This is a genomic window from Hymenobacter taeanensis, assembly GCF_013137895.1.
GTDB lineage: Bacteria > Bacteroidota > Bacteroidia > Cytophagales > Hymenobacteraceae > Hymenobacter > Hymenobacter taeanensis.
Genome location: NZ_CP053538.1, coordinates 1,048,968 through 1,164,310, shown reverse-complemented (window position 1 = coordinate 1,164,310; position 115,343 = coordinate 1,048,968). Strand labels below are relative to the sequence as shown.

At 55.7% G+C, this 115,343-nt stretch carries 87 protein-coding genes, 2 tRNA genes and 1 riboswitch (2 of these 90 cut by a window edge); of the genes, 37 read left to right on the top strand and 52 right to left on the bottom strand.

Annotated elements, in window-relative coordinates; genetic code table 11:
• A protein-coding gene (locus tag HMJ29_RS04960; RefSeq protein WP_171590429.1) for an HAD family hydrolase crosses the window boundary here: on the bottom strand, positions 1-286 show its 5' end (the start). 335 nt of this gene lie to the left of the window's left edge; 286 of the gene's 621 nt are visible here — the first part of the coding sequence; it begins with the start codon at positions 284-286; its stop codon lies beyond the left edge, outside the window.
• A 229-nt stretch (positions 287-515) separates the two neighbouring features.
• Between HMJ29_RS04960 and HMJ29_RS04955 the strand changes: the two genes are divergently transcribed.
• The 3 genes from HMJ29_RS04955 to HMJ29_RS04945 all read left to right on the top strand — a co-directional run bounded on the left by HMJ29_RS04955 (position 516) and on the right by HMJ29_RS04945 (position 2,170).
• Positions 516-734 (top strand): hypothetical protein, encoded by a 219-nt coding sequence (locus tag HMJ29_RS04955; protein ID WP_171590428.1) that lies wholly within the window; start codon positions 516-518, stop codon positions 732-734.
• 235 nt (positions 735-969) lie between these two features.
• Positions 970-1,575, top strand: a complete 606-nt coding sequence (locus tag HMJ29_RS04950) for a DUF4136 domain-containing protein (protein WP_171590427.1) — start codon at positions 970-972, stop codon at positions 1,573-1,575.
• Positions 1,576-1,747: 172 nt separating this feature from the next.
• Positions 1,748-2,170: a hypothetical protein gene (locus HMJ29_RS04945; RefSeq protein WP_171590426.1), complete on the top strand. Its 423-nt coding sequence runs from the start codon at positions 1,748-1,750 to the stop codon at positions 2,168-2,170.
• 35 nt (positions 2,171-2,205) lie between these two features.
• Here the strand turns inward: HMJ29_RS04945 and HMJ29_RS04940 are convergent, their stop codons facing one another.
• Positions 2,206-3,231: a glycosylasparaginase gene (locus HMJ29_RS04940; RefSeq protein ID WP_171590425.1), complete on the bottom strand. Its 1,026-nt coding sequence runs from the start codon at positions 3,229-3,231 to the stop codon at positions 2,206-2,208.
• Between the two features lie 296 nt (positions 3,232-3,527).
• On the opposite strand from HMJ29_RS04940, the gene HMJ29_RS04935 reads away from it, so the two are divergent.
• Entirely contained in the window at positions 3,528-4,370 is an 843-nt protein-coding gene (locus HMJ29_RS04935; protein WP_171590424.1) for an energy transducer TonB, read from the top strand.
• A gap of 39 nt (positions 4,371-4,409) precedes the next feature.
• On the opposite strand, the gene HMJ29_RS04930 is transcribed toward HMJ29_RS04935, so the two are convergent.
• The 4 genes from HMJ29_RS04930 to HMJ29_RS04915 form a co-directional block, all read right to left on the bottom strand.
• Entirely contained in the window at positions 4,410-6,236 is a 1,827-nt protein-coding gene (locus HMJ29_RS04930; RefSeq protein ID WP_171590423.1) for a PAS domain-containing sensor histidine kinase, read from the bottom strand.
• 98 nt (positions 6,237-6,334) lie between these two features.
• The gene (locus HMJ29_RS04925) at positions 6,335-6,784 is read right to left on the bottom strand and encodes a BLUF domain-containing protein (protein ID WP_262922200.1); all 450 of its coding nucleotides are present in this window, start codon (positions 6,782-6,784) and stop codon (positions 6,335-6,337) included.
• Positions 6,785-7,177: 393 nt separating this feature from the next.
• Positions 7,178-7,987 (bottom strand): helix-turn-helix domain-containing protein, encoded by an 810-nt coding sequence (locus HMJ29_RS04920; protein WP_171590421.1) that lies wholly within the window; start codon positions 7,985-7,987, stop codon positions 7,178-7,180.
• Positions 7,988-8,168: 181 nt separating this feature from the next.
• A complete protein-coding gene (locus HMJ29_RS04915; RefSeq protein WP_171590420.1) occupies positions 8,169-9,062 on the bottom strand; it encodes an oxidoreductase in 894 nt (297 codons plus the stop codon).
• 494 nt (positions 9,063-9,556) lie between these two features.
• Between HMJ29_RS04915 and HMJ29_RS20310 the strand changes: the two genes are divergently transcribed.
• The 3 genes from HMJ29_RS20310 to HMJ29_RS04905 all read left to right on the top strand — a co-directional run bounded on the left by HMJ29_RS20310 (position 9,557) and on the right by HMJ29_RS04905 (position 10,770).
• Complete coding sequence (locus HMJ29_RS20310) at positions 9,557-9,739, top strand: hypothetical protein (RefSeq protein WP_216634091.1); 183 nt, start codon at positions 9,557-9,559, stop codon at positions 9,737-9,739.
• Positions 9,740-10,335: 596 nt separating this feature from the next.
• A complete protein-coding gene (locus HMJ29_RS20305) occupies positions 10,336-10,455 on the top strand; it encodes a GNAT family N-acetyltransferase (protein WP_216634090.1) in 120 nt (39 codons plus the stop codon).
• Entirely contained in the window at positions 10,456-10,770 is a 315-nt protein-coding gene (locus HMJ29_RS04905; RefSeq protein ID WP_216634113.1) for a GNAT family N-acetyltransferase, read from the top strand.
• A 439-nt stretch (positions 10,771-11,209) separates the two neighbouring features.
• Here the strand turns inward: HMJ29_RS04905 and HMJ29_RS04900 are convergent, their stop codons facing one another.
• Both HMJ29_RS04900 and mfd read right to left on the bottom strand, forming a co-directional pair.
• The gene (locus HMJ29_RS04900; RefSeq protein ID WP_171590419.1) at positions 11,210-14,083 is read right to left on the bottom strand and encodes a TrlF family AAA-like ATPase; all 2,874 of its coding nucleotides are present in this window, start codon (positions 14,081-14,083) and stop codon (positions 11,210-11,212) included.
• A 160-nt stretch (positions 14,084-14,243) separates the two neighbouring features.
• Positions 14,244-17,774 (bottom strand): transcription-repair coupling factor, encoded by a 3,531-nt coding sequence (gene mfd, locus HMJ29_RS04895; protein ID WP_410779996.1) that lies wholly within the window; start codon positions 17,772-17,774, stop codon positions 14,244-14,246.
• A gap of 267 nt (positions 17,775-18,041) precedes the next feature.
• Here mfd and HMJ29_RS04890 point away from each other — a divergent pair, with 267 nt between their 5' ends.
• The 3 genes from HMJ29_RS04890 to HMJ29_RS04880 all read left to right on the top strand — a co-directional run bounded on the left by HMJ29_RS04890 (position 18,042) and on the right by HMJ29_RS04880 (position 21,598).
• A complete protein-coding gene (locus HMJ29_RS04890; RefSeq protein ID WP_171590418.1) occupies positions 18,042-18,263 on the top strand; it encodes a hypothetical protein in 222 nt (73 codons plus the stop codon).
• Positions 18,264-19,218: 955 nt separating this feature from the next.
• Positions 19,219-19,959 carry a metal-dependent hydrolase gene (locus HMJ29_RS04885; protein WP_171590417.1) on the top strand — a complete coding sequence of 247 codons (741 nt, stop codon included), beginning with the start codon at positions 19,219-19,221 and terminating at the stop codon, positions 19,957-19,959.
• 637 nt (positions 19,960-20,596) lie between these two features.
• On the top strand, positions 20,597-21,598 hold the full coding sequence (locus tag HMJ29_RS04880; RefSeq protein ID WP_171590416.1) for an NYN domain-containing protein: 1,002 nt from the start codon (positions 20,597-20,599) through the stop codon (positions 21,596-21,598).
• A 237-nt stretch (positions 21,599-21,835) separates the two neighbouring features.
• Here HMJ29_RS04880 and HMJ29_RS04875 read toward each other — a convergent pair whose 3' ends face one another.
• The gene (locus HMJ29_RS04875) at positions 21,836-22,306 is read right to left on the bottom strand and encodes a PaaI family thioesterase (protein ID WP_171590415.1); all 471 of its coding nucleotides are present in this window, start codon (positions 22,304-22,306) and stop codon (positions 21,836-21,838) included.
• A gap of 67 nt (positions 22,307-22,373) precedes the next feature.
• Between HMJ29_RS04875 and HMJ29_RS04870 the strand changes: the two genes are divergently transcribed.
• Positions 22,374-22,679 carry an Mpo1-like protein gene (locus tag HMJ29_RS04870; protein WP_171590414.1) on the top strand — a complete coding sequence of 102 codons (306 nt, stop codon included), beginning with the start codon at positions 22,374-22,376 and terminating at the stop codon, positions 22,677-22,679.
• 7 nt (positions 22,680-22,686) lie between these two features.
• Here the strand turns inward: HMJ29_RS04870 and HMJ29_RS04865 are convergent, their stop codons facing one another.
• A complete protein-coding gene (locus tag HMJ29_RS04865; RefSeq protein ID WP_171590413.1) occupies positions 22,687-23,133 on the bottom strand; it encodes a GNAT family N-acetyltransferase in 447 nt (148 codons plus the stop codon).
• Positions 23,134-23,362: 229 nt separating this feature from the next.
• Here HMJ29_RS04865 and HMJ29_RS04860 point away from each other — a divergent pair, with 229 nt between their 5' ends.
• Entirely contained in the window at positions 23,363-23,854 is a 492-nt protein-coding gene (locus HMJ29_RS04860; protein ID WP_135529903.1) for a YajQ family cyclic di-GMP-binding protein, read from the top strand.
• 128 nt (positions 23,855-23,982) lie between these two features.
• Entirely contained in the window at positions 23,983-24,753 is a 771-nt protein-coding gene (locus tag HMJ29_RS04855; protein WP_171590412.1) for a TerC family protein, read from the top strand.
• 97 nt (positions 24,754-24,850) lie between these two features.
• On the opposite strand, the gene HMJ29_RS04850 is transcribed toward HMJ29_RS04855, so the two are convergent.
• Positions 24,851-25,636, bottom strand: coding sequence for a J domain-containing protein (locus tag HMJ29_RS04850; RefSeq protein ID WP_171590411.1), 786 nt, complete (start codon positions 25,634-25,636; stop codon positions 24,851-24,853).
• On the bottom strand, positions 25,633-26,067 hold the full coding sequence (locus HMJ29_RS04845) for a hypothetical protein (RefSeq protein WP_171590410.1): 435 nt from the start codon (positions 26,065-26,067) through the stop codon (positions 25,633-25,635). Before HMJ29_RS04845 ends, HMJ29_RS04850 begins: the two co-directional genes overlap by 4 nt.
• A 771-nt stretch (positions 26,068-26,838) precedes the next feature.
• Here HMJ29_RS04845 and HMJ29_RS04840 point away from each other — a divergent pair.
• Positions 26,839-29,292, top strand: coding sequence for a T9SS type A sorting domain-containing protein (locus tag HMJ29_RS04840; protein ID WP_171590409.1), 2,454 nt, complete (start codon positions 26,839-26,841; stop codon positions 29,290-29,292).
• A gap of 83 nt (positions 29,293-29,375) precedes the next feature.
• Here the strand turns inward: HMJ29_RS04840 and HMJ29_RS04835 are convergent, their stop codons facing one another.
• Complete coding sequence (locus HMJ29_RS04835; RefSeq protein WP_171590408.1) at positions 29,376-29,912, bottom strand: RNA methyltransferase; 537 nt, start codon at positions 29,910-29,912, stop codon at positions 29,376-29,378.
• A gap of 235 nt (positions 29,913-30,147) precedes the next feature.
• Between HMJ29_RS04835 and mutS the strand changes: the two genes are divergently transcribed.
• The 4 genes from mutS (at position 30,148) to HMJ29_RS04815 (ending at position 33,778) form a co-directional block, all read left to right on the top strand.
• On the top strand, positions 30,148-32,859 hold the full coding sequence (mutS, locus tag HMJ29_RS04830) for a DNA mismatch repair protein MutS (RefSeq protein ID WP_171593258.1): 2,712 nt from the start codon (positions 30,148-30,150) through the stop codon (positions 32,857-32,859).
• Between the two features lie 227 nt (positions 32,860-33,086).
• A tRNA-Gly gene (locus tag HMJ29_RS04825) sits at positions 33,087-33,162 on the top strand.
• Positions 33,163-33,226: 64 nt separating this feature from the next.
• Entirely contained in the window at positions 33,227-33,712 is a 486-nt protein-coding gene (locus HMJ29_RS04820; protein ID WP_171590407.1) for an HNH endonuclease signature motif containing protein, read from the top strand.
• Positions 33,695-33,778: transfer RNA gene (locus HMJ29_RS04815), tRNA-Leu, on the top strand. Before HMJ29_RS04820 ends, HMJ29_RS04815 begins: the two co-directional genes overlap by 18 nt.
• Positions 33,779-33,845: 67 nt before the next feature.
• On the opposite strand, the gene HMJ29_RS04810 is transcribed toward HMJ29_RS04815, so the two are convergent.
• Positions 33,846-34,220 carry a 4-fold beta flower protein gene (locus HMJ29_RS04810; RefSeq protein WP_171590406.1) on the bottom strand — a complete coding sequence of 125 codons (375 nt, stop codon included), beginning with the start codon at positions 34,218-34,220 and terminating at the stop codon, positions 33,846-33,848.
• A 371-nt stretch (positions 34,221-34,591) separates the two neighbouring features.
• Here HMJ29_RS04810 and HMJ29_RS04805 point away from each other — a divergent pair, with 371 nt between their 5' ends.
• Positions 34,592-35,590 carry an AAA family ATPase gene (locus HMJ29_RS04805; RefSeq protein WP_244678783.1) on the top strand — a complete coding sequence of 333 codons (999 nt, stop codon included), beginning with the start codon at positions 34,592-34,594 and terminating at the stop codon, positions 35,588-35,590.
• 98 nt (positions 35,591-35,688) lie between these two features.
• On the top strand, positions 35,689-36,504 hold the full coding sequence (locus HMJ29_RS04800; protein ID WP_171590405.1) for a class I SAM-dependent methyltransferase: 816 nt from the start codon (positions 35,689-35,691) through the stop codon (positions 36,502-36,504).
• Here HMJ29_RS04800 and HMJ29_RS04795 read toward each other — a convergent pair.
• Together HMJ29_RS04795 and HMJ29_RS04790 are read right to left on the bottom strand one after the other, a co-directional pair.
• Complete coding sequence (locus HMJ29_RS04795; RefSeq protein ID WP_171590404.1) at positions 36,501-37,769, bottom strand: lipopolysaccharide biosynthesis protein; 1,269 nt, start codon at positions 37,767-37,769, stop codon at positions 36,501-36,503. The two genes, HMJ29_RS04800 and HMJ29_RS04795, sit on opposite strands and share 4 nt — an antisense overlap.
• Positions 37,770-37,789: 20 nt before the next feature.
• On the bottom strand, positions 37,790-39,004 hold the full coding sequence (locus HMJ29_RS04790) for a glycosyltransferase (protein ID WP_171590403.1): 1,215 nt from the start codon (positions 39,002-39,004) through the stop codon (positions 37,790-37,792).
• Positions 39,005-39,307: 303 nt separating this feature from the next.
• On the opposite strand from HMJ29_RS04790, the gene HMJ29_RS04785 reads away from it, so the two are divergent.
• Positions 39,308-40,204, top strand: coding sequence for a YicC/YloC family endoribonuclease (locus tag HMJ29_RS04785; protein WP_171590402.1), 897 nt, complete (start codon positions 39,308-39,310; stop codon positions 40,202-40,204).
• A 319-nt stretch (positions 40,205-40,523) separates the two neighbouring features.
• Positions 40,524-41,069: a hypothetical protein gene (locus HMJ29_RS04780; RefSeq protein WP_171590401.1), complete on the top strand. Its 546-nt coding sequence runs from the start codon at positions 40,524-40,526 to the stop codon at positions 41,067-41,069.
• Positions 41,070-41,300: 231 nt separating this feature from the next.
• On the opposite strand, the gene HMJ29_RS04775 is transcribed toward HMJ29_RS04780, so the two are convergent.
• The 10 genes from HMJ29_RS04775 to HMJ29_RS04730 all read right to left on the bottom strand — a co-directional run bounded on the left by HMJ29_RS04775 (position 41,301) and on the right by HMJ29_RS04730 (position 58,928).
• Positions 41,301-42,515 carry a M28 family metallopeptidase gene (locus HMJ29_RS04775; protein ID WP_216634089.1) on the bottom strand — a complete coding sequence of 405 codons (1,215 nt, stop codon included), beginning with the start codon at positions 42,513-42,515 and terminating at the stop codon, positions 41,301-41,303.
• 92 nt (positions 42,516-42,607) lie between these two features.
• Positions 42,608-43,015 carry a VanZ family protein gene (locus HMJ29_RS04770; protein WP_171590400.1) on the bottom strand — a complete coding sequence of 136 codons (408 nt, stop codon included), beginning with the start codon at positions 43,013-43,015 and terminating at the stop codon, positions 42,608-42,610.
• 19 nt (positions 43,016-43,034) lie between these two features.
• The gene (gene gcvH / locus HMJ29_RS04765) at positions 43,035-43,415 is read right to left on the bottom strand and encodes a glycine cleavage system protein GcvH (protein ID WP_171590399.1); all 381 of its coding nucleotides are present in this window, start codon (positions 43,413-43,415) and stop codon (positions 43,035-43,037) included.
• A gap of 196 nt (positions 43,416-43,611) precedes the next feature.
• On the bottom strand, positions 43,612-50,970 hold the full coding sequence (sov, locus tag HMJ29_RS04760) for a T9SS outer membrane translocon Sov/SprA (protein ID WP_244678781.1): 7,359 nt from the start codon (positions 50,968-50,970) through the stop codon (positions 43,612-43,614).
• A gap of 240 nt (positions 50,971-51,210) precedes the next feature.
• Positions 51,211-51,816 carry a Holliday junction branch migration protein RuvA gene (gene ruvA, locus HMJ29_RS04755; RefSeq protein WP_171590398.1) on the bottom strand — a complete coding sequence of 202 codons (606 nt, stop codon included), beginning with the start codon at positions 51,814-51,816 and terminating at the stop codon, positions 51,211-51,213.
• A gap of 484 nt (positions 51,817-52,300) precedes the next feature.
• Entirely contained in the window at positions 52,301-54,574 is a 2,274-nt protein-coding gene (locus tag HMJ29_RS04750; protein ID WP_171590397.1) for an NADP-dependent malic enzyme, read from the bottom strand.
• Between the two features lie 244 nt (positions 54,575-54,818).
• A complete protein-coding gene (locus HMJ29_RS04745) occupies positions 54,819-56,828 on the bottom strand; it encodes a LysM peptidoglycan-binding domain-containing protein (protein ID WP_171590396.1) in 2,010 nt (669 codons plus the stop codon).
• A gap of 12 nt (positions 56,829-56,840) precedes the next feature.
• Entirely contained in the window at positions 56,841-58,283 is a 1,443-nt protein-coding gene (gatA, locus tag HMJ29_RS04740) for an Asp-tRNA(Asn)/Glu-tRNA(Gln) amidotransferase subunit GatA (RefSeq protein WP_171590395.1), read from the bottom strand.
• A 13-nt stretch (positions 58,284-58,296) separates the two neighbouring features.
• Positions 58,297-58,689, bottom strand: a complete 393-nt coding sequence (gene tatA, locus HMJ29_RS20660) for a twin-arginine translocase TatA/TatE family subunit (protein WP_171590394.1) — start codon at positions 58,687-58,689, stop codon at positions 58,297-58,299.
• A 14-nt stretch (positions 58,690-58,703) separates the two neighbouring features.
• Positions 58,704-58,928 carry a Sec-independent protein translocase subunit TatA/TatB gene (locus HMJ29_RS04730; protein WP_171590393.1) on the bottom strand — a complete coding sequence of 75 codons (225 nt, stop codon included), beginning with the start codon at positions 58,926-58,928 and terminating at the stop codon, positions 58,704-58,706.
• Between the two features lie 315 nt (positions 58,929-59,243).
• Here HMJ29_RS04730 and HMJ29_RS04725 point away from each other — a divergent pair, with 315 nt between their 5' ends.
• Positions 59,244-60,200, top strand: a complete 957-nt coding sequence (locus HMJ29_RS04725) for a GAF domain-containing DNA-binding protein (RefSeq protein ID WP_171590392.1) — start codon at positions 59,244-59,246, stop codon at positions 60,198-60,200.
• 350 nt (positions 60,201-60,550) lie between these two features.
• Here the strand turns inward: HMJ29_RS04725 and HMJ29_RS04720 are convergent, their stop codons facing one another.
• The 7 genes from HMJ29_RS04720 to HMJ29_RS04690 all read right to left on the bottom strand — a co-directional run bounded on the left by HMJ29_RS04720 (position 60,551) and on the right by HMJ29_RS04690 (position 68,763).
• Entirely contained in the window at positions 60,551-61,942 is a 1,392-nt protein-coding gene (locus tag HMJ29_RS04720) for a murein hydrolase activator EnvC family protein (protein WP_171590390.1), read from the bottom strand.
• Positions 61,926-62,696, bottom strand: a complete 771-nt coding sequence (gene lolB1 / locus HMJ29_RS04715; protein WP_171590389.1) for a lipoprotein insertase outer membrane protein LolB1 — start codon at positions 62,694-62,696, stop codon at positions 61,926-61,928. The genes HMJ29_RS04720 and lolB1 overlap by 17 nt, the downstream gene beginning before the upstream one ends.
• Positions 62,689-64,521: a tetratricopeptide repeat protein gene (locus tag HMJ29_RS04710; protein WP_171590387.1), complete on the bottom strand. Its 1,833-nt coding sequence runs from the start codon at positions 64,519-64,521 to the stop codon at positions 62,689-62,691. Before HMJ29_RS04710 ends, lolB1 begins: the two co-directional genes overlap by 8 nt.
• Positions 64,522-64,636: 115 nt before the next feature.
• On the bottom strand, positions 64,637-65,647 hold the full coding sequence (locus HMJ29_RS04705) for a sugar nucleotidyltransferase (protein WP_171590386.1): 1,011 nt from the start codon (positions 65,645-65,647) through the stop codon (positions 64,637-64,639).
• 117 nt (positions 65,648-65,764) lie between these two features.
• The gene (dut, locus tag HMJ29_RS04700; RefSeq protein WP_171590385.1) at positions 65,765-66,199 is read right to left on the bottom strand and encodes a dUTP diphosphatase; all 435 of its coding nucleotides are present in this window, start codon (positions 66,197-66,199) and stop codon (positions 65,765-65,767) included.
• Positions 66,200-66,324: 125 nt separating this feature from the next.
• Positions 66,325-67,827, bottom strand: coding sequence for an oligosaccharide flippase family protein (locus HMJ29_RS04695; protein WP_171590384.1), 1,503 nt, complete (start codon positions 67,825-67,827; stop codon positions 66,325-66,327).
• A 147-nt stretch (positions 67,828-67,974) separates the two neighbouring features.
• Positions 67,975-68,763, bottom strand: coding sequence for an enoyl-CoA hydratase/isomerase family protein (locus HMJ29_RS04690; RefSeq protein ID WP_171590383.1), 789 nt, complete (start codon positions 68,761-68,763; stop codon positions 67,975-67,977).
• 221 nt (positions 68,764-68,984) lie between these two features.
• Here HMJ29_RS04690 and mscL point away from each other — a divergent pair, with 221 nt between their 5' ends.
• The 3 genes from mscL (at position 68,985) to HMJ29_RS04675 (ending at position 71,097) form a co-directional block, all read left to right on the top strand.
• A complete protein-coding gene (gene mscL, locus HMJ29_RS04685; protein ID WP_317240977.1) occupies positions 68,985-69,431 on the top strand; it encodes a large conductance mechanosensitive channel protein MscL in 447 nt (148 codons plus the stop codon).
• 91 nt (positions 69,432-69,522) lie between these two features.
• Positions 69,523-70,527 (top strand): DUF3078 domain-containing protein, encoded by a 1,005-nt coding sequence (locus HMJ29_RS04680; RefSeq protein ID WP_171590382.1) that lies wholly within the window; start codon positions 69,523-69,525, stop codon positions 70,525-70,527.
• A 114-nt stretch (positions 70,528-70,641) separates the two neighbouring features.
• Positions 70,642-71,097, top strand: a complete 456-nt coding sequence (locus tag HMJ29_RS04675; protein WP_171590381.1) for a hypothetical protein — start codon at positions 70,642-70,644, stop codon at positions 71,095-71,097.
• Positions 71,098-71,203: 106 nt separating this feature from the next.
• Here HMJ29_RS04675 and HMJ29_RS04670 read toward each other — a convergent pair whose 3' ends face one another.
• The 5 genes from HMJ29_RS04670 to HMJ29_RS04650 all read right to left on the bottom strand — a co-directional run bounded on the left by HMJ29_RS04670 (position 71,204) and on the right by HMJ29_RS04650 (position 80,710).
• A complete protein-coding gene (locus tag HMJ29_RS04670) occupies positions 71,204-71,932 on the bottom strand; it encodes a hypothetical protein (RefSeq protein WP_171590380.1) in 729 nt (242 codons plus the stop codon).
• Positions 71,933-72,088: 156 nt separating this feature from the next.
• On the bottom strand, positions 72,089-75,205 hold the full coding sequence (gene infB, locus HMJ29_RS04665) for a translation initiation factor IF-2 (RefSeq protein ID WP_171590379.1): 3,117 nt from the start codon (positions 75,203-75,205) through the stop codon (positions 72,089-72,091).
• A gap of 123 nt (positions 75,206-75,328) precedes the next feature.
• A complete protein-coding gene (nusA, locus tag HMJ29_RS04660) occupies positions 75,329-76,618 on the bottom strand; it encodes a transcription termination factor NusA (RefSeq protein ID WP_171590378.1) in 1,290 nt (429 codons plus the stop codon).
• Between the two features lie 85 nt (positions 76,619-76,703).
• Positions 76,704-77,177: a ribosome maturation factor RimP gene (gene rimP / locus HMJ29_RS04655; protein WP_171590377.1), complete on the bottom strand. Its 474-nt coding sequence runs from the start codon at positions 77,175-77,177 to the stop codon at positions 76,704-76,706.
• A gap of 131 nt (positions 77,178-77,308) precedes the next feature.
• Positions 77,309-80,710 (bottom strand): DUF7948 domain-containing protein, encoded by a 3,402-nt coding sequence (locus HMJ29_RS04650; protein WP_171590376.1) that lies wholly within the window; start codon positions 80,708-80,710, stop codon positions 77,309-77,311.
• Positions 80,711-80,931: 221 nt separating this feature from the next.
• Here HMJ29_RS04650 and HMJ29_RS04645 point away from each other — a divergent pair, with 221 nt between their 5' ends.
• The 3 genes from HMJ29_RS04645 (at position 80,932) to HMJ29_RS04635 (ending at position 85,048) form a co-directional block, all read left to right on the top strand.
• Positions 80,932-82,062 (top strand): endonuclease/exonuclease/phosphatase family protein, encoded by a 1,131-nt coding sequence (locus HMJ29_RS04645; protein WP_171590375.1) that lies wholly within the window; start codon positions 80,932-80,934, stop codon positions 82,060-82,062.
• Positions 82,063-82,341: 279 nt separating this feature from the next.
• Complete coding sequence (gene cysS / locus HMJ29_RS04640; protein WP_171590374.1) at positions 82,342-83,889, top strand: cysteine--tRNA ligase; 1,548 nt, start codon at positions 82,342-82,344, stop codon at positions 83,887-83,889.
• A gap of 127 nt (positions 83,890-84,016) precedes the next feature.
• Positions 84,017-85,048, top strand: coding sequence for a M28 family peptidase (locus HMJ29_RS04635; protein WP_171590373.1), 1,032 nt, complete (start codon positions 84,017-84,019; stop codon positions 85,046-85,048).
• A gap of 77 nt (positions 85,049-85,125) precedes the next feature.
• On the opposite strand, the gene HMJ29_RS04630 is transcribed toward HMJ29_RS04635, so the two are convergent.
• The 3 genes from HMJ29_RS04630 to HMJ29_RS04620 all read right to left on the bottom strand — a co-directional run bounded on the left by HMJ29_RS04630 (position 85,126) and on the right by HMJ29_RS04620 (position 89,230).
• Positions 85,126-85,656, bottom strand: coding sequence for a GNAT family N-acetyltransferase (locus HMJ29_RS04630; RefSeq protein WP_171590372.1), 531 nt, complete (start codon positions 85,654-85,656; stop codon positions 85,126-85,128).
• Between the two features lie 201 nt (positions 85,657-85,857).
• The gene (locus HMJ29_RS04625) at positions 85,858-87,906 is read right to left on the bottom strand and encodes a T9SS type A sorting domain-containing protein (RefSeq protein ID WP_171590371.1); all 2,049 of its coding nucleotides are present in this window, start codon (positions 87,904-87,906) and stop codon (positions 85,858-85,860) included.
• A gap of 418 nt (positions 87,907-88,324) precedes the next feature.
• A complete protein-coding gene (locus HMJ29_RS04620; RefSeq protein WP_171590370.1) occupies positions 88,325-89,230 on the bottom strand; it encodes a S66 peptidase family protein in 906 nt (301 codons plus the stop codon).
• A 132-nt stretch (positions 89,231-89,362) separates the two neighbouring features.
• Here HMJ29_RS04620 and HMJ29_RS04615 point away from each other — a divergent pair, with 132 nt between their 5' ends.
• Together HMJ29_RS04615 and HMJ29_RS04610 are read left to right on the top strand one after the other, a co-directional pair.
• Positions 89,363-90,583 carry an alpha/beta hydrolase fold domain-containing protein gene (locus HMJ29_RS04615; RefSeq protein ID WP_171590369.1) on the top strand — a complete coding sequence of 407 codons (1,221 nt, stop codon included), beginning with the start codon at positions 89,363-89,365 and terminating at the stop codon, positions 90,581-90,583.
• Positions 90,584-90,891: 308 nt separating this feature from the next.
• On the top strand, positions 90,892-92,034 hold the full coding sequence (locus HMJ29_RS04610; protein WP_171590368.1) for an alpha/beta hydrolase: 1,143 nt from the start codon (positions 90,892-90,894) through the stop codon (positions 92,032-92,034).
• Positions 92,035-92,365: 331 nt separating this feature from the next.
• On the opposite strand, the gene HMJ29_RS04605 is transcribed toward HMJ29_RS04610, so the two are convergent.
• From HMJ29_RS04605 to HMJ29_RS04590, 4 genes are all read right to left on the bottom strand, one after another.
• The gene (locus HMJ29_RS04605) at positions 92,366-93,643 is read right to left on the bottom strand and encodes a homoserine dehydrogenase (RefSeq protein WP_171590367.1); all 1,278 of its coding nucleotides are present in this window, start codon (positions 93,641-93,643) and stop codon (positions 92,366-92,368) included.
• On the bottom strand, positions 93,609-94,670 hold the full coding sequence (gene metX, locus HMJ29_RS04600; protein ID WP_171590366.1) for a homoserine O-acetyltransferase MetX: 1,062 nt from the start codon (positions 94,668-94,670) through the stop codon (positions 93,609-93,611). The genes HMJ29_RS04605 and metX overlap by 35 nt, the downstream gene beginning before the upstream one ends.
• 256 nt (positions 94,671-94,926) lie before the next feature.
• Entirely contained in the window at positions 94,927-96,315 is a 1,389-nt protein-coding gene (locus HMJ29_RS04595) for an O-acetylhomoserine aminocarboxypropyltransferase/cysteine synthase family protein (RefSeq protein WP_171590365.1), read from the bottom strand.
• Positions 96,316-96,713: 398 nt separating this feature from the next.
• Positions 96,714-96,826, bottom strand: a riboswitch (SAM riboswitch).
• Positions 96,827-97,188: 362 nt separating this feature from the next.
• Entirely contained in the window at positions 97,189-97,491 is a 303-nt protein-coding gene (locus HMJ29_RS04590) for a LysM peptidoglycan-binding domain-containing protein (RefSeq protein WP_171590364.1), read from the bottom strand.
• Between the two features lie 228 nt (positions 97,492-97,719).
• Between HMJ29_RS04590 and HMJ29_RS04585 the strand changes: the two genes are divergently transcribed.
• The gene (locus HMJ29_RS04585; protein ID WP_171590363.1) at positions 97,720-98,136 is read left to right on the top strand and encodes a lipocalin family protein; all 417 of its coding nucleotides are present in this window, start codon (positions 97,720-97,722) and stop codon (positions 98,134-98,136) included.
• A 186-nt stretch (positions 98,137-98,322) separates the two neighbouring features.
• Positions 98,323-99,780, top strand: coding sequence for an aldehyde dehydrogenase family protein (locus HMJ29_RS04580; RefSeq protein ID WP_171590362.1), 1,458 nt, complete (start codon positions 98,323-98,325; stop codon positions 99,778-99,780).
• A 113-nt stretch (positions 99,781-99,893) separates the two neighbouring features.
• On the opposite strand, the gene HMJ29_RS04575 is transcribed toward HMJ29_RS04580, so the two are convergent.
• A complete protein-coding gene (locus HMJ29_RS04575; RefSeq protein ID WP_171590361.1) occupies positions 99,894-100,976 on the bottom strand; it encodes a lysylphosphatidylglycerol synthase transmembrane domain-containing protein in 1,083 nt (360 codons plus the stop codon).
• A 276-nt stretch (positions 100,977-101,252) separates the two neighbouring features.
• Between HMJ29_RS04575 and dxs the strand changes: the two genes are divergently transcribed.
• Positions 101,253-103,196: a 1-deoxy-D-xylulose-5-phosphate synthase gene (gene dxs / locus HMJ29_RS04570; RefSeq protein WP_171590360.1), complete on the top strand. Its 1,944-nt coding sequence runs from the start codon at positions 101,253-101,255 to the stop codon at positions 103,194-103,196.
• A 100-nt stretch (positions 103,197-103,296) separates the two neighbouring features.
• Here the strand turns inward: dxs and HMJ29_RS04565 are convergent, their stop codons facing one another.
• The 4 genes from HMJ29_RS04565 to HMJ29_RS04550 all read right to left on the bottom strand — a co-directional run bounded on the left by HMJ29_RS04565 (position 103,297) and on the right by HMJ29_RS04550 (position 110,325).
• Positions 103,297-106,779 (bottom strand): PAS domain S-box protein, encoded by a 3,483-nt coding sequence (locus tag HMJ29_RS04565; RefSeq protein ID WP_171590359.1) that lies wholly within the window; start codon positions 106,777-106,779, stop codon positions 103,297-103,299.
• Positions 106,780-107,050: 271 nt separating this feature from the next.
• A complete protein-coding gene (locus tag HMJ29_RS04560; protein ID WP_171590358.1) occupies positions 107,051-108,655 on the bottom strand; it encodes a mechanosensitive ion channel family protein in 1,605 nt (534 codons plus the stop codon).
• Positions 108,656-108,708: 53 nt separating this feature from the next.
• A complete protein-coding gene (locus tag HMJ29_RS04555; RefSeq protein WP_171590357.1) occupies positions 108,709-109,236 on the bottom strand; it encodes a DUF421 domain-containing protein in 528 nt (175 codons plus the stop codon).
• Between the two features lie 120 nt (positions 109,237-109,356).
• Complete coding sequence (locus HMJ29_RS04550; protein WP_171590356.1) at positions 109,357-110,325, bottom strand: mechanosensitive ion channel family protein; 969 nt, start codon at positions 110,323-110,325, stop codon at positions 109,357-109,359.
• Positions 110,326-110,640: 315 nt separating this feature from the next.
• Between HMJ29_RS04550 and HMJ29_RS04545 the strand changes: the two genes are divergently transcribed.
• The 3 genes from HMJ29_RS04545 to HMJ29_RS04535 all read left to right on the top strand — a co-directional run bounded on the left by HMJ29_RS04545 (position 110,641) and on the right by HMJ29_RS04535 (position 113,286).
• The gene (locus HMJ29_RS04545; protein WP_171590355.1) at positions 110,641-110,856 is read left to right on the top strand and encodes a copper chaperone; all 216 of its coding nucleotides are present in this window, start codon (positions 110,641-110,643) and stop codon (positions 110,854-110,856) included.
• 44 nt (positions 110,857-110,900) lie between these two features.
• Positions 110,901-112,235 carry a DUF2254 domain-containing protein gene (locus HMJ29_RS04540; protein WP_171590354.1) on the top strand — a complete coding sequence of 445 codons (1,335 nt, stop codon included), beginning with the start codon at positions 110,901-110,903 and terminating at the stop codon, positions 112,233-112,235.
• A gap of 283 nt (positions 112,236-112,518) precedes the next feature.
• On the top strand, positions 112,519-113,286 hold the full coding sequence (locus HMJ29_RS04535; protein WP_171590353.1) for an alpha/beta fold hydrolase: 768 nt from the start codon (positions 112,519-112,521) through the stop codon (positions 113,284-113,286).
• A 10-nt stretch (positions 113,287-113,296) separates the two neighbouring features.
• On the opposite strand, the gene HMJ29_RS04530 is transcribed toward HMJ29_RS04535, so the two are convergent.
• A complete protein-coding gene (locus HMJ29_RS04530; RefSeq protein ID WP_171590352.1) occupies positions 113,297-114,502 on the bottom strand; it encodes a TonB family protein in 1,206 nt (401 codons plus the stop codon).
• A 156-nt stretch (positions 114,503-114,658) separates the two neighbouring features.
• A protein-coding gene (locus HMJ29_RS04525) for an aspartate-semialdehyde dehydrogenase (protein ID WP_171590351.1) crosses the window boundary here: on the bottom strand, positions 114,659-115,343 show its 3' portion. 311 nt of this gene lie beyond the right edge of the window; the window shows 685 of its 996 coding nt (coding positions 312-996); its start codon lies off the right edge, out of view; its stop codon occupies positions 114,659-114,661.

Genomic DNA, 115,343 nt, shown 5'->3' with positions numbered 1-115,343 from the left:
CAACGGTACCCTGAATAGCACCGCCCAGCATCTCGGGCCAGCGGCCATAGAAGTGCTCAATTAGCTCCCGATGCTCGGGGTGTTTGGCTACCAGCAGGGCGGTGCCCTCGGCTAGTGTACGGCCGGCATCCTGCTCCTCGTTCCAGTCGGGGGTGGTAATGGTGTTCAGAAAGGCGTCCATTTCCTGCTCATCGGTGAAGAGCTTCTTATAGAGGTAGCGCGGGTTCCAGTCGATGAGCACGCCGCCCAAATCAAACACAATGGTGGTAATAACAGAAGATGACATACGCAGAAAGAGGCAGGTGGTAGGAAGAGGGCGGCCCCCGATACAGGCCAGGCCAGCCCCGCAGCCCACAAAAGAAGCAAAACCCACTGGAGTTAAACAGCGCCAGCCGCATTTACCCGGGCTAGCACCCAGTTTTCTTTCTGCGTGCCAAGGGGCTGTACTTTATTTAGGCTAGCCATGGCTCAACAGCCGAATTCTATTGGTAGCCCCACCTAGAACTCCCGGCGGCTTGTCTCCCATTCTCAAAGAAGGGCTACGCCGCCTGCTCGATGAAGAAAACATTAAAGAAAAAGACCTGAGCAAAAAGGGAAAGCACCTCGCCGACAGTACTCGGGCAACCTACGAGAAGGTGTCGGGCGAGCCACTACAGTCCGCCGACATGAAGCCATTCCAGGAGCTCGGGCAGCGCGAAGCCGCCGGCTACCTGGCACGCTGCCCGCCCGTGTAGGCGCCGGAGTTAGTAATGCCTCAGCACCTGGAGCCCAGACGGAGCGGATAACGCATTACGTGCACCGCGGGGCAAGTGGCTTAGTACAAGATAGTGGTGTAGCGGCCCAAAGAACCACAGTATTGTAACCTATGAGCTGTAAGTAAGTATTAGAATAAGGCTTAGCTGCTGCCACTACCCGTGGCGCGGCAGGCCTTCTTCTCTTTTTACTCGAACTCTTTTAGTATTCCTTGCTATGAAAACCTCTTTGTATGCTGTGCTGCTGCTATTAATAGGGCTGCTCAGCAGCTGTTCCTCCGGCGTTGCTGTTCAACAGAAACCCGGTGTAGATTTCAGCCAATACCGAACCTACGATTGGGCTAAAACGGATGTCAAGTCCGCAGATTCTCAGAATCCCATTTACAAGAGCAGCCTCAATGATGAGGCCATTCAAAATGCCATCAACAGCGAAATGGCCAAGCGGGGCATCCGGCCCGTGCAGGGCAACGCTACCCCCGACTTTTACCTCACGTACCACTTATACATTGAAGAAGCGGAGCGGACGGTAGCCAACCCACCAGCGCCCGGCTATGCTTTCCCCTATGCTATGTCGTATCGGGGGCGCTTCCTGCCCATTAACTACGGTTACTGGTATACCACACCCTATTACAACACCGGCTACCGCACTGAGACATTCCAGGAGGGTACTATGATTCTGGATGTGGTAGATGCCCGTACTAATAACCTGGTATGGCGCGGCTCCATGGCCGACCCAGTAGGTAACCCCGCCCGTATTGGGGATGAGTTTGCCAGATCAGCCAAAGACATTCTGGATAAGTTTCCGGTAGAAGAGAAGAACTAAGCTACTCAGCTACCATTGCCAAAAGAGCCTCGCCTGTACTGCCGGTGAGGCTCTTTTGTGGTTTAGGCGTGGCCTGGCCGTCGTAAATTATACTTCACGGGTATATTGGTGCTTTGGTAAGGAAATGCGCTTTGCGGTAGGTACTTACCAACTGGCTGCTTACCTTAAAGGTATGCGCTTACTAGCCCAAACACCTGGCCTCTGCATTCAGTACGACGATCAGCACGGGTGGCTCTATGCGCAATGGTATGGCGAAATGACCAAACCAGTGGTAGTAGAAGGGTGCCGCCTGCTGTTGGAATACCAGCGCCTGCACGGCACCTCCAAGCTACTCAGCGACAATGTATTGATTTCGCGCCCCTGGCCCGAGGGTATTACCTGGGGTACCCGGGAGTGGCTGCCCGCCATGGCCGAAGCGGGCTTGCGCTACCTAGCCTGGGTGTACTCACCCCACCTGTTAAGCCGCATGATCTTCGATCAGTCGCAGCTTGATGTGATGTTCCCCATGGCGGCTGCTTTTGACGATGTGGCGCAGGCCGTAGAATGGCTACAAAACCAGCAGCCCGAAGTGGGCATCACCAGCGTACGGTGGTAACGCCGCTGAGCGGCTTGGCTTGTTCTCTTATAGGCCTACTTGAGCAGGTAGCCGCTCTGCACAAGTTGCTGCTGGTTCTCGCTGGTGCATAGGGCGTAGCTAAAGCCCTTCTGAAGGGCAAAAGCTCCATGCTGGCCCTGGTTATTGATGGCAATAAAGCACACCTGAATTTCGCGGGCTTTATCTCCCTTAATGCGGGCAATGCGCTCTACGGCCGCTTTGCAGGCCGCCGTAGGCGAGAGGCCCTGACGCATGAGCTCCACCACGGTATGGGAGCCGGCAATACGAATTACATCTTCGCCCTGGCCCGTGGCTGCGGCTGCCCCCACGGCGTTATCCACGAACAAACCCGAGCCAATGAGGGGAGAGTCGCCGAGGCGGCCCCGCATTTTGAAGCCCATGCCGCTGGTAGTGCAGCTGCCGCTGAGGTTGCCCTGAGCATCTTGGGCCAGCATGGCAATGGTATCGTGGTTGTTGGCGCCCCCCACCGGCCCCACGGGCTTGTGGCTCCCTGAGTTTTCAATGTTAATAACAGGGCGGTACTGGCTGGTCTTGAGCCATTCCTGGTAAGCCTTGGCGGCGTCGGGGCTGAGTTGCTGAGGCTCCAGTGGAAACCCTTGCGCCACGGCAAACTGCTGAGCACCTTCTCCTACCAGCATTACGTGCGGGGTGCGCTCCATAATGCGCCGGGCCACACTGATGGGGTGCTTGATGCGCTCCAGAGCGGCAACGCTGCCGCAGTTAAACTTGTCATCCATAATGCAGGCATCCAGCGTAACAATGCCCTCCCGGTCGGGGTTGCCGCCCAGGCCTACGCAGCAGTTCTGGGAAGCTTCTGTCACCATTACCCCGGCCTCTACCGCATCAAGCGCCTGGCCACCTTTGCGTAGCACTTGCCAGGCGCCCAGGTTGGCCGCCAGGCCAGTGTCCCAGGTTGATATAACCAAGGGCTTGCCCGCGAGGGGGCCCGCTGCTAGGGTAGCCGCCTCAGCAAGCGGGCGAGTGGCTACCACCGCTAAGCCAGCGGCCGAAGAAGACAGAAATTTGCGACGACTAGCCATAAACCAAAGCACTACAACATGGAGCGCCAAAGAAAGCAAGTTGGCGGCAGTTTCCGGTTGCAACAGGTTGTGCCAGGTCGCTGGCTGCAGGTAATACAGCCCCCCAGGCATCGCCCGCAGGCGCAAATAGTTTAAGCACTGGGCCTACTAAAAGGCTTGTAGAACGAATGTCCTGTGAATGGTCAATTGGCTTTGATTTGTTATATTTATCCACTTATGCTAGGCTAAGTGCCATTCATATGCCTGGTAGTACTATCATCTACTGCGATTTTTTATAACCTATGAGCTTACTGGGTATGAAAGGATTTTTACGTGTGATTTTCTGGGGGACCCTGGGTTTTTTGCAACTGGCCGCTCCGGCGCTAAGCGTTGGCCAGCAGGTGCGTAGTGTGGTGGTAACGCACCAGAATCCTTGGTGCAAGGAAGAATATTCAGTACTGACTGCCAATAACACCGTGAAGCAGGGACAGTACCAGAGGTACAGCGGCAAGAACAACCTGCTGCGCACAAGCGGCTACTACAGCAATGGGCAAAAAGACAGCACCTGGACCACCTACTACGCCGATGGCGAAACCATTCGGGAGCGAGGGGCATACGACCAGGATAAGAAAGTGGGCATGTGGGAGTTCTACGCCCCCGAAGGCACCCTGGTACAGAACTACGACTACACCTACCAGCAGGTACTATTCAACAAACCCGTAGCCAGTGATGACTGCGTGTTTAAGCTCTGGAGTGCGGAAGACGACTGCCGCGACACGCTACAGCTGGAACGAAAGCCTGTGTACATAGGGGGGCTGGAAGCCCTGCAGCAGGTAGTGCGCGAAAATCTCAGGTATCCGGCTCAGGCTCTGAAGAGCCACGTACGCGGTACAGCCAAGGTTGCTTTCCTGATTGATGCTACCGGCAACGTATCCAACTATCAGGTAGTAAAGAAGCTGGGGGGTGGCTGCGATGCGGAGGCCCTGCGCTTGGCTAAACTACTGCCGGCCACCTGGGCCCCTGGGTTGCTGGAGGGCCGACCGGTACCCGTGGTGTGTGAGCTGCCGGTGGCATTTACGCCCCCGGCCCCTCCCAAGAAAGCCCCAGTGGCACCCAGAAACGGCCGGCGGAAGCCCGTAGCCCGTTCGGCCGCCCGTTGAGTTGACTTGGCTGCTCCTGAAGTTGGGTGCTGCTACAGGTTACTCAAACCAGTGTACTACAAACGTGGTACCCTGGCCTACGGTGCTGGTAACCTCTAAGTGGCCCCCACCGCTATCCAGGATGCGTTGTACCAGGTACAGGCCTACGCCCGCACCCGCTACCTGCGGGTTCTGGCGTTCAAATAGCTGAAAGGCGGGTGAAGGGCCGTGCCGCAGCTCCATACCCAGGCCATTATCTTGTACTAATAGCTGGGCATTGCCGGTAGCTGAGAGGGAACTGGTAACCCGAATGTGCGCGGGGCGGTCAGGGTGAGCAAACTTCAGGGCGTTGCTGAGCAGGTTGTGCAGTACACTACGCAAGTTGGCGCGCCCGTAAAGTAAGGTAGGAGCCGCCGTGAGGTCGAGCTCAAGCTCTGCCTGAGCCTCTTGCACCTGGGTGCGCAGGCCCAGCAGTACCTCCTCTACCACGCTTTGCAAGTTAAGTTCCTCGGTGGGGGCGGTCAGCTCGCGCTGGTCCTGCACGGTAGCAGCCAGCTCCTGCAGGGTTCTGTCAAGCTGGCGCAGGGCGTCATCAACCATTTCCAGGAGCACTTCCTGCTCGGGGTCTTGGAAGGTGGCGGTGCGCCGGAGCTCATCGAACAAGCCCCGCAGGTTAAACAGCGGCTGTTTCAGGTCGTGAGAAGCCGTGTACACAAAGGTGTCTAGGTCGCGGTTGGTGCGGGCCAGCTCATCGTACTGGGTTTGCAGTACTTGGCGCAGGCGGTGCTGGTCATCCACATCGGTGCAGGCTCCAAACCACCGCGGCCCGCGGGAGTCAGCCAGCTGCCGCGCCCGAATAATGTGCCAGCGGTATTGCCCATCGTGGCGACGCATGCGGTAGAGGCCCTCGTACTCCTCGCCCGAGGCCACGCACTGCACCCAGCGGCGGGCCGCCGCTGCCTGCTCGGTGGGGTCAAGGAGGGCCACCCAGCCCGTGGGCCCCAGCTCCTGCCCCGAGAGGCCGGTGTAGTCGGCGGAATGCTGGTTGTAATAGTCAATAAACCCCTCGGCGGTGGCCGTCCAGATCAGCTGCGGAATGCTGTCGGCCAGAAACCGGAGCTCCGTTTCGCCCCGACGCAGCGCTTCGGCCAGCTCCCGCTGGTCGTGCACTTCCGTTACGGCTCCGTGCCAAAACACGGGCTTATTGGGGGCGTGCAGCTCCGGTAAGGCGCGACTCAGCATCCAGCGGTACTGCCCATCGTGGCGGCGCATGCGGTACTCAAAGCTCCAGCCAATGCCTGCCTCCCGGGCGGCATCAGCCTGGTAAAGCACTCGCAGGCGGTCATCGGGGTGAATGAGCAGGGGCCAGATGGCGTTGAGGTCGGCCTTGGGCGGCTGGCCCGTAAAGTAATACCACTGCGGGCTCACGTATTCATACTGGCCCTGAGCATCAACGCTGAATGTAATCTGAGGGGCCGTTTCGGTGAGCACCCGCAGGCGGGCATCAAGGCGCCGTGTTTCCAGGGAAAGCTCATGGGCCCGCTGCCGGGCCTCTTCCTGCCCGGTTACATCTACCGCAAACAGCAACAGGCCCTGAGGCTCATTGTGGTCGTCGGTGAGCGGCTCCAGCGCCAAGTCAAAATAGCGCTTGGTGGGAGTGCCCTTCTCTGAGCCGGGGAAGGGTACGGCATAGGCCTTGGCCACATAGGGGCGGCCTGAGCTATATACCTGCTGCATAACTTCCAGCAGATCAGCTGCTAACCGGCCTGGGTGTTTAGCCAGCGGCTCACCGGTAGGCGTGGGGCTGCCCAGCAGCTCCTGCATGGCCTCGTTCACCAGCCCATAGCGCAGCTCCGGCCCCAACAGGGTGGCAATGCCTGCTGGCATATGCCGGAGGATACTCTGAAGCTGGTGATCGTGCATGAAGGAGAGCGGTATCGGAAAAAAAGTCCCTACTAAGGTGGTAGGGTATGAACAACCGAAACCTAGGCCAGGTTAAGGGAAGGCGCAACGGAAGCGTCGGACCCGAATACGGCTTGGCGTACCAGGTCTACCAGCAGGGCATCAGCAATGGTGAGGGTTTCGGGCGGGGGCGGTATTTTATCCGGGAGCAGAAAGCCGCCCAAGGCCGAAAAACCCGCGCTTTCCAGGGGGTGAAAGGCCATTGACCAATCAGAAAAGCTACGGGCCTCAATGGGCTTATCCACCAGCTTGGTTACGTGTGAGTGGCGGCCATCCAGGGCAATTCTCTCAAACAAAGGCTCAATAATAGTCGGGTCGCCCTCAAGTAGCTGGGCAATATTACCGTGACTGTAGAATAGCACACCCGTTACGTTGTGCAGGGCATTATCGTGGCGGCATTGGGCCAGCAGAACCTGCAAATCCTGGTCGGAGAGCGGCTTAACGGCCTTGCTCATGTACACTATATGGTTCATCCGGGGGGTACTGAAATACGGCTTGTGGCTCGCTACCATTCGTTGCTTAACTCCGGAGGAGCGAGCCAGGCACATAAGGCAGGGGCTGTGAATTATGCAAGTAGAACGTGGGTAAGGGTTAATTGTTGGGTTCAATTCTGTGGCCAGTCGGCGCGCGGCACCGGCCGAACTACAACCGTGCGCCCAAGCCCGTTACTAGGCCACCAGCTGCCCCCTGAACTGCCAACAGACTGCCCTCTCAGTTCTACGGTTGCACCCAGAGCTTGGCTACCGGGCAAGACTGCCCCGGTAAGTTGCCTGGCACTGCCAGCAGAAAAGCGCTCAAGGCGCACATTGCACGTGATGGCGCGCAACAGGTTGTATAAGAAGTGTTATACCGGGCCATCTGGCTCTCTAGATTCTGGAAGGAGCCACCCCATACATTTTCTTAAAGGCAAAGGAGAAGTGAGACAGATCTTCGAAGCCCACTTCCAGGTAGGCCTGTGAAGGAGCCTTGCCTTGCTCTTTTATTAGGTAGTAAGCCTCCTGAAGCCGGCGCTGTAGCAGCCAGCGGCTGGGCGATAGGTGAAATATTTTCTCAAAGTCGCGCTTAAACGTGGCCAGGCTGCGGCCCGTGAGGTAAGCAAACCGGCGTAGCTGCACATTGAAGTGGAAATGACGACTCATAAAGGCTTCTAAGTCCAGCTTGCCGGGCTCTGAAAAGTCAAACAGCACATCTTGGAGCTCTGGGTTGCTCTTGAGCAGCAGCAATACGGCCTCCTGCAGCTTTAGGGTAAGCAAGCTCTCGTTGCCGGGCTCTGCTAGGTGCTCATAGGGCTGCAACGAAGCCAGGTAGCTCTGGTAAAGCGGAGTCATGGGGAGCTCCAACACGGCACTGTTGCTGTTATGGGGCTTTTGGGCGTGGTAGCCATGCTCCAGGCTTAAACGGCGCAGGGTTTCCTGGTCTAGCGTTACCGACAACGACTTGAACTCCCCGTTTTCCGGCGGCTGCTTATTGAACTTCACCAAGTGGTTACGCTTCACCAACCGTAGGTCGCCCGCCCGAAAAACCTGCTCCCGGAAGCCATCATAGGTGGTGAGCGTGCCGGAGAGCTGGAAGCTTAGCGCATGCTCTGCCACGAACTGCTCTCCGGCCCGGCTTTGGCTGTAGTAGCAGGAGTAGAGAATGGCGGGCCGCACGGGCGCTTCTGAGGTGGCAGACATAAATCCAGGGCAAGGTATGTGAAGTGTAACAAGCAGTATGCCCAACGGTTAGGCCGGGCTATACGCTAGTAGCTATTGGTGCAAGTGCCTCGTGCCACGCCAAAGCGTACCACGAGGCACTTGCACTGGTGGGCCACGCACTAGAGTTGGCCCGTGGTGGGGAGTAGGTGGCCTACCTGGCCTAGGCGTTGCCGGGTGGGGTGTTGTTGAGGTACAGCCTGCCCATGGGCGTGTCCAGGAAGTTTTCGGCCTCAGCATGGTCGGTGGAGAGGCTAACGGGCAGCCAGTGCTCAAACTCGGCTTTGCGCTCAGAGTCGGCTTTGCTGAGCATGGCTGCGGCCTCACTGCCTAGCACCAGGTGCACGGGCGGCGCAGGGTGGCCTACCAGGTCAAGCAGTACCTGCGCAGCCTTGGCAGGGTCACCCACGGCCACAAAATCACCGCTGGCAAAGTAGTCGGCGCGCTGGTTCACGGCGGTATAGTCTGCAATGGTGGGGGCGAAGGTCATGGAGGTGCCAGCCCAGTCGGTGCGGAAGCCGCCGGGCTCCACTGAAGTCACTTTGATACCCAGCGGAGCTACCTCCTTGGCTAGTGCCTCCGTGAAGCCTCCCAACCCAAACTTAGCGGCCTGATACACAGAAACCCCCGCGTTACCAACCCGGCCGCCAATAGAGCTGATCTGAAGGATGTGGCCACTGCGCTGTTTGCGCAGGTACGGCAGCACGGCGCGCGTAACGGCAATGGGCGCGTACAGGTTGGTTTCGAGCTGGCTGCGTACCTGCTCCTCGGTGTAAGCCTCAGCGGCCCCCGTTATGCCGAAGCCGGCGTTGTTTACCACCACATCAAGGCGGCCGAAGTGGCCTACGGCGGCAACTACAGCCTCGGTAATCTGCGTGGCATTGGTTACGTCCAGGGCCAGAGGCAGAATCTGGGGGCCATACTGAGCTACCAAGTCGGCGAGTTGCTTGGGTTGGCGGGCGGTGGCGGCTACGCGGCCACCGTTAGCCAGTACTGCTTTGGTTAAGCTGCGGCCCAGGCCCCGCGAGCTACCCGTAATAAACCATACGTTGTTCATGTCAGTGAGCTTTAAGTTCCTGACAAAGGTCTGGCCGAAAAGAAGCCTCCGCTTTGCTGAGAAGCTCAAAGTAGCTTTGTTGAAAGGCTCAGGTGCGGCCTGGCTACTGCTGCTGAGCCTAGGCCACTAGGGTGGAGCTTTACGCCTGGTAATGCGTGGAGCGGAGAGTGACAGCTGCCCCACCCCCGCGGCAGGCGGGGCGTTCGGGTAAAGCGCAGGAGGGCGGCAGGCTACTTGCGGCAGTAGTACCAGCCCCGGGCCAGTGAGCCCGAAATCTGCGGATTGCGCATACGCGACAAATGCTGGAGAATAGTAAACTCTGCCAGAAGCAACACAGAATACGGGAAATATGCAAGCTGTTCATGAAATAGTAATTTTACCGGCCTAGTTTCTCCAACTATGGCACATACGCTGCGCTGCAATAGCTTTTGGCGCAGTATTTCCCTTCGGGTGGATAATACGCCTGCTACAAGGCCACTAACAGCAGTAGCGCAATGCAGGCTAACCATGTACAACTCAGAAAAACGGAGCAAGCAGACCTGGAATTATTCTTCCACTTTCAGCTCGATGAGGAGGCTGCCTACCTGGCCGCCTTCACTCCGAAAGAACGCACCAACAAGGAGGCCTACCTGGAAAGGCTTACCCGGTACCTGACCGACCCAACAATCCATAGGTAGACAATTATAGTCGGGAACACTGTTGTGGGAAACATTGCCAAATTTGAGATAGAAGGCGACGCGGAAATCACGTATTGGCTGAACAGATGCTTCTAGAGAAAGGGAATAGCTACCAACGCCCTGCAAATCTTCCTGACTCTGGAAAGCACCAGGCCTTTATGCGGACGAGTGGTTCACGACAACGCAGGTTCGCAGAAAGTACTGGAGCGGTGCGGATTTGTGAAAATTGGCACCGACAAAGGCTTTATCAATGACCTCCAGGCAGAAATTGAAAAGTATAAATAAGCTGGCCTAGCGGAGCCAGTAACACAAAAAACCAGGTATGAGTCCGTTTAGCAAGTCAGTAGACCGTCATGCTGAGCGGGGCCGCAGCCTCTCTATCGTTGGCTACTCAGCTGGCCTAGATCTCTGCAAACGAAGTGGCAGAGAGGCCTCAGCAAGTGGGCACCAGAGCAAGCATGACCGGTTGTTTGTATCCCAGGAGTTTATTCGTGTTTCTGTAACCATGCCTCTAGGCCACTTAGCTGCTCTACTCACACCCGAATCAGCCGCCACGAGCAGCACCAGTGCCCTACCTTCACCCAAAACTGCCCCACATGATTACGCTAGCTCCCCTGCAACCGGAACACGTAGGCCACTTCTACCGCTGGATTCAGGACCCCGAAGTCATCGAGTATTCCCTGTCGGCGTTCCAGACCATGACCACCGAGGCTTAGATCGACGCCTGGTTTGCCGCTACCCTGCAGGATGCCAGCAGCCTCAACCGGGGCATCTTCACCGCCGAACCCCAGGAGCTGATTGGCTACGCTGGCATCTCCGGCATTTCCCGGCTCAACCACTCGGGCGAGTATTTCATTTTCATCGGGGAGAAAGCCCATTGGGGCCGGGGCGTGGGCACCGAAGTCACGAAGCAAGTGCTGACCCTGGGCTTCACCGAACTCCACCTCAACCGCATTATGCTCACCGTCTCGGAGCCCAACGTAGGCGGGGTAAAAGCTTACGCCAAAGCCGGCTTTAAGCTAGAAGGTTGACTGCGCCAGGCCAGCTTGCGTCACGGCTAGTACCATAATAAGCTCATCATCATGTCAGTGCTGAAAGACGAGTGGTAGCCGCCCGCTGTTAGGCTAATATTCTCCGTCTGATGTGAGACCGGCCGCTCGTGTTGCGCCTAGTAGATCCCAAACGTGGAAACCCCTGCCTTACTACGTTGCAGCTGATTAGGTAGAAACTTATCGCCAGGGTTGGGAGGCACGAGATAATATGCTCCTAAGCGCTGTCTATAGAGACCACCGCCGGGGGATTGTAGTAGCAGCGCGCCTGGCTGGAGTAGGGTTGATGCGAGTGCGGGAGGATGGATCTTGTTTGGTAAAACTGGTCAGAGCAGTAAAAGTAACGGGTCGGGAGGGTGAGAATATCAACGCCCCCAACCATTAGGTTGGGGGCGTTGATATCTAAGTGCTCGGAACAGTATCAGCTTATCTTCGCTAAGTTGTATTTTGTATTTCTCATTGCGAATGCTGGCATAGTACCTTCAAGAACTTCCACTATTTTTTCATTTATTAACGGATTTTCAATTGCTCCGCTTGTAATTATGACCTTGTAATTATCTGCTTTATTGATTGAGGTGCTTATAATTTGCTCTGCATCACATACTACAGCAATATTTGGATTATGTGTTACTATGATTATTTGTCTTCTAGACTTGGCGCGTTTGATAAATGGTACTAATATTTTATATACACTTTGGTTATCAAGATTTTCCTCCGGCTGATCAATGAGCAACGGACTGTCATCCATGTCTAAAGTTAAATAAAATATTAATAGAAGTGCTCCTTTTTCACCAGGGGATAATTGAGATATATTTTTATTGCCTAAAAGCAGGGCGTATGTAGGTTCAAGATAATCAAGTTCAAATAAATAGTTATAAAAGTCTAAAACTCTATCCTTGCGTATTTGTGTGTGTATATCTTTAGGTTCATTATTCATGCCATCTCTTAAATCTATTTCAAGACAATTTATGACATTTTTAAGAAATGTTTGATACTCATAAGGGTTACTAAAATCAGTTTGTTGGATCAAGCCTTTTAATCTCTCCTCCCCCGGTTCTTTCCCGCAGAAACTCCCTTTAAAACCGTGTGTTACGTATTCAAAAAATCTAGAGCTTATAGATCTCTCTTTTAATGAAACATCTAGTGATATGGGGTAGTCTGATAGTATGTCTTTGTAAGTTTCAATAAAGGAACTTACTGCTTTATATAATTCTGAATATACACGTGTTAGAGAAATCTTTTTCTTAAAAATTTCAGAAGTTGCTCGTAGTCTATCTTCTCTTTTGTCTTCTATATCTTTCTTTAACTGGTTATTCAAATAGTTAAGAATTTCTTCATAGTATATGATACTTTCTTCTTCATCTTTTGATCCTTGAATTGTTGCTAGTTTTTTATTCCATGCCAAATCATCAGACAAATATTTTTGATATAATTTAGATGGTTCATCGAGGCTTTTTTCTAATTCAATTTTATTTTTATTTAGATTTTGTATTTGTATTTCAATACTTGTATCTACTTGTGGATTAAGGTATGTATCTAATGCTTCATTTGCAAGTGTCAATGTATTTATCGTGTATTCAACATATTCGGTATCTACTTTAATAGAAATTACTTCATGGAATTCAATATCTGTAGAATCTAAAAGCTTTGAATAAGCATTCTTGTGATCTAGATATAGTCCTTGAAATGCTTTGACTTCTTGAAGTATCTTATAGAGATTCTCTAGGATAATATTATTTTTAGATTTCTCCTCAAGTTTGTTGTTTCTTTTTTCCTCAAGTAGAGCGATGTCTTTTGAGATGGTGGCTATCTGAAGTGCTTTGGCTTCAGCTACTACATCATCTTTGGTAAGTGTCGGATCTACTACAACTTCAGGTTTTTGCTTCTCGTGAGCAATTAATTCTTGATTTTTAAGATCGAGTAAGCCCTGTATGTGAAGTCTATATTCTGATGTATTTTTTTGTTCAAGAGTAATTATTTCCTTATTTAATTGTTTGACTCTTAACTTATGTCTTTCAATGTCTTGGTTGATTACCTCGCTCTTATTAGATAGCAACTCATCAATACTTTCACTGTTCAATCTCTCATCCTTGGGTATATGAGAAAAAATAACCTTTTTGAGCTCTGCTAAAAAATCGTCTTCATTTTCGTTACATAGTTTTTCCAAGAACTGTTGTGGAATATATTTAACTCTTTCAGATGAGTGAGCGTCAGGAGCTGTGCCTAGATTTCTAGTTTGGTTCTCTGAGCTGTGCCAATTAATTTTTGCCTCAAAATTGTTTGCTTTCTCATTTTTCTTAAAACGACCTGTTTTTAAGAAAGAATACTTGTCTATATTTTTTACATTGCCAAGTAAGGCAAATATATCTAATAATGCACTTTTGCCATTTCCTTTGTTTCCAATAATTGTGACTAGTTCAGGATTAAGGTCAATAGAGATATTATCAAACCATTTTTCCTTGAGTTTAGATGCGCTGGCTTTGTTAATTTCAACTGATTTTATATATTTTGTAGGATTTGATTTTACTCTATTAACTACTTCAGGACGTTCGCCTACAAATACCCTGTCAGGTTCATTTATTATCTGCTTTAGACCATTGAAGGTTGTATCTGCTTTTATCCATAAATTTTCTTTTACAAAATAATTATCAATGTCGTGATTATCAGAACACAATATTAACGGTAATCTTCTATTGATTTTAGGGAATACGTTGTTTTCATACTCGGATATGTCTGTCAGTTTGCCAACCTCGTAAATATCAATCTCCTTAAGTAATCTTCTTTTTGTGGCTTGCTTGTGAGGTAATGCGTTAGTTATATTCTCGATCGTATTTGTTTTTTTACCCGCATGTACAGTTACAATTCCGCCAAGTTCGCGGATGAGTTTACATGCAGAGGCCATTTCGCAATCGATACTCTCGTCGCCGCCAGCCATAGCTATGTCGGTATCTGTAAGACTCAATCTTCCTTTTAATGTGTCCCAGATGTACTCTACATTAGCCTCTTCTGAAAATATGCCGATGAAATGTATTGATTCTGATCCACCTTTGTCGGCTCTAAGCTCAATGCCAGGAAAGACTGTGATATTCTTTTCTTTACCTAGTTCTTGTAAAGCTTTAATTCTTTCAACATCCATCTGATGATGGTCTGTAATTGCTACTGCAGAAATTTCTTTACTTGAAAGAACTTCAATTATCCTTTCATTAGATGTTCCTTTTTTTCGGTAATCAAAAGATTTAGGGGTGTGGAAATGTAGGTCCCACTTGCTCCAGAGGGAGCCTTGATTGCTTTTCATTTTTAGACTATAAGTGATAATAGAATAACAATGTATGGAAGGATCAGGCCGCCTGCCAAAAAAACTTTGAACTATTAACATTTGAAACCTACCGCACAGGGTTGCATTTGCGCAACCCTGTGCGGTAGGTTTCAAATGTTAATAACAATCTTTCTTATATCTACACCCCAACCTTCTCCTCACTTCCCAACTCGCTCAGAATACGTTGGGCGGCTTGCACGTTTTTCACGTCCTCGATGCTGATGATAAGCTGCTCCTTGCGCTCCTTCATGGAGGCCGAGCGGGGGTGGGTTTGCACGTAGCTGAGGATATTGCCGAAGGTGGGGCCCTGGAAGTACCGCTCGTTGTTGGTGGCCGGGATGAAGCCTTTCAGCAGGTTCTTCTTCAGCGTGAGCTTCTCGAAGCCGGCGTGGCAGGCCTGCCAGCGCAGGCGCACAATGTCGGCTAGTTGCTCCACCTCGGCGGGCAGCGGCCCGAAGCGGTCCACCATGCCGTTGAGCACCTTGCGCAGCTCCTCGGCGTTCTTGGCCCTATCCAGCTTGCTATACAGCTGCAACCGCTCCGATACGTTGGCCACGTAGCGGTCCGGTATCAGCACCTGCAAGTCAGTCTCAATGTTGCACTCCTTGGGGCCCGCGGCGCCGGCCACTTCCTGCAGGCGCTGGGTGGTGTCGCCGAGGAACAGGTCGCGGAACTCGGTTTCCTTCAGCTCTGTCACGGCCTCGTCCAGAATCTGGTGGTAGGTCTCGAAGCCCAGGTCATTGATAAAGCCCGACTGCTCGCCGCCCAGCAGGTTGCCCGCCCCCCGAATGTCGAGGTCGCGCATGGCCACGTTGAAGCCCGCGCCCAGGTCCGAGAATTCCTCCAGGGTGCTCAGGCGCTTGCGGGCATCACTGGGCAGGCCCGCCACCGGGGGCGTGAGCAGGTAGCAGTAGGCCTTCTTATTGGAGCGGCCCACGCGCCCGCGCATCTGGTGCAAGTCACTGAGGCCGTGCATGTGGGCCCGGTTAATGATGATGGTGTTAGCATTCGGGATGTCTAGGCCACTCTCAATGAGGGTGGTGGCCACCAGCACGTCGTAGTCGCCGTCCACAAACTTCATCATGCGCTTTTCCAGCAGGTCGCCGTCCATCTGGCCGTGCACGTAGGTTACGCGGGCATCGGGTACCAGGCGCAGAATCATGTTGGCCTGCTCCTCAATGTCCTTCACCCGGTTGTGCACATAAAATACCTGTCCGCCCCGCTTCAGCTCGCGGGCAATGGTGTCGCGCACCAACAGCTCATCAAACACGTGCAGCTCGGTTTGCACCGGCTGGCGGTTGGGTGGGGGCGTGGCAATTACGCTCAGGTCGCGGGCCCCCATCAGCGAGAAGTGCAGGGTGCGCGGAATAGGCGTAGCCGAGAGGGTGAGCGTATCTACGTTCACCTTTATCTCCTTGAGCTTGTCCTTGGTTTTCACCCCGAACTTCTGCTCCTCGTCAATCACCAACAGGCCTAGGTCCTTGAACTTTACGTCCTTGTTAGTAAGGCGGTGCGTGCCAATGAGGATGTCGGTTTTGCCCTCCGCTACGCGGCCCAATGTTTCCTTGATCTGCTTGGTGCTCTTGAAGCGGTTCACGTACTCTACCGTCACGGGCAGGTTGCTGAGCCGCTCCCGGAACGTTTTGTAGTGCTGCATGGCCAGAATGGTAGTAGGCACCAGAATGGCCACCTGCTTGCCATCGGCCACGGCCTTAAACGCCGCCCGAATGGCTACCTCGGTCTTACCGAAGCCCACGTCGCCGCACACGAGGCGGTCCATGGGGTGGGGCACCTCCATGTCGCGCTTCACGTCCTCGGTGGCCTTGGCCTGGTCGGGCGTGTCCTCGTAAATGAACGACGATTCCAGCTCAGCCTGCATAAACGAGTCCATGGCAAAGGCGTGGCCGGGCGCGGTTTTGCGCTTGGCGTACAGCCGAATCAGCTCGGCCGCAATGTCCTTCACCTTCTTCTTCACTGACTTCTTCTTGTTTTCCCACTCCGGTGAGCCCAGCTTGCTCATGGTGGGCGGGTTGCCCTCGGCCCCCGAGTACTTGGCAATCTTATGCAGGGCATGGATGCTCACCGTTAGCACATCGTCGTCGCGGTACACCAGCCGGATGGCCTCCTGTAGCCGGTCGTTGATTTCTACCTGGGTGAGGCCCGCAAAGCGCGCAATACCGTAGTCCTGGTGCACCACGTAGTCGCCGGGCACCAGGGTGCGCAGCTCCTTCAGGGTCAGGGCCTTTTTCTTGGAGAACTTCCGGGTCTCCTGGGCACGGTAGAAGCGCTCAAACAGCTGGTGGTCGGTGTATACCACCAGTTTCAGAGTTTCGTCAATAAAACCTTCGCGCAGGCCTAGCAGCAGGTGCTGAAACTGCACGTTATTGTCCAGCTCATCGAAGATGGTGCGCAGGCGGTCGGCCTGGCGCACCTGCTCGGCGGCAATAATATTGGTGTAGCCCTTCTGCTGGTTGTCGTGCAGGTTCTTCACCAGGCGGTTGAAGTCCTTGTTGAAGCTCGGCTGGGGCTTGCTGTTGAACTGGAAGTCCTCGCCGGTCTTGAAATAAAACCGCTTGCCAAACTCCACAATCGGGAAGCCCTCCAGCAGCTTCTTGAAGCTCTTGCTGGTCTCAAACAGGTCTTCGGGCTTGCTCACAATCTGCACGCCGCCGGCGCTTTCCAGCATCTCCTTAAAGCCCGCCTCGGCCCGGTCAAACGATTCCTCCACCACGTCCAGGGTCTGGCGCATGTCCTTGGTCCAGATGGCGGTGTTCTTCGGAATGAAGTCGAGAAACGCCTCGCGCGTTTCCTGGAGCAGCTTGGTCTGCACGTTCGGGATGATGCTCACCTGCTGGCGCTTCTCCACCGAGAGCTGGCTCTCGGGGTCAAAGGTCCGGACGGTTTCCACCTCATCCCCGAACAGCTCAATGCGGTAGGGCAGCTCGTTGGCATATGAGAAGATGTCCACAATGCCGCCGCGCACTGCAAACTGCCCCGCCTCATACACAAAGTCGGTCCGCTCGAAGTCGTACTCCGCCAGCATGTCACTGATGAAGTTTACATCGAGCTTGTCGCCCACCTTCACCAGGAAGGTGTTGGCTACCAGGCTTTTCTTGTTGATTACCTTCTCAAACAGCGCTTCCGGGTACGTCACGATGAGCGCACCGGCGGTTTCCTTGGCCGTGGCCTTCACGCGCTTCTTACCCTTGGGCTGGCCTTCCGCTTCCGCTGTAGCGTCCTCCGCGTCGTCGGCCGCTTGCTCGGCGCTGGTTTTGGGGCCGCGGTGAGAGTTCAGCTTGTTGAGCACCTCCGCCCGCATCAGCACGTTAGCGTTTTCCGTCTCATCGAAGGCGTAGGGGCGCTTGTAGGAGCTAGGGAACAGCAGCGGCTCCTCGTCCGGCACCAGGTGCTGCAAATCGGCCAGGAAGTAGGCTGCCTCATCCCGGTCGTGCAGAACAAACAGGTGATGCTGATCCGGGAACTCCTGGTGCAGGGCCGCGGCCAGCACGGCATCCTGGCTTCCCACCAAGCCCTTCAGGTGCAGACGCACCGGAGCGTCCGCTTTTTCAGTGGGCTTCAGAGAGTGGCGCGTGGCGGGGTTCAGGCGGGCACCCACCGTCATACCCGTAGGGTCGAGGGTGTAGAGTTTAAGTAAATCGGAGACCTTCAAAACAAGTATCGGCTAGGAGAGGAGGCAAAGGTAGAAGCCCGGCCGAAGTCAACTCCGGTCGGGCAATGAGCGCATACACCTGAAAACTACCGCCCAAAACGGCTTGCTTTCTTAGAGGGGAGGGGGCAAAGCCCGCGGCTGGTTCCCAAAGCAGATACGCGCTAGTGAATACCACCGCCAGCCCGCGAAAGTTTCCGCCATTTTTTAGAGTTGCTGCCGTATCTTCCCACTTCACAGCAGCAAAGCAGCCTCGGTGGGTATAAAGCTATGAGTGATAAGCAGATGGAGCAGGGGGCAGAGGAGTGGGAGGCAATGTTAACTCATTTACGGCAAGTGCGCCAGCAGGTGCAAGAGCAAGGCCCTTTACCAGAGCAGGAAAAAGCGGAAGCCGCCGATGCCTTCCGCCGCGGCCTGGCCATGCTGGAAAGCCAGGTGCAACACATCAAAGATGACCAGAATGGCCTAAAAGGCAGCTCAGGGGGCTGGTAAAGGTGCCGTATTGTATAAGGGAGAGAAGGCTCCCCTTCCCAGCCAATATCACGCATCAAGCAGCATAAGTTGAGATTGGCTAAACTGGCCTAGAGCAGCCATACAAGAACTCCCCACACTCGCCCGTCAGCGCGTGGGCCCGGTCGAGACAGCTCACATGCTGACGTTACCAAAGTAGCTCCCTTACAAGCACGTCATCCCGACGCAGGGAAAGATCTACCCACGTCAGCACGAGGCGCCAGGCCAGTCGCTCAGGCGCGAGAAGGCCCTTCCTGCGTCAGGATAACGTGCTTTTGTATAGAAATCAGCTTGTTAAGCTTTATAATAAGTAAGAAACCGAGCTACTCATACACCTCTACTTAACTGGCCTGGCAGGCACGGGCACCGGAATAGCAGAAGGCTGGCTGGACCGACGAAACTTGCGGTTAAAGGAGGCCGTGTCTTTGATAGTAGAGGTCCCACTAGAAGTGGGCTTACTTATACGCGCACCAGCGGGCTTACTCGCCTGTGGTGCCGGTTGCGTTTTGCCCCGCGGCGTGGTTTGGGCTTGTGCCGATAAGCAAAGGCCTGATAGCACCACAGCAATAGTAACAAGACAATGCTTTTTCATGATAATAGGCTGATAGTGAGAAGCTAGAGTGTCCATAGCATACAAACGCTTCTATCCGGCAGCAGTTGCATCACCTTTCGCGTGCGCCCGACACAAACGGCCCAAGTAGCGGCAGCGCACTAAGCGGCTACAAGAGGCCTGGCGAGTAGTCTAGGCCACTTGTAGTAATCTGTTGGCTGAATCTGTTTATTAGACAAATTATATATGCTTGCGCCAGCAGTGGCCTAGATGGCAGGTTCAGCGCTATTTAAGTAGCTACTTCAAGCAAATGGTGAAATTAGTAAGGCAAGCAGAACAGTTCGCGTTCTATCTTCGCTGCCTCCTTTTAGTAGTAGCTTTTTATTTGTGCGTGGTTCTTCTCACCTGGCCATTGGTCTGATTACCGGCGTGGCCGTAGCGTACCTGGTGCCCGGCATACCGGTGTCGCCGGCGGGCATTGCCCTGGCAGGCTTTTCTTCTCTGGCTCCCGACCTCGACCACCCCGGCTCCCGGCTTAGCAAGCGCTTGGGCTTCACCCAGCAGTATGTGCGCTGGGCCTTTGTGGTGGTAGCGGCCGGCCTGGCCCTGTACACCCATTTTCAGCTGCCGCCTGGCCCCGACCGCCGGATGGGCTTCACGGCGGCTCTGGCGTTTGGCCTCATCGGGGCCGCCATGCAAGGAGATTCTACCCGCAAGCTGGCCCTGCTCTTCACGGGCCTGAGCACTCTGGTAGCCGGGCTCTACACCGAGTTTGTATGGCTGAGTATGCTCGGTTTGTTTGTGTCGGTGGCGCCCTTTACCTCCCACCGCTCCTGGACGCACACCATCTGGGCCACTGCCCTCTGGACCTACATCGGCCACCTCGCCGACCGCAGCCTGGGGTGGCACGGCGTAGCCCTATTTGCGGGCAGCGGCTACGTATCGCACCTGCTGGCCGATACGCTCACCAAAGCCGGCGTGAAATGGTTTATGCCTCTCACTGACTTCACCCTCAAGCTCCCCCTCATCCGGACGGGTTCCAAAAGCGGGAATTTCCTGGAAGTAGCTATTTGCCTAGGGTACGGCGCTGCCGTACTGGCCCTGATCATTGGAACGCTCTCACTCTAACTGCTCTATGAGCCCCGAAGGCCTGAAAAATCACCCATAAGTAATAGCTGAAATTTCTTTAGTCCAGAAAAAAACTGGTTTTGTATAGGAATATGTCATATTTAGCGGGTATTGTATGCCGGGTGTAAAGTTGTTGGTATCTTTGCTTAAATAGGTACGCGTATTGCCTGCTACTTAGGGCCTATTCGGAGTCACAGTTGCATCAGGGACCGTAACAACGCCATACGCTGGTACACTCTCTTTTTCACCTCAGTCACTTGCTGGATAAAACAAAGACGAATTGTATTTCGTTAATAGGTCAGAAGGTATATGTTGTTTAATATTGTATCTTGTTAATAGTAGCAAGATATTGTTCTTGTTCTGGTAATTATACTGTTATAAAATTATGCCGCTTATTATACTTCGTGCTCTTCATAGTTATTTCATTCTAAGTCGCTCTGTTTTTCGATGGCGACTTTAGCTGCTGACAGCTCCCCTATGCGCCAACCTAGGTTGCTACTTTGATCATGGCTGGCTCATCAATAGGTAAAACCTCTACATGTATCTTTGACCGGGTCATTGCCCGGTGCAGGACCCGCCGAACCTCCTCCTGCTCTCTGTTACCCCCACACCTTTTTGCGCACAAACCGTTTCTCGTATGAACCAGATGAATAGCCCCCTGATAAGGATCGGCGTCTTCTATGACGGCAATTATTTCCTTAAGATCAGTGATTACTACTACTTCCAGCACGATCGTAAAGCCCGTATTAGCCTGGAGGGCCTGCACGAGTTTATCCGGCACCAAGTAGCTGAAGAAGAAGACGTAGATGTGCGCCTGGCGCAAATCACCGATTCTCACTTCTTCCGCGGCCGCCTATCTGCTACCGAAGCCCGTGACAAAGACCGCCTGTTTCATGACCGGCTGCTCGACGATATTCTGATGAACTTGGGCGTAACCACCCACTACATGCCCCTGAAAACGCGCGATGGCCGTTTGCAGGAAAAAGGCATTGATGTGTGGCTGGCCCTGGAAGCCCTGGAGTTGGCTATGCACAAGAGCTTTGATGTAATTGTGCTCATCGCCGGCGACTCTGACTACGTGCCCCTGATTAAGAAGCTCAACACCGTGGGTACCCGCGTGATGCTGCTGAACTGGGACTTTAAGTACGTTGACTTCAAAGGTGAAAACCGGGTTACCCGCGCCTCCCAGCAGCTGCTGGAGCACGTAACGTATCCCACCCAGATGCACGACATCATCGACCAGGGCCTGAGCTCCGGCGACGAGCTGATCGAGAGCCTGTTTGTAAATACGCCCGAGCCCGTAGCTTTCCCCGCCGTGAAGCCCGTGCGCCCCACCGGCCCCACGGCCGCTGGCCCGGTAGGTACGGTAGGCATCAGCACCATCAAAAACCTGAAAAACGGTTTCGGATTTGTGGTAATGCCCCCAAACAACTTGTTCTTCAGCTATGCCGATATGGCCGAAGGCGACTTCAACGATCTGCATGAGGGCGACTGGGTGGAATTCACCGTAGGCCGCAACCACCGCGACGAAGATTGCGCCCGCCAGGTACGCAAAGTGCCCGCTCCGGAAATGGAAGAAGGCGACGAGTACGGCGACGAAGCCGAACACGAGTCAATTGACTCCCCCGACCGTTTATAATCTGCTCTAATACCCCAGGTTCGGCATCCTGTAGAACGCCGGGCACCCGCTTGCAACACGGGTAGCCCGGCGTTTTTGTGTTTACAGCAAAATGGAGATGAAGTAAGGAAGTGTTAGAAGTGAAGAGGGAGAGTGACGCCAGACATTCTTCTGAGCAAAGCGAAGAATGACATGCGTGTACTTGGCTGCATATCACCCCGTCATCTTCTTGCTTAATGTCCTCCTTACCTGCTCACTTCACTCTCCCTGCGGGAAAAGCAACTCGTGGAACTCACGCTTGGTAGCGGGGTAGCGGTTAAAGGTGCCCAAGCCACGGGCAACTACTAGGTTGTTGCGGGCGGGGCACGTGATAGTGGCGCTGCAGACCACCAGCGTTTTGCCGCTGTGCTCTACTTGGCCGTGCGCCACTAGGTGGTCGTGCAGGTGCACCGGGTAGAGGTAGTTGATCTTGAACTCCACCGTTGAAACCAGTTCACCAGCCGTGAAAGCCAACGATAGGGCCGCCGCGCCCAGCGCAGAGTCCATGAGCCCGGCTAACACACCGCCGTGGCAGGTACCGGGAGAGGAGAGGTGCTCTGGGCCCACCGTCATGGTGTACTGTACCTCGCCGGCGGTTTTCAGCAGCAGCTCCATGCCATTGGTGCGGCCGTAGGTATTAATGCGGTTATATACGGCTATGAGGGTAGCCACGTCAGGAAATTGCTCCATAAGAAAGGGGAGAGGGCGGGAGAATAAGGCGGAAAAGTTAACTTTCTTTGAAGAAACCTACTCCGCTATGGCCCCTTCATCACTCACCTTCGCTGAGTTTTATCCGCGCTACCTGCGCGACCATCAGCAGCGCGGTACGCGTGTACTACACTTCATCGGTACCACGCTGTTTTTAGCGCTAACCGGCCTAGCTGTTTTCCGGCAGCAGCCCTGGCTTGTACTGGCAGGCGTGGTGGCCGCTTACGGCTTTGCCTGGGTAGGCCACTTCTTTGTAGAGCATAACCGCCCTGCCACCTTTCAGCACCCCTGGCTTTCCCTGCTCGGCGACTTCCGGCTGTACGTTGATCTGCTTCGGGGGCGGGAAAAGTTTTAACCTGGGGCTAGGCCACTACTACTTTCCGCATCAGAAAGTGCGGTACGGTGCCAAACAGCGTGTGCGAGGGAGCTACTACGGTGTAGCCCAGTCGCTCATAAAACGGTACGGCTTGCTCCCGTGCGTGCAGCACTATCTCTGTAAGTCCCTGCTGGCGGGCGGCGGCTTCCAGATGCTCCAGCACCTGCCGGCCCACGCCTTGCCCCTGGGTTTGCGCCTGCACGGCCATAAAACGTACTTGCCCCTGCTGTGGGCCGCTGGGGTGCAGCCGGCCCACCCCCAGGGCTTGCCCATCGGGGGCGAGTAGCAACGCGTGGGTAGTGGTGGGGGCAGCATCATCTTCGGCCCGCTCAGAGCCTGCTGGCTGGCCCCAGGGCTGCCGGAGCACAGAATAGCGCAGATGATAGTACGCCTCCCATTCGGCGGGAGTGCGGGGCGAGATGATACTAGCCATAAATAGCGGAATCAGAAGGAAGAGTGGCCGCGGCAAGATAGGCGAAGACTGCCTGACTCCCCTTGCTGGCCTAGCGCAACCTAAAAGCCCGGTGTAGCTACTTTGCCCAGGTGCTGGCAGGCCAGAATAACTGCTATACCAATCCTGCTAACTTTCTACCTTTGGCCCTCCCGCCCAAACTGGCCTAGCGGTTTGGCGTATTCACCCCTGAACGTTACTTTCTTTTCTCATGGCCTCCTTTGATATCGTCAGCAAGGTAGATCCGCAAACTCTCGAAAACGCGGTAAACACAGCAAAAAAAGAACTCCAGACCCGCTATGATCTTCGCGACACCAAGGGCGGCATTGATCTGGATAAAAAAGCCAACACCATTCTGCTCAGCTCCGAAAACTCCATGCGCGTGAAGGCGCTGGAAGATATTCTGCTGGGCCGCGTGGTAAAGCAGGGCATTGATGGTACGGCCCTTGATTTCTCTGCCGATGAGCAGCCTAGTGGCAACCTCGTGAAAAAGACCATTAAAGTGCGCGCCGGAGTTGATAAGGAGGCTGGCCGCAAAATCGTGAAGGCCATTAAGGACGCCAAGCTGAAGGTAGAAGCCCAGATGCAGGATGACCAGGTGCGGGTATCGGCCAAGAAAATTGATGACCTGCAGGCTGTTATTGCCCTGTTGCGCCGCACTGATATTGGCCAGCCCCTGCAATTCGTGAACATGAAGTCGTAGTTGTTAATAAGTGATGAGGTAATAGAGTGAGGATGTGATGCGGTAGGTTGCTTCTGTTTACTTCCCCTTTCACTTCCTTACCCCATTCACCCCATCACCTCTTCACTCCCTTTCTTCATCACTCCCTGATGGAATTCGACCTCTCCGTTTTCTCTAACCCCCAGACCTGGGTCAGCTTGCTTACGCTGACCTTCATGGAAATAGTGCTGGGCATTGATAATATCATCTTTATCTCAATTGTAGTGAACCGGCTGCCTCGCACCCAGCAGCAGCGCGGCCGCACTATTGGGCTGTTGCTGGCGCTGCTGTGCCGCATTGGGCTGCTGCTAAGCATCACCTGGATTGTGGGCCTCAAAACGCCACTGTTTCACCTGAATCTGCCATGGCTGGAAGAACCCTTCGGCGTGGCCGGCCGCGACCTGATTCTGCTGGCCGGTGGCTTGTTCCTGATTGGCAAGAGCACCACCGAAATTCACACCAAACTCCAGGGCGAGGAGGATGAAACCGGTGCGGCAGGTGGCACGGCCACTATGGGCTCCATCATCATGCAGATCATCGTCATTGATATTGTGTTCAGTTTCGACTCCATCCTGACGGCTGTAGGCCTCGTAGATAACGTGCTGATTATGATTCTGGCCGTGGTATTGTCAATGGGCGTTATGCTGGCCTTCTCCGGCGTAGTTGCCGACTTCGTGAACCGCAACCCCACCATCAAAATGCTGGCCTTATCCTTCCTGATTATGATTGGGGTAATGCTGGTGATGGAGGCCTTCCACAAGGAAATCGAAAAAGGCTATATCTACTTCGCCATGTTCTTCTCGCTGGTGGTGGAAATTCTGAACATGCGCCTGCGTAAGAAAACCGTACCCGTGCACCTGCATGAGTCGAAGTATGACTAGGTGCCTGTAACTACCAGGTAACAAGCAGCCCGCTACAGATAATATGTAGCGGGCTGCTTGTTTATTAGGCCCTCTGCTGGCTGTTTGGGCCTTCTGGCTATGTGACCAACATGATATACAGCACAATAGGCAGCAGAAAGGCGCAGGCCACGGCGCAGTTTATGCTGCGCATAGCCGGTGCGCGCCAGAGGCCAAGCCCCGCCAGCAAAGCCAGCAGCAGCGGCAGAAAAATGAAGTTGTCGTAGATGGTAACGCCGCCTGCATCCATCAGCAGCTCAGGGTGGCCTACCGGAGCTGCCCGCCGAAATACGCCAAACAGCATGGTACGGTCAACCATCAGGTGCGTGCCCTCAGGCCATGAGTCCGTGTCGGAGCGAAAATAGGCGTGAGTGGTCTGGATGTTGGAGTGGGTACCCATGTTGTACCCCCGGGCATAAAGCGACACCGATTCGACGTTTTCTACTACTTCGTTCGGTAAGTGCTCTACCCATAAAAAGTCCAGCACCATAAGTGCCACCAGCAGCAGCGCCACCCGGCAAACCCAGTGGGCATACGGGGCATACTGCCCGTAGCGCTCCTCAGTGGTTGGGGCCCGGCGGGGTGCCGGCGGGCGGCCCCGCCGGCGCAGGGCGGGGTCGCGGTGAAGTGGCCTGGGCGGCTCCGGTGGCTGGCGCTGGGTCTGGAGCAGCGCATCATAAGCCCGCCGACGAATGGGGTTGCTCAGAATGTCGTAGGCCTCATTTACGATCAGATACCGCTGATGGGCTGCCGGGTCCGGGGTTCTATCGGGGTGGGTGAGTAATACTAGGCGGCGGTAAGCCCGGCGCAGGTCTTCTGCCGAGGCCTGCTCACTCACTTCCAGCAGGGTATACAGCGTGCTCATGACATGGGCAGCAGGGCAGCCACGGCCGCTGTTTGGTCATGGGCCCGGCGCACGGCTAGCTCCAGCAGGCGCCGGTTGAGTTCTGAGCGGTGGGTCCGGTAGAAGTGTAGTTCCGTGGTGGTGAACATGGCCACTACCAGGCCTATGAGGGTGTAGCGCAGTTTGGTGTTGCGCCCCAACAGCTCGGTTAGCAGCCGCTGCTGCTCGCCCACTGAAGCCGACCGGAACGGAATGTGGTGGTCGTGCAGAAAGTCGGCTATTATCGCCAGTAGAGGCTCATTCTGCAGCTTAAGTATTGGTCGCAGCGTGCGGTGCAGGAAATCGGCTACGTCTGCCACCGGCTCGGCAGGTAGCTCCGCAACAATAGCAGGGCGGAGGGCAAGCAGCGCTGCATCGGCAGCGCTAACTATGGCAGAGGGCAGTGCAGGCATTAATTCAAATATAACCACCAAAGAATGGCAAGATGCGGGAGTAAGTACCTATTTCTTTTAGTCGTTTGAAAGCTGATCTATAAGCTACAGACAACGGGGGTAGCTGTACGAAGGATATTTGTCTGGGTAGAATGAAGGCCAGCTTTTCAGGGCTGATAACAGCGTTGAAGATGCGCTGGTTAAAAGGAATGTGTGCAGCGTGTAGGCAACAACCCTACTGTCTGCCCGGCTGCCTTAGTGAATTGCAACAGCACAACTAAACGAAATGCAAGAAGTAACAGGAATATAGAACTAGCCTTGCGAACCCAACAATAAAAATACGATGGCATTATAAAAATGATAAGCTTGGTACAGAGTTGATCAATATGGCTATTCTTATGCGTGGGATTGGGTTGGTTAGCCTTGCTAATGGGTTGTATAAGGTGGCATGGATCATAATATATTTTTTATATGTATGGTTGAAAGTGTCTGTAAGGCAGTGAGCAACGTTCGTTTTATGGAAAAGAAAAATTGGGTTTCCTTGTGATAATGCATGCTGGTAATGATCCGTTTTTTTAGACCTCGCTATATAAATAAATGGACAAAATGCAGGTCTCAAGGTTGATGGATGTTGTTGAGCGCGGCGGGCTACAGAAAGAGTTAAGCGGAAGCGGAAGATAATTAGGCTTGAAAGGCTTAATTTTAGAGGGACATCTAACTTCACTCCTTTTACTATCGATGAAAAAACTACTATCTCTAGCTCTGTTAGCTTGTGGGGCAGTAATGCCTGCTATGGCGCAGACTTTTGTGCGTGACCCCCGGCCAGCTCCCGAGACGATATGCCCAGCTCGGCCTGAAAATATGTTTACTACGGTAACTGCCCCAGCAGCCTATCTAGAAGCTCAGCGTACCGGCCGCAAAGGCACGGCAGCCTCGCGCATTGAAGTAACCTACACGGGCTTCACTCCCGAAGCACAGGCTGCCTTCCAGTATGCGGTTGATATCTGGCAGTCATTATTGAACTCCCCAGTTCCTATTCGAGTGCAGGCCACCTGGACGCCCTTGGCCGCCGGCGTACTAGGCTCAGCGGGAACCACTGCGCTTTACACCCGGATAGATGGCGCTACTCGCAACGATGTGCTTTATCCAGTGGCCCTGGCAGAGAAGCTGGCGGGCCAGGAGCTCAACGGGGCGGCAGCGCCCGATATTAACGCTCGTTTCAGCAGCACATTCAACTGGTACCTCGGTACCGATGGTAAGCCAGGTGCCGGCCAGTATGATCTGGTGTCGGTGGTACTACACGAGCTAGGCCACGGCCTGGGCTTCCAGGCTGGTACAACTTTCTCTACCACCAACAACCAGGGCGCCTACTCCGAGCCGCCCATTAACTTCGCCACCTTTATTGAAAACGAGGCCGGTCAGTTAATCACTGATACGCGTGTGTTTACTAACCCCTCACCTGCGCTTGGGGCCCAGTACACCAGCAACGCGCTGTATTTCGATAGCCCGCTAGCCAGAGCCGCTAACAATACAACCAGCGCCGATAAGCGCCCTAAGTTGTATGCGCCTACTACTTTCTCCAGTGGTTCCAGCATTTCCCACCTGGATGAAGCAACGTACGCCGCCGGCAACGAAAACTCCCTGATGTCGCCGCAGTTTGGAGCTGCAGAAGCAATTCACAGCCCAGGCCCCATAACGTTGGCAATCTTCAACGAGATTGGCTGGTTCAACACGGCTATCCGGCATACGCCGCTGAAAGACACCGAAACAAATCAGGATTTTGTGGTAAATGCCACCGTACAGAGCGATGGCACCGTAGCTCCGGGGACCGTAAAGCTGATGTACAACATCGATAACGGCGCCACTACTACGGTGGTCATGACCGCCACGGGTACCGCAAACCAGTATCGGGCTACTATTCCCAGCCCCGGCCTCAATAAAACTGTCCGTTACTACATTACCGCCGCCGACGTTGAAACGGGCCGCACGTACGCATCACCGGCTGCCTCCCGCCGCGGGGTAATCAATCAATACCAGTTCTTTGTGGGCGTTGATGCGTTGCCGCCAGTAGTACAGCACAACCCCTCTACCTTTATTTTCACCACGCAGCTGCCGTATCAGATTATGGTGAAAGCCAAAGACAACGTGGGAATTGGTAGTGTAGTGCTGGAATACAACGTGAACGGCACTGCTCGCCCCAACATTACCCTTACTCGCCAGAACGACACCACCTACGTTGGCTCTATCTCAACGGCAGCTGGTGCAATTGTGGCCGGCGACTTTATCAATTATCGCGTAGTGGCCACCGACGTAGCCGCCACCCCTAACCGCACTGCCAACCCCAGCACTGGTTTTTACGCGGTGCGTGTAGTATCTATCAAGCCCGCCCAGCAAACGTACGTTAACGCTCTGGACAGCAACGTGCCCCTCGATTTTGTGGGCGACGGTTTCACCATTGCCCAACCCGTTGGCTTTACCAACCCCGCCATTCACTCCGACCATCCCTACAAGGATGGTAGCGGAGTCAATTCAGAGAGCAATATCATCTACCAGCTGCTTGTACCCATTATTGTGAAGCCCAATGCAGCAGAGGCCGTAGTAAAGTTTGATGAAATTGTGCTGACTGAGCCCAACACTGCCGGCAGCACCTTCGGCAGCTCGGGCTTCTTTGACTACGTAATAGTGGAGGGCAGCAAGGATAATGGTACCATCTGGACGCCCCTGGCGCCTGGGTATACCAGCACTGCCAATGCCGCCTGGCTGACGCGCTGGAACAGCGCCATTGATGCCAGTGGTAACTCCGCTGCCACCGGCACCCCAGATCTGTTTGCTCCCCGCACTCTAAACCTGAGCCCCACCTTTGCGGCTGGTGATGTTGTGCGCCTGCGCTTCCGCCTGTTCTCCGATCAGCTCTCGCACGGCTGGGGCTGGGCCATTGATAACTTGGCCATCCAGAATGTAGTAACCGGCGTGAAGGAAGAAGTGAAGGCCGCCGGCCTGACGGTTTACCCAAACCCCAGCACGGGCCGCTTTACAGTATCGGCTAGCTTCGCTCAGCCAGTGAAAGGCCTGCAGGTAGTGGTTCGTAACATGCTAGGCCAGGAGGTAATGCGCCAAGACGTGCCAAACGGCATTCGTCAGGTGGCAGTACCCGTAGACCTGAGCAACTTCTCGGCTGGTCTCTACCAGGTTAGCCTTGGTTCGGGCAGCGAGATGGTATCGCGCAAAGTGTTGGTGCAGAAATAGTCTTTCCGTAGCAACGCCTAGTACAAAGAAGGCGCTTCCCACGGGAGGCGCCTTCTTTGCGTTTAAAGAGTTTAGGCCCTGGCCTACGAGGCCCACCCCAGCTTACTAATGAAGTCCCAAAGCACCACGCCGGCAGCAATGCTGACGTTGAGGGAATGCTTGGTGCCAAACTGCGGAATTTCTACCGCGGCATCACAGAGAGCCAGCACCTCATCATCTACCCCAAACACCTCGTTGCCCAGCACCAGCGCGTAGGCCTGCCCGGGAGTGGGCTGAAAGGAGGGCAGGGGTATGCTACCGGTGGTCTGCTCCACAGCCACGACCATATAGCCGGCAGCCTTAAGCTGCTGCACCACCTCAACGGTAGTGGCAGCGTATTCCCAACTAACCGACTCGGTAGAGCCCAGCGCGGTTTTAGTGATTTCGCGCTGGGGTGGCCTACCGGTAATGCCACACAGCCAGATTTTTTCCAACGCAAACGCATCGGCCGTACGGAATGCTGCCCCCACATTGTGCAGGCTCCGTACGTTGTCGAGGACCAGGGAGAGGGGGAATTTTTGCGTATTTTTGAAGTCTGCCACCGTCAGCCGGTTCAGCTCTTCCATGGAGAGTTTGCGCATACTGCAAAAGTAGGAACGTCAGGCCGAGCAGCTGATGTTGGCAAAGACAAAACGCATAACGTCATGCTTCGGCTCCGCTCAGCCATGACAGATAAAAGTACTCCCTGATCCTGCTCGCTGGCTCTGTGCTGGCGTTACTTACTTGCTAGTGAAAGCTAAAGTCGCCGATCCTACCAAAAAGCCCATCCGCACGCACGGCTCCCTCGGGCCGGCTCCCGTGATTGATACGCCCTTGATGAAGCAGTATTACCAGCTGAAACAAGAGCACCCCGGCGCCGTGCTGCTGTTTCGGGTGGGCGACTTCTACGAAACCTTCGGGGAAGATGCCGTTACGGCTTCCCGTATTCTGGATATTACCCTAACCAAGCGCGGGGCCGGCACCTCTTCCGAAACTCCGCTGGCCGGCTTCCCTCACCACGCCCTCGACAACTACCTGCCCAAACTGGTGCGGGCGGGCCAGCGCGTAGCCATCTGCGACCAGCTTGAAGACCCCAAAATGGCTAAGGGGCTAGTGAAGCGCGGGATTACGGAGCTCGTAACGCCCGGCGTTAGCCTTCACGACAATGTGCTGGAGCGCAAGAGCAACAACTACCTCTGCGCCGTGCATTTTGGGAAGCAGGAGGCCGGTATCAGCTTCCTCGATATCAGCACTGGCGAGTTTCTGGTAGCCCAGGGTACCATTGATTACTTAGGCAAGTTGCTGCAGAACTTCGGCCCCGCAGAAGTGCTGTTCTGCAAGCGTAGCCGCCGGGAATTTGAGGAGAACTTCGGTCCTGATTTCTGCCACTTTGCTCTCGATGAGTGGGTATTTGGCTACGACTACTGCCACGACACGCTCACTCGCCACTTCAACACCACTTCGCTTAAAGGCTTCGGTATTGATGGCTTGCGCGAAGGCATTACGGCCGCCGGCTGCATCCTGCATTACCTCGCCGAAACCAAGCACACCGACGTAGGCCACATCGGCAGCATTGGCCGCTTAGAGGAGGACAAGTACGTGTGGCTCGACCGATTTACGGTGCGCAACCTGGAGCTAGTACTGCCCCAGCATCCCGGCGGTGTGCCCCTCATCGACATCCTCGACCAGACCGTGACGCCCATGGGCGCGCGCCTGCTACGCAAGTGGGTGGTGCTGCCCCTCAAGGAGCCCGCTCAAATTCAGCGCCGCCTCGATACGGTGGAGGCCCTGCTCCAGAACCCGGAGCTATTGGAAAACCTGTTGCAACACCTGCGCCAGATCAACGACCTGGAGCGCCTGATTTCCAAAGTAGCGGTGCGCCGCATCAACCCGCGCGAGCTGCTGCAGCTTTCCCGCGCCCTGGAAGCTATTGCCCCCATGCGTGAGCAGTTGGCCGCTTCCGGCATCCGGGCCCTGCAAAAACTAGCCGATCAGCTTAACCCCTGTACTGGCCTACGCGAGGAAATTCAGGCCAAGATTAAAGTTGATGCCCCCATTCTGACCAACCAGGGCGGCGTGCTGAACGATGGCGTAGATGCGGAGCTGGATCAGCTCCGCGCAATGGCCTTCTCGGGCAAGGACTACCTATTTCAGATGCAGCAGCGGGCCATTCAGGAAACCGGCATTGGCTCCCTGAAGGTGGCCTACAATAAGGTGTTCGGGTACTACCTCGAAGTAACCAACGCCCACAAAGACAAAGTACCGAGCACCTGGATCAGAAAGCAGACGCTGGTAAATGCCGAGCGCTACATTACGGAGGAACTCAAGACCTACGAGGAAAAGATCCTGCACGCCGAGGATCAGCTGTTCGTCATTGAGCAGCGCATTTATACTGATCTGGTGCTGTCGGCGGCTGAGTACGTCTCCCAGATTCAGCAGAACGCCCGCGCCATTGGAGTCACCGACTGCTTGGCCAGTTTTGCCGCCACTGCTCGCCAGTACCGCTACGTGAAGCCGCGCGTGGATGACAGCACCGTGCTCGACATTAAGGCCGGCCGTCATCCCGTGATTGAGCGCCAGCTACCCCCCGGGGAGGCCTACATCCCGAATGATATTCGGCTGGATCAGGAAGACCAGCAGATTGTGGTCATTACGGGGCCTAATATGGCGGGTAAATCGGCGTTGTTGCGCCAAACGGCCCTTATTGTGCTGCTGGCCCAGATAGGCTCGTTCGTGCCCGCTGATGCGGCTACCATCGGCGTCATCGACAAGATTTTCACCCGCGTAGGTGCCTCCGATAACCTGAGTAAGGGCGAGAGCACCTTTATGGTGGAAATGACCGAAACGGCCAGCATCCTCAACAATCTCTCCGACCGCAGCCTCGTGCTGATGGACGAAATCGGGCGGGGCACGAGCACCTACGATGGCATCAGTATTGCCTGGGCCATTGTGGAGCACCTGCACAACTCCCCCAAAGCACGCGCCAAAACGCTGTTCGCCACGCACTACCACGAGCTCAACCAACTCGCCGATGACTGCTCGCGGGTGCGCAACTACAACGTGGCTGTGAAAGAGGCCGATGGCCGCATCTTATTCCTACGCAAGCTGCAGGAGGGCGGCTCAGAGCATAGTTTCGGTATTCACGTGGCCCGCATGGCGGGTATGCCTACTTCCGTGGTACTCCGCGCCAATGAAATCATGCACCACCTGGAGCAGGAGCGGACCAGCGCCGGGGTAGAAGACGGCCCCACCGAATTCGACGAGGTATTGGCGGGGTTGGATGAAAAGCCCGGTGCCGGCAAAGTCGTTGCTTTAAACGGCTCAGTGAATGCGGAAGCTGTACAGACTCGCAGCACACCTAAAGCCCAGCCCACTGCCGCCGTTCATACTGCGCCGCGGCCCAGCTTGCAGCTCAGCATGTTCGAGCCCGGCGACCCCGCCCTAGAGCGCGTGCGTGAACTGCTGGAGAAACTGGATGTAAATACGCTTACCCCCATTGAGGCGCTGCTCAAACTCAACGAGCTAAAGTTGGCAGCTGGCGGGAAATAGTCAAGTGGCCTGGCTCGGCTTACCAGTTAGGCTTGAGCTAGGCCACCCATTACTCTTTGCAGCAAGGTGAAATGTGGTAGGCTCGCTAAAATTTTCTCCCTGAAAATCAGCCGAAAACAGCTTGTATAGTAAAAAAGTAAAGGTTTTTTTGGGACTACCTCTTGACAACAAGGATTCCTGTAGTACCTTTGTCACATCAAAACGCCACTACGGCGCCAAGATCAAAAGCGAGAGTAGCTCAGTTGGTAGAGCGCGACCTTGCCAAGGTCGAGGTCGCGAGTTCGAACCTCGTCTCCCGCTCCAAACAAAAAGGCCCTGCTATTTAGCAGGGCCTTTTTGTTTATTTGCTAGTTGACAATATGTCAGTATGAAACCACCCATTTCAGACAAACAGTTTCGGGCTTTTGTAGCAGAGTGCTTATCTATAGCGCAAGTGATTAAACGGTTAGGGCTGATACCAGCTGGCGGCAACTACAAAACGGTGAAGGCAAGAATTGAGGCGCTGGCAATTGATACAACCCACTTCACAGGCAGTGGTTGGAACGTAGGCGAGCGGTATCAAAAGTTTGGCAAACCCTTCTCATGGGATAATATTCTGATTGAAAATTCTAGCTATACCTCCTCGTACCGGCTTCGTAACCGTTTAGTGATTGAAGGCCTAAAAGAAAGAATGTGTGAGGGTTGCCGTAATAAATTTTGGCTAGGAAAGCCTATTCCGTTAGAGCTGCACCACAAAAATGGAATAAATAACGACCATAGAATTGAGAATTTACAGTTATTGTGCCCAAATTGCCATGCCCAAACGGCAAACTACCGGGGCAAAAATCAGGCAAGAGCCGGAGTGGTGGAATAGGTAGACACGCGGCACTTAAAATGCCGTTTCCGTAAGGAAGTACGGGTTCGATTCCCGTCTCTGGTACAAAAAGGCCCTATTGCGTATGCAACAGGGCCTTTTTCTTGAGTAAGAGGCTAGTAATAGTAGTTGCTTACTGCGTAAAGTAAGCAACTCCTGAGCGCGGCGACCAGCTAGAGGCGCGGTTGCGGCGGGCTGGTCTGGGCTGGCGCCGAGGAAGTGGGATAGGTAGAGAAGCGAGCTTCATTCTTTTGGGCAGCACGCGAGCTAAGTTGTTAAGCTGGGGCCGCTCAGGGCCACCAATGGCATTCTCTGCGAACATTGCCGGGTGTCCGTTGCGGTCATATACCCAGCCTTGGTACACCCAACCTAAATAGCGGCCGTTCAGCGAGTATACCAGCTCCTCATCGAACCAGGCTACTACATTGCCTTCCGCGTCATATAAGGCGCGGCAGGCTTCATCAGCATATACAACTTGTTTTCCGGCGGTGTTATAAAGTGGAATCATAATGGGTAATAAGGTTATAGGGAACAGGTAGTATATCAACGCAGTATCTTATAATGCCGGATTCTCAGAGGCGCCACTTTTTTAGTGGTAAGCGCCTAAATTGTAGTGAATTGAACTGCAAGAGGGATATATGATGAGCATTAAACTTGCTCTGTAAATAGCAGAGCCACGTAGTAAAGCGTGCGTTGCGCGGGTGCGGCCGGAGCGGCGTGGCCACAGGAGACTAGAGCTGAATAGTAGTCGTTAACTGAAGTGCACTACTAGCACAAAGTGGCCTAGCCGAAGCCTGAGACGCAGCCTTTCTGGACTATTGGCTAGTTGGCGCCGTCTGATTTGCTACCTTTATTTTCTCGCGTATTTCGCGTTTCGTAATGTCCCTCGCTTTTGTTTCTGACGCCCCAATGCCGGAGGTACCTGATTATCAGTTAAAGATTAAACAAGTATTTGCTGAGGTCGGCAAAGTGGTTGTAGGCCAGCAGTACATGGTTGGGCGCCTGCTGATTGGCTTGTTTACCGGGGGGCATATCCTCCTGGAAGGAGTGCCGGGCCTGGCCAAAACGCTCACCATTAGTACCCTCTCGAAGGTGCTGCACCTGCACTTTCAGCGGGTGCAGTTCACGCCTGACCTGTTGCCTTCCGACTTGGTGGGCACCATGATTTACAACCAGAACCAATCAGAATTTGAAGTTAAAAAGGGGCCGATATTCGCCAATCTGGTGCTGGCTGATGAGGTAAACCGCTCCCCGGCCAAGGTGCAAAGTGCCTTGCTCGAAGCCATGCAGGAGAAGCAGGTAACCATCGGCGAGACTACCTACCTGCTTGATTTGCCCTTTCTGGTACTGGCTACGCAAAACCCCGTGGAGCAAGAGGGCACTTACCCGCTCCCTGAGGCCCAGGTCGACCGTTTTATGATGAAGGTATTTGTGGATTACCTCAAGAAAACGGACGAGCTGGAAGTAATGCGCCGAATGGCTAACATGAGCTTTGAAAGCGATGTTAACCCTATCCTGACCAAAGAGGATATATTCGGTATTCGCCAGCAGATCAATCAGGTGCAGATCTCAGAAACTCTTGAGAAATACATTATCGAGCTGGTGTTTGCCACCCGCAAGCCAGCGGAGTATGACCTGGTGGAGTTTCAGCAGTACGTGCAGTTTGGAGTGAGCCCGCGCGCTAGTATTGCTCTGCACCGAGCCGCTAAAGCCGTAGCTTACTTAGATGAGCGCGACTACGTGCTGCCTGAGGATATTAAGGAAGTAGCCACTGATGTGCTCAACCACCGCATTCTGCTTACTTATGAAGCCGAAGCCGATGGCATCCGGACGCAGGACTTGATAGAAGCCATTCTGCGCAAAGTGCCCATTAGCTAAATGCGCAAACAGCTCCAACCAAGTAGCCTTATACTAGGCCACTTGGTTGGAGCGCGCCTATTGCTCTCGGTTACTGTGTTATTCCAAAATTGCTTTCATTGACGAAACTCACCAAAACGCTGCGTGGCTTGGCTAGCTTGGTGCGAAACCCCTGGCTCTTGAACCACGTGCTGGCCACTGATGACGCAATGTGGCAACAGCGCAGCTTGGCGCATACTGTGCGGTGGCAGACAGGAGAACACGGCCTGCCGGTAGCTGCATTGGCGCCCTTGCTGCCTGCCGCTGGTGAAACTGTGCAGCCCTTTGCCTTCCGGGAGGGGGGCTCCTTGCCTACTGATTTGGCGCTGCTGCGTGCCCTGGCCCGCGCGATACCCGGCTGCCGTTATTTTGAGATTGGCACCTGGCGTGGCGAAAGCGCCGCCAACGTGGCTGAAGTAGCCGCATCGGTGCACACGCTGAACCTTTCGGCGGCTGAGCTTCGGGCTTTGGGTTTATCGGAGCGCTACATCAACCTGCACGGTTTCTTCTCCCGGCCGTTACCAAATGTGACGCATCTGACGGGGGATTCAGCCACGTTTCCCATGCACGAGCTAGGCCACTTCGACCTGCTGTTCATAGACGGAGACCATCGCTACGAGGCCGTGCGGACGGATACGCGCCGCGTATTTGAGCATCTGGTGGGCCCGGCTACCACAGTAGTATGGCACGACGCTAGCCGGCAGCCGGGGCAGCCGCGCTGGGAAGTGCTGGCCGGGATTCTGGATGGTATTCCTGCTGCAGCCCCTGGGCATTTAATGCAGGTAGAAAATACGCTGTGCGCCATCTATACGCCTAGCCCACTACCCACCGACTTGCCTGAGCCTCTGGCCGACCCCATGCCGGCCTTCCGTGTAACTGTGCAAGTGCTACCCTAAATACTCTTTGCCCGCATCAGGTGCCAAACACGCGCTACATCAGCAGCCTGAGGCAGAAAGGAAGTTGGCTTGGTACCGGTAGCTCGCCAGAATTTCCAGAGTAGGAAGCCTGTTGAAGCACTGTACGATAAGGTAGAGGCTAAGGCAGCTCCCCTGATGCCTAGTTGTGGGATAAGCAAGGCGCAAGCAACTACCGTGAACCCTAGGCCTATTATAGCGGCCGTATTATTGGTGCGGTACTGGGCCAGCCCCGCGAAGTAGCTACTAACGAGCATCTGCAGTGCCATAATAACCACACCGGGCGCCAGTAGAAGCATAACCTCGTGTGCCGGCCCGAATTCTTTGCCAAAGAGGCTAGACAGCAGAGCGGTAGGTAACATGAGCATAAGTAATACGCTGGCTGCCGTACCCCCAATAGTATACCGGGCTACTCGTAATGCGGCTGCCGGCAACGATCTGGCAGGTGAGTTAACTAATTCAACGTACTGAATAAGCGCAGTGCTCCTCGGAATCAGCCAGATAGCCTCCATCAGCGCCGTGCCCACCGACAATACCCCCACGGCCTTGGTATCGGCGTAGTAGGCCACAAAATAATAGCAAAGCCGGTAGTTAGCGAAAGCCAGGATGTTCGACAGGTGGGCCCCGCGGCTATGCCGCGCCAGTTCGCGGGTAGTGGCGCGGAGGCGCCGGCTTAAGCGCAAACGAGGATCAGGCAGGGACAACAGCGCGCCGAAGCTGAGCAGCAGCGGCAAGCCGTAGGCCAGGTAGCTGGCATAGTAGTAAGAACTAACTGCCCGCCACGGTCCGGCACCACTAAAAGCTACCAGCAAACCGCCCGCCAGCAGCGCTACCTGCATCACCACTAATAGATGGTAGGTCTGCTCCCGGCGGCGGCCGAGTAGTAACGACGTATTAATGGAGAAGAGGGCCTGTAGTACGCTCAACGCCCCCAGGTGCAGTAGGTACGTGGCACCAGGCTGGCGCAACAGGCCTATTATGCCAGTGCCTAGCGCGCAAACCGCTAGGGCCCAAACGTACGCCGGCAGTACCAAATGCCACAAGTTGCGGCGCGGAGCCAAATAGATCAGGGAGGAGCCACCCAGCAACCCAATAAACAAGAGTAAGGCAGCGCAGTCGGTTACAAATAAGCTCACCGCTCCACGTCCTGCCGCCCCCAGGTACCTGGCCGTCAGCCACACAATGCTAAAGCTCAGCAGCGCGCTAAGTAAGCGAGTAGTGAAATTGTGCAGAATACGACGAACCATAGGTTGGGCAAAATAGACTGCTAAGATGCAGTGCTTCTCCCAAATCCGCTGGTGGGTGCACCAAGTATTTCGCGGTACAGGTCAGCGAACTGACCGCCTACTTTATGATAGCTACACCGGGCCGCCGCATCGGCCGTTAGCCTCTCCGCATCAAACGTAATGGCTCCGCTTACCACCGCAGACAGGGCTTGCGTAAGCCCAGCCATATCATCGGGAGAAACCAGCAAGCCGAAGCTATTCACTGGCTCAAAGAGTTCTGGTACTCCCCCTGTGGCAGGGCCTACTACAGGGCAACCCGCGGCCCGCGCTTCCAGCAGAACGCAGCCAAAGGTTTCAGCCCGACTAAAGGAAACCAGAGCAGTGGCCTGCTGCATTTCCTGTGCTACCTCGGGCTGTGAAAGCTTGCCCAGGAATACAACTGCGCCGCAGCTAAGCAAGCCTAGCTCCTGAGCTACATGACGTAAAGATGCCTCATCGGGCCCATAACCCGCAATGCGTAGGTGCACATGCGGGAATTGCTGGCGCATGCCCGCTACTACCCGCAGTATGCCCGAAATATTTTTAACCGCATCATGGAAGGAGGAAACGATCAATAGTTGGCCTGGAACTCGCGGGATGGAGGCAGGCATGAATAGGGTAGTATCAACCACATTGGCAATGACAGCCTGCCGAGAGCTAACGAAGCCTAAACGGTTCATAGCTTTCTGTAAAGCACCGGATACTGTGTGCAAGGCGGCGGCCTGCCGTATCACTGCTTTCGTCAAACTCTTGCGTAGCCAAGTTATAAGGTGGGCCCGCTCCGGCAAATAAAGCGTCCAGTGTTCAGTAACGATGTACGGAATTTTACGAGTGAGCCGAAGCCACCACGCAAACAGTCCTGTACGGAGCAGCACATGCACGTGCACTAGTTGCGGTGGTCCCCCCCAGTGCTGTACAATTTGTCTGTATCCCTGGCCTAGGCACCAAAAATAGAGCGCTAGCTTCAGTAGCTTATCAAATGGTGCTAGGCCAGTAATCTGGGCGCGGTAGTAGTAACGTAGAGTGGGGGTAGCGCTGGTCCAGTCAATTTCTGAAGTAGTTAGGCCAGCTAGTGGCTCTCGCGCAACAGCCGCAAACAGCACCGCACCCGTAACGTGGGGCGCAACAGCAGCTACCTGCCGGGCCACAAAGTCACCATCCTGGTTGTCGTAGCGGTGAGGATACCACTTAGGCAGGTGTAGCACGCGCGGCTTCATGAGGCACGCAAGCTAGGAATTTCTGCTGGCAGAAGCTGAGCCACTACCTCGTGGTTACACACTAAAACGCCTGCCCCGAAAAACTGAAGCAGGCGCTACTCACAAGTAATCCGTCGGGTAGAATAGTAAAGGTAATTAGGCTCGGCGGTGGCTTGTGCTATTGCCAGGCAGACCGCAATTATGACTAGTATAAACCTATGCCCCCACCATTACATTAATATTGTGGCAGCATTATGTCTGTGTTATTGATCCGTTGATGACCTTAGGCTGCTACAAACAACTGACCACTTTGCTCCCTGCACCATGCTTCAATCCATGACCGGCTACGGTATTGCCCATCGCGAAACCGACACATATGCTGCTACCGTCGAAATCAAGTCACTAAACTCTAAAACGCTTGATTTAAGCTTGCGCCTGCCACGCTTCCTGCAAGACCGAGAGCTGGAAATTCGTAACCTAGTGACTAAAAGCCTCATTCGGGGCAAGGTTAATCTCAACCTCGACTTCACCCGGCCCCGCGCTGCGGCTCGCACCGGTGCAGTGCTGAATGAAGCAGTTTTGCTACTGGCTCTGGAAGAATTACGGCAGGTGTCGGCGCGAAGTGGAGCTTCGCTTGAGCAGCTAACTGCCCTGGCGCACGCCCTACCAGGCGCCCTACGGATACCCGCTGATAGCACTGCTGCAACCGAAGAGGAAGAAGAAGTGCCTTGGGAAGAACTATTGCCATTGTTACACGAGGCCTTGGACCGGGTAAACCAGTTCCGGCGCGATGAAGGCCAAGCCCTAACAAATGAGATTCTGAGCTACTTGGATAAAATAAGAATACAACTGGCTGATGTTGAACGGCATGACCCTACGCGTATTGAGCAGGTGCGGCAGCGACTACAGAATCATCTGGCTGAAATAACCGGCAGTGAGCATTTCAACCCTACCCGCTTCGAACAGGAGGTGCTGTACTATATTGAGAAGCTTGACATTGCCGAGGAAAAGGTGCGATTGGTCAACCATTTACACTACTTCACCGAAACGGTGTACTTACCAGAGCCCACGGGAAAGAAACTTGCCTTTATTTCGCAGGAAATAGGAAGGGAAATAAACACCATCGGTTCTAAAGCTAACGACTCCGTCATCCAGCATTTGGTAGTTGGGATGAAGGAGGAATTGGAAAAAATAAAGGAGCAGATTAACAACATTCTTTAGTCTATTTCCTGAATAATACTGTTTAAAAATGGATTATGTATATGAATGTGAAATTGTAATGTGTTTTATATTAATTTGTATTATATTATTAATTAGCATATTTTAATACATATTGCTTTTATGGGTAAAACCCTCTTATTAAGTTTGTCGTAAGTTTATTCAAAGTATTTAGGCTGCTGTCAATAATGTAGTTTAACTATTTTTCTAAAGTGCTTGCAGTGTTAAAAATTGCACGTAAATTTGTTGTTCATGTAGAGGGTTTCTGCGCCCTCAGAAGGCATATTTCCTTTTGAATTTCACCTTTTTTCAGTCCACAACTATGAAAAAAGCATTATTAGTAGCCCCTATTTTCTTCCTGATGCTGTTGCTGACAGCTGCTCGTCCCTTCGCTGAAGTAGAGCTCATTAAGAAGCGCGTGTTGAGCGAGCGGGTAGAAATTCTCATCCCCAAGGGATTTGAAGTGATGAGCGAGCAGCAGATGGATTTCAACTACGCAAAAGCGCAGAGCCGTCCGAGCGTTATCTACACGAATAGCAAAGAAGCCAGCATTGCCTTCTCCTACACCGACAACACCGCCGATCAGGACATGATCGACATGTATGCCGATAACTTCTACAAGATGTACTCAAAGCAGTACAAAGAAGCTAAGTGGTTCAACCACGGTGTGAAGGAAGTAAATGGCCGCAAAGTAGGATACATGGAGCTGATGAAGCCTGAGCTGGGTCATGAAGTGTACAACCTGGTATTCTTCACCGATGTGGAAGGCAAACTGCTGATGTGCAACTTCACCTGCGCTGACCGTCAGAAGCCTGAGTGGGAAAACGTTGCTAAGCAGATCATGACTTCGTTCAAAACGAATGGTTAATAGCTGAGTAGTCATACTAGCACATAGAAACGCCCCGTATTTTCTAGCTGTAAGCAGAAAGTACGGGGCATTTTCGTGCCCGTTATTTTAGGATGAAAGGCTATGCAAAGTCAGGCCTCGGCTAACTTATCCCCACAGCATAGTAAGCAAATGATTAGCTAGGGCAGAAGCCATTCGCTACGGCCTAGATTTTGAAGATAGTAGGGCCACTCCTTCGGCCAGGGGCCTTACTTACTGGGAGTTGGCGCCCAGCAAATTCAGGAAATCACATAGCAGGCTAAATGCTCCGATAAAACCGGTAAGAGGCAAAGGTGCAGCCTGGTCATGCACATCGTGGTAGGCAGTAGGGCCGCCCCGAGTATATAGGAAAAAGGCCGGTACTCCCTTCTCGGAGAAGAAATAATGATCAGAGTTGGCGGCCCGGCCCCTGGCGGCCAGAGCGGGTAGGTAGTGGCCTGCGGTATTAAGGGTGTTGAGCAACTGATACTGCTGCTCGTATACACGGCCATTTACTACGGTGGCACCCTCTTCTCCTGTGCCCAGCAAGTCAAGGTTAAGCAAAAAGCGGATACGGTCTAGTGGTACTAATGGGTGCTCCACAAAGTACTGTGACCCAACCAAACCAGCTTCCTCTGCCCCAAAAGCAATAAATATCACCGAATAGGCCGGGCGGTTTTCGGGGCGGGCGTAGTGGGCGGCCAACTCTAAGAGCATGGCGGTGCCACTGGCGTTATCGTTGGCGCCTGGGAAGTAGGTATGCTTGCCCAGCATACCCAAATGATCATAGTGGGCCGTAACTACTAGAAAGGAATCGGGCTGCACCCGCCCGGGCAGGGAGCCAACTAAATTTTGCGTTTGATAAGCAGACTGCAAAACGGCATCCAGCTGCAACCTGATGTTGCTGACTTGCTCGGGCCAGCTTTGCGCCAATACCTGCACCTGAGGCTGGGCCTGCTGAACAGATGCGAGAGAAGCGGTGAGCTTGTTAGGCACCAGCGTAACCCGGGCGGCGGCAGTTAGTAAGTGTGCCTGGAGTGCCGCGGGTAACTTGCTGAGCCGGGCGGCATCATGTTGGTGCAGTACCAAAACTTGCTGCCGTAAATCAGTAGACAATAGGTGTTGTTGAGCAGCCCCCTGACCAAATATGAGGGTGTCAAGCTGCATGACTGACCCAGTTACTGTGCCTGGCCCCGACGCTGGGTCGGCAATAAAATCATAGCCGGGCCGGAGGGTTTTACCATCCACTTGCAGGAAGGCGCGCCCCGGGAATGTGTTAATGGGTAGCGAGAAAGGCTGGGTATAGTCTGGCGTTAGTGGCTGCAAACCACTAGCTGCAAAGCGCTTCCGGAGGTAAGTAGCGGCCAGGTGCTCTCCCTTTTTTACGTAGCCACGCCCATGCATTGCCGGCGACGCCAGGGTGCAGATAGTGGCCCGGACCCGACTCATATCCTGGGCTAGGGTTGTAATGCTCTGCCCCCAGGCCAAGGCGCCTGCCGCAGCTGCCAAGCGAATGCTAATGAGACGGGATGAGCGCTGCTTCATTGCCAGGCGCGGCGCGTGAGGCGCATAATGGTCAAGCCCATAATGGCGCCAATAGTATCGCTGATTAAGTCAGACCATTCACCGTGGCGGCCAAGATCCATGGTCATCTGCAGCACTTCAATAAGGGCTCCGAAACCCAAGCAGAACAGCAGTAACAGGGTAAATGCCTGGCGGCGCAACGTAGGCCACCCTTGCTGCCGGTGTGCCGAGAAGTAAGATAATATTGCCAGTACCCCAAACACCGCCGCGTGAGCGGCCGTGTCAAACGCCAGCAGCTGCCAGTCTGGGGTTTTGGGCATTTCCTGGGAGGGTGTCAGGGTCAGCACCAACACCAGCGCCGCCCAAGCCAGCGGCAGAGCCACAAAGGCTCGGCGGCGGGGCAGGGGCGGCGCGGTACGTAGCATACGCAACGAGAAAGGTGGCTTAAGCGCCTACCAGTTCGCCGTAAGCCTCAGCAGTCAATAACGACTCCAACTGGGCAGGGTCGCCAATCGACATCTTAATCATCCAGCCGTCGCCGTATGGGTCAGAGTTAACCAGCTCAGGGCTGCCGTCGAGCTTCTCGTTAATTTCTAGCACGGTGCCAGAAATAGGGCTGAACAGGTCAGATACCGTTTTTACGGCTTCTACCGTCCCAAACACTTCGCTCTCGGCCACTTCTTTGTCGAGGGTGTCAATGTCCACGTACACAATGTCGCCGAGTTCTTTCTGAGCGTGGTCAGTAATGCCAATGTAGGCAACATCACCTTCCACACGAATCCATTCGTGTTCTTTCGTGTACTTCAGGGTGGCAGGCAGGTTCATGAGATGCGGTTTTGAAGAAATGGGGAGTGAAAGCGCGGTAGCGCGATGATTCAAAAGTAAAGCTTAAATGATGGAATGCCGAAAATGTTCGGAGGAGAATTCGCTAGGCCACTGTTTGAGCGCTTCCGCAGCCCTGATAAACAAGAGCCCCACCTGGCCTAGGCCAAGTGGGGCTCTTGTTTACAAACCAGTTAGCTTATTGAGAAAGGCTGTACCGCAGCTGAATGCCGCCTTCGGTAGCGGTATTCTTGTAGGCGTTCTGCACGCGAGGCGTGGTAATGTTCTGGGTGAAGAAGAACTGCAGATTCAGGCGCTGATTTAAGATATAGTCGATGGTGGGGCGTAGCTGCATCTGCCGGGTACCGTTCGTGGTCTGGCTAGAGGAGCGCCCAATGTCCGTATCGGTTACATCCAGAATGGCACGCTGCACGGTAAAGTTGTCGCGGATGCTTAGGTCTAACCGCACATTTATCTCGTTGCGAAGAATCTTTTGCTCACCCCCAATGCGGAACGGAATCCGCAGGCGGTTGGTCACGTAGCCTAGGCCTATTACCATCTCCTTGGATCGTAGCTCGGTTACCTGCGCGTTGGTGGTGTTCAGGCCCAGGGTCCGGTCTACACGGTACTCCAGGCGGCCGGTAGTTTTGCCTGTGGTCTGGAAGTTCAACCCAATGAGGGGCGCCAAGCGCTCGGCAATGGTTACCTGCCCGATAACGTAGTACGGAATGTACTGCCCGCTATTGTTGGTCAGGTAAGGAAACTCTGGCTCGCGGGTATAGGCAGTGGCTGTGGTGTACCCGTTTATGTTGTAGCTAGACGTGTAAACGTGGTTGAGGGTAATGGAACGGAAGTACTGCTGCATAAAGGGCAGATCAGCCAAGCCATTGTACTCAATCGTCCAGTTTGGGATGGGTAGCAGGGCGAAGGGGTTGAACTTCTTAGCCTTGTAACCATCCGATGACTTACCCCGGTATGCATCCATGAAGGCCGGCAGCAGAACATCCTGCGAGTTATAGCCATAGCTGCCGCCTGGGTTGGTATTAGCTGCCTCCAGCCGTTCACGCACCACCGCCCGGTTCTGCACGAAGCGGTTAAAGGCTTTTGAGGACTCGCCGCTGGCGTTCAGGTCGCCAAACAAGGTTTGGATAGAAATGAACGACGTGCTGAAGGTACCTGAGCCCAGCGGATTGCTGGCTTGCGGAACCGTACCGATGGGTGTCAGCTTCACTTCATCAACCTGTAAGCGGTAGAATACTTCCCGGTTACGCACCAGCTGGCGGCGCCCATCCAAACGGATGATGAAATTGCGGAATGGCTCCAGGGAGGTACGCAGTGCCAGGTTTTCGGTCAGGAGGGAGCTGAGGGGGGTGTTCAGGTACTGGCTACTATCAGTATACCAGCCGCGCGAGTAAGCCCGCTGAAAAAGGGCATCTAAATCATACTGCTTACCGAGTAGGAAAGGCACGCCAGGCGCATCAAAGTCGCCATTCATCCCGAAGAACCTTGTGCCCGGCAAGTAGCCCGGTAGCAAGGTGCCATTGCTGCGCGTATAGGTGAAGTTGAGCGAACGGGCAGTCATCAGGGAGCGCAGAACACCTTTGAGCAAGCGTAGCTCGGGCCCCTTAGACGTATCCTGAACCGCCAGGCCTGGCTGAGGCTGACCGGGTAAACCTTGCTTCTGTTTGCCCTTCAGGCTCTCGTCGGGGTTGCGGGGGGCGGGCGGTGGGGCATTGTTGATGATATTGAGGAAGCGAACCTTGTTGTAAAGCTTCACCAAGTCAATCTTACCATTCGCGCTCAACTCGCCGTTGTTCTGAATGGTGTTGCCTAGGTTAAATGGGGCAGTAGTGGTATCAGTTGGGTCGCCGGGGTGGATGGGGGCCCGTAGCGCCGTAGAAGCTGCTTGCCAGGTGTAGTTGGCAGCGTAGCGGGCATCCGCCGAAAGCCAGTCGGTTAGCGGGAACTTGTCTAGGGGTAGGCGGTAGGTGATGGCCACCGTCTGGTTGAAGTTGGTGGTGCGGCCACCCCGCTTAAACAGGTTGTCGCGGAGCTGCTCCCGGTTGCGCTTCGAAATATCGTCGTCGCCGATAGTACGGCCCGGCCCCTCATCTACCACCGAGCGGTTGGTAGCCGTATAGTCTAGCGCCAGGGCTTTGGTGAGGTCCCAACGCATGTCATAAATGCGGTTGAAGAAGAATGACTTCTGGTAGATGCCCGGAATACCATCTGTAACGGGTACCTGGCCGGGCTCTAATGTCCGCTGCAGGAACCGCTCGTTGTAGCGCCGGTCAATATCGGCCCGGAAGGAGAAGCGTGAGGGCAGGGGCGTAAAGTTTACTTCCTGCAGCATCTTCAGGTATGGCGAGTCAAAGGCTTTCACCTTTGCCAGCGGCGTATAGCTTTTGGGCACGGTTTGGTACACGTAGGCCAGGGCGCCGGTGTAAGTCCGGGTGTAGTCGCGGTCAGTCCGGATATCGGTGTGCAGGCGCTCCGTGTAAGAGTAGCTGAGCGCGAAGTTCTCGATGTCGTAGGGGCGTACTTTCTTCTCGGGGTTGGTCCGCTCCTTGCGCACGTTCAGCACGTTGATGCTGCGCTGGCTGGTCTGGTCAACCACTTCTTTTCGGTAAGCTGCTTTCTCCTGGCTCGTCTCAAACTTATCCAACGACTGCTCCAGGCGGGTGTCGGGGTCCAGCGGGTCGTACTTCGGGGCCCGAGTTTCTACACCGGCCTGTACCAGCACCGGCACCCGGAGGCCCAGCTTCTCGGGGAAGAATTTATCGGCGGCAATGGTAGCATTAACGTCGCCGCGAGTAATGTTGTCAATTGAGCGCTGCTGAGGCCGGTCCTGTAGGCCACCGAAGCCGGTGGTTACGTAGTTGCCCGTAGCCGTAATATTGGCCACATCGGCCAGCTTGGCGTTGAAGCGAGCCGTGGCCGCCCAACCGCTTTCGTTCTCAAAGTCAAATACCCGGAGCTCATCGGCCCACAGCGTCAGCGTCTTGGGAGCGTTATCGTCGCGCGGGTTCAGCATTCCAATCATCACGCCCTGCACCGCCGACAGGTCGGGGTTACCTACTACCGTTAGCTGCGCACCGGTTGCAGGGTCGGTAATGGTGTAAGGGGTAGCATAGTCAATAGCATTGGACGCCGCTTTGTTGCGTGCCGACTTAGCATCAACAAATGCCTGGAAGGATAGGTCAATGCGGTTTTCCAGGGGCCAAATCAGGTCTTGGGTAGTAGAGCCCGGCTGCGTAATACGCAGTGGTACTGAGTACTCGTAGTAGTTCTGGGTATAGTCAGTACCGATTCTGACGAAGGCGCGCACCTGCCCGTCGCGCACGGTGCGGTCTTCGCTTTCAGCGTGCAGGAACATGCGCAGGCGCTTATAGCGCAGCATATTCAGGCTCACGTTTTTGTAGCTGGCCTTGGCAAATCCGTCGCGCAGGCCTTCTACCCGTAGGCGTAGGCTCGACTCGTTCTGTTGGCGGTTAATGGTGCTGGAACCGTACTCCCGGTCGCGGTTGATGCCGGGGGGCAGCACGTACGGAATAGCATCGGCGCTGGCCGCATTACCTACGCCATTCTCCTCCAGGTTAACAGTAGAAATATCAAAAGCATCAGCGTCCGTGTCGGGGTTAAGTACGGGGCCGGGCTGCTGAATTTTGTTGAGGTAGCGGCGCCACTGGTTGGCCACAAACTGGGGTTGCACCATGCGCAGCACCACCGGCTGCTCCCACTGCGTGAGGTACATGCGCAGGAACCGGATCGACTTAAAGCCGAAGCTCTGGCCAGCGGGAGTGCCTACCACACCGGTGGGTTGCCGCACTGGCACCCGGAACTGGTACCAGGTTACCTGGTCTCCGTTGATATCGGCGCTGGTAACTTTATCTACAATGTAGTTCTGGCCTACATCTAGCTGACCGGGCCGCAGGTTCAGGCGGTACTCGTAGTAGCGCTCTGTGTCAGAAATAACGTTGTCGCGGTTCAGGTCTTCCTTATCGGGGTAGGCAGTAGAGCTAAGCTGGCTACCCTCGGGCGAGTTATTCTCTAGGCCATTATAATCCTTGTAGCGAGCCAGAATTTTAGCGTCGGCCTGGTCGTAGCTGGGGTCGAGGTGGTGGCGGAAGTTATCAGCCGCCGGGTCGGCGAAGCCTGAGTAAGGGGCCGCGACACCTGGTAAACCACGCTCGCCGTCGCTGTTTACACCATCCAGGCCTACGTCCTGACGAGGGCGGGCACCAGGAGCGGCATTAAACGCATCAGTAAGGAATGGCTGCCGGGATACTTGCCCCCAGATAGTAGGAGCTACATCAGCAACATTGTCGGTGGAGGGCAACCCGTTCTCAAACTCATGCTGGTTGCCATCCTTTAGCACATCTTCTGACACGGAGCCCAGGTTGATGTATAGTTCGCCACCCGTGGTATTGGGCGCGTTGTGACCATCGGAGTCAGTGATGTTGGCCAGGCCATTTCGGCTGTTGATGAACGGGTCCATCATCCAGAACTCCAGGTACTCAATGTTGGCGTTGTCGAAGTCCGTGTCGAAAGTGATTTCGCGCGAGATGCCACCATAGCGGGCCGCGTTAGCGGAGCCTGTTACGGTAGAAAACCGCCGGCCATTGCTGCCGGGGTCTACGTTGGGCGTGTAGTTGTACTGGCCCCGCTCATCAGGGAAGTAGGCCAGGTCCAGGGGGTACTCGTAGGCGTTGCCGGTGGTGCCCACGTCACGGTTGGGGAATATCTCCGTCCGCTTGATGCCCCGCACGTAATGGTTGCGGATATCATTGGCGCCAATGTTTTGCGGCCGGGAGGTACCACCAGTATAATAGCTCTGGTCTACGGTATACCACGCCAGCTTAGCCCGCCGATACGCTGACTCCAGGCCCGGCAGGTTGCCGCCCAGCGCCGGGGGGGTAGCCGCCAGCCGCCACGTGGTGGCAGAGTTCAGGCCGCCTAATGAGTATGGGGTTCGGGAATTCTCAAAGTCATCGATGTAAGAAACCCCAGTCTCACCATTGCTGCCCAGTTTAGAACGGCCCGGTAGCAGCTGAGCAAACTCGCCGCTGAATGCCACCGATGATATTTCTTTGGTAGAAATAAAAGGCAGCATATCCAGGTACTTGGTGATGGCCCGCGACTCGCGCCGGGCATTCACGTCGAAGCCGTAGATGGTGTTGTTGCCAGGCTCGTCGCCGATGTTTACGCGGTTGATACCAGGGGCCTGGTTCTCGAGCAGGTGGAGCACGGTGGCGCCAACGTTCACGTCGTTATTCAGGCGGTAGTCGAAGCGGGCGCCCACCAGCTTGCGCGGCTGCACCTGCACCAGCGCATTTTTCTCAAACTGCACCCGCAGCTCGTTGGCTGAGTTGAGGTAGCTGGGATTGAGGATTTTAACAATAGCCTGATCGTAGAAAACCTGATAGTCAATACCCTCCTGCAGCAAGGTGCTGCCGGCGTATACCCGCACTGAGCCCTGCGCTACCCCGATGCCCGGCAGGCTGATTTCATTGGTTGAAGTGGCCTGGAACCGGCCGCGCAGGAAAAACTTGTCTTTCTCCTGCCGCTGCTGAGCGTCGCTCTGTACCTGGTTGTATAGCTCCTGGTACACGTACTTGCGAACCAGCTCGCGCTCAGCCTGGGCATTGCCGCCTGCTGCGCCAGTTGTATCAAACTGCGCGGCCAGGTAATTGCCAAAAGGCTGTACCTCCGGGAATATGATCTTGCCTAATTCGGTATCAATTGTGATACCCGGAAAGAAGTCGAAGTTACCGTCGGGGTTACGGTCGTTGTTGGGGTTTACGTTATCGAGGTTCAGTACCTCAATCAGCGGCCGGTTCTGAATTCTGAAGCCCTCTTTCAGGGAAATCAGGTCAACGCCCGTTACGTCGTCTTTATAAACAATCTGGAGCTGAAAGTTGTCGCGGTTGAGCTGGCTGGCGTTCAGGGCATAGATGTTTTTCATCATCAGATCCCAGGTGGGCAGGTTGCCCGTCAGCAGGTTGGGGTTACCTGGCAGGTTAACCGTGGGGGCAGTGAAATCAACCAGGTTTACGGCGGGGTTAGTGGCCTTCAGCATCTTCAGGAAGATGACCTGATTCTGGTCTACGTTGGCGTAGTCCTCCACCGTCTCACCTACCTTATAGGTTTTGCCGTTGTAGAGGTACTCAAATGATACCCCCAGCACCTGCTCCGGGAGCAACTGCGTATTCAGCGAGATATAGCCTAACTGGGCGTTGAATGTGTATTCGCGTGGGTCAAGCTTACGGGCCCGGATATGCTCGTAGTCGACGTTCTTAACTAGGCCTAGAGCGTTTAGATAGCTTTCCGTAGACAAGTCATTACGGGCCGTAGTATTAGGGGAGCCCGGCACAATGATGCTGCCAAAGAGCGAGTTGGCTGAGTTATCGGCGGGAGCGTTGGGGCGGGCACCCTGCAAAAACTGACGGCGGTACGTCCGGAACGGCTCGCCCACGTCCATGAGCGTAACCACGTTGCGCAGGTTGTCGCTCTGGCGGTTGTCGTTGGTTACGTACACTTCCAGGCGCCTAATTTCTACCCCACTCTGCACGGTGGGCAGGTTGCGCAGGGCGGCATTATACCGGTCACGGAAAAACTGCGACAGGAAGTAGTGCCGGTCGCGCTCATACTGGCTGGCCTTGAGCTCAAACTGCCGGCTCTGGCCTCCGTTCTGAATCCGGACTTCATCAGCCTGCCCGCGCAGGGTGCTGGCTACGGCCGTTACGCCCAGGCGCCCAAACTGCAGCTGGGTTTTTACGCCAAACAGATTTTGGCCGCCCGTAATAAGCGAGTTGTTGAGGGGTAAGCTCACATTACCCAACTCCACCTTCCGAATGATATCGGTGTCGTAGCCGGTGTAATCGAGCTTCATGTTATTCTCGAAGTCGAAGGCGGCGCGCGTGTCGTAATTGAAGCTCAGCTTCAGCTTCTCGCCAATCTGACCCGTGAGATTCAGGTTGATGTTCTGGTCGTACTGAAAGTCGCCCACGCGCTGCTGCCGCAGCGTGAGCGTGGGGTTTTCATTCCGGTTGAAGCGTGCCCCCATACGCAGCGTTACCGCACCCTGGGGGCGGATATCCACGTAGCTGCCCCCAAAAATGCGGTCGGCCATAGGGCCCAGGTAGATTTTGGGGATGAGGCGCTGGCTGGCTGGCGTATTGGGGCTGCCGGCCACGCCCCCGTTGGAGCGCTGACGGAAGTAGTTCCGCACGGCCTGCTGCTGCTGCCAGCGGGAGTATTCCTCAAACGTCATGCGGCTGGGGTCGCGGAAATCTACCTCCGTGCCCACACGCTCCCGGATATCAAAGTTCTGGAGGCTGTCGTCGGGCTGCACATCCAGGTTGATGTTGCCAGGCAGCGGCAATACCAACGGGGAGCGGCGCCGTTGCGGCGAAAACCGCGTACCAATGCGGTCCTGCGGATTTACTTTGGGGCGCCGACTAGGCCGGTAACGGGTAGTATCGGTGCGGGGGGTGTCGGGGGTGAAGGCATGCAAGCCCCGCGAACCGCCCGGCAGCCACGCCCAGAGCTGGCGCATAGCAAACGGTTCAGCCAGCGAGCTGTTCGGTTCTGCTTGCGACCACCAGGCCACCAACGATACAACTGTTACCAGGGAGGCAACAAGAGACTTCTTACTGGTATTCAAGCGTCAATAATCCGTCGGAAAGGGGAGAGGAGATACTTGCTGTAGGCCAGTCAGGCAACCTTTCGCTCAGAACCTAGTATATACATCGGTACCGAACGAGAAGCGCAATTGCAGGCCTACAACATCACTGGCCTAGTGAGACTTAAGAGCGAATTTAATCAATTCCTCCACGCTCAGATCGTTGCCATGCTTGTGCTGAATCTGGTCGAGAGTCTTCTCGGCCGCAGCCCGCGCAAAGCCCAGTGTTACTAGAGCGGCTAACGCTTCAGCGCGGTTGGTATTGTGTGCCCGCGCTAGTGGCACCGTATCAATTCCGGCTTTCGCCAGTAGTTCATCCTTCCGCAGCTTGTCTTTCAGCTCCAGCACTACGCGCTGGGCGGTTTTGGGGCCTACTCCTTTGATGCTCTGAATCGAGCGCACGTCTTCCTGCACAATGGCCTGCCGGATTTCGCCCACTGACATGGAAGATACCATCACGATACCCGTGCCCGGGCCAATGCCCGAAACGGAAATTAGCTGCATGAAAAGGGCTTTTTCGTTGGGGTCTAGAAAGCCGTAGAGGGTTTGCCCATCTTCTTTGATGTGCTGGTACGTGTAAAGTTTTGTCTTCTCCCCTTCGGCGGGCAGTTTAGAATAAGTGGCCAGTGAAATCCGGACTTCGTAGCCCACGCCCGTAATGTCAACAATAGCGAGGGCGGCGTCTTTGTAGGCAAGTTTACCGTCGAGGTAGGCAATCATGTGGGAAAGGGATAAGGAGCAGGCGCAGCCCCAAAGGCTGGGAGCCACACAATACGTGTGCCCGCAATATGCTCAGAAACCAACTATTGGTTATGCCTGCACAACACGGCACCATCTGGTTTATATCCCAAATCTACTGGCTTTTTGCTCAAAAAAGTTGGTTTTACCCAAGAATCGTTACGCTTTATGAGTTGGCCGCTGCCCATGCCCGCCGCCTGGTTAAGTGGCCTAGATAGTCTGCGTTTTCTCCGCTGTGCAGACCTGCACCATTTGCTGTAGCAGAGCCAGTACCGTGGCTGCATTTTAGAAAGAGTCTGCCTGAGAAAGGTGTGCCAATCAAACCTGGAATGCGGCGTCTGTTTGATCCGCTGGCGTAGTTCCTGCGCTTAAAGGGTCAGCAACGAAAAAGCCCCCAGCGCGAGTTGCGCCGGGGGCTTTTATGAGTCAGAAAGTACTTGCCAGACAGCAAGTGGCCTACACGTAGTTAGAGGCTTTTGTGCTGAGTTTGGGCATCTACCACCGCAATGGAGGCAATGTTCACAATCTCACGGACGGAAGCTCCCAGCTGCAGAATGTGCACCGGCTTGCGCATACCCATCAGAATAGGCCCAATTACCTCGGCGCCCCCAATTTCCTGAATTACCTTATAGGCAATGTTGCCGCTGATTACATTCGGGAAGATCAGGGTGTTGGCGCCGCCTTTAGAAGCCAGCTCCGAGAAGGGGTACTGCTCCTGCAGCAGTTGAGGGTTCAGGGCCGTATTGGCCTGCATCTCCCCATCCAAAATCAGATCGGGGTAGCGCTTTTTGGCCAATTCGGTGGCTTTACGAGCCTTGTCGGGCAGGTCGCCGGGGTTCGAGCCGAAGTTGGAGTAGCTGATAACCGCCATGCGGGGCTCGGTGTCGAAGAAGCGCACTGCCCGCGCCGTTAAGCCAATGATATCCACCATTTCCTCGGCCGTAGGGTCAATGTTTACGGTGGTATCGGCGAAGAAGAACGGGCCTTTTTTGTGCTGGATGATGTACATACCCGCTACCCGCTTCACGCCTTCTTCTACCCCAATTACCTGTAGCGAAGGCAGAATTGACTTGCCGTAGTCTTTGCTCAGACCCGTGATAAACGCATCGGCCTCACCGGTTTCCAGCATCATCGAGCCGAAGTAGTTTCGCTCCCGCAGCAGGCGGCGGCCTTCGTAGAGGGTAATTCCCCGGCGCTGCCGCTTCTCATAAATGAGGTGGGCATACTCCTCACGCTTGGCAGTATCTTCCAGAATATCAATGATCTGGCAGCCCTCCAGGTCGAGGTTGTTGGCCTTGGCAATCTCATCAATCTTCTGGCGGTTGCCTAGCAATATGGGGTGGGCAATGCCTTCGTCGTGCAGGATCTGGGCCGCTTTGAGAATCTTGTAGTTATCACCTTCCGCAAAGACTACCCGCTTGGGGTTAGCCTTGGCGGCCTGGGTCATGCGGTTCATCAGCTTCTGGTTTACGCCCATGCGGCTGCGCAGCTGGTCCTCGTACGCCATCCAGTCTTCAATCTGGATGCGAGCCACGCCGCTTTCCATGGCGGCCCGCGCCACCGCCGGGCTGATTACCGTGATTAGGCGTGGGTCGAGGGGCTTAGGGATGAGGTAGGTACGACCGAAGGTGAGGGTGTTGTCGCCGTAGGCCTTGTTTACCATATCCGGCACCGCGTCTTTGGCTAGCTCAGAGAGGGCATGCACCGCGGCCAGCTTCATGGCCTCGTTGATTTCCGTGGCTCGTACGTCCAGTGCCCCCCGGAAGATATAGGGGAAGCCCAGCACGTTGTTCACCTGGTTGGGGTGGTCGGAGCGGCCGGTGGCCATGATAATATCAGGGCGGGTAGCCAGGGCTACTTCGTAGGCAATTTCGGGGTCGGGGTTGGCCAGCGCAAACACAATGGGGTTGTCGGCCATCTTCAGCAGCAGCTCAGCCGGCAGCACATTGGCCGCCGACAGGCCCAGGAACACGTCGGCGCCATCCATGGCTTCGGCCAGCGTGCGGATAGGCCTAGCAGTGGCAAAGTGCAGCTGCATGTCGGCCAGGTCAGTGCGCTCGGGAGTGATGATGCCATCCTTATCGAATACCACCACATTTTCTACCTTCAGCCCGAGGGCCAGATACAAGCGGAGACAGGAAATGGCCGCTGCGCCCGCGCCGCTTACGACCATTTTAATCTCTTCGATTTTCTTTCCAACCAGCTCCAGGCCATTCAGCAGGGCCGCCGACGAGATAATAGCCGTGCCGTGCTGGTCGTCGTGCATGAGCGGGATGTTCATCTGCTCGCGCAGGGCCGTCTCAATCCGGAAGCATTCCGGCGCCTTAATGTCTTCGAGATTGATGCCCCCAAACGTAGGCTCCAGCGACTTTACAATCCGGATGAACTCATCGGGGTCGGTGGCGTCAATCTCAATATCAAAGCAGTCGATGCCGGCAAATTTCTTGAACAGCACACCTTTGCCTTCCATAACTGGCTTGGAGGCATCGGGGCCAATATTGCCGAGACCCAGCACGGCCGTACCATTGCTGATAACACCTACCAGGTTACCCTTGGCAGTGTACTTATACACGTCGTCCTTGTTAGCGGCAATTTCCTTGCAGGGCTCCGCTACGCCGGGTGAGTAGGCCAGGGCCAGGTCAAGCTGGGTGCTGACGGGCTTGGTGGGCACTACTTCAATTTTGCCGGCGGGCTCCTGAGAATGGTAATTCAGAGCGTCCTGTTTGTTTATTTTAAGCATACGCGGGTGGCAACGGGTGAGGGCTCCGGAGGAGTTTAATAAAGCAAGTTGGGGCGAAATCAGCCGGAATCAAAGTTTAGGCGTTTTGCTCACCAAATAGGCAGACCTCATTTCATTGTAGTACCAAGCTCAACGCAAGGGGCCTACCGTAAGTAGTAGCTCCCTGAACAGCAGCATCATGTGCAACAAAAAAGCGGCAGCCACTAACGGCCGCCGCTTTGCTATAGGTTGTACTTTAAGTGGCCTAGCCTGCCACCAGGAGTTTCTGGCCTGGTTTCACGTCGTCAGACTTCAGGTTGTTGAGCTGCCGAAGCTTCTCTACGGTTACGCCCTGGTAGCGCCGTGAAATGTTGTAGAGGGTGTCGCCGGGTTGCACGAGGTGCACTTTAGGCGGAGCCGGCATTTTGGCGGCAGCTTCTTTGGGCTCAGTGGGCGCTGCCGCACGCATGGGCTTAGCAGATGCTACAACTACCGTTGGAGTAGCTTCCGTCTCCTGATCAGCGGTGGTGGGGTGTAGCACCAGTTTCTGGCCAGGCTGCACCACTTCCGAGGTCAAATGATTCCAGCTCATCACCTGGGCTACCGTTAGGTTACGCTCCCGGGCTATCTTCTCAATAAAGTCGCCCCGACGGACTACATAGTCGTTGGGAACTGAGTCATCGGCCTCGGGAGTGGTAGCGGCCACAGAGGAAGCTTGCGACCGGATAGGCCTAGCGGGTTTCGCCAGCCGTGGTGCTTCGGTCTTTTCTGCTACAACGGTTGCCCCCTCCGCCACGGCAGCCGGAGCCGAGGCTACTGCTATCCGCGGAGAAGACTGGCCTAGCGGCGACTTCACCTTCTCCGGTGCGCGCATAAGAGCCGGGTGTGTGGGGGCAGTTGAGGCTACTGCTGTACCTTCCGGAACGGGAGCTTGCTTAATGGGAACAAACACTACCAGCTGCCGGCGAGAAGCCAACGACTGGCTTTTGGAAAGTTCATTCCACCGCCGTACCTGTGCGGGAGTAACGTCATATCGCTCCGCTACCGAAGCTACAGTTTCACCGCGGCGCACGGTGTGCCGTACCCGCCGGAAGCGTGGAGTGGTATCCACACTGCTTTCACGCGGGGCACCATCAGCCAGCAGGCTGCGGGTGGGTACGGGCGTTACGCCCAGCAGCGGAATAGTACGTGGCGCCAACGGCGTAGGCAATTCAGCCATTGGCCGGCAGTAATCGAAGAGCGTGGCTCTATCTACCAAAGACAAGGCCGGCCGTACGGCGGCAGGCAACTGCACCGCATAGGGGCGGTAGCCCGCAGGTAGCCAGGGCTTCCGCAGTTCCGGGTTAAGTCGGGCCAGAGCCATAGAGTCGGGGTAGCCACAGGCGCGAGCCAGGCGGGTAAGGTCGAAGGCCCGGCCACCCAGTTGCAGGGTGTCCATGAGCTCAGCCCGCTGGTAGCGCAGGGTGGGGTCGTGCAACTGGTGGTCCTGGGCGTGCTTCATGGTGTACATGATAGCCGTGAAGGTGGGCACATAGTTGCGCGTTTCAGCGGGCAAATTCGGATATACCTCCCAAAACGTTTTCTTACCCGTCCGGCGCATTACTCGCTGCATATTGCCGGCTCCCCAGTTATATGCTGCTAGCACCATCTCCCAGTCATGGAACACACCGTACAGATAGCGCAGGTGCTTGCAAGCCGCTTCCGTAGCCTTTTCAGGGTCCATGCGCTCATCTACCCAATCGTCGCGACGCAGGCGCAGGTCGTTAGCGGTAGGGCCCATGAATTGCCATAGGCCAGTGGCACCTACCCGTGATTTGGCCGTCGGAATCAGGGCCGACTCAACTACGGCCAAGTACTTGAGGTCTGTGGGTAGGTTGTATTTGGCGAGGTATTTCTCAAAGAGTGGGAAGTACATGTTTTCCCGCTCCAACACCCGCTGCGTGTAAGAGCGCTGCCGCTCCGTGAAGAGCCGCACAAATGCCAGCACTGAAGCATTAAAAGCATGTGGCACATCCGTTTCGAAGCAACTGACCCGGTCCCCTACTAAGTCTTGTAGTTGCGGTGGTGTACGAAGCCAGACTAATCTCGCTGAGTCGATGGGGGCTGGCATGGCCACCAGGGAGTCGGGGAGGAGTTCCAGCGTTACTTGTAAAGAATCGTTGGGCTGCGCACTGGGGTTCTGGGGAATCTGAGGGCGAACTTGGGCAACACTTGCATGGCCTAGGGCTGCCCCCACCAACACCGGAGCAACAGCGCGCAGCAACAATTTCTTCATTTTATCTCCAAGCTATGACAGAACAGGCGTGAGAGTCTCCGTTACAGATTTTGCAAAAGCCAGCAGGTGCTCCTCCCGGAAGGCACCGCTGAGAATTTGCAGACCAATGGGCAGACCCTGGGAGTCTGTGCCCGCTGGTACCGAGATGGCCGGCACGCCAGCCAAAGATGCTTGAACGGTAAAGATATCAGCCAGATACATAGCCAAGGTGTCTTTTTCGTTCTCTCCAATGCGGAACGCCGTGGCAGGTGTGGTAGGCAGTACCAGGAAGTCATACTCCCGCAGCAATTCGTCCGTCTTCTCCTTAATCAGGCGACGCACTTGCTGAGCCTTCGTGTAGTAGGCATCGTAGTAATCGGCGCTGAGTACGAAAGTGCCCAGTAGAATGCGCCGCTGTACTTCTGGCCCAAAGCCTTGCGCGCGGGTTTTTTTGTACAACGACTCCAGGTCCGTGGCATCAGGAGCGCGGTAGCCAAACTTCACCCCATCGTAGCGGCTCAGGTTGGAGCTGGCTTCGGCGGTGGTCAAGATGTAATAGCTCGGAACAATAAAGTCGAGGTAAGGAAAATCTACGGCTTCCACCACGTGGCCTTGCCCCCGGAATACGTTGAGAGCTTGTTCGGTGGCGGCTTTGATCTCGGCATTCAAGCCTGGGCGCTCCAGACAGTCGCGGATGTAGCCAATACGGTAGTGCGGCGCGGGCTCCAGCAACTGGCTGTAGGCGGGCACTTCCCGCTGGCTAACAGTGCTATCAAAGTTATCAGCGCCAGCCATCACCTCCAGCAGCAGCGCGGCATCCTCTACCGAGTGGGTAAGGGTACCAATCTGGTCGAATGATGACGCGTAGGCAATCAGGCCGTAGCGGGAAATGCGCGAGTAAGTAGGCTTAAAGCCAACAATACCACAGAAGGCAGCCGGCTGGCGCACTGAGCCGCCCGTGTCGGAGCCGATAGAGGCCAGGCACATATCAGCTTGCACCGCTACTGCAGAGCCACCCGAAGAGCCACCCGGTACGCGGTCGGGGGCAATAGCATTGCGGGCGGGTCCAAAGAAGGAGGTTTCGTTTGAAGCACCCATGGCAAACTCGTCGCAGTTCTGGCGCCCAATCAGAATGGCGTCCTCATCGAGCAGGCGTTGCACGGCCGTGCCCGTGAACAGCGACTTGAAACCATCCAGAATGTGGCTGCTGCTCTGCAATGCATGGTCCTTGTAGGCCAGTACATCCTTCAAGCCAATCACCATACCCGCCAGTTTGCCGGCAGTGCCGGCTGCTAATTTGGCATCCACCGCCTCAGCCTGAGCCAGAGCCTCTTCGGGCCATACCTCCAGGAAGGCATTCAGATGGGGGTTATGCTGCTGGATATTATCCAGATAATACTCCACGAGCTGACGGCAGGTCGTGGTGCCTGCCGTCAGCTCGTTACGAACTTCCGTGAGAGAGGTAAAGCGTCTCAAATTGAAGAAAGAATTAGTTCATTTGATCGAGGCGGGGACGCTCCGAAGCGGGCGTCACGGGGGGCGTAATTCCGCCGTCCATGGGCGGGGCTATGGGAGTAGCAGCGGGCGTTACATCTTCTACCGGAGTAGCTTCTGGCGCCGGGGCCTGGTAGGCCACTGGCTGCGTGTATTGCTGGGGCTGCTGATTGAACTGCTGCTGGTAGGGCTGCTGAGGCTGGCCGCTATTCTCAATCTCGCTGCGAATTTCGCGGGAGGCATCCTTAAACTCCCGGATACCTTTGCCTAAGCCGCGAGCAAGTTCCGGAATTTTGTTGGCGCCAAAAAAGATCAGAATGACCACCATGATGAGCATAATCTCACCACCGCCTAGGTCGCCTAGAAAAAGGAAAAATGGAGTGTTCATGGTAAAATGGCTAATTAGTTGCGAGGAGCCGTAGGGTCGTTCGGGTTAACCGGACGGTCCCGAAATTCGGGCTTATCCTCCTTGGAGGCGTCTTTAAACTCCCGAATGCCCTGGCCCATGCCACGGAACAGCTCTGGAATGCGCTTGGCACCGAAAAGCAAAATGATGGCAAGACCAATGAGCAATAACTCCGTGCCTCCGAAGTTACCAATTCCAAGCAAAAGGGTGGCGAAATGCATAAGTAGGGATAGCCAAAAGGCTGTTTGAAAGTGTCAAAGGGGAACGTACGCAAGTGTGTACGGTCAGGATTGGTAAAGGTACCTCATAATTTCAAAATCAGTTCCTGATACTTTAGGTTCCTAAATCTGAAATGCGGATCTCTCAGTACCGTTGGGATAGAATCTGGGGCCTTTTAGCGAGCAATAGCTGCCGTTCAGCTGGCTGTATTGGGAAATGTTGCCACAGCTATACTATTTTGTAAAGATGTGGGTAGCATGAATTATTGGTTCCAGCGACCTGCTTTTTGGTTAAATCTCTCTATAGTTTACTCATACATGCCTGCTAAAACGCGTACCCTTTCCGAGGATATAGCTTATCAACCACTGAGCCCAATGGCCGAGCAGGCCCGGCTGGAAGCTCTGCGTGCGTATCAAGTGCTGGATACCCCCCCTGAAAAGGCCTTTGATGACCTAGTTAGCCTGGCGTCTTACATATGCGGTACTCCCACCTCTATGGTAACCTTGCTTGACTCTGAGCGGCAGTGGTTTAAGGCTAGGGTGGGCATGAAGGCCGACAGCACTCCGCTTGAGCAAGCCTTCTGCCGGTATGCTATGTTCTCAGATACTGTGTTTGAGATTGAGGATGCTACGCAGGACCCTCGCTTTCAAAACAACCCCCTCGTTACCGCCGACCCCAATATTCGCTTTTACGCCGGGGCGCCGCTGCTCACTCCCGAGGGGCATCCGCTAGGCACCATCTGCGCAATTGATACCGTGCCGCGGCGGCTGGATCCGCAGCAACGAGAGGCTCTGCGCATTTTGGCTCGGGAGGTGGTGGCGCATCTGGAGTTGCGCCGTGCCCGCATGCAACTAATCTACGAACAACAAAAGCTCGAGGAGCTACTACGCATGACCAATGATACCGCCGGCTCCATGAACGTGGGAGGCGGGCAATCCGAAATCTTCGTTAAGCAAGAGCACAAGCTGGTTCGCTTAAAAACCGTTGACATCCGCTATGTGGAGGCCCTCGGTGACTATGTAAACATTTACGTGGGCCAAGACCGGTACACCGTGTACAGCACCATGAAGGAATTGGAAGCGAAACTGCCGGCTAAGGAGTTTGCTCGCATCCACCGGAAATATATTGTCCGGCTAGATAAAATAGTGGCAATTGAGTCTGATGCGGTAATTGTGGAGGCCGTTCGAGGTGCCGACCGCGCAAGCGGTGTAATGCCCGTGCCAATTGGCAACTCCTACAAAGCCAATCTGCTGAGCCGGCTCAATTTAATCTAAAAGCTCAAGCAGAGTTATTGCAAAATCTTCGCTTCTTCATCACGAAGAAAAAGACGGAATTCGCCGAGAGAAATAAACATTTCGGCGAAATGGAATAGCAAGGGTATGTAAAGTATCCTATCTTTCGTCATGTTATCGGGGATTGCCCCGGATCAGATAATAGCTCGCTGTTGCTGTTCCGGGGGAGGGATTACTGATAGCTAAGTTTGTTTTCATAGCTCAGAAAGACACCGTATTCTGTACGGTGTTTTTTTATGCCCGGCTATAGGCTGCCTGGTTGTATGAACAGAGAAAAGCCCAGCAGCTGGTATAGCGCCGGGCTTTGCGAAATAGTGGCCTAGGGTGTGGGGCTATTTGCGGCCCAACCAGTTTTCGGGGTTCAGATTAGAGCTGTTATGCCACACCTGAAACTGTACTTCTGAGGTGCCTTCGGGGTCAGTGTACACGGTGCCAATGGGCTGCCGGGCTTTTATTTGCTGGCCTTCGCTCACGCTCACGTTGCGCAGCTTGGCATACACCGTGAAATAGTCGCCGTGCTGCACCATCACAATGGTATTCATGCCGGGCACACTCGCAATGGTAAGTACTTTGCCGTCGAATACGGCGCGCACTTGCTCACCGGCACTGGTTTGAATATCAACGCCGCGGTTTTCCACTACCACGTTCCTCAGCACGGGATGGTTGTGGCGCCCAAAGCGCTGAGAGATAAAGCCCCGCCCCACAGGCCACGGCAGCTGGCCGCGGTTTTCAGTAAAAGACGACGCCAGAATAGCCGTTTCCGGCGTGAGCGTAACCCGGTTTACGCGCTCAACGGCTGCGTTTTCGGCGGCCTCAGCTGCGGCAGTGCTAGCTCGGGAGGGTGCTTCGCCGGGGCGCGTGGCCGTGGCGGGGTTATTAGCCCGAGCGGCGGCAGCTTTAGCCGCCGCCGCCCGCCGCGCAGCTAACCGAGCCGCCCGGGCAATTTCCTCCTTAACCTTCAGGGCAATAAGGTTGTCGAGGCGGCTAACGGCTTGCTGACGCGCCGCCAGCTCCTGCCGCAGGCTTTCTTCTTGCTGGCTGAGCTTGGTTACTACCTGGTCCTGCTGGGTTTTGAGCGTCAGGAGATTCTTCTTCTCCGAGAGCTGGGTATTCAGTAATGATCCTTTTTCCTGTTTCTTTTCCTTCAGGCCAGTTAGCTGCTCACTCAGCCGCTGCTGCGTATGGCTGATTTGCGCCGCTTGCGCCTGGCGTACCTCGGCGTACTGCCTGATGTAGCGCAGGCGCAGCATGAACTGGTTGAACGACTCAGAGGCAAACAGGAACATCACCCGGTTGTAGCTGTTAGCCGTTTTTGAGCCAATATAGATCAGGCGCGCATACTCAGCTTTGAGCTGCTCCAGGTTTTGCTGGGTGTGCTGTACCTGCGTCTGCGTCTGCTGTACGTCGTTTTCGATGTAGTTCAGCTCATTGCTGATGTTGCGGATAACACCCTGCTGAACAGTCAGCTTTTCTTTGAGCGCGTTTAACTGGCCTACGGATGCCTGCTTTTGCCGCTGGGTTTGCTCCAGAATTTTGCTGGCCTCCTGTATGCGGCGTAGCGTGGCACGCCGCTCCCGCTCTAGCTGGGCCTTGGTTTTGCCACTGCCAGAGGAGGTGCGGGGTTTAGGCTTGGTTTTTTGCTGTGCCAGCAAGGTGGAGCTGGTCAGTACCGAAACCAGCAGCGCTACCGGCAGGAGCAGCCAGGGCTTACTTCTTGCGCGCATAGCCTTTGGGAACCGAGAAGGGGAAAGCAAGCCTTTCTTTATCAAGGTCTACGTTACGGTACGATACGGTGACGCTGGCTGGCGCGCCCTTGGGCTGTTGCACTTTTAGAGCCGTAGCGTGGGCAAACGGCTGGTTTAACGGCGGCAGGGGCTGAAAATCAGAATAATCTACCTGCAGGCTGTTCTGCGTTTGCTGCTCCTGCACAGTAAGCTGTTGTACCCGCGCCTTGCTCAAGTCAATGAGCTGCTTTACTAGCACCCCGGCCTGTTCATACTGCACCCGCTGCGTGCCACCCTCGGTGCTAACGGTGGGAGTTACAGTACCGGGAGGAGTAGCGGGCAGATAGTCGCCGAGTAATACCGCCTGCACTCGCTCAAACGTAATAGGCACATTCAGCAGGCGGCTGAGGTAGGCGTAGTCGCCGGAATAGTATTCGCGCTGCAGCGGAAAAAGCACCTTCACAGAGTCGCGGGTGATGTAAGCCCGGAAGCCCTCAATCCCTAGTGAGGCCGACAACCAAATGACGCTGTCTTTGCGCATGCGCACATTAAGGTTCGCCGTTTGCTGAACGCCCGGAAATTCAATGGATACTTTACCCTTGGCCTTGAGGTAATGAAAGTCAATGTTTGTAGCCTTCACCATCTCTGGGGCTTTTACTGAAGCGGGCTTAGAGGCTGTAGGAACCAGCTTACGGTTACAGCCACTCAGCAGCAATACAGCGCCCAGAAAGGCTAGCGGAATACATTTACTCATAGAGTTTCTTGTCTTTGATCTTGCGGTCTATCAGTGGTGAGGCACCCCCCAGTTTCTGGGCGCGTTGCCACTCCGCCAGTGCTTTGTCCCGCTCACCCAGTTGGTAGAGAACGTCGCCGTAGTGTTCAATCACGGTAGCATCTTTGGTAGTTTTGAGCGCAAGCTCAAACTGTTGCCGGGCTCCGGTGTAATCTTTCAGCCGGTACAATACCCAGCCGTAAGTGTCCAGATAGGTATCATTATCGGGGTTTTGCTTGACCAGCTTTCCGGCCATTTCTTTGGCCTTATCAAGCTTTTCACCACGCAAAGAAAGGTAGTAGCTGTAGTTATTCAAGGCTTGGGCATTGTTGGCATCAAATACCAAAGCTGCCTCGTAGGCCGCGTCTGACTTGGCAAAGTCTTTCAGTTCGTGGTAAGCATCGCCCAACTGAGTGTCAAACTGTGCCAGTAGCTCGGGGTTGTCGGTGGCCAGCTTGCGGCCGTATTCCAAGGCCTTTACTCCTTTGGTGGGCTGCTTCTTGAGCATGTAGGCCACACCATTATAAAACCACAACGATGCCTGGTTGGGAAACAGCTCCAAGGCCTGATCGGTGTGGAGCAGCAAGGAGTCAACCTGGTTGAGCTCAGCATCTATCAACACTACCTGTTGCCAAATCTGAAATTTGGAGTTGTCTAGCTGCAGTGCTTTGAGGTAACTGGTACGGGCCGCGGGCTTGTTATCAGTAATGGTCTGAATGTCGCCCGCCACTGAGAAAGCCTTGGCCTCTTTAGGGTGGGTGCGGGTAGTAATTTCCGCTAGCTCCAGGGCTGGTTGGTTAAGGGCAGGGTTGGGGAGCTGCTTGATGTAGTCAATCAGAATCCGAACCTTGCTATCAATGTCTAGGCCAGGGCTTTCGAAGGCAAGCTTGATCTGCTTCTGCGATTCCTGAGGATTGTTTTGCTGCCGATACACATCGGCCAGAATCATGCGAGCCTGCGGGTTAGAGGGATCTTGCTGCAAAGCCTGCTGCGCTACTCGAATGGCATCGGGGAAGCGGCTGTTAGCGGCATACATTTGAGCCTGGGCCAACACGTACCGGATTTCGTCGGGGTTGGCGGCAATCAACGCTTCCCCTTCCTGCAGGGCCTTATCAAGGTTGTTCTGCTTGAGATAGATCTGTTGTTTCTTAAACGACACCTCATCAATGGGCCCAAATTTCTTCTCCGCCTGCTCAAAAGTGCTCAGGGCCTCATTAAGCTTGCCCTGCGCCATATACAGGTCCGCCAGGTTAAACAGGTAGTTACCCGAATCGGGGACGTCTTTGATGAGGGTGGTATACACCTTAATGGCTTGGTCGTACTGCTTCTGGGAGCTGTAGATCTGGGCCAGCAACAGGTAGTAGTACGCATTTTTGGGGTCCAGCTTCACGGCCGTTTGCGCGAAGTTGGTAGCGTCGCTGAGGTTGCCGCTCAGCAGATTGGTTTCCGCAATCTTGTAATTGATAGCGGCATTGGCCGGGTTGAGGGCATAGGCCTTCAGCAGCCGCTCAAGGGCCTTATTATAATCTTCGAGCATCAGATAGCGTAGGCCATCCACAAAAAAGGCTTCGCTTAGCTCGCGGTCCTTTTCTGAGAGGGGACGCTTTTGCATCTGCATCGACTCAATGTCGGCGCGTTGTGCCAGGGCTCTTCGCTCCTTGCGGCTCAGCTTTTTAGGTTTGGCGGACTTTTCTGGTTTGCCAGCGCTTGGGGTAGCGCCGGGCTGCGGGGTACGCTGCTGGGCATGGACCGGCGCAGCCACCAACAGGCCTAGCAGAAAAAGGAATACGGCACCTGTACGACTCATGAACGGAGTAGCGCGGACCCGAGGGCCGCGGTTAGGGAAAGCAAGATACACCCTAGCACAAGGTAGACGAGCCACACGAGCCCGCACTACTGCAACGTCAGGAGGCGCTAAAAAATCACACGCGCAATGTGTTATAATCTCCCAGGCTCAAATCGTTGGGAGTGCTGGCCACGGTTGCGAAATTGCCAATCATGGAGTTGGTGATGTTGGCGTGAAGCACAGAAGCCGACTGCTGCACAATGCTATTGGACACCACGGAGTTGCGAACGTTGCTCTGGTTGCCCAGTGACACGTGCGGCCCAACCACTGAATCAGTGATAACCACGCCTTCGCCCACGTAAACCGGTGGAATGAGTACGGAGTTTGTCACGGTTGCGGATTCGGCTACCAGGTTTTCGCCGCGCTCCTGCAGATACTCTAGGTAGCGCTGGTTGGTGAATACGGTAGCGTCTTTGTTACCGCAATCAAGCCACTCCGTAACGCGACCGGGTACAAATTTAGTACCCTTGTTCTTCATGTTCTCCAAGGCATTGGTGAGCTGGAACTCGCCTTTGTCCAGGATATTGTTGTCGAGCAGGTATTGGAGCTCCTGCCGCAGGTACTCGCCATCTTGGAAGTAATAGATGCCGATGATGGCCAGGTCAGAAACAAATTCCTGCGGCTTCTCCACGAAATCAGTAATCTGGCCTTCCTCGTTGAGCTTCACTACGCCAAACGGCTTGGGGTCATCTACTTGCTGCACCCAAATAGTGCCGGGCACGGAGGTGTCGAGGGTAAAGTCGGCTTTAAACAGGGTATCGGCGAAAGCTACCACCACGTGGCCATCGAGAGCAGACTGGGCGCATAGAATGGCGTGGGCCGTACCGAGGGGCTCATCCTGGTAGTGAATGGTGCCCTTGGCGCCCACTGACTCAGCAATTTTAACGAGGCTCTTCTCTACCTCAGCGCCAAAGCGCCCGATGATAAAGGCTACTTCCTCCACTTGCTCCCCGCAAACTTTGGCAATATCTTCTACCAAGCGCTGCACAATAGGCTTACCGGCAATAGGAATAAGCGGCTTAGGAACAGTAAGAGTGTGCGGGCGCATGCGCTTGCCCATACCTGCCATCGGGACGATGATTTTCATAGGGAGTAAGTGTGTTTGTAGATGTGTGGTCTAGTACTACGAAAGGAAAGTCAGCCTGTTGGCTGCCGAGAATATTATCAAGAGAACAGGCCTAGCCAAGGCGCTGATAAACTACAGCTAGTGCACCCCCGTGCTACCGTAGCCGCCGGTGCCCCGGGCCGTTTCGCTGAGCGTTTCAACAGTCTGCCACTGCACGGTTTCGTGGCGCGCAACTACTAACTGGGCAATTCGCTCACCATCCTGCACCACAAACTCCTGGTCAGAGAGGTTAACGAGCAGTACTTTCAACTCCCCGCGGTAGTCGGCGTCGATGGTGCCAGGGCTATTCACGAGCCCGATGCCGTGCTTGTAGGCTAGTCCGCTACGGGGCCGTACCTGCATCTCATACCCTACCGGAATTTCCAGAAACAGCCCCGTCGGGACGAGGGCGCGCTGCAGGGGCTTCAACGTAATAGGGCTTGTGAGGTTGGCGCGCACATCCATGCCGGCAGCGTGGGCCGTTTGGTATTCCGGCAATGGGTGATGCGAGGTATTGATGATAGGAATCTGCATGAGAAAATTGCTGGCGGCCACTAGGCGCAAAGATAGGCCAAGCACCTAGCCGGGGTGTGCACTGGGTAAAAAGTAGGGGAATTTTCGAGATTTCCGGGCAAAACGCGCCGATAGCAAGCAGCATACTACGCCGTGCGAAGGCGGTGGGGGCGTTCTACCAGCATCAGGAGCACCACAAACCCTAGCGTTAATAGCGCATGAAAGGCATGCCGCGTCCAGTACTCGGCCACCGGAACATACCAGCCCATGGCCACCACACCCACCGCTAGGCCTATCCAGGTGAGCAGGCGACGCACTGGATACGGTACTGGAAAGTGGGTATTGCCCAGCCACCAGCACACGGCCGCCATAGTAAAGTAGCAGGCCAAGGTGGCCAGTGCTGAGCCCATATACCCCAGCACCGGAATCAGCAGGAAGTTGAGCGCAATGGTTAGCGCCGCGCCGCCGAAGCCAATGTAAGTGCCGTAGTACGTCTTGTCAGTGAGCTTAAACCACACTGAGAGGTTCCAGTAAACGCCCAGAAATAGGTTAGCCAGCAGCAGTACCGGCACAACAACAAGGCCCTCCAGGTACTCAGCACGGTGCAGAAATAAGCGCCCAAAATCTTCCACGTTTACGCTTACTACCACAAAAATGACGGTGCAGCTCAGCGTAAACCACTTCAGCACCATGGCAAAGGTGCGGGGCGAGTTTTTCTCCGTGCTTTGCGCGAAGAAAAACGGCTCGGCGGCGTAACGGAAGGCTTGCGTCACTAGCTGCATAAAGATGCTAAGCTTATAACAAGCCCCATAAATCCCGACGGCTGTGTAGCTGCTTTGCCCAGGGTAAAAGTTAGCCGGTAACCATTTAGGCAGCAGAATGCGGTCGAGGGTTTCGTTAACCATGCCGGCCAGGCCCATGAGCATAATGGGGTAGGCATACTTCAGCAAAGGGCGCAGGGGCTCCAGAGAAAGCCGGAAACGGAAGTCGGTGAGCTCCCGGCCCAGCAGCACCAGCGTCAGGAAGCTGGCAATCAGGTTGGAGAGAAACACATAGCCCACCCCCATGCTAGGGTCATACACCCGTTCTACCAGCGGCTGTAGGCCAGGCAGGTATTTGCCGGCCAGTACATCGGGGCAGAACACAATGAAAAATAGGTTCAGGACCACGTATAACAGAATGTTGGCCAGCCGAATACCCGCAAACTTACGCGCCTTATTTTCCAGGCGTAGCCGCGCAAACGGAATGGCCGCCAGTGCATCCATGCCTAAGATGAGCGCAATCCAGAGGGCATAACGTTGGCTGCTGGGGGGGAGGTCTAGCAGCCGTAACAGCACCGGAGCCTGCCACATGAGCAGGGCCGTGAGCAGCACCGTAGACACCAGCAGCATGCTCATCACCTGGTTATAGAGCTGGCGGCGGTCGGTGCCGGGGCGGTTGGCAAAGCGGAAGTAGGTGGTTTCCATGCCGTAGGTGAAGACCACGTTCAGGAAGGAAACGTATGCGTACAAGCCGGTTACAATGCCATACTGCGCCGCTGCAAACCGGGCAGTGTACACCGGAACCAGCAGGTAGGAGAGAACCCGCCCCACAATGCTACTGATGCCGTACACGGCCGTTTGCGAGGCTAGGCGCTTGGCAATACTCATGCAGAGGGAAGTAAAAAACGAAGAGAATTAAGAAGCCAGTGCTCTACTGGCCTAAGTAAATCAAAGACCTGATCAGGTTGCTACGGCTCGCCGTGCTAACCTGATCAGGTCCTGTTGAACGTGAGGTGCTACTAGCAAGCCACGCCCTTACTTGCCCGTGAACTGGGCCGGGCGCTTTTCCAGAAAAGCGGTGCTTCCCTCACGGAAGTCAGCGGTGCCAAAGCTCCGGGCAAAAGCACTGGCCTCCGTCTGGTAGCCGTTCTGGTCTTTATCGTAGTAGGCATTTACGCACTCTATTACCATACCCAAGGCTAAGGGGGCTTTGGTAAGGATGCGGCCAAGCAGTTGCTCTGTAAAAGGGAGCAGTTCTGCCAGTGACACCACATGATTTACCAGGCCTAGGCGCAGTGCCTCGTCGGCTTTTACCATATCGGTGGTGAGCATGAGTTCCAGCGCTTTGCCTTTGCCGATAAGCTGGGTCAGGCGCTGAGTGCCGCCGTAACCTGGGATGAGGCCTAGGTTTACCTCAGGCTGCCCAAAGCGGGCATTTTCAGAGGCTACCCGAATGTGACAGGCCATGGCAAGCTCACAGCCGCCGCCCAGCGCAAAGCCATTTACAGCTGCAATAACCGGCTTGCGACTATCCTCAATGAGGCGGAAGGTTTCCTGGCCGCTCTCGGCTACACGGCGGGCTGTAATTTCATCCTGAGCCGTTAGCTCTGCAATATCGGCGCCAGCCACAAACGACTTCTCACCGCTGCCAGTAAGGATAATGCCCCGTACGGTCTGGTCAGCGAGGGCCTGCTGCATAGCCTGATGAATCTCCTGGATGGTGGCTACACTGAGCGCATTCAGTTTGGAGGGACGGTTGATAGTGAGTCGCAGGATGCCGGTGGTGGCATTCAGCTCATACAGCAGGTTATCAAAAGAAGCCATAGTAACTACAAAGTATCGGTGGTGCTGGCAAAGATAGGAGCAAAGCCGCTCCTGCGCATTCATTCCCTTCCAGATGCTTAGCACTGCGCAAGAGTGAGTGCTAGGCCACTTTACGAAATGTCAAGTACGCTCTTGTATAGCGCTTCACCGAGAGAATAATGCTATCCACCGGGCGCTTCAATAGATAGTATCGTAGAGTTTATATATTTACCTAGCTTGTTTTGTCTTTTAACCTTTGCATGCTTATGGGCTTTGTTTCCGAATTCAAACAATTCATTTCTAAGGGCAACGTACTCGATCTGGCGGTGGGTGTTATAATTGGGGGGGCGTTCGGGAAGATTGTCACGTCACTCACCGATGACATTCTGATGCCCATTCTTGGGTTGCTCACCGGTGGCCATGATTTCACCAACTGGTTTCTGGCGCTTGACGGGCGTCATTTTGAAACGCTGGAAGAAGCTAAAAAGGCCAATGCAGCCACTATCAACTACGGGCTGTTTCTCAATGCCATTATTACTTTCTTACTGATGGCCTTCGCTATTTTCTGGTTAGTGAAGTTGGCTAATCGTTTCAAACAGCCTCAGGAGGTAAAAGCAGTTGATCCGACGCCAACCAAAGAGCAGGTGCTGCTAACCGAAATCCGCGACGCCTTGCGTAGCCGAGCGTAGTACTGCGGAGTTTCCTAGTGTACCTTTGCCCGCCGGCTTCCCCTCTGACCAAGAAGGGAGGTCGGCGTTTTTTTTGACTTGAAGTAAGAAAATGAACTTCGTCTGGCAGACTTTCCAGCGTTTTGCGGTAGTACTATTTATTGTAACAGGGGTGGCTCAGCAAGCCAAGAGCCAGGGCAGCGTACCCTACCGGGTGCCAGTACCCCTACCAGCCTACAAAATCTCTGCGGAGGTTGATACTACCCGTGGCTGGCGTAAAGGCGGAACGGGTACCCTCAATTTCAGCCAGGTAAGCCTAAGCAATTGGGCAGCTGGTGGGCAAAGCTCCTTGTCATTACTGGGGCTGGCTAACGCCTACTTACACTACCGAGGGCCACAGCATACGTTTGATGTGTCCGGCGACTTGGTATATGGCTTGCTCAAGCCTGGTAAAGCACGCATGCGCAAAAACGATGACCGCCTGGAGTTGAATGCTCGCTATGGGCGGCAGTTCACCGAAAAACTCTCTTACACGGCGCAGATGAACCTGAAAACGCAGCTCACGCCTACCAAATCTCTGGAAAAGCTTGATTCACTGCTCTCGCGTTTTTTTGCACCTGCTTATGTGCTGGCATCATTGGGTATTGAGTACAAGCCTACTGCTGACTTCTCGCTATTCCTGTCGCCGGCTACGGGCAAGTTTACCGTAGTTGCCGATCGGGCACTAGCCGATGCAGGGGCTTTTGGAGTACAAGGGGCCCGGCTTGACACCGCCGGTATGCGGGTGCGGGGTACTGGTGAGCGGCTGCGGGAAGAACTAGGCGCTTACCTCAATGTGCGCTACCGCCGTGGCCTAGGCCAGAACATTGTGTATCAAACGCGCTTGGAACTGTTTAGCAACTACTTTCATAGTCCCCAGAACATTGATGTTAACTGGGAAAATGCCATCAACTTTAAAGTAAACAAGCTAATCAGCGCCAATATCACCACCAATTTGGTGTACGATGATGACATTTTGGTGCCCATTGACCGCAACGAGGACGGCATTCCCGATGACCGCGGACGCCGAATTCAGTTTAAAGAAGCACTGGGCATTGGACTGGTGTATAAGTTCTAGAAAAATTTGAACTAACTTAGAGACAGGCCCGTTGCGGCGCTATAATCAGTTGGCCGGGTTCTTGTTTTGGCCGTACTGAGTACCTGTTTTCGGGTTACGTTACTCCTGTTCTGCATGAAAAAGTTATTTGTTGCCTTGTTGGTGGCTGGTGCTGGTTTCTTAGCTACTGCCCCTGTCTATGCTCAATCGGCACCGCGTTCGGTGCTGCCCGAGCTTGGCGGGCGTTCTGCTGATGGAAGTAGCCTTAAAAAGAAGCGCAAAGCCTCTGCAACAGATATTGCCCGCATGCAGCAGCGCATGAGCATGAACCCCAATGAGGTAAAGCGCGACCAGCAAATGGAAATTCTGGAAGCTCGCTCTGGGGGCACCAGTAATACCAGTTTTGGCCGTGCCTCAGGCCCCAGCCGCCAATATGAAAAAGGCGCTGGGGGCTTCACAGTTCGCAAGTTTAAGGATAGCCGGATTGGAACTGCCCGGCAGAAACGCGGGCAGACTCGGGCAGCAGGCTACGTTAACCCCAAGGGCAAGCCGCTGAGCCATAAGAAGCACAAGAAATTTCTGTTCTTCTAACCCACATAGCCGAAAGCGTAAACCACCAGGGCCCTCCACATCAACAACAAAGCCCCGAGGTATTATACCTCGGGGCTTTGTTGTTGATGTGGAGGGCCCTGGTGGTTTAGAACCGACCTGTCAGGCCTAGCTTTAGGTATGTCATGTCATAGCCTAACTCCCCAAAAGCACCAATATTCTTTGTCAGGAAATAGCGGGCACCCGCAAATACGCCAGTTTCCAGGTGCACTCCGCCGTACGGGTTGTCTGGGTCATGCAACTGCACGCCGTCGTACTTCTCATTGTGCATCTCTATGCGCATACCCACACTCACACCTAAGTAAGTATCTACGGCTGGGTGATGAAACAGGTCATAGTGGTAGGTGCCTCGGGCCAAGAGCATCAGCGTATTCCACCTCGACTTACGGTCAGTGTTAGGGTATTGATAGGAGTAGCCTTTGTAGCCTATCATACCACCCACTCCAATAGTCCCAGGCCCTAGGCCTTCCACCAAGCCTCTTTCGGCGGAGACGCTCACGGCTGGTGTCGACTCTAGGCCACTCCCAAAGCTGTACCCAGTGCCCAGCCCCAAACCTGCATTAATTATGGTAGTGCCCTTCTCAAACAAAGCTCCCGTAGCTGAAGTAGCCAGAGGATCTGGTTGGGTTGACGCAGGTGGCCTAGACGTTATAACGGGTGGGGGAGTAGTTCTTTTGGCGGGTGTTGGCTTAGAAACCGTCTTCTGGGTGGCTTTCTGTCCAGGGGCCGGGCGTTTGGTGGTAGACCTTACCTGCGCCACCGCCTGAATGCCCGTTAGTAGTAAAGGAAATGCCAATAAGGCAGCAAGCATCTTCATTGCAACAAAGTAAGGGGGTACTAAGGGAATTCAGGGCTTATTTACCGAATAAATAGGACTTTGCTGCAGGCTCATGACAATGGAGCCAGTTATTTCTGAACGAAAAAGCCCCAGCCTTAGTAGGCCGGGGCTCCTTTTTTATCGCAACGCAGCTAATTACAGCGTACGCTTCACTTCTTTTTCTTCGAAGCCTTCGATGTTGTCGCCCTCGCGTAAGTCGTTGAAGCCTTTCACTGAAATACCGCATTCGTAACCCTGGCGTACTTCCGACACATCGTCTTTGTAGCGCTTGAGGTCTTGAATCTCGCCAGCATACACCACAATACCGTCGCGTACTACCCGCACGCGGGTCTTGCGAGTGAAAGTGCCTTCCGTCACCATACAGCCGGCAATGGTGCCCACCTTGGTGATATTGAATACCTGACGTACCTCGGCGTTGGCTACCACAACTTCCTGCACCGTTGGGGCCAGCATACCTTCCATGGCATCCTTCACCTCGTTGATGGCGTTGTAGATGATTGAGTAGAGACGGATATCAATCTGCTCCTGCTCAGCCAGCTTACGGGCACTCTGCGAAGGACGGACCTGGAAGCCAATGATGATGGCGTCGGAAGCCGAAGCCAACAGTACATCCGATTCGGAAATGGCACCTACACCCTTGTTGAGGATGTTTACAGCCACTTCCGGCGTGCTCAGCTTCAACAGGGAGTCGGCAAGTGCTTCTACTGAGCCATCCACGTCACCTTTTACAATCACATTGAGCTCCTTAAACGAACCGATTGCCAAACGACGACCAATTTCATCTAGGGTAATGTGCTTCTTGGTGCGCATGCTCTGCTCACGAGCCAGCTGCTGACGTTGGGTAGCCAGTTCACGAGCTTCGCGCTCGGTTTCCATTACCTGGATCTTATCACCAGCTTGTGGAGCACCAGTCAGACCAAGAACCTGCACTGGCGTAGCGGGGCCGGCCAGCTTCATCTTCTTGCCACGGTGGTCAGTCATTGCTTTCACACGACCAAAGTGCGGTCCTGCCAAAACAATATCGCCCACTTTCATGGTGCCGGTCTGCACTAGAATGGTGGTTACATAGCCACGACCTTTATCGAGGGAGGCTTCAATAACACTACCAACGGCGTTACGGTCAGGGTTAGCTTTCAGATCCAGAATTTCGGCTTCCAGCAGGACTTTCTCCAGCAGTTCGTCGATGCCTAGGCCAGTCTTGGCCGAAACCTCTTGGCTCTGGTACTTACCACCCCATTCTTCCACCAAGATGTTGATCACCGACAGTTCCTCACGGACTTTGTCGGGGTTAGCACCGGGCTTATCAATTTTGTTGAGGGCAATTACAATCGGAACACCAGCCGCCTGCGCGTGATTGATGGCTTCTTTCGTCTGTGGCATTACCGAGTCGTCGGCAGCTACCACAATAATGGCGATGTCCGTCACCTTGGCACCACGGGCACGCATAGCGGTAAAGGCTTCGTGACCAGGCGTATCAAGGAACGTTACGCGCTTACCCGATTTGGTCATCACGTCATAGGCACCGATGTGCTGCGTGATACCACCGGCTTCACCTTTAGCTACCGTAGCGCTACGGATGTAGTCAAGCAACGACGTTTTACCGTGGTCAACGTGACCCATGATGGTAACTACAGGTGCGCGGGGCTGCAGATCCTCTTCGGCATCTACAATCGTAACCTCAGCTTCATCTTCCTCAGCACTCAGGAACTCTACGTCATAGCCAAACTCATCGGCAATAACCGTAATGGCTTCGGCATCAAGACGCTGGTTGATTGAGACGAACATGCCCATATTTAGGCAGACCTTGATTACCTCATTCACCGATACGTCCATCAGCGAGGCCAAGTCATTGGCCGAGATGAATTCCGTCACCTTCAGCGTCTTAGCGTCGAGCTCGTTCTGAGCACGCTGTGCTTCGCGGTCTTCTGCAACACCGGCCCGCTTGTCGCGGCGGTACTTAGCGCGGTTATTCTGGTTGCCACCACGGCCGCCGCTAAGCTTAGCCAGTGTAGCCTTGATCTGCTCCTGAATCTGCTTTTCAGTCTGTTCGGGAGTAGTGGCTGGTGCAGCCGTATTCTGGCGGTTTCCACCCTGACCACCGCCGGAACGGTTGCCACCAGGGCCGCCACCAGGGCGGTTGCCACCGGGCCCATTATTTTGGCGGTTAGCGGCTGGGCCAGTACCCGTAACACGGGGAGCCGCCGGAGCGTTGCCTTGGCCACCTTGCTGGTTTGAAGCACCGGGGCCACTCATCGGAATGCGCTGGCGCTTCTTCTTATCGGGACCTATGCCGCTCTTTCGAACGTCGGAGGAAGCCACAGGGCGCGCCCCGCGCCCACCACCACGCCGAGAAGAGTCGAGGGGGAGTTCAATTTTACCTAATACGGTCAGGCCCTTTAGCTGATCAGCCTTGGCCACGATAGTTCCGGCGGGTGCTTCTTCCGAAGGCGCTGCTGGAGTATCTGCCGAAGGGGTAGAGGCTACCGGTGCCGGAGCAGGGGCAGCAGCAGGCGCAGGAGCCGTCGGTGCTGGCGTAACAGGTTGCGCTGGGGCCGCAGCTGCAGGAGCGGGGGCCTCCGCGGGCTTCGGAGCAGGCGCTGGGGCCGCAGGCTCAGGAGCCGGGGCGGCTTTGGGCGCTGCTACGGGTTCAGCCGGAGCAGTTGCAGGCTTGGGTGCCTCCGCTACGGGAGCCGGGGCTGCAGGCTTTTCGGCCTCTACTTTAGGAGCTGGGGCCTGAGGTTGAGCAGCTGACACTGGAGCCGGTGCGGGAGCAGCTGGCTTTGGCGGTACCGGGCGACCTTTAGCATCCAGCTCAATGCGGCCCAGCACCTTCAGGCCAGGTACACGGTTAGGCTCCTCAGCAGGAGCCGCCGGTGCTGGCGTAGCAGGTTGCACGGGGGCCGCAGCTGCAGGAGCGGGGGCCTCCGCGGGCTTCGGAGCAGGCGCTGGGGCCGCAGGCTCAGGAGCCGGGGCGGCTTTGGGCGCTGCTACGGGTTCAGCCGGACGCGCCTGGGCAGCTACTTCCTGCTCCGTCTGGCGCTTGGCCTGACTGAGCTTCGCAGCTTCCATCTTGTCCTGAGCCGACGACTCAAAAGCTTTATTCAACAGGGAAACCTGTTCCCCCGTCAGCTTAGTCGTGGGTTTATTTTCGATGATGTGCCCTTTTCCCGCTAGGAAATCTACAATTGTAGATAAGCCAACGTTCAGGTCTTTGGCCGCCTGATTCAGCCGTTTGGTTGCTGCTTCCGCCATTCTATGCTCGCGAACGATACTCGTATTCAGTTGCAAAGGTACTATATTAAATCTTGCCGGGCGACGTTAAATCTAGCCACCCGGCTATGATTTAACGCCCTTGCCGTACCGGCCGCCGCGCACTCATTGCGCGTCGCCGGAATTTTGGGTTTCTGCCTGCTCGTCTTCCTCTTGTTCTTCGAACTCCTGGCGGATAACGCGGAAGAGCTCTTCCACCGTTTCTTCCTCCAGTTCTGTCCGACGCACGAGGTCCTCTTTATTCACGGCCAGCACGGCACGGCCAGTGTCAAGCCCAATTTTCTTGAGCTCGTCAATCACCCAGCCTTCAATTTCATCCGTGAATTCGTCGAGAGCAATGTCCTCTTCGAAGTCTTCGGCTTCACGGAATACGTCGATTTCCATACCCACCAACCGCGAGGCCAGCTTGATGTTGGCGCCACCGCGGCCGATAGCCAGTGAAACCTGGTCTGGCTTTAAGAACACTGAAACCCGACCAGTTTGTTCGTTTATTTTCATGGAGCCAATTTTAGCTGGCGAAAGGGCCCGCTGAATGTATAGCTCCAGGTTATTCGTGTAGTTGATGATGTCGATGTTCTCGTTTTCGAGCTCACGTACCACCGCGTGAATACGGGAGCCTTTCATGCCCACGCACGCACCTACCGGGTCAATCCGGTCATCGTAGCTTTCTACGGCAACCTTGGCTCGTTCGCCGGGCTCACGCACAATATTCTTGATGGTGATGAGGCCATCATAGATTTCGGGTACTTCCTGCTCCATCAAACGCTCCAGGAATGCAGGGGCTGCCCGGGAGATAATGATTTTGGGCGTACCATTCAGTACTTCCACGCGGTGCACTACGGCCCGTACGGTATCGCCTTTGCGGTAGCGGTCCTTTGGGATCTGCTCCCCTTTGGGCAGTACCAGCTCGTTCTCATCCTTATCCAAGATAAGCGCTTCGCGGCTCCAGACCTGGTATACTTCACCTACCACAATCTCACCCACCTGGTCTTTATAGGCCTGGTAGAGGTTGTCGCGCTCCAAGTCTTTCACGCGCTGAATGAGCGTCTGGCGAGCCATAAGCACAGCCCGGCGGCCGAAATCTTCCAGCTTAATTTCCTCGGCCACTGATTCGCCTACTTCGTAGTCGGGCTCAATCTTTTGGGCCTCAGCCAGCGGAATCTTGTCCAGATCCCAGATGTCCTCGGAGTTGTCGTCTACGATTTCGCGGTTGCGGTAGATTTCCAGGTCACCCTTGTCCACGTTGAGAATGACGTCGAAGTTGGAGTCGTCGTCGTACTTCTTGCGAATCATCGTGCGGAACACTTCCTCCAAAATGCTCATCATCGTGGGGCGGTCAATGTTCTTAGACCGAGCGAACTCGGCAAATGATTCAATCAGGACGTTGCTGTTCATACTGATTTAGTTGTTAGTTAACTAGATGGCAGTTGGTGGGTTGTGCGCAACTGGCCTACAGGCCAGGTATCGGGCAACCGCCAGCTTATTTAAACGAAATCACTACCCGGGCCTCCTGAATGTCTTGGAAGGGCACTAAAGCGGTGGGCAGAGTTTTCTTCTTGCTTTTTTCTTTTACTACTTCTGCCAGCTGAATGCCTTCGGCCTCAACAGCTTCCAGGGTGCCGGTTTTCTCGGTACCGTCGGTGAGCTTGAGGTTGAGGCTGCGGCCAACGTGGCGGGTGTACTGGCGGGGGTCGCGCAGGGGCTGGTCGGCGCCGGGCGAGGTTACCTCCAGGGTATAGCTAGCATCCTCGCCGTACTGCTCGTCAATCCGGCGAGCCAGCCGGCGGCTTACCTGCGCACACTCATCAATACCTACGCCCTGCTCCCCATCGAGCGTCACGGTCACTTTGGGCCGGATGGCATCAGACACGGTCAAGGAAACCACAAACAGACTTTCGTCGGTTGGCAGGCTGTCCTGGAGCAGTTCGGAAAGGTGAGCTTGGTCGAGTTTCATCAATAGGGTGGCAAAAGAAAGAGGGGACTATCCGTCCCCTCTGTCGTGTTTGTAGTTTGCTGGTGCAAAGATAGGATAAAAACTCGCCGGATGCAAGACTAGGCCACTGGCAACCTGTTGGAAGTATTGGCCTAGCGCTTTACCTGCACCCAGCCTTTAGCGGAGCGGCCCTCCGTATCACGCAGATGGTAGTAGTACATGCCATCGGGGAGGTTGTCGCCGCGCCAGTCGTTGCGGTAATCATCGGTTTCATACACCTTATTGCCCCAGCGCGAAAACACGCGTAGGGAGGCCGGCTGGCAACTGAAGCGCGGCATAAACTTATCGTTCTTGTCATCGTTGCCGGGCGTAATGATGTTGGGGACAAATACATCACCAACTACTATAGGCACAAAGCCGGTTTCGACGGTGCAGTTGGCGTACTTGGCTACCAGCCTCACATTATAGGTGCCGGCGTGCTCAAAAACGTGGCTGGGCGAAGCTTCCGAAGATTTGGGAGAGCCGTCGCCGAAGTCCCACTCGTAGGTGCCGCCGGCCAGCACCGGCTCAAACTGACAGGTGAAGGGAGCTAGGCCAGTGTATTGCGGCGCCGCAGTACAGAGAGGTATATTGAGCGGAAAATTGTTGGAAGGAGAGGGGGCCAGCACTACTTGGCGGGTGGCTGAGGCCGGACAACCGTTTTGGGTATACGTATAGGTCAGCGTGAGATTGGTGCCTTTAAGTTTGGTGTCGGGCGGGGTGAACAGGCCACTGGGTGTAACACCGGGGCCACTCCAAGTGCCTCCGGCCGGACTGGCGCCCAGGAGTTGCACCGGCTGCGTTTCGTAGGCGCAGAGCGTCAGAGGAGGACCGGCGTTTACCTGCGGCAAAGACTTTACAACTATCTGCCTGGTAGCATTGCCACAACCCAGCGTATCAGGCATAGTGTACGTAATGGTATGAGTGCCGACACCAGCTTTCTTAGGGTCAAAAAGGTTTGCTCCCGCCGTGATGCCAGGGCCGCTCCAGGTGCCGCCCGTGGGGGTAGCTTGCAGCGTAACGGCGTTGCCATCAAGACACAGCTCGGGCACGGCCGCTATGCTCACCGTGATATCGGGTACTACCGTCACGCGCAGCGGGCGCTTGCTAACGCAAATGCCAGTGGTAGCAATTGAGTACATGAGAATATTGCGGCCAACTAACGCCGCTGTGGGAGTAAAGCGGTAGCCACTAGCAGCGTTGCCAGATACTCCCGGGCCAGTCCAGGTGCCGCCGGTAGGTGTGCCGCCTAACGCAATAGGTGCACTGCTGGCGCACACGTACCGGGCCACGCCAGGGTCAGCAACTACCATCCCGAAGTCCATTTTGAAGGCGGCGTTATTACAGTTGCGGGCACCGTTACGCGTGTTGAAGTAGGAGGCCGTGGGCGGGATAGGGAAGCCTTGGGTGCCGCCGCACCCGCCGCACACAGCCTGGTACACCATGCCGCGCTTATCAAAGCGGGAGGTGCCACCATCTACGTGCTCTCCGGAGCCACCTGTTTCCCCGAAGAAGGTGGCGTATTCCAGGCTGGCCATACTAGGCGTAAACTGGGCCAGGTAGAAATCGGAGCCATCGGTGTTGGTTTGCACCGCGTTGCCGGTAACGGGCAGGCCGGCCGTGGAGGAACTGCCAAATCCGTAGCCAGAGTTGGTGCGGCCACCCCACCCGCAAACGTAAATTCGTTCGCAGTCATCAACCAGAAAGGCAGTAGGAGAAAGGTCGTAGGCTGCGCGGCCAGTACCGAATACTGTAGAGTAAGCCGTTTGGCTAAGTGCAGGATCAAGCTTATGAATGAACTGGTGGCTGCCCGCGCGCACATAGCGGCCGGCCGTAACGGGATAGTTGCCTGAGCTCTGGCCTAGCAGGTACACGTTATCATCGGCATCAAGCTGAGCAAAGTAGGCCTGGTCATCACCCGCTGTACCGATGTAAGTTGATTGGCTGATAGCGTTGCCCGCTGGCGCAATGCGGGTCACGAACCCATTGACACCCGCGGGAGCTGTGGTAATCAGGCTGCCGGTGGTTACCGGGAAGTTGCGGCTGGTGGTGCCGCCAGCCACCACCACTGAGCGGCCTGCGCCCAATTGAATGGAGTAAGCCGCCTCCGCGCCCGTGCCGCCTAAGTAGCTGCTCCACAGTAGCGTGCCCAGGTTTGCAGTAAGCTTACAGACTACTGCGTTTGCACCCGTTTGAGCGGTGGCTCCAAACCCGTTACGGGTTGGGAAATTGGTGCTGAGGGTAGTAGAGGCGATGTAGACGTTGTTATCGGCATCGGTAATAATGTCGCCGCGAAACTGGTCGCCATAGTTGTTTAGCAGGTCGGGGCTCAGGTTGAGCCCGTCGTTTGCGCTGCCTCCTAAGTAGGTGGAGGCTACCAAGGTGCCACCATTAGCGCTAAGCGTGGTAATAACCAAGTCAGAGCCATTATTGTAATTCATTGGCGCGTCTCTACCCTCAAACAAGGGGTCGGCGTACTGCCCGCCATTGTAGGTGCGGGAGAAAGCCTGGGCGGTAACCGGATAGTTGCGTGAGCTGGTGGTGCCCAGAATTACCAGCTCGTTGCGGCTGTTCACCACCAGGCTATGCGGAACCTCAACCTCATTGCCGCCCAGGTAGGTGGCGTAGAGGCGGGCTGCTGTGCCCTTTGCAGTGGTGTTGTACTTCAGAATAGCAATGTCGGCGGCGCCGGCGTAGCTGCTTTGCGCGGCCCCTGTAGAGGTAGGAAAACCAATGCCAAAGGCGATGCCGCCAGAGTACATGTTGCCCTGCTCATCATAGGTCGCCGTAAACCCCCAGTTATCAGCTGCTGAACCAGTAAACGACGAAAACACTACGGTGGGGTCGATAATAAGGGGGCGTTTCCGGTCGTACTGGCCTAGGCGGAACGAGAGTACATTGTTCTGCAACTGAAACGCACATTCTACGGGCACCCGCTCCCCGCTGGCACTAGTCTGCCAGGCCTTAGGCGCTTGCTCCAGCACATCACCCACCGAGGTATGAATGCGTAGGCCACCTTCGGGTTCCAGGCGAACCGTTTCGGCGCCCTGGTAGCGCAAACGGATGGCTTCAGGCTTGGCCCCAGCCCGCACGGTAAAGTCGTACTCTAATGTTTGAGACGCGTTTTCATAGAGGCGCACATCAATGCCGGGGTATACTTCCTGGTAGTGGGCCTGGCGAAAGCTGCTCACCTGGCTAGCCCATTGGCTGGGGTCTTTGCCCACGAAATAGTTGCGCACTTCGGAGGTAGCTTCCTCGCCCCGAATGAGGGCGCGAGGATTACCCCCTTCAAAGCTGACGCGGTAGGCGTGGGTGCGCACCAGGCCTTTGGCCGTTGCCGCCGAAGGTGTATGGTCATGGTAGGCACGCAGAGCGGCGGGGTCGGCGAAGGCATAAGTAAAGCCCGCTGAGGTGAGAAACAGGCGCCCGGCCGGCAACTCGGCCATGTAACGAGCCTGCGCATTCCACTGGCCCTTGTTCTCTACAAACTCCAGGCTGCGGGGCTGCGGGGCCAAGGGTTTACTGAGGGGAGCCGCTCGGCTGATAGCTGGCAAGACGGGCAGGCTCAGGAGTAACGTAACTAAATAAAAACGTAGGGTAGAAAGCACCATCAGCACGGTTGTCTAAATAAGGAGTGAAAGATACAACCAAACCGGGCTAACCTGCGTAGGGGGCGGCTTCGTAGCCCGGAACTTTTACCTTTGCCCTAGGCCAGCCCAACGGAAACAATTTGCCAGTGCGTCGTTCATTTGCTTTTAAGTGCACTCTCCTCGTAATCGGGTGGTTGCTGGTTGCCATTGCCTGCGTGCAAATCCCGGCTTACACGTTCTGGCCGGCGGCTTTTTTCGCTCTCACGTTACCCGTTGCCCTTGCCCTTAATCTGGTGCTGGCCTTTTATTGGCTGTTGCGCAACTGGCGAGTGGCTGCGCTGCCGCTGGTTGTGGCTTTCCTGACGTGGCCTCACTTTCAGCGGGGCCTGGCGCTGCATCCGCTGCGGGTGGCTACAGCCGCTGAAAAACCAGGGCAGCTGGTGCGGGTGCAGTCTTCGAACGTGCGCATATTTAATGTATACCCTCAGCTGCGCGATGCCCAAAGCAACTCCTCGCGGCAGATGGTGAAGTTTCTGGTTGAGAACCCCGCCGATGTGCTGTGCCTGCAGGAGTTCTACAACGAGCCCGCTGGTACCCGCTCGCAAGACGGCAGCCTGTTCCGGACGGTGGAGAAAATAGGCCGGGATGCCGGCCGCGAGTCCTTTTTATCGAGAACACTCACCAATAGTGCCGGCGCAGAATTTGGTATGGCCATTTTCTCCCGATTTCCTATTGTGAGTAAGGGCACCATCAAGTTTGGCAAACTGACTCAGAACCACGCCATGTGGGTGGATGTGCGGCTACCCTCCGCCGATACAATTCGGGTATACAACTTTCACCTCCAGAGCATGAGCATGGAGGAGCGGGACATTGTGGACAGTTACTCCAGCAAGGCAGGGCTCCGGCGGAAGGGGCTAGGCCTCATGCGCCGCTTCAAGAGGGGAGCGGTAGTGCGCAATACCCAGATTGATACGCTCATTAAACGGACTGAGCGCTGTAGGTACCCCATGCTGCTTTGCGCCGACCTCAACGATTTGCCCTATAGCTACAGCTACGACCAGTTAGCTGATCATTTTCAGAACGCCTGGGCAACCGTGGGCAACGGCGTGGGCAGCACCTACAACGGCAAGCTGCCCTTCATGCGCATCGATAATCAATTTGCCAGCTCACAGTTTACGGTCGATGACTTTTGGGTAAACTACGAGATTCCGTACTCAGATCATTTCCCTACCACGGGCATCTACCGATTAGTAAAGCCCGAACAGACTACGAAGTAAAGCCACTTGGTTTTTGTGATTACAGAAATACCATGGCTGTACTTATATACTGCACCAGCGCAATCTTGTACCCGGTAGTGAACTTTATAGACTGGCTGTTGTGATTTTTGTGCTGCTCGATGAACCTTTTGTACTTGGTTACAGAAAATTCAGGCGGTTTTGCAGCCACTTCAGGTAGTTAAATGTTGTAGACGGCTTAACGACTGGCCTAGCGCAACCCAATTACAAAATCTGCGCAATTCGCTGATGCCGTCTTAATCCGTGATACTTTTGTCTCCTATGCAGCACCCACTTTCGCTTTACAATACGCTCACTCGCCAGAAAGCCCCATTTGAGCCCCTCAACGCTCCTTTTGTGGGGGTGTACTTGTGCGGCCCTACGGTGTACAACGAGGCCCACATTGGCAATGCCCGGGGCCCAGTGGTATTTGATGTGCTGACGCGTTACCTGCGCTTTTTGGGCTACACGGTGCGCTACGTGCGCAACATCACCGACGTAGGCCACCTGGAAGGCGACGCCGATGAAGGGGAAGATAAAATTGGCAAGATTGCCCGGGCCCGCAAGGTTGAGCCTATGCAAGTGGCTGAGGGCTATACCAATCTGTATGAAGACCACGTAGCAGCTCTGGGCTGCTTGCCGCCCGATATTACGCCCCGCGCCAGCGGCCACATTATTGAGCAGATTCAGATGATTGAAGAAATCATCCGGAATGGCTTTGCGTATGAATCTAATGGCTCAGTGTACTTTGATGTACCCGCCTATAATGCTGCGGGCCGCAACTACGGCAAGCTTTCTAACCGCGTGGTAGAAGAGCTGCTGGCTGGCTCGCGCGAAAACCTGGCCGGGCAAGATGAGAAGCGCAGCCCCCTCGACTTTGCGCTGTGGAAACGGGCCGATGAGCGCCACCTCATGCGCTGGCCCTCCCCCTGGAGCGACGGTTTTCCCGGCTGGCACCTGGAGTGCTCGGCCATGAGCCGCAAGTACCTCGGCGACGAGTTTGACATTCATGGCGGTGGCCTAGACCTGATGTTTCCGCACCACGAGTGCGAAATTGCGCAGAGCCAAGCGTGCAACCACCCCACCAATGAGGCGCGGGTGTGGATGCATAACAACATGATTACGGTGAATGGCCAGAAGATGAGCAAGTCGCTGGGCAACTTCATCACCATCAGTCAGCTGTTTGAAGGCACCAACACCACCCTGGCCCAGGCCTACTCGCCCATGACGGCGCGATTCTTCCTGCTGCAGGCGCACTACCGCAGCACCGTAGATATTACCGACGAAGGTTTGCAGGCGGCTCGTAAGGGTTACCGCAAGCTCATGAATGGCCTGCGTCTGCTCGATAAGCTCAACGAAGCCAGCCTCTCACCGGAAGTAATCAAGAGCCGCACCGTAGAACCCCTGACGGAAGGCCAGGCCCCCGACACCACCAAGGGCGACGCGGAGTTGCGCAAACTGGTAGCCGATTGCTTTGCAGGCCTGAATGATGATTTAAATACGGCTAAGGCTATTGCCAGCTTGTTTAATCTGCTGCGGAAGCTCAACGGCTTCTTCGCTAACCTGGCCACTCTGGCCACGGTAAGCGCCGCCGCACTGCAGGAAGCCACTGAGGCGTACCGAGTTCTGGTGACAGACATTCTAGGCCTGGTAGATGAGCCCCGAGCTAAGGCCGAGGACCTGCTGCGCCTGACGCTGGAGTTTTATCAGGAAGCCAAAGTCACGAAAGCCTACGATAAGGTTGATCAGATTAGGGCCGCGCTCAAAGAGCAGGGCATTGTGGTAAAAGACACCAAAGCCGGCATCGACTGGGCCTACAGCGAAGAGTAACTTAGTTGCCTAAAGCTCCAGCTTTGGGCCTCGTTGAACGAGCAGCAATGCGCCGGTGCAACGAGCAACGTTCAACGTCAGCCACGAGAGCGAAGCTGGAGCTTCGCACTGTACTTGCTTCTCCCTCATGAATCTCATTCGTCTTGCCCCTGTCGCCCTGGCTTCGTTGTTGCTGCTCACGGCTTGTCCGGAGAAGAAAAGCACCACCGAAACCACTGCCGCCACGGAGCAACCCAGCACGCCCAAAGCACCGGCCTTCAATGCTGATTCGGCTTACGCCTACACCGCCAAGCAGGTAGCATTTGGGCCACGCGTGCCCAATAGCCCCGCCCACGTGAAAGCCGGCGACTGGATTGTGCAGAAGTTTAAGTCGCTAGGCCTATCGGTGAAGGAGCAGCCATTTACGGCCATGGCGTTTGATGGCAAGATGCTGCGCTCCCGCAACATTATTGCCCAATACCAGCCCCAGGCTGCCCGGCGCATTGCCATCTTCACGCACTGGGATACCCGCCCCTTCGCCGATAAGGATAAGACCAATAAAAACGCTCCTCTCGATGGCGCTTCAGATGGAGCCAGCGGTGTGGGCATTGCCCTGGAAATGGCCCGTGTGCTGGCCGCCCAACAGGATAGCCTGGCCCCCGGAGTAGGAGTTGACTTTATCCTGTTTGACTCTGAGGACTACGGCTACGACAGCAGCACCCAGGGCGAGAAGGAAAACCTGCTGGCCCGGCAAGAAGCAAATGGCCAGTCAAGCTGGTGCCTGGGCTCGCAGTACTGGGCCAAGAACATGGTGCCGGCCAACTATAAGCCTAGCTATGGCATCCTGCTGGATATGGTGGGCGCCAAAGACGCTAAGTTCAGCCGCGAAGAACTCTCGCGTCAGCAGGCCCGCGACGTGGTGGATAAAGTGTGGAACACAGCTTCCCAGCTCGGTTTCTCCGACTTCTTCCTCTTCAACGACAGCTACGGTATTACCGACGACCACGTGTACACCAACCAGGCCGGCGTGCGCACCATCGACATCATCGACCACGTGCCCGTCGGCGACGAGTATTTCCCAGCCTACCACCACACCACCCAGGACAATATGAGCGTCATTGATAAGCGGACGCTCAAAGCCGTAGGCCAAACCGTGCTGACTACTATTTACGGCGAGTAAACCTGATTTTAAAAATATGAAAGCCCCAACAGCAGAAGCTGTTGGGGCTTTTTGATAGTACGGCTCTAAGTTATCTTCTAGGCCAGTAGCTTATAATACACCACCGTGGGCTCTAGTTCTCCGCTGCCCACGCGGGCAAAGGCCGGAATAGTACCCGCCGCGGTGTAGCCGAGCTTCTGATACAAGAGCTCCGATGGCTCGCCTTGCAGCGTGTCCAGCACGAGTGTGGTGCGGTGGTGCTGGTAGGCTGCTTCTTCAATAGCCAGCATTAGCTGCTGCGCAATTCCCTGGCGCCGGGCCTGACTGTGCACAAGCAGTTTAGAGACTTCGGCACGGTGCAGGCCATTGGGCTTAGTGGCTAGGTCAAGCTGCACAGTGCCTACTACCTTGCCGTCCTGCTCCGCCACCAATAGCACACGGTGCCCGTTGGCCACGGCCACCATTACGTCGTGCCAGTAGGCCAGGGCTGGCTCCAAGGCCAGAGGCGGCAAATATCCCACAGAAGCGCCGCCCTCAACGGCATCCTGTAGCAGGTGGGCCAGTATGGGCAGGTGTGGTTGAATTTCAGCTTCAGTCAGCATCCGAATAGAAAATACACGTTGGCTCATGTCGGTAAATACAGAAGTGAAGTTGTGGCTCGCTGCGCAACCTCTGCAATGATAAGACACGAAACGATTTCCTTATGGCTTCCTATCAATAGCCCAGTGGCCTAGCCTGTGTGGCGAAAACAGGTTGGCACCTGTATGCAACAGGCCCTGGCAACTGCTTGCCAGGGCCTGTTGCATACAGGTGAACTACTACTTATTAAGTTATTGCTTAACTATTCTCAGGGTTTGGGGTGTTTCGCCTGAAAGGCGGAATAGGTACAGGCCAGCGGGCTGCCGGCTCAGGTCGAAAGTGGTGCGCTGGCTACCAGTAGGCTGGGTTATGCGCAAAACCTCCCGGCCCAGGGCATCCAGCACCACACCTTGGAGCGCAGTATGGGTTGCACTGGTGGTTACTAGCTCAAAGCGGCCCGAGCTGGGGTTTGGCACTACAGTGACGAGCGGCTGGCTGGTAGCAGCAGTTGTGGGCAGGGCAATGGCTTGGGCTGTTACGCCAAACGGCGAAAAGCTTGTGATACCTGTACGAGTAGCGCTGAAGGGGCCAGTACCGGCCGCGCCCAGTGAGGCGGCTGTCTGATCCCAGTTGCCGTTGTGGTAGTGGGCCACGAAAGCCCGCGCCGGATCGAAATCGGCGGTGGTGGCCGCTGTAGGCCACTGCAGGGTCATCGACACGTCGGAGTTGCCAGCTACTTCCTCGCTCACAAACCACGTTTTCTGCACCACACGGTGGGTAAGGGCAGCACCTACACCGTACTCTTGGGCATCATAGTGCGCATAGGCCTGGTCCGCCACCCGAACCTGGAAGACATCTTCGGAGCGCGGCTTAGACTGCCGTAGCGTGACGGGCAGGTAAACCTGGGCTGTGCCCACCGGGAACAGCACCGGCTGATCGTCGCTGCTTACCGTTTGGCGGAGTTGTCCGCTCCCGTCGGTGACTACATAGTTTGTGGGGTGAGTTTGCCGCAGGCGGGCCCCACGGTTAAGGGTTGCGTTGTACTGATGGAGGCGAAGCTGCGCGCCATCCAGCGTCAAGCTGCCATCAATGATAATGTTGCCGCCCAACGTTTTGGGCGCCTGGCCAGCCAGACGCAGGTGGCCGTAGTTGGCGGGCAGCACGGTCTGTTCTGCCTGATTGCCGACGTAAGCCACGGTGCTGTTCGGGGCCAATGCCCCGAGGCGGAATGTAGCCGGAGCAGTTGCTGCCGCCTCCCGAATGAGTAGCGTAGAGCCAGCCGTAACGTCGATGGGCGTCTGGATCAGGGTGTTGTTGGCGATGGTAAGGGAGGTCGGCTTTGATAAGGTTCCTACTACTACTTTCGAGTTGGCACCCGAAACTGCCAGGGCAGAAGCATCTACGTTGTTGCCAACCAGGTAGAACGTCTGGTTGTCGGCCGTAAAGCTGGCGGGCGACGTGCCCGTGCCGTCGGCGTTGCTTTTCCAGCTTGATAAACTACCGGTTTGGGTGGCAGCCAGGAAAAATGAGTTGGCTATGGGCGTTATCACTACATCGTCGATGCTCAGGCCGTTGCCATTTGTAGAGGAGTTCAGTACGTATTCCCACCGGATCATGATTTCCTGACCCGGTAGCAGTGCAATGTCGTCCAGGGTAACCTGACGCACGCGGCGGTTAGAGGGGGCGTTGCCGTCGCGACTGGACACTACGGTAGCTGTAGAGGGGGCTTCTACGGTTAGCGCCGGAATCGGCGTCCAGGTGCCCGCGTCCCGGTTAAGCGCAGCAATGGTATCACCCACCGCCGCTTTCAGGTAAGATACTCCTACCTGCGCCTGGTCTTGCCGCCCCGAGTTGTACCATTGCTCCATGGCGTACTGAATTTCCAGGTTGCGAATGGTAACCGACGAGCTATTGCGGAAGCGAATACCAACGTAGCCCGTAGCCGACACAATTTGAGTGCTGGCAATGCCGCCGAAAGCCCGGTCAGTACTACCTTCCGTCCCGAAGTGGAAATAATCAGCGGCCACGTTTGAGCCATCGTTGGCTGCTATGGTGGTGGGAGTATAGGTAGTAGGATAGCCAGCTGGCATCACGCCGGCATCGGCTTCGGCCAGGGCGTACACGCCCGGCAAGGTCAGGTTGTTGCGAAACGCAACCGTAGCCGGCAGACCATCGAAATTTTGTTTGTAAGGAGTTAGCGTATCATCGGTGAAAATATGCTGCGCCAAGCCATTGGTTGCTGTTCCCAGCAGCAAAGCGCCAATCCCCAAAGACAAACATCCTGCGTAGAGTTTTTTCATGCTATTTGATAGAAATAGTGCGAACTGCAAATTTGCATTATTTCTATCAAATAGCATATCTAAGCAACGGGTTTTACAGAGTGAGCTTAATGTTGCACTGGGTTTATTGGATATACTAAAATGTTTATCAATGATATGCTCATTTGATTTGACGAAATATGGACGATTGATAGGTAGGGAGGATGTATTAATAAATATGAATATTCTGTGTCAGTGTGGGAATGATTCTCATATGCCGGCTCACTATGGGAATGCGAATGCCGGAGCCAGTATCTACCTGTCTGTACACTGGCGCACGCGTTCCAATGAGATGGTGGGAGTTATCGGATTAACGTATTCAGAAAACAAAACCAGAAACGCACTGACACTGGCATTATCTGCTACGAGCCCGTTTTGCTGGTGCGCAGTGCCGCTATACTTACAGATAGCTGAGGTGCGCGCCCTTATCATTTACTACCAAACGGGCTTCGCGGCCACAGACAAGGGCCATGTTCTGGGGCTCGTGGCCTACGGGGAAGCCGTGTGCCACGGGGAAGCCGTACTTACCCGCGTAATGGTCGATGATTTCGTTGGGTGTCTGGCCGTACGGAATCATATTGTCTTGGGGGTTGGTGAAGTGGCCCACGAGCAGGCCGGCCAGGTTCTGGAGCTTGCCAGTGCGGTCGAGGTGCACCATCATCCGGTCAATAGCATAGAGGTACTCGTCGATGTCCTCCAGGAACAGGATGCGGCCGGCAGTGGGGCAGTCGGAGCGGGTGCCGGTGAGGGTTTGAAGCAGGCTCAGGTTGCCGCCCGTCAGCTCGGCGGTGGCCACACCAAAGCGGTTGAGCGGATGCGCCGGAACCGTATAAGTCACTTCCTCTCCGAACAACGCCCGCCGCAAGCTCTCCAACGATTCTTCGCCCGCCTCCTGATGGAAAAGCATGGGCATCACCCCATGGATGCTTTGGTGGCCTAGCGTCAGTAAGTGGCTGTTGAGGGCCGTAATATCAGAGAAGCCCGCTACCCATTTAAGGTCTTGGGCGAAGCGGGAAAAGTCAATGCTGTCGATGATGCGCGTGGTGCCGTAGCCCCCACGGGCCGACAGGATGGCCCGGATGCTGGGGTCGTCGAGCTGGCGCTGCAAGTCGCGGGCGCGTACCTCATCAGTGCCCCCAAATTGGTGCTGGGCGGCGGCGGTGCTTTCGCCCAGCACTACCTCCAGGCCCCAGCTTTGCAGGGTGGCAACGGCCGCAGCCAGCTCCTCGGGCGAGGCTTTTCGGGCGGTACATACAATGGCTACTTTATCGCCCTGGCGGAGTGGGCGCGGCGCAGTGGCTGCCATAGATATAGAGGTAAGAAGCTTGATATAGACAAACCTACGCAACCTGCGCGGCCGAAGCGAAACATAGCAGCGTCAGAATATAATATGGGTTGAAAGAGTTATGTAATTCCTTGAATTAGTTTAATTTAAAGTATGAAACACCTCTTCACGCTCCTTCTCTTCTTATCCATAGCAGTACTAACCGAGGCCCAAACCCGGATTGATACCACGGGTGGCCGGTACTACAAACCCCTCTTCAGCAACGTGACGCGCTCAACGCTGGCCTACGGAGCCGCTGTAAATTATCTGGGCAATACCGAGTCGCTGAGCCTGGATTTGTATCAGCCGGATGGCGACACCGTGAGACGCCGACCACTGCTGATATTTGCGCACGGCGGCGGCTTTGTTTCCGGCAACCGGTCTGATCAGGACGTAACGGAGCTGTGCAACCGGTTTGCCAAAATGGGCTACGTTACGGCTAGTATTGATTACCGGATCGTGTTTCTGCCCTTTGATACCATTAATCTGGGGCGGGCAGCTATTCGGGCAGCGCAGGATATGCGCGCGGCCGTGCGCTTCTTCCGTAAGGATGCCGCCGCCTCAAAATCCTACCGCATTCATTCCGACTTTATTTACGTAGGCGGAACTTCGGCCGGGGCCGTTACGGCGCTGGAAACGGCGTATCTGGACAAAGACGCCGAGGTGCCCACATATATAGGCCTGGCAGGCTTAGGTGGCCTGGAGGGCAGCAGTGGCAACCCCGGCTACTCCAGCAAAGTCCGTGGAGCTATTAACCTCAGCGGTGCCCTCGGCAGCCCCACCTGGATAGAGGCCGGCGACGTGCCCTTCGTGAGCCTACACGGCACCAACGATGCCGTTTTGCCTTACGCCGGCGGCAAAGTAGGCAGTTTGCTACCACCCCTGAAGGTATACGGTAGTGCGCCGCTGCATACGCGGGCTCTGGCCGTGGGCGTGCAAAACCCATTCTACACTTTTAAAGGAGCCGGCCACGTGCCCTTCTCTGGCACTACGGCGGCCCAAGTGGCCTACATGGATACCACAGTGCGCTTCGTGCGAGATTTTCTGCGTCCCTTGTTGCGGCAACCCAGCATTGTTACGGCCAGCAAAGCCAGCACTAGCCCGCCGCTACTGCAGGCCTACCCGATACCCGCCACCTCCGCAGTACGCCTGACCTGGCCTACAGGGGCGGCTCTCCGGCCCGCCGCTGTTGAATTACTGGATGCTACGGGCCGCGTGGTGCGGCGCCTGCAGTGGGAGCAACCTGAGTTGCGCATTGCCCGCGAGAACCTCCGGGCCGGCACGTACTTTCTGCGGGCAGAAGGGGTAGGCGCCCGCCGCGTGGTGTTTGAATAAGCCTCAAAAAAAGCAACCTGGCGGCGTGCAGCGCGAAACTTTGTTTCGTGATGGGCACAGGAGGGCTGGCTTGGTGGTCAAGCGGGACACTCGCTTCACTCGTCGCGAGACGGGGTTTCGCGCTACTATTGGCTGCAGTCTGCTCAGCTCCATGTGGCAGGCAGGCGCTGGCTTTGCTGGCAGGCCAGGCAGTGGCTTACGCCGTATCTTTGCAATAGGCAGCGCGCAACAGGCTGCAACACACTGATTCTGGCATGAAGTATTTCGGGGTGCTGGCTGTGCTAGCAGCACTTTTTTTAGTCCCATTAATGGGTCGGGCGCAAATTGACACCACGCGTGGGCGCTATTATCAGCCGCGCTTCCGGCAAGTGACGGTGCAGCGGGAGGTGGCGTTTGCCCAGGTTACTACCTTCCTCGGCCGGGCGCAGACTCTGTACATGGATGTGTACCAACCCGCCGGCGACACCGTGCGCCGCCGGCCGCTTATTGTGCTGGCGCACGAGGGCGGCTTCCTGACGGGCACCCGCGATGATGCCGTCATGACGGCCCTCTGCACACGCCTGGCCCGGCTGGGCTACGTTACGGCCAGCATTGATTATCGGCTCTATTTCTTCCCATTCGACACCGTGGGTATTGGTCGGGCCGCCGTTCGGGCTACCCAGGACATGCGGGCGGCCATCCGCTTCTTCCGCCATGATGCCGCCACGGCCCGCAAATACCGGGTGCATCCGCAATATATTTTTGTGGGCGGCAGCTCGGCTGGTGGCTTCATGTCGCTACTCACGGCCTACATGGATAAGCCCGCCGAGGTGCCCGCCTACCTTGGCCTGGCTGACCTGGGTGGCCTGGAAGGCACTGGCGGCAACCCTCGCTACAGCAGCCGCCCGCGAGGGGTGGTAAACATGTGCGGGGCCCTAGCCGACGTGCGCTGGCTGCAGCCTGGTGATGTTCCTGTCTGCAACATCCATGGCACCCGCGACGGCCTGATACCCTACGGTAAAGGGCATGTGGGTACCCCATTGCCGGCCCAGCGAGTGTACGGCGGCGGGGCCATTAGTGCCCGCGCTACGGCCGTGGGCGTGCCCAACGTACTACGGCGCTTGCGCGGGGCCGGGCACGTGCCGTACTCCGTGGAGCCCGTGTATCTGGATACGGTATTCACCGCTACCCGCGACTTTCTGCGGCCGTTACTCGGGGCTGGGGCGCCGGGCCCGTTGCTGGCCGCCGCCCTGAAGCCCCAGCCGCGAGCGGTAGCTATGTTGGCGCCACGCCGGATACAATTGATTAAGCCGCCTTTGCCGAAGAGCGGGCAGGTACCAGTGGTTAGTGTTTCTCTAGTTGCTGCTCCCAGTGGTAGCCAAACAGCCCCGGCAGATTCTAGCGAAACACAGTCGGCCAGGCCACCTGAACCTAGCTTGCCGCCCACTGGGCCCGGCTCCCGCCCCAGATGATGCCCCGGCACCCACTAGCAGACCCCGGTAAAGCCCGTTTGCTTTCAGCCGGGAAACGCCGGCGAGGCAGCCCATGAAGATCTGACAGTTCTCCGCAAAGTTGAAGAGATCTTCCTGTTACAAAATGCTACGAGCCTGCCGCGCGTGTTTCCGCAGTTTGTATCGCACGTTACAACGTTAAGCGCCTGGCAGCTCAGGTGCTAGCCTACCAGATAGTACCAGCCTTCAGAGGAACAAATAGGGCCGCGCGGATACTATAAACCGAAAGACCCCTACTCAAATGGGATTGAGTAAGGTCTTCTATAAGGAGCCTATCAATAGAGATAGAGTACTAAAATGACTCCTCCTCTACCACTGCGGCCACGGCCGTGCTGATGGGGCGCAGCTGCCCGGTACGTACCACGAAGGCCCCGTACTTGCGCAGGGTGTCGCGGTGGCGGATAAGGTTTTCCAGGGCCACGTAGCCTACCACGTACTCGTCCTCGTCGGCTTCTTCCGAAATCTCGCTGAAGTCGAGCAGGTCGATGAGGCGGTCCTCGTCGGTGCGCAGGTAGATTTCCACTTCCAGGTCGGAGGCGTAGGCCGGGGCACCTGCCCTGGCCTTGGGATACTGGTAGGCAAAGCCTTGGCGTAATGCGGCCAGATCGGCTAGCACGGCTGAGCCGGTGGGGTGCCCACCGGCCCCACGGCCGCGCAGAAACTGCTCGCCCGCAAAGTCGGCCTCAATTACCACCCCGTTAAACTCATTATCCACGGAGTATAGCGGCGAATCCGGGCCTACGAGCTGCGGGGTTACCAGCGCCGTTACGCGGCCATCGGGGAGGCGCTGTAGGCCCGCTACTACTTTGATTTTCTGGCCTAGCGTGGCGGCAAAGGCAATATCCACGGCGCTGATGCCTTCAATGCCCAGGTTCAAGACCTGCTCTGGTTGTAGGAAGGCCCCGTAGGCATGCGCGGCCAGCAGCACCGCCTTGGAGCGCGGGTCAAAAGCGCCCATGTCCAGCGACGGGTCAGTTTCAGCGAAGCCCTTGGCCTGGGCTTCCGCTAGGGCCGGGGCGTAGTCCGAAGAATCCTCGCCCATGCGGGTGAGCACGTAGTTAGAAGAGCCGTTGAGGATGCCCGTCAGGCGGCGTAGGGGCTCGGCCCCAAAGTAAGCGTCCAGGGTCCGGATGACTGGAATGCTGCCGCACACGGCCGCTTCATATAATAGAGTGCCCTGGCCTTCACGTTGCAGCTGCACCAGTTCGGGGAGGTGGCGGGCCAGCATGGCTTTGTTGGCCGTAACTACCCGGCGGCCGCGGCGCAAGGCGGCCGCCACCAGCCGGAAGGCCTCTTCGGCATCGTCAATTACCTCTACCAGTACGTCCAGGGTGTCGTCGGCTAGCAGAGCAGCGGCGTCAAACTCAAACCGGTTGGCGGGCAAGGTTCGCTCTTTAGTCTGGTTCTTTACTACAATGCGGCTGATGTCGAAGCCCGTTTCTGGCCGTTTTTGCAGGATATCGTACAGGCCCTGGCCTACGCAGCCAAAACCAATCAGGCCCACGCGCCACGGCCGCGCAGCTGAGGTGGAAGGGCTAGATAGAGAGTTGAGGTGCAGGTTGGCTGACATAGCTTGGCGCGTAAAAACGTTCGAGGAAGTGCGTGATTTGGGCGGTTTCAATCAGGAAGCCATCGTGGCCGTACTGAGAGCCCATTTCGGCGTAGAGGGCGCCCTGAATATGCTGGGCCAGCAGTTGCTGCTCGCTGGGTGGAAACAGCACATCGGAAGTAATACCGATTACCAGGGTGCGCGCCCGAATGCGCCCTAGGGCAGCTTTTACCCCGCCGCGCCCCCGGCCCACGTTGTGCGAGTCCATGGCTCTGGACAGGGTGACGTAACTGTGGGCATTGAACCGCGCCACGAGCTTGTCGCCCTGGTAGCGTTGGTAAGAACTGGCCCGGAAATCAGTGAGTACTGATTCGTTGGGCTCGGTCTGGGCTAGGTCGTAGGCCTCATAGCTGCGGTAGCTCAGCAGGGCCACGGCGCGGGCGGCCCGTAGGCCAGCCGCGCCGCCATCGGGCGTTGCGGAGGTGTAGGTTGGGTCAGCCTGAATAGCGAGGCGCTGGGCCTCGTTGAAGGCAATGCCCCAGGCTGAGTGCTGGGCGCTGGTGGCCAGCAACACTAAATTCTCGAACAGCTCAGGCCGTTGAATAGCCCACTCAACTGCCTGTTGGCCGCCCAGTGAACCACCAATGAGGGTATGAATGCGCGGCAGGGCCAGGTGTTCCCGTAGGGCTTCGTGCGCCGAAACCAGGTCGCGGATGGTCAGCAGGGGAAATTGCTGGTAGGCCACCTCTTCGGTTTCGGGATTAGGGGTAAGCGGGCCGGTGCTGCCATAGCAGGAGCCCAGAATATTGGCGCAGACGATAAACCAGTCGGCGGGGTCAAAATGGGTGTCTTTCCCGAACAACCCTGGCCACCAGCTCAGCACATCGGCGTTGGCCGTGAGGGCATGGCACACCCACACCACGTTGTCGCGGGAGGCATTCAGGTGCCCGTAGGTGTGGTAGGCCACTTCCACGTGCGGGAGCACGGCGCCGCTTTCCAGCCGCAGTGGCCTAGGCAGCCGGAATATTTGTTGGTCGAAATCTGACATACTTCCAAAGCAAAAAATAGTCTGGGCTAGAGGCTCACCTCCTTAAAAAGTAGTTGAATGCCGTTCTAGCTTTCCAAAGCCCGCGGGCTGAGCCAGTAGACGCGCTGGCTCAGCCCCGGCTATGGGCGGGCAGCTGGTTTCAACGGATTCCTCTCTCACAAAAAAGCCGTTGAGCTGCCCGCATTACGCCCGCTGAAGGTCAAGGCCTGGCTGCTTCCCACGAAGTAGCTGCCAGATGCTCAACCCCTCTCTTGGTTTAGACCTCCAGCGTAGCGGCGTGTTCAGGCTCCGGCTCGGGCAGCAGGGTGCTGGCATCGGCATCGGAGGTTAGGGGAGCGGCGATGCGCACGGCGTCAAACGCCTGCTGCAGGTCGGCCCGGATGTCTTCAAAGTGCTCAATACCCACCGACAGGCGCAGCAGCGTAGGCGTTACACCCGCTGAAATCTGTTCCTGCTCGGAGAGCTGCTGGTGCGTGGTGGCCGAGGGCTGGATGATGAGCGTTTTGGCGTCGCCTACGTTGGCCAGATGGCTGATGAGCTTCAGGTTATTAATGAACTCGGTAGCGGTTTCCTTGCTGCCTTTGATGGCGAAGGTGAGCACCCCGCCGTAGCCGCGCTTCAGGTATTTCTGGGCCAGCTTATGGTAGGGGCTGCTGGCTAGGCCAGGGTAGTTCACGGCCTCTACTTGTGGGTGCTGCTCCAGCCAGGTAGCCACGCGCAGAGCGTTTTCTACGGTGCGCTCTACGCGCAGGCTCAGCGTTTCAAGGCCCTGAATCAGCAGGAATGAGTTGAATGGGCTCTGCGACGGACCAAAGTCGCGCAGGCCTTCCACGCGGGCCCGAATGATGAAGGCAATGTTGCCGAAGGGGCCGTTCTTGCCGAATACATCATTAAAGACCAAGCCGTGGTACCCTTCGGAGGGCTCCGTAAACTGCGGGAACTTGCCGTTGCCGAAGTCATACTTGCCACCGTCTACAATTACGCCCCCAATACTGGTGCCGTGGCCGCCAATCCATTTCGTGGCCGACTCTACCACAATGTGGGCGCCGTGCTCCAGGGGGCGGAACAAATAGCCACCCGCGCCAAATGTATTGTCCACGATGAGCGGCAGGTCGTGCTTATCGGCAATGGCGGCAATGCGCTCGAAGTCAGGAATGCTGAAGCTCGGGTTGCCGATGGTTTCCAGGTAAATGGCCTTGGTGTTCTCGTCGATCAGCTTCTCGAACTGCTCGGGCTGGTCGCCGTCGGCAAAGCGTACTTCAATGCCCAGGCGCTTGAACGCTACCTTAAACTGGTTGTAGGTGCCACCATACAGGTGCGAAGTAGCCACAAAGTTGTCGCCGGCCTGCAGAATGTTGTTGAGGGCAATAAACTGCGCCGCCTGCCCCGATGATACCGCCAACGCCGCCACGCCACCTTCGAGCGCGGCAATGCGCTGCTCAAATACGTCGGTGGTGGGGTTCATCAGGCGGGTGTAAATGTTGCCAAACTCCTTCAGGGCAAACAGATTAGCGCCATGTTCCGCGTTCTTGAAAACGTAAGAGGTGGTTTGGTACAGTGGCACGGCGCGGGCACCAGTTACGGGGTCAGGCTGCTGGCCGGCGTGGAGTTGAAGCGTCTCGAAGTGGAAGTTTGGCGTTGACATGACGGTCTGGTCTGTAAGGAGTTATCGTAGGAAGAGGAGAAAGCAAATGCTCGGGTGTAGTGGCCACGATGAGGCGTAGCGGAAACCGCTCAAAACCCGCTAGATACAGCGGTTAGGATGCGGTGGGGCCCAGCGAGGTGGCCTAGGTGGCGCAACCAGTCGGGGGCAATATCAGGAAGAGGAGGGAGGAGTTGTGAGGAGTCGGCTTACAGGCAGCGACTAGCTACAGCAACAACAAGCGCTACAACAGCAGCGCATTCGCATTCGCGCGGCAACGTGAGCGGCCACCAGTGCGGTGGGGGCAACACAAAAAACCATCGGCGAGACGGCATGCAGCAAGGCAGCCGGGGCAGATGGGTTCACAAGGGCGAAAGCGAGGGTGTTTTCCATGGCACTCTGAGTTATATGCCCCGCCAGCAAAAGCTGGTCGGGCAGGAATTGGCACCTTTCGCGCGGTCGAAGGTTGCCAGCGGGTCAGGGAGCCTGTTCTCTCGCCGCTTCTGTATAAATCCTATGAAAACTACTCTGCCGCGAGCAGAGGAGTACCGTGTTGGTGTTGCAAATGTATAGCCGGTTTTGATATTTGCAATAGGTTGGCAAAATATTTTTTTTTCAGTAGGCAGTAGTGGTTCATGCCTGCCGTTGAATAATAGGCATATGGCGTAAGTGTTTAAAAATGAGCTTAGATAGATAGCAAAGGCTATGTGGCAAGCAAAGAAAACTGTGTGCTGTAGCAGTTGTAATGGCGGCGTACTTTCGGAAACCGCGTCAATACTTCTTGGATAGCACTCGGAATTTGCAGCCCTTAGCGCACGAAAAAAGCCACCTTAATACAAAGTGGCTTTTTGTATAATTCTAATAAGTCAGAGTGGCTTACAGCTTGGGTAGTGTTAAGACCTGGCCTACCTCAATATGGTCGGGGTTAGAGCCAATGGTGCTCTTGTTGGCATCATAAATCTGGTGCCACTTGGCGGCATCACCGTAGTGGTGCTTGGCAATTTTGGAGAGCGAGTCGCCGCTTACTACGGTGTACGTGTCGCCTTGGGTAGCGGTGGGCTGAGCAGCCGCTTGGTTGCTGTTACCGAAAAAATCAGTAGCGCCACCAGCTGCTGGTTTGTTAGCGGGTTCTACTGGTTTTTTATCGCCATCATTAGAAAGGAAATCGAACAGTCCCATATCGAATGCAAGTTTAGAGTGAGGGGGAAAGGGCCGGCTATCAAGCAGATGCAGTGAACCGATACCAGGGTCTTACGCCTGAGCTCACAATAAGTTGTATGGCTACAGTTGAGCTTACACCAAAGGCGAACATCTTGGTAAAGGCCACCGTAGAAGCGCTGTAGCTGAACTTTCTCCATGGGCCGTACCCTACGTGTTGCAGGCCTTTTCACTTATCTCCCTATTCTCATGAAAACTCAATCTCTCACCCTGCGCTATCTGGCCAGCCTGCTTATGCTGCTCGCCATGTTTACTACTTCTTGCGGTAGCAATGAAGGCAAAGTAGAAGGCGTAAATATGCTTTACGGCAAAGACAGCAAGGTCTGGAAAACGGATAAAGAGCTGGACGCGAGCGGCGACAAAGTGAAGCAAACCGACGCTCAGGAAGATGAGCGGATTACGTTCTTCGCCAACGGCCAGTATAACATGACCTCGCCCAATGGTGCCACTAATGGCAAGTACACCTTCGACCAGACCGGTAAAACCATCACCATGACGCCCGATGGTGGTGCCGAGAGCAACACCTTCAGCGTAGTTACCCTCACCGATGATAAGCTGACGCTGAAAGCGCCTAACGGGGCTGAGCTGCGCCTCGAAAACGAGTAGCCCGAAGGCTACGCCTAAAGATGCTAGAAAGCCCTTCTGCTGTTAAGTAGAAGGGCTTTTCTATGCCTTATGTAGCTCAGCAGGAGGGAGGTTTTGCCGAATGAGTGGTTCTTATTCAAATCTATTCTTTCACCGGCAAGCAGCCAGCGGTACCCTGCCGCTGCATAATTCCCTTCTTCTTCTACTATGGAACGCTATAACAACCTTAACAAACAGTACATCAACGGCCACTGGAAAGATGGCAGCGAAGATGACCGCATTCAGGACATCAATCCTTTCGACAACTCCGTGTTACTCGATATTAGGTGTGCTGGTCTGGGCGAGCTGGACGAGGCCTACGAAGCGGCTCACCAAGCCGCCAAAACCTGGAGCGCCACCCTGCCCCAGGAGCGCCGCGACATTCTGCTGAAAGCCGCCGCCATTCTGGAGGCTCGCAAAGATGAATTTGCTGAATGGATTGCGAAAGAAGCGGGCGGTGCCCACGCGAAAGGTGAGATAGAAGTAATGCTGGCCCGCGAGGTTATTCTGGAAGCCTCCTCATTTCCCAGCCGTATGCACGGCCAGATTCTGGCCTCCAGCACCCCGGGCAAGGAGAGCCGGGTGTACCGCAAGCCACTGGGCGTAATTGGCATTATCAGCCCCTGGAACTTCCCGGTGCACCTTTCCATGCGGTCCATTGCTCCTGCCCTGGCTTGCGGCAATACCATTGTGGTAAAGCCCGCCTCACAAACGCCCGCTACGGGTGGTACGCTGCTAGCCAAACTATTTGAGGAGGCGGGGGTGCCGGCCGGCGTATTCAACGTGGTGGTAGGCAAGTCGTCGGTTATCGGCGACCCGTTTGTGCAACACCCCATCCCCAAAATGATTTCCTTCACGGGCTCCACGCCGGTAGGCCAGAACATTGGCAAGCTGGCCGGCGAAGGCCTGAAGAAAGTAGCTCTGGAACTGGGCGGCAACAACGTGTTCATCGTGCTGGAGGATGCCGATATCGACCAGGCCGTGGCCGGGGGCATGATGGGCAAGTTCATGCACCAGGGTCAGATTTGCATGGCCATAAACCGTTTCCTGGTGCACGAAAAGGTATATGATGAATTCCGCGACAAGCTGGTGGCCCGCACCAAAGAGCTAAAAGTGGGCGACCCGCTGCAGCGCGAAACCGACATCGGTCCTCTCATTGATGAGAAGCAGGTAAAGCGCATTCAGAAGGATGTGGAGGAAAGCATTGCCCAGGGTGCTAAGCTGGAGTTTGGTGGCCAGGCTGAGGGGGCAGTGCTCTACCCCACGGTGCTTTCCCAGGTGCGCAACGATATGCCCATCGCCCAGAATGAAATCTTTGGCCCCGTCGCCGCTCTCATTCCTTTCAAGGACGATGAGGAGATGCTGCGCCTGGCCAACGAGCTGAACTTTGGCCTGAGCGGTGCCCTGCATACCCGCAACGTGGAGCGCGGCGTGCAGCTGGCCCGGCAGGTAGAAACCGGCATGATTCACGTGAACGACCAAAGCGTGAACGACGAGCCCAACGCGCCCTTCGGCGGCGAAAAGGAATCGGGCATGGGCCGCTTCGGGGGAGAGTGGGTAATTGAGGAAATGACCCGGGTGCAGTGGGTAACTGTGCAGCACACCCCACGGGAGTATCCTATTTAACGCTGCTGCTTGATAGTAGAAATTAAAGAGCCCGTCATGTTGAGCTTGTCGAAGCATGACGGGCTTTTATGATTAAGCCAAACTGTGTCTAGGCCAGTGGTCCGCGCTCAGCATCAGTGCAGAATTTCTTGGGCTTGCTTCTTGCCGAAGATACGGGTGATCCAGCGGGGTAGGAAGATGGCGCCCAAAACCAAATAGAGGTAATACGTCACGATGCGGTAGAGCAGCACCATAAAGTTGGTCATGGTGGGGGTGCCGATGAACTTGCCGAAGAAGGTAGGGAAGGCGCCCTCGGCAATGCCGGCTCCGCCGGGCGTAATGGCAATCAGCAGAATAACCTTATACGTGAGGTTACGCCCGAAAATCAGCCAGAACTCCGCCCACGTAACGTCAATAAACGCCGAAATAAGGCAGCCAATAACCAGGTAGCGCGCCGTCCAGACGAAGGCCGTGCTCAGTGATGCTCGCAGCCAGTAGGCCAGTCCGTTGCCGCGCAACTGCGCCGAGGCCAGCACCAGCTCGTTACCGTGCTGGTACGCCTTATTGCGCCAGCGCCGCAAGCCCGCAATAGAAAACAGCTTAATAAACAGCCGACGCACCGACCGGGGGTTTACGAAGATGGCGTACACCATGAGAAAGGCGTACGCCGACACGAATACGTAGCTCGCAATAAAGGCCACCCGCAGCGTAGCCACTAGGCCACCCTGCAGCGCCTCGTGGGGGTACAGGGCATCACCCCCAATAAGTACCACCAGCGGCACCGCCAATACATAGTAGAGGTTGTCGAGCATGGCCGTAGCCATAATGTAGGCCACTGACTTGCCCAACGGAATGCCCTCTTTGTGCAGCAGTACCGGCGCAACGGCCGTTCCACCCACCGCCGATGGCAGTACGCACGACGAAAATTCCCAGATCATAATCACCTCGAGGCTGGCGCGCCAGCTCAGTACTTTCTGGGTGAGGTAGCGGATGCGGTACACGTAGCCCGCGTCGCGGGCCACCAGCACCACGGCCATAAGCAGCAGCCACACGGGCTTGGCATTGGCCAGGGGGGCCAGGTCGCCGGGCTTGTAGCTGCGCCAGAACATGAAGCCCACCACGCTCAGCCCAATGAGAACCGGCAGAATGATCCGAGAGGGGCGAAGCTTATGGAGCAGCTGCTGTTCCTCGTTCTGCGGTTCCGTGAGCTGGGGCATGGGCAAAAGGACTTAGGTGGGCGGGTAAAGGTACGGATTAGTGTAAGCGAGGATATTAAAGTGCCGTTAATTGCAGACCGGCCGGTTAATAGCAGGAACCTGCGCAAATCGTTTTTTCCGTGCCGAATGTCATAACCTTCCTGTTCGCTCACGAACCGGTCGAGCGGAAAACCCGTACCTTTGCCTGTTGTACGCAGCCAGGGTCGGGTAGATGCTAACCTTTTACCTAACCTACCTGTTGAACTGCTATATATCTTTCCTTTGCCTTTGCGCTCTATGATTGTCGAACCTGGTGAATTGCTGGCGGCCATTGACTCGCCCAACGACCTGAAAAAACTCAGTCCCGACCAATTGGTGCAGCTGAGCCAGGAGCTCCGACAGTTTATTATCGACTCGGTTTCGATTTACGGGGGGCATTTCGGGGCTTCGCTGGGCGTAGTGGAGCTGACGGTAGCGCTACACTACGTCTTTAACACCCCCTACGACCAACTGGTGTGGGACGTAGGCCACCAGGCGTACGGTCACAAAATCCTGACGGGCCGCCGCGAGCGGTTCCCGACCAACCGCCGCTACAATGGCATGTCGGGTTTTCCCAAGCGCAGCGAAAGCGAGTACGATGCCTTCGGCGTAGGCCACAGCAGCACCAGCATTGGTGCAGCCCTGGGCATGGCCGTAGCTTCAGACTATAAAGGCGAGTTCGACCGGCAGCACATTGCCGTGATTGGTGATGGGGCCATGACGGCCGGCATGGCCTTTGAGGCCCTGAACCACGCCGGGGTGGAGAAATCCAACCTGCTGGTTATCCTCAACGATAACTGCATGAGCATTGACCCCAACGTGGGCGCGCTCAAGGAGTACCTCACCGACATTACCACTTCCCGCACCTATAATAAGGTGCGCGATGAGCTGTGGAACGTGCTGGGCAAGCTCTCGAAGTTCGGCCCCAACCCGCAGCAGATTGCCCGCCGCGTAGAGCAGGCCATGAAGGCTACACTGCTGAAGCAAGGCAATCTGTTTGAGGCGCTGAACTTCCGCTACTTTGGCCCCGTGGATGGCCATGATGTGCAGCACCTTGCTACCATCCTCAACGACCTTAAGAGCATTCCCGGCCCTAAGCTTCTGCACTGCGTAACGGTGAAGGGCAAAGGCTACGCGCTGGCCGAGAAGGACCAGACCCTGTGGCACGCGCCCGGTCTGTTCGACAAAGTAACTGGCGAAATCCACAAGAAGACCTACGACAAACCTCAGGCACCCAAGTACCAGGATGTGTTTGGCGAAACGCTGGTAGAGCTTGCCGAGCAGAACGACAAAATCATGGGCGTGACGCCGGCCATGCCCTCTGGCTCGTCGCTGAACATCATGATGAAGGCCATGCCTGACCGCGCTTTTGACGTGGGCATTGCCGAGCAGCACGCCGTAACTTTCTCCGCTGGCCTAGCCACGCAGGGGTTGGTACCGTTCTGCAACATTTACTCCTCATTTATGCAGCGCGCCTACGACCAGGTGGTGCACGACGTGGCGCTGCAGAACCTGCACGTGGTTTTTTGCCTCGACCGGGCCGGTTTTGCCGGCGCCGACGGCCCCACGCACCACGGCTGCTATGACCTGGCCTACATGCGCTGCATCCCCAACATGGTGGTGTCGGCGCCCATGAACGAGGAGGAGTTGCGCAACCTGATGTACACCGCTACCCTACCCGAAAACGCTGGGCCGTTCAGCATTCGCTACCCCCGCGGCGAAGGCGTGATGCCGGAGTGGCGCAAGCCTCTCAAGAAGCTAACCATCGGCACGGGCCGCGTAGTGCGCGAGGGCGAGGGTGTAGCCGTGCTCAGTATCGGTCACATCGGCAACTACGCCGTGAAAGCCACCCAAAAGCTCGCGGCAGAAGGCCTCAACCCTGGCCACTACGACATGCGCTTCTGCAAGCCACTGGATGAGGAAATGCTCCACAACATTGCTCGTCAGTACAAAGCCATTGTAACCGTTGAAGACGGCTGCTTACCCGGAGGCTTTGGGGCCGCCGTGCTAGAGTTCCTTGCCGACCATGGTTATAGCCTCCCCGTCAAGCGCCTCGGTATTCCTGACCGCATCGTCGAGCACGGCTCCCAAGATGAGCTTTACAAAGAGTGCGGTTTCGATGCCGATGGCATTGCCGCTGCCCTCCGCGAAATGGCTGGTAAAGTAGCCGCCAACGCGCCGGTAGAAAAAGTGCTCTTGTAAACTGCCAGGCCAGTATTGCCACAAAAAGCCCCACCGGATGTATCCGGTGGGGCTTTTTGTGTACTGATAGGTTTACAACCCTCAGAGTGGCCTAGCCACTTTATTCTAGTTCTGCCCGCAGCGTGTGCAGCTCTTGGGTCATTTGCTCAATGAGTTGCTGGAGTAGTTTGGCAGCTTCAGCTACCATGCTGGGGATGATGGTGTCATCGAAGGCGGCGTGCCAGGAGTCGAGGGTGGTGATGAGGGGCAGGAGGCGGTTGACTTGCAGATGCTCCAGGCTGGGCTTTAGCTTGTGAGTAGCCGACCGCAGTGCTACAACGTCGTGTGCAGTGGCAGCAGCTTGCAGTTCCTGCACGGCTTCTGTACAGCCCTCAATGAATGATTCCAGCATCAGGACTGTGAACGAGGCATCGCCCTGACCAATCTTGCGCACAATATCCAGGTTGTAGAATGGCAGGGTATCGGCCTCGTTGGGCTCCGTGCCAACGGTAGCTTCTGTTAACAGAGCCTCCTGGGCGGCTTCGGGCAGAATCCAGCGGCACAGCATCTTCAGGAGGTCGTCTTCCTGGAAAGGTTTGGGCAGGTAGTCGTTCATGCCGGCCTCCAGGCATTTCTCCCGCTCTCCTTTAATGGCGTTGGCCGTTAGCGCAATGATGGGCGTGGTAAAGTTCAGCTCCTGACGCAGATACGCAGTAGCCTCCAGGCCATTCATAATGGGCATCTGCACGTCCATGAGCACGGCCGCAAAAGGCTGCTGCTGCACTAGCTCCACGGCTATGGCCCCGTTTTCAGCCTCTACCACTTCCAGCCCGGCATTACGTAGGAAGCCTTTGGCAATCTGACGGTTGAAGTTGTTGTCTTCTACCAGCAGAATGCGCTGGTTCCGGAGCTGCTCCCGAATGCTGGCCGTAACAAGGGTTTTTTGGGGCAGATCTTCGGGGGCGCCAATGGACAAGCGGAGCGTAAAGTTGCTGTGAGTGCCCTCGTGCTTCTGGCTGTCAATGCTGATTTCGCCGCCCATCAGGTGCACCAGTTGGCGACTAATGCTTAAGCCTAGGCCAGTGCCCCCAAACTTGCGGGTCACGGACGAGTCTTCCTGACTGAACTCATTGAAAATATCCTCCAGGTACTCGGCATCAATGCCAATACCCGTGTCAGCCACCAAGAAGCGGAGGTCAACGTAGGTTTCAGTGGCTTGCTCCAGCGTGCACGAAACAGTGACGGAGCCCTTTTCCGTGAACTTCACGGAGTTGCCAGCGAGGTTCAGCAGCACCTGCGTAATGCGGTATGGGTCGCCGAGCAATACCGTAGGGATGCGCTCATCGGCCTGGGTGTGAAAGGATAAGCCCTTTTCCTCAGCTTTAAAGTGCAGGCTTTGCTCAATCTGGTGAAGCAGCCCCGTGATGCTAAAGCCAATGTTCTCAATGAGTAGCTGGCTGGCCCCAATTTTCGACAGGTCCAGAATATCATTCAGAATCACCAGCAGGTTTTCGCCGGAGGTGGCAATAGCCCGCAGATAGGTATGCTGGTCGTCGTTGAGAGGCGTTTTAGCCAGCAGCTGGCCCATGCCCAAAATGGCATTCATGGGTGTACGTATCTCGTGGCTCATATTGGCCAGGAACAGCTCCTTCGCCCGCGCCGATTCTTCGGCCTGCTCTTTCGCCTTGCGTAGGCGGCTCTCCAGCTGCTTTTGGTGCGTGATATCCAGAAAAATACCAATGCTGCCGTACACCTGGCGGTGGTCGTTGTAGAGTGGGGCCGCGCTTACCAGCAGCCATTTGGCCTGCCCAGTCTTTGTGGTAATGGGCAGCTCGTAGGTCTCCGAAATGCCCTGTAGGCGCAGGCTGTTGCGCTCGTTCATTTTGGTCAATTCCTCGGCGCTAAGCAGCTGGGCCATAATGTGCTCCTCAGCAAGCTCCTGATCGGAGAAGCCGGTAGTGTCCTGGAAGGTCTGGTTGGTGAACAGAACGCGGTTATCGAAATCCATTTCAATCAGCCCCAGGTGCATCTTCTCAATGATACCGCGGTACTTTTCCTCGCGGCGGCGCAGGGCATCGTCGCTATTTTTACGCTCCGTAATGTCCTGAAACTTCCATAGGTTGCCAATGTAGCGCTCGGCTACGAAGATGGGCACAAAGTCGCCCTGCACGGTGCGGCCGTCGGCCAGCTCAAACAATTCGGCCGTTACCAGCTGCCGCTCCCGCACAATAGTCTCGTAGCGGGCCACAAATTCCTCGGGGTACCTGAAATGCTCCTGAATGGCTTGGCTAAGCAGGCGGGTATCGTAGTTAATGAGCTGATCGGGAGCTATGTCCAGGTTAAAAATGCGGCATAGCGCCGCATTAGCCAGTACTACGCGCTGGTGCTCATCTTCCAGCATAATGCCCTCCTGAAAGTTGGCAATGGTAGTAGAGAAGCGTAGCATACTGGCTTCGAGGGCCGCCGTAGCCTGTTTTACAGCTGAGATATCAGTGTGCACGCCCGTCATAATCAACGGCTCGCCCTGCTCATCGCGCTGGGTAACCAAGCCGCGGGTAAGCACCCATTTGTACTGCCCGTCGCGGCAACGGAGGCGACGCTCAACGGAGTAAATGGGTACTTCGCCGCGCAGGTAGGCTCCGGCGGCTTCCAGGCTTGGCCCTTGGTCATCGGGGTGCACGTGGTGCAGCCAAGAGGTTAGCGGCGGATCTGAGGCGTTGTCTGAGTAGCCCAGCATGGTGTAGTAGGCCTTAGAGAAGTACTCCTCGTTGGTTTGGTAGTTGAACTCCCAGGCACCATCACCGAACCGTTCCATTGCCAGCCGCCACCGCCGCTCATTTGCCTGCACTGTCTCTTCGGCCAGCTTCAGGGCAGTTATATCCGTCAGAATACCGCTGTAAAGGGCCCCATCGGCGCTTGATTCAGCGAGCTGGGCGGTGCCGCGGCACCAGCGCACCGGCTGGCCCGGTACTACCAGGCGACCTTCAAACAACCAGCCACCAGTATGCTGTTTGGCAAGCTTAAGAGAGCTCTCCCACTGAGCCTGGTCATCGGGGTGCACGAAGCGTATGAACTCCTGCGCCTGCTCAGGAGCAATACCGAAAATGGTGTGCAGCTGGGGGCTGATGTAGCTAAGGCCAGCCCCTCCCGTGAGGCTTTCCCGCCATTGAAACAGCACGCCCGGTACGTTTTCAGTAAGGTAGCGGAAGCGCTCTTCCTGTTCCAGCGCGGCGTGCTGGCGCGTTGTAATATCTTCTAACAGGCCTAGGTAAGTACCCGTTGGTGGGTAGGGCCGCAGCTTTACATGCACCCAAACGCCTTGGCCATTAGCGCGGCGCAGGGGCACCTCAAACTGAGGAGCCGGGCCAGCCTGCAGCTGCCGCTGAAAAGCCGCTGGCGTAATACCTACCTCCGCTAGTGCTCCTACCAGCAAGCCGGGGGCCTGCTCCGGGCTATGAAACCCGGTAAGCTGCCCAAAGCCGGCATTCACCCAGGTGAGTGTTCCTTCCGCCGTCAGCAGCACTACGGCATCAAAGATTTCCTCCAGTAAAGCAAAGTCGGGTTTTCCGGTTTCGGGCGGAGAGCTGACAGTGGTTGGCTTCACAGAAAAATCAAATGATGGTGAATAACGGCATTAATGCCGCATGTATAGTTAAGTAAGTTACTAATTACCGGTACGCGAACAATGGCTAATCAGAGGAGCTGACCAGAAATTGTGGCTTCCCGATTTGGTAAAGGAGTGAATGAGTGGCTGAGTCTGTACTACCCGGGCAGCAACTTCTCAGGGCCGCCATGCTCCTACACTGGCTGAGCCCAAATGATTCCGCGTCTGATAGGTAGTTGGTTGCACTGGCCTAGAGTGGCTACTAGCTGCGTTACTGAGCTGGCAGCTGCGGAATGGTGCTGCCGGCTTCGGAGCCACTGCGGGTAGCCCGGTAGTGGGGCGACATAACCTCTACGCCGGCGCGGGCAAACTCCGTTTGAATGTGCTGGTGCAGCTCAGAGTACAGGGCCGCTTGCCGGTGCGGCTGCCGGGTGTAGGCGTTAATTTGATAGGAAACGTAAAAATCATCGAGGCTGGTTTGTAGCACGAAGGGCGCCGGTGTAGTCTCAACTCCCTGCGTAGCACGTGCGGCCCTCAGCAGCAGCTCATGCACCTGCGGCCAGGGCACATCATACCCAATGGTAACCGTGGAGTGCAGCACCAGGCCCTCACGCTCAGCGGCGGCGCTGTAGTTCACCGTGTGGCCGGTCAGGATGTTGGAGTTAGGGATGGTAATGTCCTCGTTTTTGACGGTGCGCAGGCGCGTAACCAGCAGGGTCTTTTCGAGTACGTCGCCAACTACCTCGCCAATCTTTACCCGGTCGCCGACTTTAAACGGGCGCATATAGGTAATAACGATGCCAGCCACCAGGTTGCCGATGGCTGAAGTGGAGCCAAAGGAAATAACGAACCCCAGCAGCACCGAAACGCCCTGAAAGACAGGAGAATCGGAGCCGGGCAGGTACGGGAAGATGACGATGAACATAAACACGTACAGGGCAAAGCGCACCAGGTTGAAGGTGGGCAGGGCCCAGTCGGGGTAAAAGCCTTCAATAACAAGCTGCCCCGTGGCCACCTCGCCGGCCAGAAAGCGCAGGAACCGCACGGCGTAGGTAGTAAATAGGTAAATAACTACAATAGTGAGCAGGTTGGGCACGTAGTGCACCACGGCCAGCACTACCCGCTGCACGGGGCCTAGCACGTAGCCCAGCAACTGGCGCGAGAAGCCCTCCGTCCAGGGGAACAGGCTGAAGAGCAGCGGCAGGGCCAGATATACCGTTAGGGCCACCAGCACCAGGCGTAGTACCTTAAGCAGAGTGCGCAGCACAGCCAGCTGCCGCTCCTGGGTCAGGAGCTCATAGTTATTAATGCGCCACGGCTTTAGTGGGCTGCCCCGCCACAGAAGAATACGCTGGTTAATAGCCCTGAAAAAGCGGTTAAGCCCGTAAATCAGTCCGGCCAGCATGAGCAGGGTGAGTACGGCCAGCGCACCGCGCTTCAGCAGCTCGGGCAAGCTGCTGGCCTGCTGGGCGGCTGTCAGATGGCTGCGCAGCGTGCTTAAATACTGGCGAGCTACGGTAGGCTGGGGTAGGCCCAGGGCCTGGGCTTCGGCTGCGCCTACACTCAGCACGTGGGTATCGGCGTACATGATTTCTGAATCGCGCTCTGAGTCAGTGACGTAAAGCGAGTCAGGCGAAAAAAGCGGGGCATCAAGCAGGGTTAGCAAACGGCGCTGAATGGCCTCGGCCCGCTCCTGGGGCCCGAAAGAGCCCACCCGGCCGTATACCCGAAACAGCGTATCAGTGGGCGGTAAAACTACGGCGGCACCCGTGGGCAAGGTGGTTACAGGCCTAGGGTTTGAAAGCAGAGAATCAGGTGCCTGAGCACCGGCCCACCCGCTCAGCAGGAGCAGGCAGCAAACAAAAAACAGCTTCATAAGCTGAAAAGTACGAAAAGCCCACCGCAGGTTGGCGAGGCACTCGGCCCCGGCTAGCTGATAGAAGGTGCCGACACATCACCCAACACCTCTACCGGCTCATCCGAAGACTTTTTAATAACGCTCAGGCTGCCCTCGGTTTCCAGCACCACGGCCTCTACCTGCATGAGGTTACTAAGACCGTGCTCACGCAGGCTGGCCATAATTTCGCCTTCCGTTACGCGCTCCGCCTTCATGGCGGTGTGCAGGAGCTGGCCCTGGTAAACCAGCAGCGCGGGCTGGCCCTTAATTAACTCATCAACTGCTTTGTAGCGCACTGAGAGCCAGGTGAGCAGATACTGTAGCCCAATCAGCAGCGCAAAAGCCAGGAGTCCATCGGCCAGGGCCACGCTCTTGGTGAGCAGCACCGTGGCTAGCGTTGAGCCCAAGGCTACGGTCACGATGAAATCAAAAGCATTCATCTTGGACAGGGTGCGTTTACCCGACCCGCGTAGCATGAGAATAAGACCAGCGTAAGCCGCAACGGCAATGATAATCGTGCGGAGGATACTCGTCCAGCTTGTAAAGAATATTTGTTCCATTGGCTTGAATAACGCTTTACGGCGGCCCGGCTGCTTCTCTAGGCCAGGGAACAGGTGGTAGGTGCTAACGTGCTGCCTGTTCCCTGGCCTAGAGAAGCAGCCGGGCCGTCACGGTAGCAATTAGGCTTGGGTTACAGAGTCAGATGTGGGTTGCTGATCAGGACTAGGTAGCGCAGCACGGGCCTGGGGCACGTCGCCCTGGCCGGTGGGCCAGCCTTCGCGCTGCCGGCGCCGGTCGCCGTCGGTAACCTCAGTCTGGTCGTGGAAGAGGATTTGCTGGGTCGGGAAGGGCAGATCGATACCGTTCTGGGTAAGCTTGTTCTTGATGGATTCAAGCACCTTGTCCTGGGCATCGAGAATATCGGCCTGGCGGGGCGGGTTTACCCACCAGCGCGCCCGAAGGTTGACGGAGCTGCCAGCCAGATCCATCACTATTGCTTCTGGGGCGGGGTCTTCCAACACACCCTCTACTTCGCGCATGGCTTCTAGTATCAGTTGCCGGGCCTGGGCAATATCATCGCCGTAGCCAATACCTATGTCATACTGCAGGCGGCGCTTATCGTAGGCCGTGTTTACGGTTACGGCGTTGGTAAACAGCTCGGCGTTGGGAATAACCACGCGCCGCCCATCATAGGTGCGGATGGTGGTAGCCCGGGTCTGAATCGACTCAACGGTACCCTCGAAGTCCTTGTACTTAATTTGGTCGTTGATTTTGAAGGGCTCCGTGAGCAGCAGCAGAATACCCGCCAGAAAATTCTGGAAGATGTCTTTAAAGGCAAAGCCAATGGCAATACCACCCACGCCCAGCGCGCTGATGAGGCTGGTGGGCGTGAACCCCGGCAACACAATGGTGGCCACCACCAGTACCCCAATAATTAGGGTAGCCACGTAGGCCAGTCGGCTCAGCAGCAGCGAGAGGCTTTGGCTGCCTTGCTTACGGTGCGTCACGCGGGCTACCACTGCCCGCACGCCGCGGGCTACAAAAAAGAAGATGATAATTACCACCGTACCGATGGCAATGTTGGGCAAGGCGGCCACCAACTCTCGGCCAATCTGATTCAGCTTCTGCCAGGCAAGCGAAAAATCCATACATGGGTACCAACCTTGTAGTCGGCGTACTGGTAAACACGTAATGCCCGCCGTAGGGTTACCAGAATTGCACTGCGCTGGCCGCCACCAGTACGCCCGGGGTGGAGCCTCAGGCAGGTGTGCCTGCAGAGCCGTTTGGGCAAGCGGGCGCAACAACCGCCAAGCAGCAGTTGGCCGCAACAGGCTTGGCGCACTGCGCAGCCCTAGCTTAAGTTGGCCAGGGGGCTGATAACCGAAGCTGATAGGGGCCGTAAGTAGGGGTTTGCTGTTCGCCTTTCCGGCGGCTCAGTGGTTTGCTTACTAAACGCCGCGCCCATGAAAACGCTGAATTTCAAAACCAATATCACCGACCACGACTCTATGCTGGCCGTTACCCAGGCCCTGAATGGAATTGAGCCCATTGATGGCTGGAACCTCGACCTGGGCGACCCTGATAAGCTGCTCACCATCCAGACCATTGACAACCGTATTGGGGAGCAGGTAACGCAGGCGCTAGCCCGGGCCGGTTTCCGGGCGGAACCCGTAGACTAAGCCCAAAAGTCTGCTGCGCATTCTACTTATTTTTCAGTTGCTCTATGTCATTACACTTCCGCCACACCTGGCAACGCCTGCGCGAGTCCCTGTGGTTTGTGCCGGGGCTGCTGGTGCTTGGCGCCTGCGGACTGGCCTACGGGCTAATCACGTTCGATACCCGCACCTCGTTTAATGGGGCCAAGCGGTTTCCGCTGCTGTTTGGGGCGGGAGCCGAGGGCTCACGGGGCATGCTTACGGCCATTGCCGGCTCTATGCTAACGGTGGCGGCGCTGGTATTCTCGCTCACATTGTCCACTATCTCGCAGGTTAGCAGCCAGTACTCGCCGCGGGTGCTGCGCAATTTCATGCGCGACCGGGGCAACCAGGTGGTCATGGGCTACTTTGTGGGGGTGTTTACCTACTGTCTGGCCGTGTTGGGTACTATTCGCTCCGCCGATGAGCAGAAGTTTGTGCCTTCTACGGCGGTGCTGGGAGGCCTGGTGCTGGCGCTGGGTGGCGTGGCAGCCCTTATCTACTTCATTCACCACATTGCTGAGTCGCTACAGACGGGCACTATTCTGCACCGCATCAGCCGCGAAACGGCCCACGCAATTGATGAGCTGTATCCTGCAGGTGTAGGGGAGCCGGCCGCCGCCCCCATGCCTCCGCCGGAGTATTCAGCTGGCCGCATCCAAACTGTGTATGCCAAAAAAACCGGCTACGTGCAGCAAGTAGATGCCGACGCGCTGCTGGACTGGGCCACTGAGCACAACGTTTTTGTGCGCCTGGAGCAAAAAGTGGGCGCCTTTGTGGTGGAGCAGGATCAGCTGGCCCGGCTACAGCCCGATAACCCGGCCGACCAGGCACTCAGCGAGGATGATATAGACGGTTTACGGGCCTGCGTAACTCTAGCCCTGCATCGTAGCATTGAGCAGGATGTAGCCTTCGGGTTGCAGCAATTGGTTGATATTGCCCTGAAGGCTCTCTCGCCGGGCATCAACGATACCACTACCGGCATTATGGCCGTAGATCATATTGGGCGGCTACTGCAGCAATTAGCCGGGCGTCCGTTTCCGGCTCAGTTGCGCGCCAAAGAAGACCAGCCCCCCCGTGTGCTGGTAGATGCCGCCGACTTTGATGCTTACCTGCGTCTGGCCTTTGATTTGGTTCGTATCAATAGTAAAGGCAACCACGCGCTGCTGCTACGCCTGCTGCGCGCCCTGGCCCGCACCGGCCACGCCGCCTGCACTGCTGGCCGCCAACACGCCGTAGCCAAGCAGGCCAAGCTGTTGCTTGAGCTGGCCGAAGAAACCCTGGTCACCGATTACGAAAAGAAAGCTGTGCAGACCCTTTACGCTGAGCTGCAGCCAAGCTGGGAAAAAGAGTTAGTAGCCTGATTTAGTGCCTTACGGAGAGGCCTACACTGTTGGTGTGCTGCCCCATAGGAGCACCAGTGCTTATTTTATGCTAAAGTTAAGCCGGGCTGATTTTTTATTGTAGTACTGAGAGCCCTTGAACAAACGAGCAGCAAATAGCAGTTACCGGGGGCCTGTATGCCGACGCCCAGTACGCCCAGTGCCCGAACTGCACTGGGTGCTGAGTGTTGGCAGGCGAGCTGCGCCCATTATGCGCCTTAGCGTGTTCTTTGCGTTTCACTTCTACTAAACCCCGCGCACAAATATGCCCCAGCCTACCATTCTGCTGCTTCATGGTTTTGCCGAGTCTCGTGCTATCTGGCACAATTTCACCCAACAGTTCCCGACCCACTATCGGCTGCTGGCCCTGGACCTGCTAGGCCACGGAGCTAATACCGAGGGCATTCAGGACTATACAATGGAAGCGCAGGCACAGTACGTGGCAGAACAACTCCGGCAGGAGGGGGTGGAGCAGGCGCTGGTAATAGGCCACAGCATGGGCGGCTACGTGGCGCTGGCGCTGGCCGAAGCCCACCCGGAGCTGGTACAGGGCCTAGTGCTTTTCCACTCCACAGCCCTACCAGACACTGAGGAGAAGAAAGCAAACCGCGCCAAAAATCAGGACTTTGTGCGGCGGCACGGGGTAAAAAAGTTTATGGGCTCATTCATCCGTCCGCTGTTTGCGCCCGCCAACCGCGAGCAGCTGACCGAGGCACAGGAGTTTCTGGAGGCCATTGGCAAAATTACCCCCGAGGCTACCGTGCTAGGTGGCCTAGAAGCCATGAAAAACCGCCCCGACCGGACGGAGGTACTAAGAACGGCGAAATTCCCAGTGCTCTTTATTGGTGGCCAGGATGATGTGGCCGTGTCGGTGGAGAGCCTGTTGCCCCAGCTGGCACTACCCGCGCAGAGCCACGCGCTGCTGCTGGCCAACGTAGGCCACCTAGGGTACCTGGAGCAGCCAGAGGTAACACGCCGGGCGGTGCTGAACTTTGCGGCGAGTGTGTTCAACGGAAGCCGGGCAGCCAATTGAAGCCAATTGTCTATCGGGTATAGACACTCTGTTGAAACTGCTTGTTGCCGACTATTGAAAATGTAAGCGGAAGCGTAATAAACGTTCTTACGGGCTTGCCTTGCAGCATAGCGGGCGCCATAACTTTCTGCGCTTTTACTACCCGTAAAGCCTCCTGGTCGAGAATGGGGTGGGCTGATTGCACAATATCTGCTTCTGTAATCTGACCTAGTTCATCTATTACCACATGCACTAACACCTCTCCCTGAAGCTGGGAGCGTAGAGCTTCAACGGGGTACCGGGTAGCGCGCCCAATGACATGAGGCAAGGGCATTTCTTCAGAAGTGCCTGCGAAAACTGGCGCAGTGTCAGCGTACGCATACACTGGGGTAGCAGTAGCAACGGGAGGCGTAGTATAGAAGTCGATAGGCAGGGTGTAGCTGCTGGCACTGGGTATCCCTTTGCGTAAGGCTGGTTGCCAGGCCGGCATGGCTGCCACATATTGCTCAGCCGCTTGCACCAGTATGGGGTTGGTGGTAGTAGCCGGAGCAGAAGCGGCAACTGCAGGCTCCGATGACTTTTTTGGCTTAGTAGGTTTAGGTGGTACCAAGGCCTTTATGAAATCTAAGCTTCCATCAGCTTCTACTCTGAAACGCACATATACCCGCCCTTCTGCTTGAGAAGCGCGGGCTGCCTTGGGATAGGGGGCGGCACTCAGGTAAGCGGCTAAAGCCTGGGGCCCACCCGGGAAGCGCACATCCGTGGTGGTGAGGGCAACGGGAACAGCCCTACCGGCCCGGGTCGCCAAAATATTTTCTACATCAGGCGGGAGTTTAAACGTAATGGGCAGCGTAAAGGCTACCGGCACCGCGCGCCCATGTTGCTTGCCGGGTGAGAAAGCCGACAGTGCCTTAACAGCTAGTACAGCCGCCGAGTCAAGCAGTGGGTGCACCCCTTTCACCACCGTGGTCTGTTGAACGGCGCCCGTGGCACCTACTACAAACTGCACAAATACCCGTCCTTCCAGGCGTTGCTGCATTGCCTCAGTGGGGTAGGCCACCGTTTGGCCAATAGTTTGGAGCAGGGCCTGCTGGCCACCCGGAAATACAGGCATTTGCTCCACGTACGTATACACGGGGCTGCTACCCGGCGCAGTTGGGATAGATACACTCTGGGCCCAGCCTGCCTGGCCTAGAAACAGTGCAATGGCTAGCGTTGGTATAAGCGCGCACTTCATAGTAAAAGGGAATAGATTAATAGGTAGATGAGCCGTTCAGAAGCTTGCTTCAAGCCTAAAACACATACGGAGCTGACCCAGGGCCTTACTGCCAGCGAAGGTACGCAGCAGCAGGCTTCGGTCAGCTCCCTATGAGAAGAGAGGAAATAGGGCTCTTTAGCTTATAAGACCCATTTGTAGCATTTTCTCGGCAATCTGCACGGCATTGGTGGCGGCACCTTTGCGCAGGTTGTCGGCCACCACCCACATATTGAGGGTACGGGGCTGGGTTTCGTCGCGGCGCAGGCGGCCTACTAGCACGGCATCTTTGCCATGGGCGTCTTTGGGCATGGGATACACGTTGTGTTGAACGTCGTCAACCAGCTCCACGCCTTCGGTCTGGCGGAGCAGTTCGCGTACGTCTTCCAGGTCAAACTCCTCAGCAAACTCCACGTTTATGGCTTCAGAGTGGCCGCCCATTACCGGGATGCGCACCGTAGTAGCCGTTACCCGGATGGAGTCGTCGCCGAAGATTTTCTTGGTTTCCTTCACCATCTTCATTTCTTCCTTGGTGTAGCCATTCTCCTCGAACACGTCGATGTGGGGCAGTACATTCAGGTCGATGCGGTGCGGGTAAGCGGGGTTGCTGGGCTCCTGGCCGGCGCGCTCTTCCAGCAGCTGATCAACGGCTTTCTTGCCAGTGCCTGTCACGCTCTGGTAGGTGCTCACCACAATGCGCTGGGCCTTGTAGCGCTCATGCAGCCTGTTGAGGGCCACTACCATCTGAATGGTGGAGCAGTTGGGGTTGGCAATGATTTTATCTTCGGAAGTGAGCTCCTTAGCATTGATTTCGGGCACTACC

Excerpts from the sequence above, each read along its gene's own strand:
- HMJ29_RS04720 (WP_171590390.1), bottom strand. The coding sequence starts at position 61,942 with ATGCGCGCAAGAAGTAAGCCCTGGCTGCTCCTGCCGGTAGCGCTGCTG.
- HMJ29_RS04730 (WP_171590393.1), bottom strand. The coding sequence starts at position 58,928 with ATGCATTTCGCCACCCTTTTGCTTGGAATTGGTAACTTCGGAGGCACG.
- mutS (WP_171593258.1), top strand. The coding sequence starts at position 30,148 with ATGAAGCAGTATTACCAGCTGAAACAAGAGCACCCCGGCGCCGTGCTG.
- HMJ29_RS04555 (WP_171590357.1), bottom strand. The coding sequence starts at position 109,236 with ATGGAACAAATATTCTTTACAAGCTGGACGAGTATCCTCCGCACGATT.
- HMJ29_RS04595 (WP_171590365.1), bottom strand. The coding sequence starts at position 96,315 with ATGTCAACGCCAAACTTCCACTTCGAGACGCTTCAACTCCACGCCGGC.
- HMJ29_RS04610 (WP_171590368.1), top strand. The coding sequence starts at position 90,892 with ATGGGTCGGGCGCAAATTGACACCACGCGTGGGCGCTATTATCAGCCG.
- ruvA (WP_171590398.1), bottom strand. The coding sequence starts at position 51,816 with ATGATTGCCTACCTCGACGGTAAACTTGCCTACAAAGACGCCGCCCTC.
- HMJ29_RS04850 (WP_171590411.1), bottom strand. The coding sequence starts at position 25,636 with ATGAGCACGCTGTATACCCTGCTGGAAGTGAGTGAGCAGGCCTCGGCA.
- HMJ29_RS04855 (WP_171590412.1), top strand. The coding sequence starts at position 23,983 with ATGGAATTCGACCTCTCCGTTTTCTCTAACCCCCAGACCTGGGTCAGC.
- HMJ29_RS04795 (WP_171590404.1), bottom strand. The coding sequence starts at position 37,769 with ATGGTTCGTCGTATTCTGCACAATTTCACTACTCGCTTACTTAGCGCG.
- dxs (WP_171590360.1), top strand. The coding sequence starts at position 101,253 with ATGATTGTCGAACCTGGTGAATTGCTGGCGGCCATTGACTCGCCCAAC.
- HMJ29_RS04615 (WP_171590369.1), top strand. The coding sequence starts at position 89,363 with ATGAAACACCTCTTCACGCTCCTTCTCTTCTTATCCATAGCAGTACTA.
- HMJ29_RS04670 (WP_171590380.1), bottom strand. The coding sequence starts at position 71,932 with ATGAAGATGCTTGCTGCCTTATTGGCATTTCCTTTACTACTAACGGGC.
- HMJ29_RS04925 (WP_262922200.1), bottom strand. The coding sequence starts at position 6,784 with ATGAACCATATAGTGTACATGAGCAAGGCCGTTAAGCCGCTCTCCGAC.
- HMJ29_RS04785 (WP_171590402.1), top strand. The coding sequence starts at position 39,308 with ATGCTTCAATCCATGACCGGCTACGGTATTGCCCATCGCGAAACCGAC.
- HMJ29_RS04535 (WP_171590353.1), top strand. The coding sequence starts at position 112,519 with ATGCCCCAGCCTACCATTCTGCTGCTTCATGGTTTTGCCGAGTCTCGT.
- HMJ29_RS04915 (WP_171590420.1), bottom strand. The coding sequence starts at position 9,062 with ATGAACAACGTATGGTTTATTACGGGTAGCTCGCGGGGCCTGGGCCGC.
- HMJ29_RS04775 (WP_216634089.1), bottom strand. The coding sequence starts at position 42,515 with ATGAGTCGGGTCCGGGCCACTATCTGCACCCTGGCGTCGCCGGCAATG.
- HMJ29_RS04620 (WP_171590370.1), bottom strand. The coding sequence starts at position 89,230 with ATGGCAGCCACTGCGCCGCGCCCACTCCGCCAGGGCGATAAAGTAGCC.
- HMJ29_RS20305 (WP_216634090.1), top strand. The coding sequence starts at position 10,336 with ATGATTACGCTAGCTCCCCTGCAACCGGAACACGTAGGCCACTTCTAC.
- rimP (WP_171590377.1), bottom strand. The coding sequence starts at position 77,177 with ATGAAACTCGACCAAGCTCACCTTTCCGAACTGCTCCAGGACAGCCTG.
- HMJ29_RS20310 (WP_216634091.1), top strand. The coding sequence starts at position 9,557 with ATGCAGGCTAACCATGTACAACTCAGAAAAACGGAGCAAGCAGACCTG.
- HMJ29_RS04625 (WP_171590371.1), bottom strand. The coding sequence starts at position 87,906 with ATGAAAAAACTCTACGCAGGATGTTTGTCTTTGGGGATTGGCGCTTTG.
- HMJ29_RS04580 (WP_171590362.1), top strand. The coding sequence starts at position 98,323 with ATGGAACGCTATAACAACCTTAACAAACAGTACATCAACGGCCACTGG.
- HMJ29_RS04820 (WP_171590407.1), top strand. The coding sequence starts at position 33,227 with ATGAAACCACCCATTTCAGACAAACAGTTTCGGGCTTTTGTAGCAGAG.
- HMJ29_RS04590 (WP_171590364.1), bottom strand. The coding sequence starts at position 97,491 with ATGGGACTGTTCGATTTCCTTTCTAATGATGGCGATAAAAAACCAGTA.
- HMJ29_RS04780 (WP_171590401.1), top strand. The coding sequence starts at position 40,524 with ATGAAAAAAGCATTATTAGTAGCCCCTATTTTCTTCCTGATGCTGTTG.
- HMJ29_RS04705 (WP_171590386.1), bottom strand. The coding sequence starts at position 65,647 with ATGAAAATCATCGTCCCGATGGCAGGTATGGGCAAGCGCATGCGCCCG.
- HMJ29_RS04630 (WP_171590372.1), bottom strand. The coding sequence starts at position 85,656 with ATGAGCCAACGTGTATTTTCTATTCGGATGCTGACTGAAGCTGAAATT.
- HMJ29_RS04835 (WP_171590408.1), bottom strand. The coding sequence starts at position 29,912 with ATGCGCAAACTCTCCATGGAAGAGCTGAACCGGCTGACGGTGGCAGAC.
- HMJ29_RS04840 (WP_171590409.1), top strand. The coding sequence starts at position 26,839 with ATGGCGCAGACTTTTGTGCGTGACCCCCGGCCAGCTCCCGAGACGATA.
- HMJ29_RS04930 (WP_171590423.1), bottom strand. The coding sequence starts at position 6,236 with ATGCCAGCAGGCATTGCCACCCTGTTGGGGCCGGAGCTGCGCTATGGG.
- tatA (WP_171590394.1), bottom strand. The coding sequence starts at position 58,689 with ATGAACACTCCATTTTTCCTTTTTCTAGGCGACCTAGGCGGTGGTGAG.
- HMJ29_RS04865 (WP_171590413.1), bottom strand. The coding sequence starts at position 23,133 with ATGGCTAGTATCATCTCGCCCCGCACTCCCGCCGAATGGGAGGCGTAC.
- lolB1 (WP_171590389.1), bottom strand. The coding sequence starts at position 62,696 with ATGAGTAAATGTATTCCGCTAGCCTTTCTGGGCGCTGTATTGCTGCTG.
- HMJ29_RS04560 (WP_171590358.1), bottom strand. The coding sequence starts at position 108,655 with ATGAAGCTGTTTTTTGTTTGCTGCCTGCTCCTGCTGAGCGGGTGGGCC.
- gcvH (WP_171590399.1), bottom strand. The coding sequence starts at position 43,415 with ATGAACCTGCCTGCCACCCTGAAGTACACGAAAGAACACGAATGGATT.
- HMJ29_RS04550 (WP_171590356.1), bottom strand. The coding sequence starts at position 110,325 with ATGGATTTTTCGCTTGCCTGGCAGAAGCTGAATCAGATTGGCCGAGAG.
- HMJ29_RS04890 (WP_171590418.1), top strand. The coding sequence starts at position 18,042 with ATGAGTGATAAGCAGATGGAGCAGGGGGCAGAGGAGTGGGAGGCAATG.
- HMJ29_RS04945 (WP_171590426.1), top strand. The coding sequence starts at position 1,748 with ATGCGCTTACTAGCCCAAACACCTGGCCTCTGCATTCAGTACGACGAT.
- HMJ29_RS04635 (WP_171590373.1), top strand. The coding sequence starts at position 84,017 with ATGAATCTCATTCGTCTTGCCCCTGTCGCCCTGGCTTCGTTGTTGCTG.
- infB (WP_171590379.1), bottom strand. The coding sequence starts at position 75,205 with ATGGCGGAAGCAGCAACCAAACGGCTGAATCAGGCGGCCAAAGACCTG.
- HMJ29_RS04860 (WP_135529903.1), top strand. The coding sequence starts at position 23,363 with ATGGCCTCCTTTGATATCGTCAGCAAGGTAGATCCGCAAACTCTCGAA.
- HMJ29_RS04870 (WP_171590414.1), top strand. The coding sequence starts at position 22,374 with ATGGCCCCTTCATCACTCACCTTCGCTGAGTTTTATCCGCGCTACCTG.
- cysS (WP_171590374.1), top strand. The coding sequence starts at position 82,342 with ATGCAGCACCCACTTTCGCTTTACAATACGCTCACTCGCCAGAAAGCC.
- HMJ29_RS04805 (WP_244678783.1), top strand. The coding sequence starts at position 34,592 with ATGTCCCTCGCTTTTGTTTCTGACGCCCCAATGCCGGAGGTACCTGAT.
- HMJ29_RS04545 (WP_171590355.1), top strand. The coding sequence starts at position 110,641 with ATGAAAACGCTGAATTTCAAAACCAATATCACCGACCACGACTCTATG.
- HMJ29_RS04900 (WP_171590419.1), bottom strand. The coding sequence starts at position 14,083 with ATGAAAAGCAATCAAGGCTCCCTCTGGAGCAAGTGGGACCTACATTTC.
- HMJ29_RS04540 (WP_171590354.1), top strand. The coding sequence starts at position 110,901 with ATGTCATTACACTTCCGCCACACCTGGCAACGCCTGCGCGAGTCCCTG.
- HMJ29_RS04675 (WP_171590381.1), top strand. The coding sequence starts at position 70,642 with ATGAAAAAGTTATTTGTTGCCTTGTTGGTGGCTGGTGCTGGTTTCTTA.
- HMJ29_RS04790 (WP_171590403.1), bottom strand. The coding sequence starts at position 39,004 with ATGAAGCCGCGCGTGCTACACCTGCCTAAGTGGTATCCTCACCGCTAC.
- HMJ29_RS04605 (WP_171590367.1), bottom strand. The coding sequence starts at position 93,643 with ATGTCAGCCAACCTGCACCTCAACTCTCTATCTAGCCCTTCCACCTCA.
- HMJ29_RS04750 (WP_171590397.1), bottom strand. The coding sequence starts at position 54,574 with ATGCTTAAAATAAACAAACAGGACGCTCTGAATTACCATTCTCAGGAG.
- HMJ29_RS04530 (WP_171590352.1), bottom strand. The coding sequence starts at position 114,502 with ATGAAGTGCGCGCTTATACCAACGCTAGCCATTGCACTGTTTCTAGGC.
- HMJ29_RS04725 (WP_171590392.1), top strand. The coding sequence starts at position 59,244 with ATGCCTGCTAAAACGCGTACCCTTTCCGAGGATATAGCTTATCAACCA.
- HMJ29_RS04585 (WP_171590363.1), top strand. The coding sequence starts at position 97,720 with ATGAAAACTCAATCTCTCACCCTGCGCTATCTGGCCAGCCTGCTTATG.
- HMJ29_RS04690 (WP_171590383.1), bottom strand. The coding sequence starts at position 68,763 with ATGGCTTCTTTTGATAACCTGCTGTATGAGCTGAATGCCACCACCGGC.
- HMJ29_RS04940 (WP_171590425.1), bottom strand. The coding sequence starts at position 3,231 with ATGGCTAGTCGTCGCAAATTTCTGTCTTCTTCGGCCGCTGGCTTAGCG.
- HMJ29_RS04770 (WP_171590400.1), bottom strand. The coding sequence starts at position 43,015 with ATGCTACGTACCGCGCCGCCCCTGCCCCGCCGCCGAGCCTTTGTGGCT.
- sov (WP_244678781.1), bottom strand. The coding sequence starts at position 50,970 with ATGCGCCAGCTCTGGGCGTGGCTGCCGGGCGGTTCGCGGGGCTTGCAT.
- HMJ29_RS04695 (WP_171590384.1), bottom strand. The coding sequence starts at position 67,827 with ATGAGTATTGCCAAGCGCCTAGCCTCGCAAACGGCCGTGTACGGCATC.
- nusA (WP_171590378.1), bottom strand. The coding sequence starts at position 76,618 with ATGAACAGCAACGTCCTGATTGAATCATTTGCCGAGTTCGCTCGGTCT.
- HMJ29_RS04810 (WP_171590406.1), bottom strand. The coding sequence starts at position 34,220 with ATGATTCCACTTTATAACACCGCCGGAAAACAAGTTGTATATGCTGAT.
- HMJ29_RS04710 (WP_171590387.1), bottom strand. The coding sequence starts at position 64,521 with ATGAGTCGTACAGGTGCCGTATTCCTTTTTCTGCTAGGCCTGTTGGTG.
- metX (WP_171590366.1), bottom strand. The coding sequence starts at position 94,670 with ATGTCAGATTTCGACCAACAAATATTCCGGCTGCCTAGGCCACTGCGG.
- HMJ29_RS04875 (WP_171590415.1), bottom strand. The coding sequence starts at position 22,306 with ATGGAGCAATTTCCTGACGTGGCTACCCTCATAGCCGTATATAACCGC.
- dut (WP_171590385.1), bottom strand. The coding sequence starts at position 66,199 with ATGCAGATTCCTATCATCAATACCTCGCATCACCCATTGCCGGAATAC.
- HMJ29_RS04935 (WP_171590424.1), top strand. The coding sequence starts at position 3,528 with ATGAAAGGATTTTTACGTGTGATTTTCTGGGGGACCCTGGGTTTTTTG.
- HMJ29_RS04575 (WP_171590361.1), bottom strand. The coding sequence starts at position 100,976 with ATGCCCCAGCTCACGGAACCGCAGAACGAGGAACAGCAGCTGCTCCAT.
- HMJ29_RS04745 (WP_171590396.1), bottom strand. The coding sequence starts at position 56,828 with ATGAAGAAATTGTTGCTGCGCGCTGTTGCTCCGGTGTTGGTGGGGGCA.
- HMJ29_RS04680 (WP_171590382.1), top strand. The coding sequence starts at position 69,523 with ATGAACTTCGTCTGGCAGACTTTCCAGCGTTTTGCGGTAGTACTATTT.
- HMJ29_RS04845 (WP_171590410.1), bottom strand. The coding sequence starts at position 26,067 with ATGCCTGCACTGCCCTCTGCCATAGTTAGCGCTGCCGATGCAGCGCTG.
- HMJ29_RS04920 (WP_171590421.1), bottom strand. The coding sequence starts at position 7,987 with ATGTCTGCCACCTCAGAAGCGCCCGTGCGGCCCGCCATTCTCTACTCC.
- HMJ29_RS04950 (WP_171590427.1), top strand. The coding sequence starts at position 970 with ATGAAAACCTCTTTGTATGCTGTGCTGCTGCTATTAATAGGGCTGCTC.
- HMJ29_RS04880 (WP_171590416.1), top strand. The coding sequence starts at position 20,597 with ATGAACCAGATGAATAGCCCCCTGATAAGGATCGGCGTCTTCTATGAC.